The following is a 115,343-nucleotide window of genomic DNA, read 5'->3' on the forward strand; positions in this document are numbered from 1 at the left end:
CCTGTAAATTGAGTGTCTATTGTGCCTTTAGAAATTCTAGGATACACATAGATATTGTGGTTCTCTAAGATAACTTCATAGTTTTTCCATTTATGGAAACTCTTTAAATTATCTTCTCCCATAATTAAGGAAAATTGGTGCTCTGGATGTTTTTCTTGTAAGTAAGTAAGGGTATTTATGGTATAGTTTGGTTGTGGTAAATTAAATTCAATATTACTTTCCTTTAATTTATTGTAGTCTTTAGTTGCAAGATAGACCATTTCCAAACGTTGAAAATTATCTAATAAAGTGCTCTTTTTTTTAAAAGGATTATGTGGTGTCACTACAAACCAAATCTGGTCTAAATCGCTATTTTCTACTAATTGATTGGCAATAATTAAGTGTCCAATATGGATTGGATTAAAAGAACCAAAATAGAGACCAATATTCATTTTAGTAAAGTGTTATTTTTTGTTTTCCGATGCTAAAAAATGTACCGACGATGTTTTCAGCTTCTTGTAATGCTTTTTCTAAATTATCGTTTTCAATAATAACATCAAAAAACGTTTGCCCAACAGGAATTGATATAAGAAATGGAACACAATTAGAATGTATAAACTGTACTGCTTGTATCGATGTATGCGACGATATGATGGAAAAGGTAGATCTGCCAAAAGGTCTTATTCGTTATGCCAGTGAAGATGACATTGAAAAAGAGGAGAAATTTAAATTCACTCCACGTTTAAAAGGTTATTGTGCTGTATTAGGTATTTTAATTGCAGTATTAATAGGCATGCTATTTTTACGTAATGATGTAGAAGCAAATATCCTTCGTCTTCCTGGACAATTATACGAGCACAAGGCAGGTAATATGATTAGTAACGTTTACACCTTTAAACTGGTAAATAAAACTGTTGACGATATCGAGAATATTACTTTTAAATTACTATCACATAAAGGTACAATTAAACTGGTTTCTCATGGCACTTTTAAAGTTGAAGGACAAGGTCTTGCTGAAGGCACTTTATTTGTTGAAGTAAACGCTAGTGCACTTAAAGGCGATAAAGATAGGATAGAGATTGGTATTTATAGTGGCGATACATTAATAGAAACCACTACTACTGCCTTTTTAGGACCTCGAAGTTATAAGTAAAACAGACTGATTGAGGTTTGAAAAACAGTAAACTAGCCCGCGTGAAGGATAAAAGAGGAAATCCCACAGCGCGGAACGCGCGAGGAATTGAAACGTATAGCCTGACCCTTGTGGTCACGCCCAAAACAGATAAAAGATAAAACACAAGCATTATGAAATGGAATTGGGGAACAGGAATAGTAGTTGTCATAATAGCATTTATGAGTTTTATTTTATTTTTAGTGATTAAAATGACAACTAACACAGAATATGGTCACGATTTAGTTACGGATGAATACTACGCTAAAGAAATGCTATACCAGACAGAAATTGATGCTGAAACGAATACCTACAATTTAAAAGAAAGAATTATAAGTAAAAAAACTGATGAAGGCTGGCTTTTAATATTCCCAAAAGAACTTGAGCCTTCAAAAATTATAGGAAAAGTATTCCTTTACAGACCATCTAACGAAAAGTTAGACTTTGAACTTACGTTAAATCTAACCACATCTCATTTGCTCATACCAGAACATAAGATGTTAGATGGTCGCTGGAACATTACTATAGATTGGACTTACGAAGACACACCGTATTTATATAAAAAACAAATAACGTATTAAATGCTACTTTCGGCAATTATTTTTGGTCTATTAGGAAGTTTCCACTGCGTAGGGATGTGTGGACCTATTGCCTTTTTATTGCCTTTAGATCGAAAAAATAAAACCAAACGCATATTACAATTATTAAGCTACCATTCTGGTCGTATTTTAACATACAGTGTATTAGGGCTTATTTTTGGAGCTCTTGGTAAGAGCCTGAACTTATTTGGTTTTCAACAGCAGCTTTCTATTGCCATTGGGATATTAATGATTGTTGTCATTATTATTCCAACAAAAACATTTAACAAATATAATTTCTCCAAACCTATTTACAAACTTGTAGGAAGCGTTAAAAATAAAATGGGAACAGCCTTAAAAAAGAAAGATCCTAGTACCTTTTTTACTATTGGTTATCTTAACGGTTTACTGCCTTGCGGACTTGTTTATATGGCAATATTTGGTGCTTTAGCAACCGGAGGCGCTTGGAAAGGTAGTTTATACATGGCCTTATTTGGATTAGGAACTGTGCCACTAATGACAACTGCTATTTACCTTGGAAACTTTCTTACAAAAACAGTAAAACAACGTGTTTTAAAAATGATTCCTATTTTTGTGGTTATTGTTGGACTACTCTTTATAGTAAGAGGTTTAGGATTAGGAATCCCTTATTTATCGCCTTCAGAAATGGTAACGATTGAGAAAGCAGATGCGCAATATAACTGCCATTAATAGTGAATTAAAAAACTAGTGCTTTCAAACTAAAAAAAGGAAAGCATTATACTTTCCTTTCATATTCATTTAAAATACTATCGTTTATATTGTCATAGAAAACACTTGTGTTTCTGGCTTATTGCGTTGTAAACGTCTATCGAAAGGTAAACAAACGTTTCTAACAAATGGTCTTCCCTTTTCTGTTACACGTATTGTTTTAGCCTCTACTTCTATTAATCCATCTTTTTCTAATTCTTGTAATTTAATAAGTACATCTGGAAGTTCACTAAAACTTAAAGCTTCAGAATTCCATGAGGTTTCAAAGTTACACATGAGGTTTAAAATGTGCTTACGGATTATTAAATCTTCTTCATTTAAAATATGACCTCTAAAAACAGGTATTACTCCTTCGTTAACAAGTGCCTTATAACGTTCAATACTTTTATCATTTTGAGCAAAACCATACCAGCTATCGCTAATTGCAGAAGCTCCTAAACCTATCATAACTTTAGTATTAGTTACAGTATAACCCATAAAATTACGATGTAATTCTTGGCTTTCATGTGCTTTGTAAAGTGAATCTATTGGTAAAGAAAAATGATCCATACCAATTTCAAAATAACCAGCTTTAAGTAACATTTCTTTACCTTTTTCGTATTGCAAACGTTTTTGAGTTGCAGTTGGTAAATCTTTTTCATTATAACCACGTTGCCCATTTCCTTTTATCCAAGGCACATGTGCATAACTGTAAAACGCAATACGTTCTGGTTTTAATGTAATTGTTTTATTAATGGTATTAATAACATCTTCAGCCGTTTGAAATGGCAAACCAAAAATAATATCATGTCCTACGGATGTATAACCTAATGCTCGAGACGCCTCTGTAACACGTTTTACATTCTCGAAAGGTTGTATTCTATTTATTGCTTTCTGAACTTTTAAATTATAATCCTGAACACCATAACTTACGCGATTGAAATTAAAATCTGCAAACATTTTAAGATGCTCTTCTGTTGTATTATTAGGATGTCCTTCGAAACTTAATTCACAATCATCACTAAATTCACCAATAGTATTAAGCGCTTCCAATAACGACTTAATGTTTTCTGGTTTAAAAAAAGTAGGTGTTCCTCCACCAATATGCAACTCCTTTATGTTTGGAGTATTCCCAAGAAAAGTGGTGTAGAGTTTAAATTCTTCAATTAAAGATTCTATATACGGTATTTCTACTGCATGGTTTTTAGTTATCCGTTTATGGCAACCACAAAAGGTACACATACTTTCGCAAAATGGAAGATGAATATAGAGGCTTACACCATCTGTATCATTACTTTCTTCAAAACTTTTTTTAAGAGACGTTTTCCATAATTCTATAGAAAAGGAGGCTTCATCCCAGTAAGGAACCGTTGGATAACTAGTGTATCTTGGTCCTGCCACGTTGTATTTCGCTATTAAAGAAGTATTCATTTTTAAACAATTTATGAGGCAAATTTAGATTGAAATGAAAGGCTAAAAGGTGACAAATATCATCTCGCGATTAATTATTATGATAGTTTTAATTTGTTTAAAACTAAAAACAGTATCTGTTATATAAAGGATTAAAACATAAAACTCTAAACACTACAACTCTTAATTAATTTTTTACAAAACATTAATCCCTTATCTTTGCAATGCTAAAAAAAGGAAAAAAAATGTCTGACGCAAAAAAACCAGATAACGTTGTATTTAATACAGAAACCCAACAATATGATGCGGCTTTAAAACCGTATGCTACTAATGTTGGCGCTCCTGCAATACAGGTTACAGAAAATGTAACTTGGAAAAACAAAAACGTTAACAAAGCCAATAAACAACTAAAAGCAAAATATTTAGAACTTAAAGCTGAGTACGATAAAATGATAGAAGAACTGGAATACAATAATTTAGTGTATAACGCTAAATTTAGTTTTCAGCCTATTCTAGGTGAAGTTTATCATTTATACAAAGACAAAAAAGGACAACCCTTTTTATCTATTATTGCGCCAACCGAATGTAACTTCGATTTTGTTGGCAGTTTCTATTTAACTTCAGAACACATGTGGAAAAGAGTAGAACAATCAACAGGTAAACTTAAAGAATAACCACTAATTTTTGGTTTAAAAAAAACGAATTGCAATACACAATAATAGACGTTGAAACTTCTGGAAGGACGAATAGAATTACCGAAATTTCAGTATTTAAATACGATGGAGATGTTATTGTCGATGAATTTACTTCGCTTGTAAACCCAAACTGTTTTATACCAGAATACATTACTGCTTTAACAGGAATTAATAATGAAACCGTTGCAAATGCTCCAGAATTTAAAGACATAGCACAACACGTTTTAGATATTACCGAAGACACCATTTTTGTAGCACACAATGTTAATTTCGATTACAACGTTATTAGAAATGAATTTGAATCTATAAATATAGATTTTACAAGAAAAAAGCTCTGCACAATCCGTTTGAGTCGCAAATTACTTCCTGGACACAAAAGTTATAGTCTTGGAAAACTTTGCAAAGATTTAAACATTAATATAAACGGAAGACATAGAGCACGAGGAGATGCCGAGGCTACAGTGATTCTATTTAAAATTCTTCAAGCTCAAGACCAATCAACACAAATATTTAGCGATTTTTTAAACAAAAATAACAAAGAGGCTACCTTACCTCCTAACCTCCCTAGCGCTGTTTTTAATGAGTTACCGAATGCTACAGGTATTTACTATTTCAAAAATAAAAAAGGGGAAATTATTTATGTTGGTAAATCTAAAGATATAAAAAAGCGAGTGCTCAGTCATTTTTATAGCAAAACACAAAAAAGCTTAGATATGGTTCGCGAAACTGCCGATATTGATTTCGAATTATCTGGTAGCGAACTTATAGCGTTATTAATGGAAGACGCAGCAATTAAACAGCATTTTCCACAGTATAATAAAGTTGCAAAACGTGCTCCTAAAGGCTTTTCGCTTTTTAGTTATCAAGACAGAAACGATGTTATGCATATTGCTATTAATAATAGTAAAGCGACTCCAAATCCTATTATCACATTGTATAGTTTGCGTGAAGCACGTCTGTTTTTAGAGCGTGTTTGCGAGCTGTTTAGTTTATGTCCAAAATTTTGCCATTTACAAGAAGGTGTAACCGAATGTTCTCACTTTACCATTAAAAATTGTAAAGGTGTTTGCAAAGGAAATGAAGATGTTAAAATTTATAACGAACGTGTTACCAATGCTATTTGCCAAATTATTAATGATAGTCAAGATATTCTATTAAAAGAAAAAGGAAGAAACGAAGACGAAGAAGCCTTTGTAATTATTAAAAACGGAACCTATCTAGGCTATGGGTTTATAGACAAAAACGAGCAAATTAAACACCCAGATGAGCTTGAGCATTTTCTTGTTAAACAAAAAGACAACAGCGATATACAAAGCATTTTGCGAACCGCAATTCTAAATAAATAAAATGAATTTAGAAATCGCTCGTGCCATTATAGATTTTGGATTAGTTGTTTTAATTTGGATGGTACAACTCCTAGTATATCCTTCATTTAAATATTTTACAACCAAAAACCTTTATACTTGGCACAAACATTATACTGCACTAATGGCTATAATTGTTTTGCCACTCATGTCTTGCCAAGTAATAATCTCTGTGGTTACGTTAATAAAAAATGGAAGCTTAACTTCAATTATTCACTTAGTTTTAGTGTGTTTAACATGGATTTCTACTGTGCTCCTTTTTATACCATTACACAATAGAATCTCAAATAAAACAATAACAGATAATACACTACGTGATTTATTGATATTAAATTGGTTACGTGTTATAATCTGGTCTATTATATTTATTATTTCCGTTTTAAATCTTAAATAAAAGCTAAACACAATAATTTAGGCACAATTAGTGTTTACTATTTCTATATTTGAAATTTAAATATCTTTTATAAAACGCACATGTTAAAACTATTATCAATTAAAATAATGAGTAATAACAAACAACATGTGACTAGTAAAAACCAATAAACATAAACACATGAAACATTTATTTTTATGCTTAGCGCTTAGTTTTTCGTTTATAACATACGCTCAAAACAATGCCTTTCAAGCTGGAGAAAAGTTAACTTTTACTGCTGGTTATAACATGTCTGGATTAATGACGGATTTTGCACAAGTAACGATGGAAACTAGCAGTGTAAAAACTAAGAGTTCAACCTTATTGCGCTTAAAATGTAAAGCAACAACCTATAGCAAATGGGATAATTTTTTTAAAATTAGAGATCTTTACGAAAGTTATGTAAACCCTAAAACATTAACACCTTATTTATATAAGCGTGATATTGATGAAGGTGGATATTATAAATTTGTGAAATATAAATTCAACCATAAAACAAAATCTGTAAAAAGCTTAATTAGGAAGAAAAGTAAAAACTTTGAATCTGGTTTTTGGGATAGAAATGAAACCGTTAAAATTGGTGCAAACACTAAAGATATTATAACCACAATTTATCATATTAGAAGCTTAGATATAAAAAAATCGAACATTGGCGATAGCGATACTTTTACTGTATTGTTCGATAATAAAGAATCAAAATTTAGTTTCACATACGTTGCTAAAGAAACTATTAACACTGCATTAGGCAAAAAAGAATGTTATAAATTACGCATTAACCTTAAAAACAATGATGCTTTAAAAGGTAATAGTAATTTCTTATGGTTAACTGCAGATGAAAATAAAATTCCTGTTTATGGAAAATTTAATCTTGCATTTGGTAGTGGAGAATTAAAAATTAAAAGTGCAACAGGTTTAAAAAATTAAAACAATTATGAGATTAACATCTATTATTTTAGGATTAATAAGTGCAATAATAGCAGTTATTTTATCCGTTTTACCTTTATCTAATTTTGCGTTTTTCCCGGCAATTGTAGCATTAATTTTCGGAGTAATAGCTTTTTTAAAAGGGCGTCAAGAAAACAAAACAAAACACACTGTACAGCTTATATTTTTACTAACTATTATCGCGTTAGCACTAGCAACTTACAAATCTGTTACCGCAACTACAGAAGTTGGCGACACAGAACAACTAGAACAACGTGCAGATGACTCCTTAGAAGATTCTATTGAAGAGTTAGATGCTATTGATATTACAGAGTAGTAATAGGTTTTACTAATAATTTATATAAATAGAAATGAAATCCCTAATTATTGCCTCCGCTTTTGCTTTTGTGGGTTCTTGTGCCGAAACAAAAAGGAATACTATTGAAAACGTTGATTACACGATTGAAATAATAGACAGTAAACTAATAGCAGAATACTCAAAGTCTATTACTCCTGAAGATTTAAAAAGTAGGTTAACTCTTTTTGCTTCAGAAGAATTTCAAGGTCGAGGAACAGGAAAAGAAGGACAAAAAAAAGCAGCAGATTACCTGCGAAATTTCTACAAAACAAATGGAATTGCACCGGCAATTAACGATTCCACCTATTATCAAACCATTCCAGCCGACTTCTTACCTGAAGGTATTGGTGCATCAGAAAACGTTTTAGCGTATATTAAAGGAAGTGAAAAGCCAGAAGAAGTACTAATCATCTCTGGACATTTAGATCATTTAGGTATAAAAGACAATACCATATATTTTGGCGCAGATGATAATGGCTCAGGATCCATGGCTATTACAGAAATTGCTGAAGCTTTTAAGCTTGCAGAGCAACAAGGCCATTCGCCTAAAAGAAGTGTTATGTTTTTGCATCTTACAGCGGAAGAAATTGGGCTACAAGGCTCAAAGTTTTATATTGGAAACCCAATCTTCGAATTAAGTAAAACAATAGCCAACTTGAATATCGATATGGTAGGTCGCGTTGATAAAAAACACAAAAACAATCCAGATTATTTATATGTTATTGGAGCAGATAGAATGAGTCAAGAACTGCAAGACATTTCTGCTAAAACCAACGAGGACTTTACAAATCTAGAGCTAGACTACAAATACAACTCAGAAAAAGACAGAAATAGATACTATTATAGAAGTGACCATTACAATTTTGCAAAGCAAGATATTCCTGTTATTTTCTACTTTAATGGTGAACATTCAGATTATCATAAACCAACAGATACTGCAGACAAAATAAACTATCCTTTATTAGCAAAACGTACTAAACTAATTTTTGCAACGGCATGGCAATTAGCTAACAGGCAAGCATTTTTAAAACATAACTAAGGTCTTTCCTCTCGTTAAAAAAAATACAAGAAATAGAGTAAACCTCTTTTTTTCTTGTATTTTTACTTTTCTAATTAAACATTTAAACTAAAAATGAAAAAACTACTTCCCTTTTTTGCAATTGCAATACTAGTAGCAGCCTGTGGCACATCAAAAAGCACCAGTACAACGACTACAGTAAAAGCACCTGCAAATCCAACTAAATATGCAGAAACAATAACTGCCGAAGATTTAAAAACAGCACTTTACATTTACGCTGGAGACGCATTCGAAGGCCGTGAAACTGGTAAAGAAGGTGAGAAAATGGCAGTAGAATTTATTAAAAAACATTATATCGAAGATGGTATTCCGGCAGCAAAAAGTGATGGAAACTATTTTCAAGATGTCCCATTACAAATTATGGCAGTGCCAGATATAAAACTAACGGTTAATGGAAAATCATTTACAAACATAGACGATTATGTATCTGTTAGCTCTGTAAAAGATGGCGAACTAGATACAAAAGATATTATTTATGCTGGATTTGGTATTGAAGATGAAAATTTTTCAAGCTACGAAGGTATAGATGTTAAAGGAAAAGTTGTAGTTTTTCGTTCTGGAGAACCTAAAAAAGCAAATGGAATGTATGTAATCTCTGGAACTGAAGAAGGTTCTAAATGGTCTAATATGCGCCAGCAATTTGCATCTAAACAAGAATTAGCTAAAAGCAAAGGCGCAAAAGCTGTATTGTTTTACTATCCAGAAGTATATACTATGGCTGCAAACAGATTTGGTAAATCTAGTGGTCGTATGGCTTTAGCAAGTGGTGGCAATGACATGATGTATATGTTAATTAATACCGATTTAGCAAAAGCTTTGGTAAGCGATATTGATACTAACGAAAAATCAATGTCTGTAAACACCGATTTATCTATTACTTACAAGAATAATTCTGAAAAAATAAATTCTAGTAATGTCGCAGCTATTATTAGAGGTAGCGAAAAACCAAACGAGTATATTGTTATTTCTGCTCACTTAGATCATGAAGGTATTAAAGACGGTGAAGTTTATAATGGAGCCGACGATGATGGTTCTGGAACTGTTGCCGTTTTAGAAATTGCCGAAGCTTTTGCAAAAGCAAAAAAAGACGGTCATGGACCAAAACGTTCAATTGTTTTTTTAAATGTAACAGGAGAAGAAAAAGGTTTATTAGGCTCTAAACATTACACAGATAACGATCCTATATTTCCTTTAGTAGATACCGTTGCCGATTTAAATATTGATATGATTGGTCGTACAGATCCAAAACGTGAAAAGAAAAACAGAAATTACCTGTACCTAATTGGTAGTGATAAACTAAGTACAGAGTTACACAACATTTCTGAAGCCATGAATACTAAGTACATGAATATTGATTTGGATTACACATTTAACGATGAAAATGATCCTAACCGTTATTACTATAGAAGTGACCATTACAACTTTGCAAAAAACAATGTTCCTGTAATTTTCTATTTTAATGGTACGCACGACGATTACCACCAACCAGGAGATACACCAGATAAAATTCAATACGATTTGTTAGAAAACAGAACACGTTTAGTATTTTATACAGCTTGGGAATTAGCAAATAGAGACGCTAGAATTACAGTAGATAAAGCTACTGAGTAGTAATTTAATAATTTGGGCGTTACCTAAAGGTCGCGCTATCACTACTCGCTCTCTGCGAGGAGCTCAAACAGACCGTTCCATCGCTAACGCGAAGCAAACTTAAAAAAAGTCATTCATTTCAATTTGAAGTTTTGCATTTTTGATTCTAGGCTTTTTTTGTTTACAATATATAATTTATCTTTACGAGATATGAGGAACAAAACTTCCTCATATCCGGAAAATAACGAGGGATAATACGTGTATTTATCCACATATAACCAGTTGCCAGCAATTTAAAAAAAACGACATCAATGATAAAAAAAGTAATAATTGGAATTCTTACAATCGGAATATTTGGTTGTAATTCTAACAAAAAGACAAGCAATTCTATTGAAACCTATTCAGACATAAATGTTGTAGGTGCAATGAAAAATGTAATGTGGAAAGGGGAATTAGGAGCAAGTATACAATTAGATACCATTTCTAATAAAAAAGGACTTTATGGAATTGGACCTGAAAGTTATTTGACTGGAGAATTACTTATAAATGATGGAAAAAGTTATGTTTCAAAAGTAACATCTGATTCAACTATGACAGTTGAAAAAACATTTAATGTATCAGCACCATTCTTGGTTTATTCTAATGTAAACGAATGGAATGAAATCGAATTAGCTTCTGATATCAAGACCATTAAAGATATTGAAAATTTAGTTGATGCAAAAACGACTAAATCAAAAAGACCTTTTGCTTTTAAATTAACGGGAAGAATATCAAAAGCATTAATTCATATTCAAAATTTACCAAAAGGAACAAAAGTTTCATCACCAAAAGAGGCTCACAAAGGACAAACAAATTACGAACTTAAAGATGAAGAAGTTACAATCATTGGTTTCTTCTCAACTGAACATAAAGGAATTTTTACACATCACGACTCGAATATTCACTTACATTTAATAACAGAAGACAAAAGCAAAATGGGACATTTAGATGAAGTGGAAATTGAGAATATGAAGTTATATTTACCGAAAAAATAAAAAACTGCTGGCAACACCGTATATAATTTATTGCTGGCTTCTCGTCTACTTACGAAAGTCCTCGCGGACTTTCTTGGTCGGTAATTATTTACTAAATTAGTTGCTTAAAACACGCAACAAACCATATACAACAACGTTGTGCATAATTATGACCCGTCCTGAAATAAGGCTACATAATTTTAAACATTATGTATAGAAATGACAAAGTAATTAGACGTTACAGTGAACCTTTTAAATTAAAAATTTTAGCCGAACTTACAATCGGAAAACACACAAAGAGCGAACTTTGTAAGCTCTACTCTATTGCACCTACAACAGTTAATGTGTGGATTAAAAAGTACAATCGTAAAGACTTAATGAATACCAGAGTAAAAGTGGAAACTAAAGACGAAATATCTAGAATTAAAGGGCTACAAAAAGAGATTGAACAGCTTAAAAAGCTACTTCTTAAAAAGGATCTCGATGCTATGGTGCAGGATTCTTATCTTGAAGTAGCTGCTGAAGATCTTGGCTATAAATCAGTTAATGAACTAAAAAAAAGCTAAGTATAAAGCCTTAATTAAAGCTAAAGAGAAATCTAAGAGATTTGCTTCTCTTTCAACTATAGCTAGTTGTTTTGGACTTAAACGAGATGCGTATTACAAATACAAATCTAGAGCTGATAAGCATTTAGAACTGGAACAACAGATTATAAACATTGTTAGAAAAAGACGCAAATCTCTTCCTAGAGAAGGTGTGAGAAAACTTGTGAAATCATTAAACATAGATTTTACTAAAGCCAATATTAAAGTTGGTAGAGACACGCTATTTAATATTCTTAGAAAACACCAAATGCTAACACTTAGAAGGAAAACCAGCGCCAGAACAACGAACTCATATCATCGGTTTTATAAGTATAACAATAGTATAAAAGACCTAGAAATCACAAGACCAAATCAAGTTTGGGTTTCTGATATAACATACATTAGAACCGTAAAAGGATTTTGTTACTTAGCTTTAATAACTGATATGTATTCTAGGAAAATAGTGGGTTATGACCTGAGTGACAGCTTGGAACTAAAAGGATGCGTCAGAGCACTTAATAAGGCTATTTATCAAGCTAAAAACATTAAAGGACTCATACACCACTCTGATAGAGGAATACAGTATTGCAGTAATGTATACACACAAATACTCAAAAGAAAAAAGGTAGACATTAGTATGACCGAAGAAAATCATTGTTACGAAAACGCCATGGCAGAACGTGTAAATGGTATATTAAAAGATGAGTTTTATCTAGACCAAACCTTTGATAACCCAGCACACGCAAAGAGAGCTGCAAAAAATGCAATTAATTTATACAACGAAGTAAGATTACATTTATCTTTAGATTATAAAACACCAAATATGGTATATCAATTATCAGCTTAATTCAATTTTAACCTGTAGCCATATTTCAGGACAAGACATTAAAACCATGAATATGAATAAATTTTTTTCTTTAGTTTTTTTACTGTTTTTTTTGAGCTGTACAGATGAAAACCAAAAAAAAGATTTGCAAAAAAATGAAAAGGAAAAAATAGTATTGAGCGAAAATATAATAGACAAAGACTATATAAACAAATTTGAATTTAGGAATCAAACTTTTAAAAAAACATTAAACAAATCTGATTTCAAAGTTGCATACATTCATCAAACTGAAATCTGGAAGCACAATAATAAAATTGGAGTTTTTTATTCAGTTACCTACGAATACCTTGTTGAAGACATTAACAGAATGGAGAACTTCTTTAATGGGTTTATAATTGGACTAAAGACAAGCGATATTGCGTTCAGTGATTTAAAATACGTCGAAAATTATGAATTTGATTTTCCTTTCAAACATTACAAAACATTCAAGATTTTAAATTCTGATAATGTGAAACTTGGCTTTCTATTCAATATTCTAAAAGGGAAAAAAATAATAAGTATTCTGGTAAATATAAATGATGAGTTCAAAATTGATTCTGAAAAATTAATCGGAAAAATAAATGAAATATAACTATGCACAACAAAGTACTGTGGTAAAAAACAAGTAAAATTTCATTAATTTTTCACTAAAGTACTTCTATAAGATTCATCATATATTAATCCTGATTTTGCAATAGCAAAAGCTTGTTTTAGCAACTTATTACATATAGCTATTAAAGCTAGTTTTTTACTCTTTCCTTTGGCAACTAATCGCTCATAAAGTGCTTTACAAGCCTTGTTGCATTTACAAGCATTAAGACTGCACATAAATAATAAATTTCGAAGCTTTTGATTCCCTATTTTACTAATTCGAGGCCGTCCTTTTACACTGCTTCCACTCTGTCTTATCACTGGTGTTAATCCTGAGTAACTACATAATTCACTTGCAGTTTTAAAACGAGCAAAAACACCTGTTAAAACCACTAACATAATAGATGTTTTAAGCCCAATACTTGGTATGGTTTTTAATCAATAGAATTCCCCGACGCTTGCGTCGGGTGTAGCGTAAAGATATGCAGTTTTGTACATATGAGTGAGCATATCCATAAGAGTCATAATAAGAATCTATTGCTTTATCATTTGGTTTGTCCGATAAAGTATAGACGAAAAGTATTAAACGATGAAGTTTCAGAAACATTAAAGACTATTTGTTTGAAAATAAGTTATCGTTATGAGATTCATTTTTTAGAGATAGGATGTGATGAAGATCATGTTCATTTTTTGATTCAGAGTGTTCCTATGATGTCGCCAAAAAAAATAGTCAACACAATAAAGAGTTTGACAGCAAGAGAGATTTTCAGACTTCATCCAGAAGTGAAAAGATTTTTATGGGGAGGTAAGTTTTGGACAAGTGGATATTACGTCAACACAGTAGGTCAGTATGCGAATGAAGAGGTCATACAGAAATATGTTCAAGGACAGGGAAATCAAAAAGATTATAAGAAAATACATTCCACGCAACTAAAATTGTTTTGATACCTCGTACCCTTGGGTCGAGGTAGTTCATTCGAGTTAATAGATCTTGATGCGTTTTCTTTAGCAAAACTAACAACTTATCCTCTAAGAGTTTCATCTCTTTCTTAAGGTGTGTTAAACTCCGTTTTAAGGATCTTAAAACAGCTTTACTGGGAGATCCCAAAACAGATTCACCATGAAATTTATTTTTTACCATTGTACTTTGTTTTGTATATATTGCTAAGGCTCTGGTGATTTGAAAACATTCAATCTCATCTTTTGTATTTCCTTTCCAAAGCTTTAATTCTACTTGCTGTGCATACTCACAAATAAGTTTTGAGTCGCTCTTGTCGGTTTTGATTTTTGATAGCTTCATCTGAATAAAACGTTTAACAGATAAGGGATTCTCTACTGATACTTTTATCCCAAATTCAAGTAAATAATAAGCTAACTGATAATGATAATAACCTGTAGCTTCCATTACACAATGACTATGTGAAGTTAACAGTTTAACAAACTTTTTAAAGCCAGACAAATTGTTTTTAAACTGATAATAATTACCATCAGAATCTGTAACATCAAATACTAAATGACTAATGTCAAGTCCAAAATATTTTATATCTTTATTCATAATAAAATGTTTTTTGAAATCGAGGAACGAAGATTCACGATTTCCTATTTATTAAAATATTAAACAATGAGTAAAGGACGATCTACGCGAGTTTCAACGACTTAAAAGCGAGGTCCAAAAGGCCTCATAGAACTGTACGAAATCTGTGTAGAAAAGAGAGGTGATTTTCAATGTTGACCAGATCAAAGTCTCTGCGTATATAATAACCTTAATCCTCTCTTTTGTGCTTTCTGTTTATAGGTCTTAAATTTAGTGTTTTTATTAAAATGCTAACTTAAGCCGTGTATAATTAATTGCTTTGGCAAGTGCTTATCTGGAAAATTCCTTCGGAATTTCCTATGGTTCGTTTTCTTTTGCTAAATTAGTTGCTAGCCAACGCAACTAACCATAAACAACAACGTTGTGCGCCATACCTGAGATAAATGAACCTCCCTAATTTATGAATGAACTAAAGGATTATTTCAATGCTATTTCAAAACTCAATGAATCGACATGGGCTAAAGTAATTCCTTTATTTAAGGAGGATAAACTTCTAAAAAACGAATACTTCGCTAAAGAAAATAAAATCGCTCGACAAATAGCTTTTCTTAAAACAGGCGTTGTTAGAGCTTTTTTCATAAATCAGGAAGGGAAAGATTACAACAAACAATTTTTTGTCGGCCAAAGTATAATAGGTGCTTATACCTCTTTGTTAACGGGGAGTGCGAACCTAATCGCACAACAGGCTTTGACAGACTGTGAGATTTATACCTGTGATTACACATTATTGACAGCTCTTTTTGACGAATGTCCAGATTTGGAAAGATTTGCAAGAAAAATAGCAGAGCATTATTTTTTAGAAAAAGAAAAGAAAGAAATTGAAATTGTATTGCTTGATGCTTCTCAGCGGTATATCCTTTTTCAAAAAGAATTCCCAACTCTCCAACAACTCATTGCTCAATTTCATATCGCTTCCTATTTAGGCATATCTGCTACACAATTAAGTCGAATCAGAAAACAGTTCGCATCTAAATAATCTCCCAATTCATTTCTTTACATATGTAAATGGATTTCCATTTGCATGGTCGTTGCTTTGTATCATATTAATTTAAAACAAGAATATATGAAAACTCAAAACACAAGTAATTCAAACAGGTTAGCTAACAACTTAAATTATACAACAATGACACTAAACACTACTTTAAATTCCAGATTCTGGAAAATTACATTTCTCATTGCTGGAATTTATACTGCTGTCGGGGTGTTACCAGGCATATTTAATCCAGAGCAAGGGTTACTTGATTTCACAAGTCAAATAATCGAAGATTGGAATACCTTATATTTTTTTAGGAGTTTATGGATTACTGTTTTAGTTTTTGGTATTGGCTTTTTTATAGTGGCTCTAAACCCAACTAAACACATTGGTATCGTAATTATGGGTTTATTGGGAAAGCTATTCTTTGCTTCTAATGTACTATTTCAGTACTCAAATGAGAAAGTGAGTCAAATGGCAATGACTGCTGCAACTATAGATTTAATATTTGTTTTACTGTTTGGAATTTTCATTTTCAAGTATTACTCAAACAAAGAAAACAATTAAATACAATCGAATAAAACTAAAGCTATGATAAAGAAAGGAGATACTTTGGTAAATGTTAGAACAGGACAAAAAATGACATTTTTAGAAACATGGGCAGAAACCAACGGCACACAACTAAAGATTGAATGCGTTAGCCCAGTTACACCAGAAAGAGAAAAATCACATTATCACCCTTATCAAGAAAATCGGTTTACCCTTACACAGGGCCAACTTTTATTTACGATAGATGGCAAGGAACAATTGGCCTCAGCTGGAGATATAATTTCTATTCCTAAAAATGTGCCACATTTCTTTTATAATTCTGGGCAAATAGACGCGCATTACATTCAGCAGTTTTTTCCAGCACTAAAAATTGACAGTTTATTTGAAACATTCTTTGTGCTGGCAAAGGATTGTAAATTGAATAAAAGTGGAACTCCAAATATATTTAGGACTGCATTGATATTACTTAATTTTGAAAAGGAAATTAGATTAGCAGCTCCCAATTGGAAGTTTCTAAAAGTGTTTTTTAGGGTACTAGCACCAATCGCAAGACTTATGGGTTATAAATCATTTTATGAACAAGAACGAGCGCACAACGCCGTATATAATTAATGGCTAGTTTTAGCTTACTTACGAAAATCCTCGCTGATTTTCTATGCGGTTTTTATTTGCTAAATTAGGTGCTTAAACACGCCACTAATCATACAAATAACCGTTGTAGCCAATTAAAACACAGATGACGTAAAGATGTCATAAAGATGACGACATCAATGCCAATGCTTTTATTTAGCTTTGCTTTCAACAATTAAATATCTCTCGATTGAAAAATAAAGATTTAGCAAAAAGAGTAAAAGAACTAAGAAAGCGAAGCGGAATATCTCAAGAACTATTAGCAGAAAATTCTGGTTTAAGTTTACGAACGGTCCAAAGAATTGAAAATGGAGAAACTCAACCCACTGGAGATTCTATTAAAAGGTTATCTAGTGTTTTAAATGTTACACCTAACGAATTAATCGATTGGCAAATTGTAGAGGATAATAATGTTCTTTTGCTATTGAATCTCTCTCAGCTTGGATTTATAGCCTTTCCATTGCTTGGAATATTAATACCATTAATTATTTGGACTTCAAAAAAAGACAAAATAAAAGATACTGACCAAGTAGGGAAATCAATTTTAAATTTTCAAATATCTTGGACACTATTATTATTTTTTATGGCTATCGCTATTATCATTACTTCTAAACTTGAAATAGCAACAAATATTTCTTTTGCTGACATACTCATAACATTCAGTGCAATGTACTTAATGAATTTTATAATCGTGATATTTAATACTTTAAGATATCATAACGGAAAATCTATAAAATACAAACCTGCCTTTCCCTTTTTAAGTTAATATCCAGTGAACTACACTGTACTAATCAAATAAAAAAAATATGATTAAATCAAACCTAAAAGAAACATTTGAACTTGTATTGCGGCAGTGTGTTTTTATTATCCTTAATATTTATGCAATATCAAAATTGCTGGGAGGACAATTTTATATGAATGGAACATTGCCTGAACAAATTGCTAATACAACTTTAGGAGAGGCAAGTGGATTTTCATTAGCCTGGACATTTATGGGGCATTCTTATTTTTACATACTGTTTGTAGGAGTTACCCAACTCATTGGTGCTTGGTTTCTTTTATGGAATAAAACAAAGCTTATAGGAGTATTTATATTAATACCAATAATGGTAAACATAATAATATTCGATATTATTTTTCTTGATGTCTATCCTGCATTAGCAAATGCGATCATAGTCTTCCTAATGCTAATCTTAATTCTGTTTTTCAATAAAGAGAGAGTTATAGATGCAATAAAAAGGCTTACTAACTTTCAAGTAAAATCTAAAGTTCTTATAAAAAGAAGACTAATCACTTTTGGAATTACAATTCTAATTATCGTTTTAATTTTCACTTTTGATTCTTTTATTGAACATTTGCTTGGAGCAAGTAAAGAGAAAATATTAGAATAACTGGCTACAACAAAGTACTGTGGTAAAAAACAAGTAAATAATACTTAATTTTTCACTAAAACACTTCTATAGCTTTCTTCGTATATTAATCCAGATTTTGCAATTGCAAATGCTTGTTTTAATAGCTTATTACAAACGGCTATTAATGCTAGTTTTTACTCTTTCTTTTGGCTACTAATCGCTCATAAATCTCTACATCCTTTATTGTATTTACAAGCATTAAAACTGCACATAAATAATAAATTTCGAAGCTTCTGGTTTCCTATTTTACTAATTCGTGGTCGTGTATAATTCATTGCTAGTACTTGCCAATTACGAAAATTCTAGCGGATTTTCTAGTTGGTTTTGTATTTACCAGGGCAAACGCATTAAAAAAGTTAATTTTTGATATTAGAAAATAAGTTTTAAAATCTTAATAATCAACTAATTGTAGTTGTTTATTATGTTTAAAAAGCATATATTATACTGATAATCAATATTTTACATCTTTTGAAAGCAGCCACAAAACTAAAGACCATATTTGGTCAAATCCCTGACTTTAGACGTTCACACAAGCAACTTTACAATTTAGAAAGTATCTTTCTTATTGGAATTATTTCAGTTATTTGTGGAGCAAATTCATGGAATGAAATGGAAAACTATGCCAATTCAAAAGAAGAGTTTCTACGTACCTTTCTTGATTTACCTAATGGCATCCCTTCGCATGACACCTTTAATCGTGTTTTTTCTAATATTGATAGTAATGAATTTGAAAAATATTTTATCCAGTGGGTAAGTGATCTTGCTCAGCTTCAACCTAGAGAAATTATTGGTATAGATGGCAAAACAATTAAAGGAGCTAAATCTAACGGCAAAAAATCTCCAGTACATATGGTTAGTGCATGGGCAAATGACAACAACCTTGTTTTGGGGCAAGTAAAAGTTACCGAAAAATCTAATGAAATTACTGCCATTCCAAAATTACTAGAAGTTTTATCCATAAAAAATACGATAGTAACTATTGATGCTATGGGCTGTCAAACAGCTATTGCAAAAGCAATTATAAAAAAGGATGCGGACTACATATTGGATGTAAAAGATAATCAATCTCAATTACTTGAGCATATTGAAGATGAATTTAAATTTAGTAAAAACATAGAAACACATCTTAGTCAAGAACTTGATCATGGCAGAATAGAAACTAGAAAATGTAGTGTAATAAGCAATCTACTAAGAATAGAAAATCAACATATTGCAAACAAGATTCGCATTGGAATCCACAAGGAATCGATATTGCATCTGAGATTCTTAGCCAGAATATAAAAAAAGAACAGTGGTACAAAGGGTATTCAGATATAAAACAACAAGAAAAACCAATTAAAAAGACGATTCAAATAGTTGGAGATTTAAGTGTAGGAATTGGAAATGCAAACATTTCTAAAGAAAAAATAATTCTTAATACATTTAACGAATCATCAAAAATCGATAGAAATTCTCCAGTGCTAATAATTGGTGATAGGCATACCTTAATATTCCATGCTGGAGGCGATATGTTAGCGAAAAATGCGAGGCTTTCGGATAACTTAGCAGGGAAACTAGGATTAAATCTAGACTTAATTGGTGTAAAAGGATCAGGAACTTCTTCAGTAAGAATAGACTTATACAGAAAAGCAAAAGATGCTGAATGGCTTGCTAAAAAGAAAGTCGTTATTTGGTGTTTTGCAGCAAGAGATTTCTCTGAGTCTAAGAATGGCTGGAGTAAAATACCAGTAAAAAAATAAGTCCCTCATAAATGAGGGACTTAAAAAAGGGTGAAAGACGGGATTCGAACCCGCGACCCTCGGTACCACAAACCGATGCTCTAACCAACTGAGCTACAATCACCATTTATGCACATTTTTATAATGCGTCTGCAAATGTATATTAATTTGGTTTTACTACAAAGACTTTTACTAAAATTTTAAATAAATTTTAGTACTATTTTATTTCAAATCGAATAAGCTATCAACAGCTATGTAACGCTCTACAGTAAAACCTTCAGCGTAATCTACTCCAACTAAGCGACCTAGATCTCTGGCTCTGTAATTAATACTATCTAGAAACGTTTTACTTGTAATTGGTGTTTCAGGTTCATTACTATCACCATTAAAAAATTGTGTTTGGTATGCAATGACTGCTTTTTGTTTTATTTCTATAAAATCAGAAATATCAACTACAAAATCTGGCTCTAAATTTTTCCATTGTATGTAATGGTAAACATGTTTTGGTCTCCATTGTTCTTGATTAGTGCCATCCAATTCAGTTTCGATTTTAATTAATCCGCTTAAAAAACAAGCATCACTTACCAATTTACTGCCTTTTCCATGATCGATATGCCTATCGTCTATCGCATTACAAAGCACAATATCTGGTTTGTATTTTCTAAGCATTTTTATAACTTCTAATTGATGCTTTTTATCATTGATAAAAAAGCCATCTGCAAAACCTAAATTTTCTCTTGCTGACAAACCTAAAATTTTAGCAGCACTAGCAGCTTCAGTTTTTCTGGTTTCAGCTGTACCTCTAGTACCTAACTCGCCTTTTGTTAAATCTATTACGCCTACTTTTTTACCTTCGGCAATAGCTTTTGCAATGGTTCCTCCTGCTCCTAATTCTATATCATCTGGGTGTGCTCCAAATGCAAGTATATCTAATTTCATAAACTATGTTTAAACTTTAAAAAGTAAAGTTATAAAAAAGAAGCCAAACACCTCTAACTTATTATTACGCATTCGTTTTCGTATTCTGTATTGCGATTTTTTAAGGCTTCCTATTAAGAATTCCGTAAAAATAACAGCTGACTCTAAAAGATGATAAATATCATATCAAACACACTGAAAATCAGCTAATTTTACAGTAGTTATAAATAGAAAACTAATGATCCTTCCAATGCTTACCATACTTTTAATAACCATTATTCTCTTCGTTTGGGGAAAATTCCCTCCCGATGTTGTTGCATTAATTTCTATGCTTAGTTTGTTTCTTTTCGGTATTTTAAACCTTAGCGAAACGCTTAGCGGTTTTAGTAATCCAACAGTAATCATGATTGCTAGTTTGTTTATTATTGGTGAAGGGCTTTCAAAAACAGGGTGGACTGCTTTAGCTGGAAAAAAATTCATGGAACTTGCTGGAAAAAGCACTTCAAGATTGCTCGTTATTGTCACCTTAGGTTCTGGCGTTTTATCTGGGTTTGTTAGTAATACAGGAACCGTTGCAACCTTACTTCCAGTAACGATTTCTTCAGCTTGGAAAATGGGAACTTTACCATCTCAAGTCTTAATGCCTGTAGCTTTTGGCTCTAATACTGGTGGTTTATTAACCTTAACCGGAACACCTCCAAATATTATTGTTAGTAATGCTTTATCCGAATCTGGTTACGAAAGTTTTTCATTTTTTGAATTCGCTTTAATTGGATTGCCTTTGCTACTAATAACCATTTTATATTTTAGATATATTGGCTATAAACTACTCCCAAAAAATAAAACAAATAACAAGCCAGTAGATATAGAAAGCACTTTACATAAATGGATTGAAGCCTATAAAGTACATAATGACTATTACCGCTTGCGTGTACGCTCTATTTCTCCATTATTAAATACAACGCTGAGTGCATGGGAACTAGAACAAAAATATAACGTATCTATCATTAGAATAAAAAGACGTAATCCAAATACCCTTAAAGGTATCCCACAATTTATTGAATTCCCTACTCCTAATACCGAAATATTATACCATGACATTCTTACTGTAAGAGGAGAAACCGAAGCTATTAACATACTTATGGTCCACTTTCGTTTAGGTTTACTTCCATTAGAACCTGCTCCAGATGAGATGCGAAACAACCTGATTAATCAAGAGGTTGGAATGACAGAGGTATTAGTGACTCCAAAATCGTTTTTAGTAGGTAGAAATGTAAAAATAGGAAACTATTTTAAGCGTTTTGGTATTCAGTTAATGGCAGCTTCTAGAAATAACAAACCTCTTTTAGATCGCAATATTAGAGTTAAAGCTGGTGACGGATTTCTTATTCGTGGTTCATGGGAAAATATAGATTTACTAAAATCACAGCATGAAAATTTAGTGATCTGTGGAAGCCCAGAAGGTTTAGCAAAAGATGTCGATGACCTTACTACAAAATCATATATAGCTTTAGGAGCTTTGCTTTTGCTCATCGTATTATTGGTTTTTAAAATTGTTCCTGGAGCTATCGCGTCATTAATTTCAGCAGGAATTGTATTATTAAGTGGTTGTGTGCCTATAGCAAAAGCTTATAAAAGTATTAGCTGGACAAGTGTTATTATGATTGCTGCAATGATACCAATGGGATTGGCATTACAAAAAACAGGGCTTGCAGAAATTGTAGCCAACGGACTTGTAAATGGTTTAGGTAGCATCCATCCAATACTATTGTTAGCCGGTATTTTTTTACTTACCACAGCGTTTAGTCAAGTCATAAATAATTCGGCAACCGCAGTTTTAATGGCGCCTATAGTAATACTTGCCGCTAGCCAATTACAACTATCACCAAAACCTTTTATGATAATTGTTGCCGTTAGTGCATCTACAGCCTTTTTAACTCCTGTCGGCACAACTACAAATGCAATGGTCATGTCTGCTGGAGGCTATAAATTTAAAGATTACTTAAAAGTTGGGGCGCCTCTACTACTTATATTTTTAATAGTAAGCTTACTCTTAGTGCCGATAATATGGCCTTTCTAATAAATAAAAAACATAAAATTGAACATAATGAAAAACACACCCGTTACTCCAAAAAAATCAGATTTAAATGTTTACGGCATTAAAGATGCAAAAGTACATTGGAATCTCTCTCCAGAAACCCTTCAAGAAATTACTATTGAAAAAGGTATGGGAAAAGAAACCAATAATGGTACACTTGCTTTAAACACAGGTGAATTTACAGGAAGATCGCCTCAAGATCGTTTTATAGTCAAAGACGATTATACTAAAGACCTGGTTTGGTGGGGAAAAACAAACAAAGCTATTTCATCTGAAGATTTCGACTATTTACAATCTGAAATCACAAACTACTTAAGTGGAAAAGAAATTTATGCAAGAGATGCCTATGTGTGTGCAGATCCTGAATACAAAACAAATGTTAGAACCATTACAGAATATCCATGGTCTAATATGTTTGTTTACAATATGTTTTTAAGATCTGAAGACTCTGAATTAGAAAACTTTGAAGAAGAATGGTTAGTACTATGTGCTCCGGGTTACGTAGCACCAGAACCAAAAAAATATGGCCTACGTCAAGGAAATTTTTCGATTTTAAATTTCACTAAAAAAATTGCTTTAGTTGGTGGATCTGGATATACTGGTGAAATAAAGAAAGGTATTTTCTCTTCTTTAAATTTTATTCTTCCTGTTGAAAAAGATGTTTTACCAATGCACTGCTCTGCAAATGTTGGTGAAGCTGGTGATACTGCCATTTTCTTTGGATTATCGGGAACCGGTAAAACGACATTATCTGCCGATCCAAGTCGTAAATTAATTGGTGATGATGAGCATGGTTGGACGGCTAATAACAACGTATTTAATTTTGAAGGTGGCTGTTATGCTAAAGTTATCGATTTATCAGAAGAAAAAGAACCAGATATTTTTAGAGCTATTAAACCTGGTGCAATTCTTGAAAATGTTGTTTTCAAAGCTGATGGTGACATTGATTATATGGATAGTAGCATCACACAAAATACGCGTGTAAGTTACCCTATTTATAATATTGATAATATTCAGAAACCGTCTTATGCTGATAATCCAACAAATATTTTCTTCTTAACAGCAGATGCTTTTGGTGTATTACCTCCAGTTTCTAAGTTAACACCTGGTCAAGCAGCGTATCACTTTATTTCTGGATATACAGCAAAAGTAGCAGGAACAGAAGCAGGTATTACAGAGCCAGTACCATCATTCTCTGCGTGTTTTGGCCAACCATTTATGCCTTTACATCCAACTGTTTATGCTGAAATGCTTAGCAAAAAAATGCAAGATGCAGGCGTTAATGTTTGGCTAATAAACACGGGCTGGAGTGGCGGTCCTTATGGTGTAGGTTCTCGTATTAAATTAAATTATACTAGAGCAATGATTACCGCTATTCTTGAAGGCCATTTAGACAATGCTGAGTTTGAACAACATCCAATATTTGGATTGTATATGCCTAAAACGTGTCTAAATGTACCCACTGAAATTTTAGATCCAATGAATACTTGGGAAAACAAAAGCGAATACATTAGTAAATCCATTCATTTAGCACATTCATTTCATTTAAATTTTGAGAAATTTGCAAACCAAGCATCAGATCAAATCATCGAAGGTGGCCCATTAATTGATGAGCACCATCACTTAGATCACGTTTAATAATTTATTTACTATTAAAAAAAAGGAGCTCAATTTGAGCTCCTTTTTCACTTGGTATTAATTACCATATTCTGCAAGGCTCTTAAAAATTTAAACTAAAAGTTTTTAAGAAAGAGATTTTTAAGTGGTTGCATACATAACTGGCATTTTCAACTACCAATCCTTTTGTTCTTTTTCAGTTAAAAACGTCCAAGCTACTACTCTACTTTTTTTATTGCCTTGAGTCATTTCTATTACTTTAACTGTAGTTGCCCCTAATTTAGCTAAAGACTTCTTCATTGACTTAACATTGTCTTTATTCGAAACTAAACTTGTGTACCAATAGCATTGCGTTTTAAACAAAGAACTTTCGTAAAGATAAGTGTGCAAAAATGCTTTTTCTCCACCTTTAAAGCATAACTCGTGTGCTTGACCTGCAAAATTTCTTGTCACAGAGTCTGTAAGTTTACCTAAACCTTTCAACTTTCTTGTGGTCGCTTCAAAAGCTTCCGTTTCGTCTTTATAAAATGGAGGATTACAAAGGGATGCAGAAAATTTATCCGTTGGAGTTATAATACCATTAAAAACACTTTCTGGATTTGGCTGATGTTTTAGCTGAATCTCTCTCTTTAAGTTATTTTTAATAATTATTTTTTGTGCGTAAGCAATAGATTTTTTATTACTATCTGTAGCCATAAAATTCCAGTTATACTCGGCATGACCAAGCAATGGATAAATACAAGATGCTCCTGTTCCAATATCTAAAACAGTGTTATTCTTGTATAATTTTGAAGCACTTAATAAATCTGAAATATGATGTATATAATCTACACGACCAGGAATTGGAGGACACAAATTAGTGTCTGGAAACTGCCAGAAATCTATGTTGTAATGTGTTTTTATTAATGCTGTATTTAGAGCCTTTACAGCTTTCGCATCTGCAAAATCTATGGTTTGTTTTTCATATTTATTAACGAAAACAAATGGTGTTAATTCTGGAAAAACTTCAATTAGTTTTTCAATGTCGTAATCTATTATGTGTTTGTTTTTTTTATGCAAAATATTATATTGTATTTAAAGCTTGTTGAATATCCTTTTTTAAATCTTTAACCGATTCTATACCTACAGAAAACCGAATCAAACCATCACTTATGCCAATTGCATCTCGTTCTTCCTGACTTAACAATGCATGAGACGTTTGAGCAGGACTTAAAACTGTGCTTTCTACACCAGCTAAACTCATTGATGCTTTTATTAATTTTAATCCTTTTTGAAACTTTTCGGAATCTAAGCCATCCGCTAACTCAAAAGATAGCATCGCACCAAAACCATGCATTTGCGCTTTTGCCAATTCATATTCAGGATGACTTTTTAAACCCGGATAATAGACTTTTTTTATCGCTTCGTTTTTTTCTAACCACTTCGCCATTTTACCAGCGTTTTTAGTTTGCTTTTTAACACGAAGCCCCATAGTTTTCATGCTACGTTCTAACATCCATACAGTAAAATCGCTTAAACTACCTCCAAGGTTTTTAGAGACATTCCAAATTTTATCCATATGTTCTTTAGAGCCAGTAACTGCTCCTGCACAAATATCACTATGTCCTCCAAAATACTTGGTTGCAGAGTGCATAATTAAGTCTATTCCAAAATCTGATGGTGTTTGATTTACAGGACTGGCAAATGTATTATCTATACTTGTAACTATATTATTTGCTTTTCCTAAATCTGACACAGCTTTAATATCTGTGATAGTTAATAAAGGATTAGAAGGTGTTTCTAAATGAATTAGTTTAGTATTGGGTTGAATAGCTGCTTCAAAATTTTCAACACTGTAACCGTCTGTAAACGTAAACTCTATATTAAATTTAGGAAACTCCTCACGTATAAAATTATTTGTACCACCATATAGTGTGTTTTGCACTACAATATGATCTCCAGAATTTAAAAATGCCAAAAACATGTGACTAATTGCTGCCATTCCAGAACCAAATATCATTGCGACTTCCTTACGCTCTAATGCAGCGATTTTTTTTGATAAATATTCTTGATTAGGTGTATTAAAATAACGTGGATAACGCTTAACGTCTACATCTATAAACTCATAAGAACTTGCCAAATAAATTGGAGAAACTGCACCTTTAAACTGTTCGTCTTTAATTTCACCAACATGTGCACAAATAGTATTTAAACCTAACTTATTTTTACTCATACGTAAAGATAGTAATTGTTACATTTAAGTTTAACAACTTATCTATAAACAATTAAATTAATGTTTGAAAGAAATAAAATAGCAAAGGCTAAAATGCGCTTTACTATTTTTATGCTTTATTTTCAGATTGCGCCTTGAGGAGTTTATTCTGCTCAACCATTAACTCATTTAAATCTGTAAGTAGCTGGATGTCCTTTGGCGTTTTAACAGTTTTATCTTTAGCATCATGAGATTTATCTCGTAATCTATTCATTGCTTTAACAACCAGAAACACTGTAAATCCAATAATTAAAAAATCGACAAGCGCTTCGGCTAATGCTCCATATTGAATTGCAACTTCGTCTATAATTGTTTTTCCTACACCATCAAAAACACCTTCACGAAGTATTATTTTTTTATTCTGAAAACTAACAATACCACTCATTAAGGACAAAGGAGGCATTAAGACTTGCTTCACTAGAACATCAATAACTCTATTAAAGGAAGCTCCAATAATAATACCTATGGCCATGTCCATCATATTGCCTTTTACGGCAAACTCTTTAAATTCTTTAAAAAATTTCATTGAAAGAAAGTATATTACTGCTTGATTACTCTTTAAAACTTTTATTGTAGGTTCTAATCATTGCAATAGCCCAAATTACTATGCAAACTGACACAAAAATTGAAAAATATAGAATAAAGCTATTTGGATCCATTATCTATCAGTTTAAAAAATATCATTACACCAATAATTGTTGGAGCCCATAAGCCAAGAAAAATACCATGAAGTTCATTTCCTGTTAAAAACAAATACTCCGCAAATATTATTATACATAAACACAAAAGAAGTATTAGTGCATTGTGTAGGCCTATCTTTTTAATGTAATCCATCAATATATTGATTATTTGAATCCAAGGTAATAAATAATTCTCAGATTATAAAATTATTATTTTTTATAGTGTTTAGCGTACATTCTGTAAGAAAAAGCACCAAGTATAATAACTATTAATCCAGCAAAGGCAATATATTTATAACTTAAATCCTGTCCAGACTGGTAAGAATGTAAACCAGATAAATAGAAGTTTACACCAAAATAGGTGAAAATAATAAACGCAAATGCTATTATAGAAGATAAATTAAAGAACCATCTACCACGTAAACCAGGTATTAAACGCGCGTGTATTACAAAGGCATATATCATAATACTAATTAGGGCCCAAGTTTCTTTAGGGTCCCAACCCCAATAACGGCCCCAACTTTCGTTTGCCCACATACCACCAAGAAAATTACCAATAGTTAGCATGACTAGACCAACAGTTAAAGACATCTCGTTAATTATAGTAAGCTCTTTAATATTTAAGAGCATTTTTTCTTTATTCTCTTTAGTTGTTAAAATCATGAGTATTAATACCGTTGCACCTAAAATCATCGACAAAGCAAACGGACCATAACTTGCAACAATTACTGCAACATGAATCATTAACCAATAACTATCCAAAACTGGTGGAAGATTAGCAATCGCTGGATCCATCCAACTTAAATGTGCAACCATTAGGAGCATAGAAGTAACAAACGCACCTGCCGCTGTTGTTAAATTAGAACTGTGTTCTCCATTTAATAAACTTTTAAAAACAGTAAGCATACTTCTATTTGATGTACTAGAAAGCATTAACCCAAAAAGCATAGTGGCCCAAGCTACATAAATCATAGATTCGTAACCATCACTCCATGGCGCATGACCAGAAATATACCATCGTAAAACTAATCCTATTGTATGTGCAATAAATGACGTTAAAATTAACAACTTAAGAACTATTATTAATGTATTAAGAAACTTGCTTTTATCTTTAAATATTTGAATAATCAATAACACAAACAATACCGCTCCAAAAAGCATGTATGCATAATGTAGATTCTTAAAAATATCGTATTTATTGTACAGAATTTCTGTATTAATTTTATCATCACTAAGCATTACTTCGTTACCTAATTTCACTTGATTCCTTTTAAAGGCCTCAAGGATTTTATCAGCTTCAGTAAAATCGCCAGATTGCTTAGCACTATTTAAACGATAGAGGTACAGATTAAAACTTTGATTTACAAAGCTTTGATAGATAGTATCTTTTATTTTTTCTTTATAATGTCCTTTTTTGTATTCGTTAGCAGAAATCCATTTATTATTTTCTTCTTCAGGAATAGGAAATATTCTTAACGAGTTTCCTTGTACTGTATTATGCAGTAAATTAACACGTTGGTCGGCCTCTATAAACTCTTTTTGATAGCCATTTGGTGCTATTGCTTTATATGAATCTTCTAAATAAGATGCTAATTTGTAGTCTCCATTATTAGTGAAAAAGTGTCCTAACGTTGCATAGCCCACAGACTTCTCTACACCTATAATTTTTCTAATAGAATCGTCTTTTTTGGCCTTTAAATAAATAATGGGCACATTATACCAAAATTGCGGACTTTCTTGTACAGAAAGAAATACTTGATCTGCAGTAAACCCTTCGTAAGTATCACTTTTACTTAGTTTTCTTAAAAACTCTGATGCATAAGTATTAACAGGCATCATTCTACCTCCTATATCTTGAATTACTAGACGTCCAAATTTATCAGCTTCTGCTTTTGGCACTATATTAGCTCTTAAAATAGAATCTACTTGTGCTTTATTTTCATCATAAGTATAATCATCATGTTCTACAATAGAGTTATGCTGTACTTCTTGTTTTACAGGTTTTTGAGCATGATCATGACCATCATCAGCAGAGTGTTGTTCTTGTGCAAAACCAGTAAGTGTAAAACACAATACCAGAATTGAAATGAGTTTTGATTTTTTATCTTTTATTTTATCAAGACTACGTTTTAAATCGGCAAAACGTGTATTCTTATTAAACAAAATAGCCATCATACCAAAATAAAGTAACATGTAACCTAAGTAAGTAAACCAAGTTCCCCAATAATCATAGTTTACAGAAAGCTTGGTTAGTGTTTCGTTATTATCAAAACCAGCTTGAAAGAAGCGGTATCCTCTGTGATCGAGAACATTATTCATGAAAATTTTATAATCAAAATCGCCTTCTTGTTCATCATTTACTGTTATAGCACTTGAAAATGCAGAATAGCTGCTTTTGGTTCCAGGATATTTATCAGCAACAAAATCATTCAATTTAATACTAAACGGTAATTCTAAAAGTTTGGCACCAAATCTAAAGTCGATATCCAAACCGGCAATTTCTATACGCTCCCATTGGTTACTAGTACCCATACCTCCAAGTAGTTTCACTTGTTTTGTTTCACCATTTGCCGATACATTTAACACCAAACCATCTTCGTCACTTTTCAATAATTTTGATTTTTTTACAATATCAAAAAGGCCCTTAGTAACGGGCTTTGGAAACACCATTTGCATTTTTCCAATAATATATCTTGAGCGCAACATTAAAGGCTGAATGCTATCTTTTACCAGCTTACCTTCTGTCATAGTAGCCATTTGAAGATATTCGCCTTCAAAAGGAGACTCTATAGTTATTCCATTTTCATTATTTACAATATTAATAGCACCCTTTTTCGGATTATTTAATGTGAAAATAATATTATGAATTAATTGATCTTTTCCAGATTCTAAAAAATGATTATGTGGTGCTCCATTTCCTGCTTCTACTATTTTTAAATAGTCTTTTCCATTTTCATTTGGAACGATATCTTTTTCAGCATTAGCAATAAATTTTTCTAAAGAAATTTCTATAGGAATAGTATCGTAAGTAGTCTTAAAGGATAGTTTATTATTTACTCTTTGAGAAAAATCGACTTCTTTTTCAATACGCAAACGTTGTGGAACGCCATCAATTTTATAATCACCATTAACTAAACCTAAAACATATGTTTTTTGAGATAAAAAGGTGTTTTCCGTTTCGCCTTCTTGAATAGGCATCATACCTTCATAACCAATATAACGCGTAATAAAAGCACCTAAAAGAATAAAAATGAATGCTAGATGCAGTGTTAATGTTGCCCATTTTTCTTTTTTATACAAACGGAATCTAAAAATATTTCCTACAAAATTAATTACAAAAAACACCATAATAGCTTCAAACCACCATGCATTATATATTAAAGTTCGAGAATATGGAGTTGGCGAAGTTTCTTGTCCTGCATCCATAAAAGTACCTGTAATCATTGCTGCCGCAAAAAGAATGAATAAAACGGCTGTTAAACGTGTAGAAAAGAGGATTTTTGCGATTTTATTTTGCATGATAACTTGGGTCTATTTAGCTCGTGCAAAGATAATCTTTTTTGTTTGTTTTATTAAGGTGATAAATGAGGAAAAAGTGTTAAAATTAGGATTGATTTTCAGAACGTGCATGAAATATTTTTAAGTATAAAAATGTACCCATTTTTCGAGCACGACGTTTAGCATTTTCTGCTACTTCGCCTTGAAATAATTCATCTATAGTTTGTAACCAATAATTTAGCCAAATCCCAAAATGGAGCTCTGTTATACTATTATTATTGTCTTTATCTACTTTAACATGGGCATCTAGTGGATTCCCTTTGTATTTATGTTCCAATTTCCTAGAAAAAAACAAGCTAGATTCCCAAAAAGTGGTTAAATGGTTTAGGTGTTTATCCCAATCGCTTATCGCATTATTAAAAATTGGACCTAAAGTTTCGTCATTTCTAATTTTAATGTAAAAGGAATCTACCAATAACGCTACATCTGCACGCGTATTTATATCTTTTTTCTCCATTGTTTACAAAGATACTATTATCATCTTTTTTATAAGCATTTGGTTACTTATTTTAGCCAAATGATTTCAGTAGTATTATTAGGCGCAGGAAATGTAGCCACTCACCTGTTTAAAGCATTTTTTTCTTCGGAAGAAATTGAAATAAAACAATGGTATAATCGTAATTTAAAGACGATTGATAAGTATAAAAATAAAGTTAAAGTAACCGATGATTTAGCGTCGTTAGTTGAAGCGGATATTTATATCCTAGCAGTTAGCGATGATGCCATTGAAGCGTTATCGAAGCAACTACCTTTTGAAAACAGATTGGTTGTGCATACATCTGGCAGTACAAGTTTATACGCTGTGGATATGAAACAAAAACGAGGTGTTTTTTATCCGTTACAGACCTTTTCTAAGGCTGCAGACGTTGATTTCTCTGAAGTTCCTATTTGTATTGAAGCTTTACAGAAAGCAGATTTACCAATTTTAAAACAATTAGTAGAAGCGATAGGAAGCAAAAGCCATAAGGTGAATAGCGACCAGCGTCAAGGTTTGCATTTGGCCGCTGTGTTTGTAAATAATTTCACAAATCAGTTATACAGAATGGCACATGAAATTACAGAAATGAATGGTGCAGAATTCGATATTTTAAAACCATTGATAAAAGAAACAGCAAATAAGATTGAATCGCTTTCTCCTTATCTCGCGCAAACTGGTCCTGCTTTACGTAACGATAAGAAAACAATAAAAAGACATTTAAAACAACTGGAAAGCGAACAACACAAAGCGGTATACGAATTACTTACCAAATCCATAAAAAAAACACATGGCATACGATAAAAATTATAAAGAATATTTAGAAAACATCAACACTTTTATTTTTGATGTTGATGGTGTTTTAACAGATGGCTCTCTAACAATAACAGCTTCTGGAGATATGTTAAGAACCATGAACGTAAAAGATGGCTATGCGTTAAAACAAGCATTAAACAAAGGTTATAACGTTTGCATTATTTCTGGAGGCACAAACGAAGGTGTTAGAAAACGTTTAGAAAATTTAGGCCTTACAGATGTGTTTTTAGGAGCACAAGATAAACTTACACCTTTTAAAAAATACCTTTCTAATAAAAATATAAAGTCAGAAAACGTGTTATATATGGGAGACGATATTCCAGATATCCCTGTTATGCAGCTCATTGGTTTGGCTACTTGTCCGCAAGATGCTGTACAAGAAGTAAAAAAGGTTTCAAAATATATTTCGCATAAAAAAGGAGGAAAAGGCTGTGTTCGCGATGTTATTGAGCAAGTTTTAAAAGTGAAAAACGATTGGAATAGTTATTTTGATGCTTCAATATAGTGAAGTTGAGGCCTAACTATTATTGTTATTTGTAAGTAGGAAACCTAATAAGGTGTTTTTCTAAAGTAAAAGAGCAACTCAACAGTTCTAGTCTTAAAGATTATAAATTAGAATTTTCTATTCGAAAATTAACCGCCACTAAAAAAGAGAACATTAAAACCTATATTAGTACTAAAAGCAAAGAAAAAAAACAGACTCACATTTATACTTTCTATTCTAATAATGATTCCTATAATTTTCGGAATTGTAGTATTAATTGAAAGTATATTATTAAAATATAAATAAACATTGAATTTATTAAATCTCATCCGTTGGAAAAATTTATTAATGATTGCAATTGTGCAGCTATTAGTTAAATACGCCTTATTCCCTGCCTTTACAATCGATACTACTTTAAACCCATTACATTTCTTTTTATTGGTTTTTGCAACACTTTGTATTGCCGCTGGCGGTTACATTATTAACGATATTTACGATCTAGAAACCGACGCTGTAAATAAGCCCAATAAAGTAATTGTAGGCAAAAAAACATCAGAAAATAGTGCAAACAAATTATACATTCTCTTTACTTTTATTGGTGTTTGCTTAGGCTTTTATTTATCTCATAAAGTAGGTAGACCTCCGTTTTTTGGGCTTTTTGTAATTATTGCTGCATCGCTTTACGTGTACGCTTCTTATTTAAAACAAATTGCAGTTGCCGGTAATATTATAATCTCAATATTAGTAGCGCTAAGCCTACTTATTGTTGGCATTTTTGAGCTTATTCCGGCCATGACCATTCAAAACGAAAATGTACAATCTACAATGTTAGAAGTATTAACAGATTTTGCTATTTTTGCGTTTTTAATTAATTTTATACGCGAGATTGTTAAAGATATTCAAGATGTAGATGGAGACCATAAAGCTGGCATGCAAACTTTACCTATTCTGTTTGGTAAAGCTAGAACCTCTAAGGTAACTATGGTTTTAACCATAATTACAATACTGATAATTCTGTATTACATTAGTACGTTTCTATATATGCATTTAGAAGCTATCGCCTATTTTCTTATTGCCGTTGTTGGTCCTTTAATTTACATTGTTATTAAAATGTTTACAGCAGAAAATAATGCGCATTTTAAGCATATTAGTTTTATGCTTAAAATAGTTATGGTTACTGGAATGCTTTCGATGTTACTTTACAGATTAATCTTTTAATTATGCTAACCGAAAAACTTAAAAACCGACATATCATTCTTGCTTCTGGCTCGCCTAGACGTCAGGAATTTTTTAGAAATTTAGGTTTAGATTTCGAAATTCGTTTAAAAGATACTAAAGAAGACTATCCTTCAAAATTAGTACACTTCGAGATTAGTGATTACTTAGCACAGCTAAAATCTCTACCATTTGTTAAAGAATTAAAAGACGAAGACATCTTGGTCACAAGTGATACTATTGTTTGGCATAAAGGAAATGCTTTAGGAAAACCAAGAAATCAAGATGAAGCTTTTGCAATGCTAAAATCTTTAAGCGACGATACTCATGAGGTTATCACTTCTATTTGTGTGCGCACAACACTCTTTCAAAAAACAGTAAACGCAGTTACGAAAGTTACTTTTAAAACATTTACAGACGAAGAAATATGGCATTACATAAAAACCTGCTCACCTTTAGATAAAGCTGGTTCTTATGGTATTCAAGAATGGATTGGACAAATAGGTGTTATTAGTATAGAAGGCTCTTATTTTAATGTTATGGGTTTACCCACACACCTCTTATACAAAACGTTAAATACTATTGCCAACGATTATTAGTATTGTATTTTACAAATAAAAGTATCATGAAAACAAAAGACAACATCCATTTATGTTTAATTATTGGTTTCTTTTCAATTCTATCTTCTTGCACTAATAAAGAACCAAAAAGTATTGCCCTTTCAAAAGTTAAAACTGAAAACAAAAAACCTCCTACAACTAAGGCTTTTCGGTCGAACAAAAGCTTCAATGACTATTGGTATTCTGGAGAAGCAGAAATCACTTCTTATAATCTTGAACAATCACGCTATGGAGAAATAAGAAATGGAACTGCTGTTTTAATTTTTGTAACCGAGCCTTTTTTAGAAAAAAAACAAGTTAAAGCAGATTACAGTAATCCTACAAATATTAATGTTTTAAAGCTCAATAGAACGAAGAATTTTACCACAGGTATTTATCCCTATTCTATTATGCAGAGCACCTTTTATCCTATTACAAATAACCAACATGCAATAAAGGTAAGCTGTTCCATTCAAGAATGGTGCGGACATGTTTACACGCAATTAAACAACCGTGAACAGTTTGAAATAGATTCTCACTCCTACTTTGAGAACCAAGCAGACACTAATTTAAATCTAGAAAAAAACATTTTAGAAAATGAAATCTGGACACAATTACGTATCGCTCCTAAAAGTCTTCCTACAGGAAAAATTAATATTATCCCTTCTTTAGAATTTATACGCTTAAAACATGATCCTTTAAAAGCTTACGAGGCTTCCGCTTCATTAAAAACAGGAACTTACACACTTAATTATCCTAGTTTAAATCGGAAACTAACCATTAATTTTAATCCAGAGTTTCCTTTCGAAATATTAAATTGGGAGGAAAATAATGATGGAAATACTACGAAAGCCACCCGGTTGAAAACCATTAAATCTGCTTACTGGAATAAAAAGAGCAATAAAGACGAAGTGTTAAGACAAACACTTTTGTTAAAATAAAACATGGCCCTTTTCATTTCTAAAAAATAGATTAATTGCTTTTACAAAATTTTGAATATGAACTTATGAATACTGCAATTGTATTCGCTCTATTTATTTTTATTTGAACAATAGGAAAGCTAACTATTTATTGAAGCCTATAAATAGGTGAGAAACCAGAAGGTTTTTTGTTAGTATTTGTTATTTGGTCTTTATTAAGGCATGTCACCTCAGGCGCTATTATGTGCTTTTCGTTTACATAGAAAATAGGTAACAAAATAGAAATTCATGATAAATATTAGCCAACAGAAGCTGTTATAGGAGCTATTCGTGCTTTAGCTTTTACTGGAACTAAAACATCTTCAAAATTATTTATAGAATCGCTTTATTATAAGATTGAATCTTTTGTAGAAAAAGAATTAAAAACCGTTAAGGACGCCTTTCAATTTAAGTCTTCTAATTCTGTATCTTGGATTAATCTTAATAGATTAATCCAAATAGATGAAATTGAAAAACATGGAATACATTACAACTTGCATCCATTGGTTTTAGAAGATATAGTTAGTACTAATCAACGTTCAAAAATTGTTGAATACGACGATTGTATCTTTCTCGCTTTAAAGATGATGTTTTTGATTCAGTTCGAAATCGTACTCGCCAAAACGAAAGGCCGAATTAGAGGCTTAGGTTCAGACTACTTATTATATGCTTTAATAGATTCTGTTGTCACTCATTATTACGCGATTATTGAAACTATGGGTAATAAAATTGAAGATCTTGAAGATCATTTATTTGAAGGTTTAACTAAAGATGAAATTAGTTCTGAAATTCAAAGCCTTAAGCGAGAAGTGCTAAAAGTAAGACTTGCTATTTTTCCACTTCGCGAAATTATAAATCCTATAAATAAAAGCGAAAGCAGACTTATTAACGAAAAAAAATTACATTATTTTAGTGATGTTTACGACCATATAGTGCAAATGTCTGACACTACAGATATCTATCGTGAAATGATTTGGGGATTAATGGATATGTACATAACAACCATTAGTAATCGCATGAACGAAGTCATGAAAGTCCTTACCATTATAGCAACCATTTTTATACCAATAACATTTATTTCTGGTATTTACGGAGTGAATTTCGATAACATTCCAGAATTGCATTATAAATACAGCTACCAAATGCTTTTAACTGTAATGCTTATTATTTTCTTAAGCATGTTGTATTACTTTAAGCGCAAGAAGTGGTTGTAATACTTTCGCTCTTAGACAAAAAAAAAGCTTCAGTATAAACTGAAGCTTTTTTATATCAAATTTAAAATTTTAATTCCCTTCAATTCTAGTAATCTTAGCACCAATTTTTTGCAAACGTTCTACAATATGTTGGTAGCCTCTATCAATCTGCTCGATATTATGAATTACAGACGTTCCTTTTGCCGATAAGGCAGCAATTAATAATGAGATTCCAGCTCTAATATCTGGAGAAACCATAGTCGTTGCTTTTAGTTGCGATTTAAAATCATGGCCTATTACTGTTGCTCTGTGTGGATCGCAAAGAATAATTTTTGCTCCCATATCTATAAGTTTATCTGTAAAGAATAAACGGCTTTCAAACATTTTTTGGTGTACTAACACTTCGCCTTTGGCTTGTGTAGCAACCACGAGCACGATGCTTAATAAATCTGGTGTAAATCCAGGCCAAGGTGCATCTGCAATGGTAAGAATAGACCCATCAATATAATTTTGTATTTGGTAACCTTCTTTATGAGCAGGAATATAAATATCGTCTCCTTTTCGCTCTAAAGTGATTCCCAATTTAGCAAAAACGTTAGGTATTTGTCCTAAATCGTCCCAGCTTACGTTTTTAATAGTTAATTCACTTTTTGTCATAGCTGCTAAGCCAATCCAACTTCCAATCTCAATCATATCTGGAAGCATCGTGTGGTCTGTACCTCCTAAGTTTTCGACACCTTCTACAGTTAATAAATTAGAACCAACACCAGAGATTTTTGCTCCCATTCTGTTAAGCATCCTACATAACTGCTGCAAGTAAGGCTCGCAAGCGGCATTATATATTGTAGTTGTTCCTTCTGCTAAAACCGCAGCCATTACAATATTTGCTGTTCCTGTTACAGAAGCTTCATCTAAGAGCATATCTGTACCCACTAATTTATCAGCTTCAACACCGTAAAAATGATCTTCTCTATTGTATCTAAATTTAGCGCCTAGATTTATAAAACCTTCAAAATGTGTATCTAAACGACGACGACCAATTTTATCACCACCAGGTTTAGGTATGTAACCCTTACCAAAACGAGCCAATAATGGACCAACCATCATAATAGAACCACGCAATCCACTACCTTCCTTTTTAAAATCGGGTGTTTGCATATAATCCAAATCAATAGCATCAGCCTGAAAAGAATAAGAACCTTCTCCTAATTTTTCGACTTTTACACCTAAATTTTTAAGTAGTGTAATTAACTTATTAATATCAATAATATCTGGAATATTATTAATCGTTACTACTTCTGGAGTTAATAAAACTGCACATAATATTTGTAAAGCTTCGTTTTTTGCACCTTGAGGTTGGATGTCGCCTTTAAGTTGGTGACCGCCTTCTATTATAAATGTACCCATTTTTTATATTTAGTATCGCTTTTTACCTCGATTTAAGTGATTAGTCTTTTTTTGGAATCCCTTTTTATTAGACGTATTGGTATACTTCTTTTTTGCGCTAGATTTTAATAAACTAGCAGAATCTGTTAATACTTCTTTGGATTCTTTTAAGTCAATTTGCCCATTAGACAATTCGAATAAATGATTGTAAATCACATAATCCTCAACCGTATCTTTATTCCAATTTAAGAAACACTTTTTCATATGATTTGCAATGGTATAAAGCAAAGCTTCCTTTAAATCGCCATCTTCCCAAGAAACTGCAACATCAATCATGGTCTTAATATTATTTCCGTAGAAACGATATTTTGGAAAATTCTGAGGATATTCTAGAGATTCTGGACGCTCTTCAAGCACTTCTTTTAAAGGTTCCGGGTAAGGAGAATCGACATCTAATTCGAACTTAGACATGATAAATAATTGATCCCAAAGCTTATGCTGAAAATCTGGCACATCACGTAAATGAGGCTGTAAGTTTCCCATTACCGCAATAATAGCCTTAGCTACTTTATTACGTTCTTCTTTGGTTTCTCTGCTTTTAGCAAAATTCACCATTTTTTGAACGTGTCTTCCGTATTCTGGAATAATTAAATGTTCTCGTTCTGTGTTGTACTCTATGTCGTCTATTAAAGTCAAAATTGTGTAGAATTTAAGTGTTGCATTGAAGTTATACTATGCTTTCGCAAAATACAAAACTATTTAATGTATAACGCAATTATTACAGAGAAATTACACCTTCAACTTTTTCGGCAACTTCGAGGTATTTTGCAATAACCGCATCTGGGTTTTTCATATTAACATTAATAGAAACACTAGTATATTTACCATTACTAGATTCTTTAGTATTAATAACGGCTCCTAAATAATTAAAAATCGTTTCAATGGTTTCTACTTTTTTCACATCAGACTTCACAATAAATTTATATAAATATTCAGAAGGCCAAAGTGAAGTGTCTTGTAATTGCTCTTTCAATTTAGCATAAAATGCTTCCGGATTTTGTTCTTTGCTCATATATGTTCTTATAGTCTGCAAAGATAAGTTATCCTTGCATTTTTTTTATACCTTTTTTATTCCGAATTTTACATCTAAAAATATACCATAGTTGAATACAAAAACAATTGTCATAACAGGAGGACCAGGAAGTGGAAAGACCTCTATAATTAATGAATTAACGAAAAGAGGTTTTACGTGTTCCGAAGAAGTTTCTAGAGAAATTATATTAAAAGCTAGAGAAAGTGGCATCGAGCAATTATTCTTAACAAACCCTATACAATTTAGCGCGCTTCTTTTAGAAGGCAGAGTCGCACAATATAATGATGCTTTAGAAAGCGATAATGCTTTTGTTTTTCTAGACAGAGGCATACCAGATATTACTGCATACATGGATTTTAAAGGTGATACTTACCCAAGTGTTTTCACTGAAGCTTGTAAAACGCATGCCTACGATTCTATCTTTATTTTAGCACCATGGCAAGAAATATTTACTAGTGATAATGAACGTTACGAGAATTTTGATCAAGCTATAGAAATTCATGAAAAATTGATTGAAACCTATACAGCATTCGGTTACGATTTAAGAGATGTCCCTTTTGGTTCTATCGAAGCAAGAGCAGATTATATAATAAACGTTGTAAAAGCATTATAAAAAATAACACAAATTGAATCATCCTATTAACATATTAGAACGTTATTGGAAATTCACTTCATTTAGACCGCTTCAAGAAGATATTATTAATTCGGTTTTAGAAGGTGAAGATACCTTTGCTCTTTTGCCTACAGGTGGAGGGAAATCGGTTTGCTTCCAAATACCAGCTATAGTAAAAGACGGTATTTGCATTGTTATTTCGCCTTTGGTCGCACTTATGAAAGACCAAGTGCAAGCCTTACAAAGCAAAGGTGTTAAAGCCATGGCCTTAACTAGTGGCATCTCTTATAAAGAGTTAGATACACGTCTCGATAATTGTATATACGGTAATTATAAATTCCTTTACCTCTCGCCAGAGCGTTTACAACAAGATATTGTGCAAGATCGCATTAGGCAAATGAATGTAAACCTTATTGCTGTTGACGAAGCGCATTGTATTAGCCAATGGGGAAACGACTTTAGACCAAGCTACAAAAACATTATAAAATTAAGAGAATTACAACCTTCTGTAAATGTCATTGCATTAACGGCGAGTGCAACTCCAGAAGTGGTGGACGATATTATAAAAGAACTGGATTTTATTAGTCCAAAAGTCTTTAGACAATCATTCTCAAGGTCTAATTTGGCATATATGACGTTTACTGAAGAAGATAAACTCTTTAGACTTAAAGCCATTTTAACAAAAAACAAAGCGGCTTCCATTGTATATGTTCGCAATAGGAAAGCGACACAAGATATTTCTGGCTTTCTAGAAAGCAATGGTTTTACTGCTACTTTCTATCACGGTGGATTAACAAATACCCAAAAAGATAAAGCATTAGACTGCTGGATGAACAACAAGAAGCAAGTTATGGTTGCTACCAATGCTTTTGGAATGGGAATTGATAAACCCGATGTTAAAACGGTTATTCATTTAAATTTACCAGAAAGTCTAGAAAGTTATTTCCAAGAAGCTGGACGTGCCGGTAGAGATGGCAACAAAGCTTTTGCTGTTATTTTAAAGAACAAGAGTGATGATTTATTGGTTAGAAATCAGTTTTTAAAAGTGTTACCTAAAATCGATTTTATAAAGCTGGTATACAGAAAACTGAGTAGTTATTTTCAAATCCCTTATGGAGAAGGACAAGAAATTGCTTTTGATTTCAACTTTAATAAGTTTTGTAAGACCTACGGTTTTAATACGCTTTTGGCATACAACGCGATACTTATTTTAGACAGAACAAGCATCATAACATTGTCTAAACAGTTTAATAATAGTACAAAAGTATTGTTTAAGGTTAGTAACACTGCTTTGTTTAGTTATTTAGAAACGCACTCTGAGATTAGTATTATCGTAAAATCTATTTTACGCACTTATGGTGGTGCTTTTGAACAGGAAACAAAAATTAACACCTTGTTAATGGCAGACAAGGCTTCTACAAGTGAAGATAAAATAATTGAAGCTTTAATACTTTTAGAAAAAGCCGAAATTATCACCTTAAAACATTCAAAAACCGATGCCCAAATCACCTATTTAGTGCCTCGTGAAGATGACAAAACCATCAATAGAATTGCTAAAGTTATTAAACAACAAAACGCACTTAAAGAAAAGCAAGTTTTATCCGTTTTAGAATATTCTAATAATGATACTATTTGTAAAAGTGTACAACTCCTCTCCTATTTCGAAGAGACACAAGTTAAAGACTGTGGTATCTGCTCGGTTTGTATTACAAAAAAACCAACAAAAAAGGTAGCTTCATCAGATATAAAAAAAGAGATTATTAAAGCTTTAGAACATGGTGAACTATCATCTAGAGCGCTGAATACACGTCTTAATTTTTCCGAAGAAAAGATAAACTCACAATTAAAAGAACTGTTAGAATACAATATAATTAGCATTACAAACACAAATACTTACAAATTAGCACATATATAATGAGTAAAAAAAGAGATTTAAGAATCGTATTTATGGGAACACCAGAGTTTGCTGTTACCATTTTAGATACCTTATTAGAAAACGACTTTAATATTGTAGGTGTTATTACTGCGCCAGATAAACCTGCTGGTCGTGGCAGAAAAATAAACAAAAGTGCAGTAAAAGACTATGCCGAAACGAAAGGGATTACTATTTTACAGCCTACAAATTTAAAAAGTGAAGACTTTCTAGAAGATTTAAAAAGTTTAAATGCCAATTTACAGATTGTTGTTGCTTTTAGAATGCTACCAAAAGCAGTATGGCAAATGCCAGAATATGGCACGTTTAATTTACACGCCTCCTTATTACCAAACTATCGTGGCGCTGCACCTATTAATTGGGCTATTATTAATGGAGAGGCTAAAAGTGGTGTTTCTACCTTTTTTATAGATGAAAAAATAGATACTGGAGCAATGATTTTGCAAGAAGGTATAAATATTGATGCAAACGAGAACGCTGGAAGCCTTCACGATAAACTCATGCACTTAGGAAGCGACCTTGTTATTAAAACCGTAAAGCACATAGCAATTGGAGATGTTAACACAACGCCTCAGCCAGAAGATGCTATTTCTAGAACAGCTTACAAATTAAATAAAGATAATTGTAAGATCGATTGGAATGCGTCTATAGATACTATACATAATAAGATAAGAGGTCTAAGTCCGTACCCAGCGGCATGGTGCCAACTTAATAATGATGAAGAAACCTTAGATATTAAAATATATACTGTAGACAAAGAAATAATAGCCCATGACCATAAAATTGGAAGCGTTATTTCTAGTAAAAAAGAAGTAAAAATTGCAGTAAAAGAAGGTTATATAAAAATCCTAGATATTAAACTTCCAGGAAAGCGAACCATGGATATAAAATCGCTTTTAAATGGTTATTCTTTTAAAAGTGATGCTAAAATGCTCTAAAGCCTTGTGGATGCTATCAAAGTTAAAAATCCTACAAAAAGGAGCGTCTTTATTAACAAATGTTAAAAGTTATTAACAAAATAGTGCATTTCCCTTGCTATTACTTGCGTAGTAGCATAATCCGTATAAATTTGTATGGGGATAGCAAAAATATTGTTTACCAACTATTTATTAATATTTTAAAATTTAAATTATGAACAAAACAAATTTAATCGATGCAATGGCAGAACACGCAGGAATTACTAAAGCAGCTTCAAAGAAAGCTTTAGAATGTGCGTTAATTGAAATTGAAGGTGCTTTACAAAAAGGTGACAGAGTTTCATTAGTAGGATTTGGATCTTGGTCAGTATCAAAAAGAGCTGCAAGAGACGGAAGAAACCCTCAAACAGGAAAGACTATCAAAATCAAAGCTAAAAACGTTGTTAAGTTTAAAGCTGGATCTGATTTAGCTGGTGCAGTAAACTAGTTTTTACTACATTATAACTTACAAAAAGCCTTCCTAACAGAAGGCTTTTTTAGTTTAAAACTATTATAATGCCAATTCTCATTTAAAAATATTGCTTTTTTAATAAATATAGTTTACATTTATTTTATAAATTTCTTTTTTATATGATTTTAACCAAACCAACAAAAGGAGATTTGTTAGTCGCAGAACCCTCAATAATTGGCGATTTATCTTTTAATCGTTCAATTGTTTTATTAACAGATCACACTACAGAAGGATCTATAGGTTTTATACTAAATAAACCTTTAGAGTTTACTATTAGCGATTTAATTCCTGAAATAGAAGTCCCTTTTAAAGTTTATAATGGTGGTCCTGTAGAACAAGACAACCTCTATTTTATTCATAAGGTTCCAGATTTAATACCTAATAGTATTGAAATATCTTTAGGCATTTTTTGGGGAGGCGATTTTACTGAAGTTTCAAAACTAATTGTAGATGGTAAAATAAGCGAAAAAGATATTAAATTCTTTCTAGGCTATTCTGGCTGGGAACTTAACCAATTAGAAGAAGAATTAAAATCTAATGCTTGGGTGATTACAAAAAACATCTACAAAAAATCAATTATTGAAAAAGACTACGAGTTTTTCTGGAAAGAGAAAATGGTAGAACTTGGTGGAGAATACAGTATTTGGTCTAACGCACCAGAAAACCCTAGCTACAATTAACACTCACTCGAATCTGTAACGCCACAATAAATAGAATGATTTATACGGCGGTAAAAAATTAGATACGTTTAACCCAATCTCACTTTTACGTTTATTTTTTGAAGTAATAGCTTACTGACTTCGCTTACAAATGCCTTTTTTCTATATTTTGTAATAGGCTGAATGCCTTGTATTACATTAGTAGTAAATAACTCGTCTGCTTTTTGAAGCTCGAAAGGAGAAATAGAGGCTTCCAATAAAGTATAATCTGGTAATAACTCTAACAGATTAATAATTTGCTGTCTCATCACACCTTTTAAACACCCATCTGCTAATGGTGGTGTTTTAATGGTATTTCCTTTGACAAGAAAAAGGTTTCCGTTTAAGGCTTCCACTACACTTTTGTTCGTGTTTAATAGCAAACAATTATCTAAATCATTTTCTTTGGCATATATACTTCCTACTACGTTTATGGCTTTGTTATTGGACTTTAAAGTAGATAATAATCCGGGAGCAACATAGAAATCTTTAAATAAATCGACTTCATAGGCCTCATCATTTAATAAGTAGAAATCTGAATCTATCGCTTTCGCGGAAATAATAAACGTGACTTCTTTATTATCTGGTAAATACAAACCACCAGTATTTCTATGGACTTGAATCTTTACGCGTGCCGAAGCATTTAACAGCTTATTTTTTTCTATGGTTTTTAAAATTTCAGCTTCAAAAAATTCCATGGTAAAAGTCATTGGTATTTCCATACGCATAATACGCATAGAAGACATTAACCTAAAATAATGATCCTCAAGAAATAGTATTTTACCATAAGAAATTTTAATCGTTTCAAATAACGCATCTCCATAGCTATAGCCACGGTTTTCTGGTGTTAAAATTTGATTGTTCTCGCTAAAATTTCCGTTAATATTTATCATAAAAAAAGTGCCGAATTTCTTCGGCACAAATATAAGTTTAAAAATGTAATTTATTAAGCTGAGCCTAATACTTGTTTTAAATCTGAAATTTGATTTTCCCAAAGCATTTTACCTTCCTCTATTTCATCTTCTTCAGCAAAATCGGTAATAATGATAGACACATCTTTAGTTATTTCATCTACCTGTATTCTAATTTCAAAATAATACGATTCGTCTTCATCTTCCATCCAACGAAATTTAATACGCTCGCCATTTTTTTTAGTTAACAATTTAGCTTGCTCTTCTGAGCCATCCCAAATAAATTTAAAAATCTCACCACGAGAGTTCACATTATCGGCATACCATTCAGACAATCCTGAAGGTGTAGAGATATACTGGTAAAGCAATGTCGGTGAGGCCTGTATAGGTATTTCTATTTCGTATTTAACTTTTTCGCTCATGTAATAATTGTATAAAATATTATGTCTCCAATATATACATTAATTAGTGAGTTTTGAAAAAAAATAAAGAATTTTTTAAAATCGACTCTGGAGGCAAAGCCATAGATCTATTTCGTGATTATTATTTAAAATAAAGCTCAAAAAAATAAAATTCTGTATTTTAGATTCCGTTTTTACGGGAATGACAATTTTAACAAAAACCTCTACTCAAAACCCAGTGGCCTTTTTTTTTCAATTAAATAAATATTTTAATTCACTTTTATGTTTGTGCACTATAAATTTGTTTTTATATTTGCACACTTAAAATTATGGCGAGGTAGCTCAGCTGGTTAGAGCGTCGGATTCATAACTCGGAGGTCATGGGATCGTGCCCCATTCTCGCTACAAGATTAAAATCATTGCAATTAAACGGTTTAGCTTTACTAAACCGTTTTTTTTATGCTTAATTTTAAACAGAAACTTGCGCTAGCAAATTGTAATACCTAAAAAAAGACGAGCATTTTAGTGCCACACTTCTTTAAGTGTACCTACTCTAAAACAACGTTCTTCTCCAAGATAAAGTGGATTTCCATGTTTTTCGGACCAAAAACCATCTAAAAGATCTTTAGTAATACATTTATAAACTACAACACCTTTAAAAATGGTATCATCGTCTCCTTTGTAATTAAAATTGATAACTAAGATGTTATCTTTAAAAAAACCTGTACCGTTTTGCTCTTGATTATTGTTTATTAACCATTTGGCAATAATCCTGCTGTTTTCATCTAGTGCTAACTCAAGTGTGCCTTTGTAGGTTACTCCTTCTTGGCCTTGGTTACTTCCAACTATACTATAGTTGCCAACTAATTCCTTTATATTCATAGTATATTTTATTCAACCAACTCTCTAAAATGTTCATAAATCATAATCATGGCTAACGTATCTAATTCACAATATTTAAGTAAAGCAGATGTAATTTCATCCACTTCCTTTTTAGTCATGTCCGTATATTGTAGTTTCCCATAAGCTGTTAATGCAGCTCCTCCATTATCAATATCTTCAATCTCCGACAAGGTATTTTCAATTTGTTCTTCACTCCAGTTTTCAAATAATGCAGGTAGCATTTTATAAGGGCTTTTTACTATTCCATTTTCTAAAGTTAACCATGTATGATTGGCTTTAAAATTCTTACTCGTTACATTGATTTCATTTAATGGTTTTGCGTATTTCGCTTTTAAAAACGAACTTGAAGCCAACGAAGCTGGCAATACTGCTTTTATAGAATTAGAACCTTTTGTTAAAGGATTGTAATAGAAACTTTTTTCTACTTGCCATAAATCTATCATATCGCGATCTCCTTTCCAAGTCATAGCACTATCATTTTTTGAATGCGAAATCTGTTGAATAAAAGACATTAATAATTCTTTATCTTTTTCATTAGACTCTAATAATTGAAAATAGATTGCATTTAAAATAGTGTTTTCGTGATGAGAATACCTAAAAATAGATCCCTTATCATTTTCTAAAGCGGACTTTAAAGCACGAACAAATTCAAAATTAGGAAACACACCTGCTGTGTTATTTATATACTCATTAGCATGTTCTATACGTCCATCTTCATGATAGATGTGATGAGAAAATTGAAATGCAATCTGCTCATAAGGCCTTATGCCTTTATTAAATGGCAATGCAACAGTACTGGTTTCAAAATCTATAAAATGAAGCGGAAAAACCCACGTTTCCATTTCTGCTTTTAAGCCATCGTCATCTACATAGATTGTCTTATCCTTATTAACCGCTTTTTCAATTTGTAACCATTGTCTATGCGAGGTTGTCAGCTTTTCAGGATCACCCATTAAACCAATACTATCTTCTGTCAACTGGTTCTTAAAGAAAAGGCCTTCATCGAATAACTTACTTCCTTTTCTAAAATTATAAATATCAAAAATATTTGGTGTATTAAAATCGGGTGCTGTCCATTGGTGTTGCTTCGTAAAACACTCTTCAAATCCAGATTTTAGTCCTTGCTGTTTATCGCTTTCATTACATTTAAACTCACAAGACTTACACGCTTTATAACTTGTAGGCCAATTAGCATAAGCATCCTTTAAATAGGTGTCTTTTAAAAAATCGATAGACTCTAAAAAGTTTAAATTAGTATGGTATTTATGTTTATCGCTTTCAATATCTTTAATGATACCTGAGATTTTTTTTCTACCTAAAATAGGACTTCCAGTGCCTTCTAAAGTGCTCACTTTCTTCGTCACTCCTGTTCTATTACCTTCCTTTTTACTTATTCTAAATAACTGATTTAAACCATCGATACTCGCTTTTTTGGTTTTGTCTGCCATCATTAAATACGCGTTAATTTTCCACTCTGGAAAACAACTTTGTATTACGTATTTCTGAAATGCTACATCAAATAAATACGGTTTCCAACTTGGACGCATTGCACCTTTTTTACCAACTAATAAATACTCGTTACCAGGATCGAAAGATTTAGATTTTACTTCTATAAGCTCAATTTTATTACCTGTTTTAACTAAAACATCAACTCTAATAAATAAACCCTCTATTAAAAATGCAGCTTCAAAAATGGTAACATTCTCTTGCTTTAGCAAGTCTTGAGTTTGTTGCCATAACAATTCATAATCCCAATCATTCCCTTCTATTAAAATGCCTTCTGGATAATGCAGTCTTGCCAACTCTTCTACCTGAAAACCTCCTTGTGCCAACGCTTGTAAAAACGGATCTTCTAATTTAATATTAGCGTATTCTGTTTTACGTGTGTAGTACAATTTGTTTGGACACTCAAGCCCTAATTTGAATCGTGATTTGGTTAGTACTTTCATTGGATGGTTATGTTATTCTTTTTTAAATACTTCTGTCATTGCGAGCTTTACGAGGTAACGAAGTAAACCTGAAGCAATCTGTTTGTTGTTACGTCATTGCGAGGACGAAGGACAAAGCAATCTGCCTCTCACTAGTTTTTATGAGACTGCTTCGTACCTCGCAGTGACCTTCAAAAATAATATTTAATTCGCAATTCGCGAATTGCAAATCAAGATAAAACAATAATTTAATCCTCCTGTATCTATTTTCTTTTCAATTATTAGGCAACTCTTCTAATTCCGCAAAAGGATAATTTGGATGTGCAGAAGATTTTACGGTCTAAAATGAATGCTAATTAACAATCTCTTTTTTTGTGCCAATCCTAAAACAACGTTCTTCACCAAGATAAAGTGGATTTCCATGTTTTTCTGACCAAAAGCCATCTAAAAGATCTTTAGTAATACATTTATAAACAACGACTCCTTTAAAAATAGCATCATCGTCTCCTTTGTAATTAAAATTAATAACCAAGATGTTATCTTTAAAAAAACCAGTTCCTGTTTGCTCTTGATTATCGTTTATAAGCCATTTAGCAATAATTCGGTTATTTGAGTCTAATGCTAGTTCTAGTGTGCCATTATAAGGTGCTGCCACTTCGTCTTGATTGCTTCCTGTTATTTTGTATGTACCTGGTAGTTGTTGGATTGTCATTTATTCTAAGTATTTTTATTTCTACAAAGCTTCTTTTTTCACCACACAACTTAAACATCTACCACATTCTCTATCATTAGAAGGCTGATAGCAACTAATTGTTTTATTTAAATCGACATCTAACTTTTTAGCTAATTGAACAACTTCCTTCTTTGTTAAGTTAATTAGTGGTGCGTGTACTTCAGTTTTTGATTGTTCTGAAATCGTGTTTAATTGAGATAAAAAAGCACTAGTACAATCCCAAAAATTAACACAGTCATCATTATTAAAAGCCACGTAAATATCATTAATTCGGTAAGATTCTGCAAGGCTAAGCGCCATACTCAAAAATACTAAGTTTCTATAAGGGACATAGGCGTTTTCTTGCCCTTTAGGTTTTTCTCCATCTTTATAAGTAGATAATTGCTTATTGCTATTCACAAGAGCAGAACTTGAAAAGAGTTGGCTATCTAATTGAATTGTTTTATGCTCAATTACACTATATTTTTCAGCATTTTCTTTCGCAAATTCAAGTTCTATTGCGTGTTTTTGGTCATAGAAATAACTAATCGCTAAAACTTCTTTATTTTCCTCTTTTAGTTTAGCTAATAACGTTGTAGAATCAATACCTCCACTTAACAGTAATATTACTTTATTTTTTTCCATTATACTTTTTGTATTGTTTTTTCCATGTTGAAGATATTTTTGGTTTGCTAACGGCTGCTTTTTCATGTCGTGGAATAAAATTTCCTTGATTGATTCCATAATCAGTAAAGTTTCCACAATATTTGCAGAATTCATTTAATAATTTTGATATTGATTCATCAACATCTTCTAACTTTTTAACTCCTAAATTTTTCTCAAAAACACGGTCAATACCACCAGCTACACCACATGGATAATAACCCAGCTGATTTAAGCCAATACCACAATACGACGTTACCCAACAGCCTTTGCCATAGTCTTGCTTAAGTAAGTCCTTGTTGTCCATGGGAGCGTCATTAAATGGTGAGAAATACGGTACTACTCTCTCGTCTTTAAACGAAGCATAATCAATGATTAGGCTTTTGTGCTTAGGTAGTTGCTTCAGTCTGCCTTGAACAACATCTCCAAACCCATTACTTGTAACTTGCAATATTGTATCTGGTGAATGTGGAATTATATAATTGTATAAAATTGCATTCACAATTTCAATAAAATCAGTATGTATCGTAGGCTCTCCTCCTAATAAATTAATAAGCTCCCATTTTTTATTTAAATCTATTGAATCATGAATAAATTCTTGAATCTGTATTAGTGACATACCTTCCTTTATTGGTGCTTGCGTAGAAGACCTATTGCAGTTTATGCATTTTAAATTACACTCATAGGTAATGTCTATTTCAATCTTTTTTAAATTTGGTAAAAACGTTTTTCTACCTAAAAAAATATCTTTCGATGATTTAGCTTTCTTGGAAAGAATCTCTGCAATTATTTCATTTTTTCGCTTTTTTACTTCAGGCGTATTTATTGTCGTTCTATCGTGTAAGATATTAAAGTGATTAATCCACATTGGGTTTGAAGACATTTCTATTATTGGAACCATATAAGAATAATCTACACAATGTTCTGGAAAAACCATTTTATGACTAAACCTTTTTGAAAGTAAAATATCATCTACTTTCTGTTTTTGATTTTTAATTTTCAGGTCTTCAAAACCTAAAGAATCGTATAAATACTTTTTAAAACTTCTTATATGCTGCCAGACATTACCTCCATACAATCTTGGATTAGTAAAATTAGGTGTATAATTATAGTGCGCATGTAATTTATCAGTTCGATACATTTTACCAATAACAACATCAGCATCAAAAAAGCTGTATTTCTCAAAAACGTTTTTCAATACATTTTTACCAATTATAGCATCATCAGCATCAAGAATACAAATAACGCTTTCTTGATTTTCTATAAAGTAATGGATTGCCTTGTATGTGTTTTGTGCAACTCCAACTCTGAAACGGTTTTTAATAAATGTAACTCTATCTTGATATGGTTTTATAAGTTCTTTGATAAAATGACTAATCCCATTATTAGAAGCGTCATCAATTAAAATTAATCCCCAATCTTGGTTTGTCTGACTTAGTAATGAATACCAGTAACGTAAGAAACGTGGAAGTGAAATGTTTCTAAAACACGAAACAATTACTAAGTCTTCATTTCTTTTTGGACTTGTCCACTCGTGATATGAACCAGCTAAATCAAATTCATTGATTTGTTTTACAGGAATTTGAAGTTGTTCAACCCTGTCTAATGTAGTAAACCAAACGTCCTTATCTGCTTTTTTAAAATTTTGCGGATGAATATAAAACGAACGACTATCTCCTCCACGAATAGAACACGTGTTCGTTTCTTTTTGTCTGTTTTCTAATGTTCTGTACCAACTTAATTTAAATGAGTTATCTACCAATTCATTTTTCAAAGGCAATACCTGTTCTAAACGACTTTTTTTGAATAAACAAAAACGAACTTCAGGTACAAAACCTCCGTTTTCGAAACCGAAATATGGAGTAAACGAACTTTCATTTCCCTTATAAATATTAAACCCAACAGACAGAACACTTTTATTTTTATCAAACTCACAGATCATATCATTAAGAAACGAGTGCTCTTTTGATAATCTACCAATCATAGCATCACAATCTACTTGTAAAACGTATTCACTTATTGTACTTTCAAATGCATAAATCTGTGCAGAAACAGGAACTTTTTTAACGGTATGAGTTGCATCTGTTTCAATTCCAAACCATTTTTTATTAATACTTTTAACATCGCTTTCATTTGGAAAAATAAACTCATCAATGATTAAATCGTCAACTAGTTTTTGAGAGATATCAATTAATTGTTGCCAGATATTTTTTTCGTTATATTCTCTTAAAAAATCAGTTTGACGAATATCTAACGCTAATATCTTTTCATTAAAACTATTAGGAAACGACAGCTGTCGTACAATGTGTTTTACAGACTCATATAAAACTTCAGAATCCTGAATACATGCTTTTATTACTAATGATACTTTTTGCTTTGGTGCAACGATTCGTTGTGTTTTAAGAATGATGCTTTTTGGAGAGAAATAGTTTTCTTCATCAATACTAGGTGTATCAAAACCAACTTCATCAATATAAATATTCTTATTGACAAGTTGCCAAAATAAATGATCTGGATTGAAATTATCCTGATAAGTTAAATTATATATACCTTCATTTATAATTTCTGAAACTTCATTTATAGACGCACAATTATCTGGTAGTTTAGTTTGTATTACTGATTGACTTTCTTGAAAAATTATTTTGGTAAATAAATCATTCGTGAAACCCTGCAAACCTTTTAACTCAGGTAAATCAAAGTTGTTGATTGTACTTCTGCGTAATTTGTTTAAAAAGGATTCGTTCTCGCTCGAATATTTTACAAAAAGAAACGCTCTCGCCACCATATTCAAAAACAAATTATCTGTGAATTTGTCAGGCTCGTAATCAATCCATTTCAATTTACTGTTTACACGAATAAAATTGTCAGGCTTTATATCTTGAAAGATTAAGCGTTTTTGCCAACATTCTACTAAAAAATATTGAATTTCGTTTTGCTCAAAAGCGATACAAGATTCGCTCTTTTCAAAAGGATAAGTAAGAATAAAACAATCGTTGTTTATTTCTATTATCTCACTAATAGAGTAAAAAATATTTGAGTTATCAAACTTGTTTTTGTTTAATTGAATAGTATTAAATATGTGACGTTTATATTTAAGCGCTTCGTAGTTTTCTAATAGAAACACCTTGTAAACCATATGCTCATCGTGAAAAACAACTGAAGATTTTCCTTCACCCAAGAAATAAAATTTCTTTTGTAGAAAATTGTCTTCTAATATTTTTAAACCAATAGCTATTCTTTTATCCAACATTATTTTTCTTTATGATATTGATGATTTTGTTTCCTTCATAAAAAGATTCTATTTCTACAGACTTGAAAAAAATATTCAAATTTTGGATTATTTCTTTCGATTTATTTGAAATGTAAAAATGTCCGTTTTCAATAAAAAAATTCCATTGATGCAATCCGAAATAATTTGTATACTCTCCTTCCTTTATGTAATGTTCTAAAACCATAATCCCTTCAGAGGTTAATAAATCAATAGAATTAGAAATTGCTTTAATCGGATTGTAGGTGTGATCTAATGCGTTTTTAAAAAAAATCATTTCAAATGAATTACTTTCAAATTTTTCTTTTAAATTTTCAGCTTCACATTTAATTATTTTCTGGTTATAAGTATTAATGTTGTGTGCTTCAAGCAAGGCGTGATAATCATCAGCCATCGTGTCAACTAAAGTTCTATCGATGGTTAAATTTTTAAGGTGTATTCCTGATTTAGGAAATGGACCACAACCAATATCTAACAATCTTATTTTTTTATTATCAGTCTGCTTTAATAGCTTTTCAATTCTTTTATTTAAAGGATAGTCTTGTTTCCAAAAATTCTCAAGACGTTCTTTGTTTTTTATAATATTAGACTCATGGAAAGACATACCTCCTTTACTCATATAATCCCTCCATTTGTTATGAATAGCTGTTAATGGATTTTGTGTAAGACAATAATTATAGAGCTCCTCTCTGCTCTGAGTGTAATGCTCCTTATTCTTATTCTCATGAGTTAGAACTCCGTCCAATGAATAAAAACAATAAAGCAGTTCTTCATCAATGAGTATGTTTAATTTTTCTTTTTGTAAAAGAAGCAAAACCGTAAACCAATGGTCTTCTGCACTTTCATTTTTAGGATATTCTATTTTCACTGTGGGTTTAATAAATGTATTGCATGACGCCAGTTCTGCTTTTGAATTACCTTGTGTCATTTCAAAAAGCTGATTTAATAAAAAATCATCTTTCAATAATTCTTTACTTGGTTTATTTTCCCACTCCAACACATCTCCATTAAGCACTTGCTTGTTACCACATAGTAATACGTCAAAATTATGCTTATCGAATAATGCTTCGATATAACTAATGGTATATTCACAATAAAGAACATCGTCAGCATCAAGTCTACCAATTAAAGCACAATTTGGATAATTTTTTCTAGCATAATCGTTTAAAAAATTTCTATTTAAATAAGCTTGATCAAAATCCACATTTAATAGAACTACATTTGGATTATTAGAAGCAATATCCTTTAAAATTATTTCAGAATTATCTGCTGAATTATCAATTCCAACTAACAAAATAACTTCTCTTTTCGTGTTCACTTGTTGCAAAACAGAATTAAGAGACTTTTCTAAAGTTTTTTCTGCGTTCTTTAAAGCCATACATATTACAATTTGTTCTTTCATCTTTCTTCCATTGGAGTGTAACTGAAATAATTTTTCGCTCTTGATAGCGACTTTAAATAGTCTTCTCTAGAAAAGTGCGTCATATACTTCTGGTAAAACAAATCCAACCCTTGTTGTTTAAGTAAAATAGTATTATTTACTTTGGGTTGCTTGTGGTTGTAATGTATTACACCTACATTTTCGATAACTTTAACTTGGCTTATTTCATATTTCCACAAAAATCGAATCATTAAATCTCTATCTGTAGTATTTGGTAGTGTTTCGTCAAAACCATCAATAGCTATTAAAGCTTCTGTTTTAAAAAACATATTACTTCCTTGTATTCCAGGATTACCTTTAAAGAATTGTTTTGGAGTTAGTTTTTCTAATCTTAAAGGAAAATTAATAATTGAATTGTCTTGGTTTAACCACTCTAAACTCTGAAAAACTGCCAATGTATTCTCTTTAATTTCTGAAATACAATCTGATAAATGATTTGGTAAATATTTATCATCATCGTCTAGAATTGAGATAAAACCATTTTCATAATACGCATAAGTACTTTTAATTCCTGTATTCCATGCTCCAGTTCCAGAATTAAACTTAACACCTGTGTTTCTTGTAATATTAGTAGAAAAATGGTTGGAAGAAAGGTTAAGTGTTTTTCTTAACTCACAAACTGTTTGTTTAATATTAAAAAACTCTTCTTCTTCTTTATTATCATCCACAATTAATACATTAATTAACTCAGGGTTTACATTTTGTTGTTTATAAACAGATAATAAACTTATATTTATAAGCCAATCTGTTCGCCTCATTGAGGTTGCTATTAGTATGGTTGTTTGAGGCATTGTGATTCTTCTGTAATTTTACAAATTATTTTATTTATGGTCAATTTTGGAGTTATTGAGCTACTCTCTTAACACATATGTCATTCAATTATTTTTAAACAAAGAATGATAATGTATCCTAATATTCATCAAAATCATTAGTAAAAGAAATATTAAGCGTGTAGAAATATTCTTTATAAACTTTCCATTTATTTGCACGATCCATGGGTTCTTCCAAGATTAATTTAACGCGCTGGCTTTTATATTTTCCACTAGCTTGAGCTGTTAGTTGAAATCTGTTTTTAACTTCGCGTTGACGTTGGTTTTCTTCTTTAATATCGAAGGTATATGTAAACTGGTCACTCAATAAAGTGCCATCTTCAGCAACAATAGAGGCTCTTATTTTTCTTTCAAGCATCTTATCATTCACTTCATCCGTTTGAATAAATGAAACAGCTAGTAAGTTAGTAGTAATCTTATCTGTAGATTTTATAATATCTATGTCTACTTGAGCTGTGGTATCCTGACGTTTTTTATTCACTTTAACTACTGGTATTACAATTTCTTGTAATGATGCACCACCATGGATAAATTTAGATCCAGCACCTTTAACTCTTAGCCTATTTACAGATTTAGGGATAAGCACATCGCCTTCGCTTTCTAAGCCCAATTGCTTGTGCGTAAAAGATTTTACAGCATCGTTAGCAGTTATATTAGTTCCTAATACAAAACGTCTATTGTGTTTATCTAAATCGCCTTTAATATCCGCAGATGTAAAATCGCTTTCTTCTAATGTTTCATGTTGATATATAAAACCATGATCTGAAGTAATAATCATATTATTACCATTCATATTAGAAATTTTCTTTAGTAAATCCATAAAGAAATCTAACTCATTTTCAACTGCATCAAATACTTTATCCTGAGATGTGGTGTCATCTCCTGTATCATCTATATCGTTATGATAGATGTAAATCACATCGTATTGCTTTACAAAATCTCTACCTGTTGTATTGGCGCTAAATTTCATAAAATCTTCTGCTAAAATAGCGGTTGCTCGTGTTCCTGAATTCTTAGCCAAAATTTTTGAACGTGACCCAATTCCCATTGAGGTCATTCCATCTACAAGAATTTGATCTGTTCCTTTTTTTACAGATAATTCATTATGAGGTAATAAAGACGCCATTCCAAGTTGTGTGTATGATGGTAATGATGTTATTGCACCATTTATTTCGCTGTCATATCTATTTTCTTGTGTCAATCGTTTATTTAATTCCATGCCACACTCAAAACGTAGCGCATCAGATATAATAACAAATACACGTTGTTTTTTATCTACAAATGGTTGAATATTATTCTTAAAAAACTGTCTTTGACTAAAGGACTCTTTTACTGGCCAAGTCTCTAGATTATCAACTACTGTTTGCCATTTATCATTGTAATGTAACAACCAATCGTTGGTATATAGTTTTTCTACCTTTTCAGCCAATTCACTTAATATGGTGTCTTGATTGGTTCTTCGATAATTAAGAATAAACTTTCTGTATAAGAAGTCTATTTTATAAAGAGTCGATGTGTATTGTTCTAAACCATCTTCAATAGATTTATAATCTATTTTTAGTTTTTGAATTTGATATTGTAATTGTGATGCATAGGATACACTTTCATAAAAAGCTTCAAAATGTGGTCTATACCAAAACGTATGTTCTCTTTGTTTCACAAAACTCTGTAGCGTATCATTCGAAATCTCATTTGTAATTAAACGTTGTACGAGATCGTAAATTATCTTTTTATCCGTTAGTTTAAAAAGTTCATCATTAACCGCTTTTTCAAGAGGTATCGTGTTTAAAACGTCTTCGATTTGCAAATCATTAGCTATTTGTTTCGAAATTTTATCGAAGCCTTCTCTATATGTAATGGTATCTTTCCAAAGAGACAATAAAAGCCTGGTTTCCTTCGATAATTTTGGCGTTGCAGTTAAATTAAAATTGTCAGAAAATGCCTCTACGAGAAAATCGTAAATAGATGGCACTTCACTTTCATACTTATATTTGTTAGAAATTTGAGTCCAGTAGAAATCTGATAATTCATAACGTTCTAAATCTCTTTGTAACTTTTCATTTCCATTAGCAAATGCAGTTCCGTGCGCGTGTATAAACGTATTTAAATTAACGTAATCGGTGTTTAAAGCTACCGCAACCATTTTGTATCTAATATCTCTAAGCGTATCTCCTTTCCCTAGTAACTCTTTTAGTTTATCAATACGTTCTTTCGATTTAAAAAATAGAATATGTTCTGCTACTAATTCTCTAAAACTAAACTCTAAACCTAAATCTTGAAGAATAATAGCTTCTTGATCTGTATGGAATATATGATAAGCCAACTCTAAATCTAATAACCAGTTTTCATTAGATATAGGTTTTGGTTGATTGGAATACACCAAAAACTTAATTTTAGTAGTATTGGATGTTATCTTATATTTAATCTCAAACTCATTGCTTTGTATGTGACATTTTTCTACACCATTGATAGATAGAGCATCAAAACTTTCTTTTAATTCATCTCGCTCGTCATACCAAAATATCACATCGTGATTTATGAATTTTTTTTCTAACGCTTCTTGTATATTTGTGTTCATCTAGTCTTTACAATTCTGTTTTAAATACTCTAATTACTTTAGACCAGTTGCCTAACCACGTGCCACTTTTATTACTTTCGGATAATAATAAAACACCTTCTTCTAAACCTGTAAACTCTTCGACAAAAGATTCGATTCGTTGAGTTCTCGTCACATTGATATATGGACTAACCACTATAAAATAATTTTCTCCACTAAAATTATCTTTCAGTAAAGAGTTAAGGTGACTTAATTTAAAAAATTCCATATCAATTACGTTAGAAAATAGATGTACTGTTACACTATCCTCTTGATCTATTCCTAAAAGGTCTTCATTTGAAAGTGAATCAAAATCCTTATTAATAGTATTCACAGTATTGACATCTTGTTGGAGATGTAAAGAAGCTCTTTCTAAAGCTAATTTTGAAGGCTCTATTAAAGTTACTGAGCTCACTTTATCGCTACCTAAAGTTTCTAAAAACACTTTAGAAGCTGGAGCTTGTCCACATCCCCAATCTATTAAATTTATATTTTCTAAATCTTTATCTATTCCAGTAATAGCATCTTTAAGTTTTGCAATATGCATTTTTCCATAAGCGTACATATATGCAAACAATTGCTCTTCTTTTTCTAAAATGTTTATTCCTCTACCTAATGAATTGTAAATAGCATTGCTCTTCACTTTATCATATAAACGTTTGTTTAATCCCAATAATTCAAGAATAGTATGATATTTAGAATTTACCACCTTTGAATAATTAGTATCTACTTCTAATAAAAGACCACTCTGGAATACAGTTAGGTTTTGACCTCTCTCTAAATATTGATCAACTAATTCTTTTATTCTATTATATGGGTTATTTTGAAATGTTATATCAACTTCTAAAATTTCACCTAAAAATGAATCATCTGCAAAAGGATACTCCTTCTCTTCGAAAGTCTTATTTAAAAGGTTTCTAATATCCTTAACTCCTTGAAGGTGAAATTCGTTAAAATGATTTATGAAAGAAGAGTAAAAATTAACTAAAACCGCTAAAGGCTCTTTATTATCATCAGCTTCAGTGATGTAAGCTTCTTGTAATCTCTCTAAAATAAAATTATATCCATCAAAGAAGTCACCAGCTGCTCTAGAAGTCATAAAAACATGAGAAGCTTCAATAACTTTCGACAGCTCTAACCCTTCATTAACTAAAATTCTAAAAAACTGTTCGAATACAAATGCATCGTCTAATCTTATAGCTGTTCTAAGTATTAAATTAAGAAAAGCTTCATTTTTAGGCTTATCATAATTTAATCCACTAATTACTTCCGCTCTTAAGGCTAAAGCCTTAAAGTCATCACGGTTTTTAGCTAATTCAGAATAATTTGATAAACTATAGTAATCATAAATTTCGTCAAAATCACTTTCAATAAAGGCATGAAGATTTTCTGATGTATTAAGCGCTTCATTATAAGAGTTAAGAAAAGGCATATATTAGTCTTGTTTAGAAAGTATAAATTTAATTATATCATCTTTCTTTTTTATATTAGATGGCAACACTAATCCTAGGTTTAATATTTCAATCTTCAATACTGCAACAGTCTTATTGTTAAGCTGTTTATAAGAAAATAAGGTGCTTTCTTCCTGTTTTGATTTTTTTTCTTGAAACATGTCTAAAGTAGCATCTGATTCCTGAGGTTTTATAGAGGTAGTTTTCCTTACTTCAGGCTTGTTCATTATTGTTTTTGCTACGCTTTTAATACTAGGTGTTTTTGGCTCATCTATAATTACTTTAGGCTTTTCTTTTGATGAAACAATCGAACGCTCTTTATTGTCATCACTAACAGTTTTAATTAACTCATCTAACTTTGGATTTAAGAGAGTCTCTATTTTTTCATTGAGCAAACTTTCATTTATGTCATAAATACTATTACCAAACAGCTTACTAATTCCTTTTCTCAGGTATTCAACAATAGATTTTTTATTAGATGTGTAATCAATCTTCTCGTAAGCATAAAGACCGCCAAGTAATTTAGCATATTTGTAACCTTGATTAGTTGATTTATGTGAAAGAGCATTTAAGCTTAAATAATCAAAATCGTTACTGATTACCTTGTTCCTAAAGGCGTATTGAAATAAAGATTCAATAATATAAAAGTCCATTTTTGATTCTAAGCTGAATTTAATTTCAACTTTTTGATTATCAATTTTAAAACTATTATAAAGCCCTGTGTAACCAGAATAGAGACCATAAATTAATGCAATTTCTTCACGCTTTATTTCTTCTAAATTTTTTAATAGACCGGAAATTAAATCATCTACTTTCTTAGATTTTTGAGGTCCATAGGTTCCTAAAATGGCTAGTCTAAAACTCAAGGAGTCCTTATTCAATCGATTTAAATTTATAGTCCCAAATTTATTCTCTATGACTTGATTTTCTCTCAATGCCACTTCAGAAATAATATCTTGATTGATATCTTTAGCTAGATAACTAAAGATCTCCGATTTACCAGTAAATATATTGTGTAGAGATTTATTGATAGCAAGGCTATTTTTCTTTAAATCATTAGAAATTCTTGTATTGAAATAAGAAAATGTACTTAAATAATTTTTAGTGTAATCAAGAGTGAAATCATTAACCTTCGCTGCTTTCATAAAAGCAAAACCACCTAATAGTTTATCAAATCGTTTTAGCTTTACATTTAAGTCTTTTGAATTATCAATTCTTGATACGTGCGTATAAGGATATTCCTCTGCAATATCAAGACTTTCCTTTTTATTTTCATAGGCTATAGACCAACTTGGTACAAATCCAGCACCACTGTTAATATTCCATATAATTGTTTCAGCACGTTCTTTATCTGTAAAATAAATTTTATGAATTCTAGAGATTGGGAAAGCGCTATGACTTAGTACAAAATCCTTAGACACCTGTTCTAAATCTTTGTATTCATTATCAGGGACTTCTATTTCTATAGAACAATCCGATTGATTATTCCATTTTTTATGTGAAAGAATTACTTTTTGAGGACAGTTATTTTGAAAATCTTTCTCTCGATTTTTTATATCTCCAACTGGACGTATTATTCCACTAACATAATAATGTGATAACGTTGTTGCATTGATGTGAACGTAAAATGTATGTGTCATCTTTCTATATCTTAAAAGGGAAGATCGTCGTTATCTTCATTTATATTTACTTTATTGCTTCATTCAATTCCAACAAAGGATAGATCGACCTCTACAATATTATTGTTAATTTGATTCTGTAAAAAGGGGACACAACAATTGCCATTAACCGTTTTTTGGTGGTCAATAAGTATAAGATTACTTCTTGATCGTGTTAAAACAACATAGAAGTCATTTTTTTCAACTACATCAAGAATTTCTACAAAAGCTTCAAATTTATTAAAATTTGGTATAATTACCGTATCAAACTCTAACCCTTTACAAGATTTATAAGTAGTAACGTGAATGTTTTGAATAACACTCATCTCTTCTTCTGTATTAACATATTTACTTGCGGTGTAACCACTCTCAACTAATTCTTGGTGCCAATAATGAACATGGCTCTCTAAAGGCACTAAAACAGCAATATTATGAGTATCTCCTTCAAAAATATCTATTACATCTTTTATTATCTGAGTTTGATTATCATTAACACCATCACTACAAATTACTTGAGGTTTTGGGCCTGATTGTTGTCCTGCTGAAATAACTGATTCAGGATACAATGACCTTATAAAACGAACTAACTCAATAGAATTTCTGTAATTAGCGCGTAAAGTAAAATTAGCATTATTAAATAAGTTTCGCAATTGCTCTTCTGTAGTAGCTCTATCTGGATATAATATTTGATTATCATCAGCTGTATAAGATACCATATCTGTTAAACCATTTATCTGTTGGTATTTATGTTGATTGACATCTTGTGCTTCATCTATTATAATTTCGTCAAAATGATCAGGAGGGTTGTCGGAAGTCCACCTATATGTTCTATCAACATTAGCACCAGCTCCAGTATTTTCAGATTGTGCAGAAGATCTTAAATAGCTCTCAAGGGACACTGTATATGTTAGCAGTAAACTATTTCTTCTTCCCATTGAATGGTTTTGAATATGTCTCCATAAAGATACCACACTTTTACCAGTACCTGGACCACCAGAAACTGCTATAGCTCTTGGCTCATTGAGCACTGCTTGTTGCTCTATCGTTAAGTCCGTAATAACTGGAAGTCTAAAAAAATATGCCATATCTATTTTATCACTCTAAAGGTTAAATTAACACGTTCTCCTAATGGTTTTTTAGTCTTTGGTATTTGATGTTTCCAATAATGTTGCAGTTCGCCTTGCATAATAAGAAGACTTCCATGTTGCAATACAATATCTATACGTTCACCAGTATCTTTATGCTTTAATTGAAACTTACGTTCTTCCCCAAAGTTTACAGAAGCTATAACAGGATTTTTTCCTAATTCTTTTTCTGCGTCCGTATGCCACGAGATAGAATCACTACCATCTCGATAACGGTTAAGCAACACACTATTAAAAACAACATTTGCTTTAGGCTCTATATCGTTTTTAATTTTTGACAATCCTGGACTCCAAAGATGTGGCTGTAAGGTAATCCCAGAAAAACTATACGGTTTATCATTATCGCCATACCAAGATGTTAATCTCGGAAATGGTATTTGTTTCCCATACATATTCATAGATTCTTGTTTCCAATGTATATCTTCAATTAAGCGTTTTAAATATTTATCGGCAGTTGACTTGTCGTAAAAATTTGGAATATAAATATATTCCCCATTTTCTATTTTAATAGGCTTACCGTGTTCTAGTGGTGTTGAAAACATATCTAGTGTATCCATATCTCTACTGTATTTCCGTTACATCAATCCAATCAAACTTTCTAACTTTATCCTTGGCTTTTTCATCATTTAAACCTGAAACAGATTTAATAACAGTACCAAACTTATTATAGTTAACCAACACACCATCATCTAGATCTATAGCAATACGCTCTGTAGCTATTTTAAATAACTCACGGTCGTATTCTTGTAGTTCTAAGAGTACTTTGTTTAAACGTGCTTGTTCTTTTTCTGCACTTACTTTCTCTCTATCTGTACCTACATTTTTAACGTGATCTAATTGTTGGTTTTGCGCTTTTAACTTTTCTTGGTATTGTTTAAGATAACCATTAAGCACTGTGTTAAGCGTATCTGGTGTGTAGCGATGCATATAAATTAATGCATTAAACGCACCAGAAGGCGAAGAAAACAGCCAGTAAATAGGACGTTTTTTATAACGTTTTACATGATCTGTGTAAAAGGTCTTTAAAAAGTATTTACGTATATCCCCTACAGCATCTTCTAAGAACGCCAAGTTTTTATCAAAGTTAGGCTTACCAAATGTTGCTTTTAAGAAGGCGTAAAAACGACCAACAATATCATCCTCAAACCACTCGTTGTCTAGCACTGGAATCACGTTATCATCATCTGGTACAAACGTGAGATCTTCTAATGTTTTAAATTTAGAATTAGACGCTTGTAAGTTCTCAAGATAAGTTTCTAAAGTTTCGCCTTGATTAGCAAGTATTAAACCTAGTTTATCTATACTATAGCGCCCAAACATACAACCTACTGCGTAGCTTATAAACTGCGCCATAATTTCGCTTTCGCGGAATACTAAATTACCATCCTCAATTTTAGTTTCTTCTTTAAGAATGGTAATGTCTTTTAGCGGCACTTCTGGTGTTAACTCGTCTTGTAAACCATAGATATCTATAAACTGACGATTGAGCTCTTCTTCATTTTTATGTAACTTAATGAATTTATTTTGCCAGTTTTGGCAAAAGTTGTTGTAGACCGCTTCTAAATCATGACCAGAAATACGAATAAGTTCATTCTGTTTAAAGTTCCAAGAATTTTCTCTCGAATTCCATTCAGTTTTACTTATATCTACATTCTCCGAACTGAAGTTAAAAACGTTTTCGTTGTAAAAATCTTCTAAATAAGGTAATTTATTAAAATATCCTACGTGGAAGTGCATTGTTGGATTCAATAGTTGAGCAAGCTCTGTAGTTATCTTTAAGTTCGCAAATGCCATCATACAATACTTCCATTTCATATCCATACCAAATGCAGAATGTGCGCAAGCATCATTTATAAAACCTTCTTCATAAAATCTGAACGCATTTTTTGAAGAAGTAATGTCGCTCCAACTTATCGACTCGTTAAAATGATACTTTGGATTCCTAATTACAGATAGTTGCTTACCGCTTTCATTAGTGAAATCTCTTATTTCTTTACCGTTATTTTCCCAATTGAGATAGTAAATTTGATTTCCATACCATTTTCGGTATGCACCACCTTTATTGTATTTATACCAAACACTATTAAACCTTTCCTGTCCAACTTCAGACCAGATTCTTAAAAATCTTTGATTATAAGCAGTAGCAAGTCCTTGTTTAGCCTCAGCAAAATCTCCAAGGCTTGGGTTTTCGTCAATCAAGTTATATATGACCTCGTTTAACCAATAACCAATTGGATTACCTGGTATTTTTTTAAAATCTTGTTGATTTGTAGTATAGAACCATCCACAATTTGGATTCACTATGGCTTCTAAAGTTTTTGGCTTTTGGCTTTCTACTCCCTTAAAATCAGAAAGTCTAATATAATTACCAAAGTAGCTCTTGTTAAATGAATTTCTGAGTACAAAAGAACAAATTGGGACTACAGCAGGCCCAAATGCATTGTATTCCAATTGTACTAAATTGGTAATTGTTTTTTTATTAATTACAAAATCTCGTAACGAAACATATGATGTCAGGAACATCCATACGTATGGACAAATAAAACCAACGAGTCCTTCATCTTTTGTGAAATTTGTAACTTGAACTAAAAAACAAGCAAATAAATCAGATTTTGTTTCTTTATATTCTTTTTCAACAAATTGCTTTAAAGTACCTTCCATATAGGAAGAATTTAAATATGGTGGATTGGTAACTACTATATCATACTTACCTGATAAAAGGTCAGCCTGTCTTTTTAGTTGAATTTGTTCTTGTACAAAAAGCGATGTTTCGTCAACTATTATTTTATCAGCCTCTTCCTTTGTGATTTTTATTAAAGAACCTAAAACTTTAGCATTATCAAACTTAGGGTTAGACGAAATATTTTGGAATGATGTAATATTAGGCACTATTGCTTTTTTAAACAAACGTCTATAAGCTTTCCTACCTTTCATCATTAAAGCAAACCCAGCTATTTGTGCAGCACGATCATCTATATCAATTCCGTAAAGATTTTTTGTAATTATTAATTCAGGTATTTCAATTGGGTTATAACCCTCTTCTTCGTATATTTTATAAAAAATATCAAAAGCATAACAAAGTACGTGAGCTGAACCAACACAAGGATCAAAAAAGGTTATATCTTCGATTGAATTAACGTTTCGTGAAAGGATTAATTCTGGATTATTGGGTTTTATATAAAATTCTAAGTCATTTATAATTGCCGTAGATGGTCTCGCTTCTTTCCATAATTGCCCTAAAGTATTGTCAACCATATATTGCACAATCCACTTAGGCGTGAACAACTGTGTTACTGGTGCAATTTCTTCAGCCTTATATCTCTTTTTAGCATTAATTAATTCATCTTTCCTTTCAGAAATATAAAACTGATATAGCCATCCTAAAATTTCAACTTCTATGCAATCTTCAGGTTGCATCCCAATTCTAATATCTTCTATAATAGAAAAACTAGAAATAAGATCGTCTGGCAATAACAGTTCTGTATAATCATCAATCTTTTCAAATAGAAAAGGAAATACTTCATTAAGATGATTACAAGCACCCACTAATAAGGCTGCGTAGGCTTCATTTTGAGCATCTGTACTTGGTATCTTACCATCTAGCAAATCGTAAATATGCTGTTGTTGCACAGGTAATTCTTCAGGAATAGTACCTTGTTTTGCTTCTTGTAAAATAACAGGTAAGGTACCGCCTTCCATTGGGCTTACCACAGAAACACCAATAGGCTCATAACCATTAACATCCATAAAGCGTAAGGCCACAAAGCGGTTAAACCAGGTATAAGCAACCGTATCAATCACATCACTTTTAGATGTTTTATTAATAGCTTCTTGTAGCTTTTTTAAATGGCCTGCTTTTTCACGTAGTTCCGCACTATCTGTAGTCAATACTTTTTCAAGTTTTGCACCTATTTGGTCTATCAGTTTTATGCGTGCGTCTTGCGCAAAGCGTTTAAGTTGGTTGGTATTCATTAATTTTTTTCTATTAGCCATGTCCCTAGTTTATCTGAGCCTTGGCGTTTTATAATGTTTAGTTCTTTTAATTTAGCTATATAGGTTTCTACGGTGCGAGAAGACACCTCTAAAACAGCACTAGCCTTTTCTGCCGAGATACTGCCATCGCTTATTATTAACATTAATAATTGAATTATATTTTTACTGCTTCCTCTCCGAAGCTTCTCCGAAGTTTCTCCAAAGTTACTCCGAAGCTTCTCCGAAGCTTTTGAAAAATTAGTTTCTAAATATTGTAAAAACTCGTCAAAACTTATATTTAAAATACTTACAATCAACTCTTTATTTACTTCTTGATTTAAAAGTGCTCTCCGAAGTTTTTCTGTTGTTACTCCGAAGTTATTTTTAGTTTCGTCCGACGTTTTAGTTGTTTCTTCTTCTGTGTGCGTGTATAATTTAAGAATAGTCGCATCAAAACTAACATCATATTCTGGTACAGTATTGTTGTACGTTTTCCAATTCGCTTCTATACGATCAAAACCATAACCTGCATTTTCTGCAAGACGCACCATTCTAAATAATTTTGTAATGAGTGGATTACGCGGTAAGGATAAATCCTTAGCTTTTAACTCTTCTAATGGTTTAGGCAATCCTCCAGGGTTATAAAACTCGATATGATTAGTAAAAACACGAATGCGTGAGCAGGAAGGCGCAAAATAATCGGCATGCATTAACATATTTACCAAGGCTTCACGTATGGCTTTTAAACCTGGTGAAAGCTCTTGACCGAAACCTTGGTCTGTTAATTGAAAAGCGACATCTACCTCTGGTTTTAAGCGTTTAAAACATTCAAAATAATAATCCCAAAGATTTTCAAACTCCCCCAATCTAAAGCTATAATTTGAAGTCGTCTCTGCTATAGAATTACCCGCTATTTCTAACAAGTCAATTCTAAAATCAGGAAAATGCTTTTCAATAGCATCTCGTTTTCCTAAAAATAATAAGCCTGCGTAGGTTAATTGGTTATTGTCTAGAATACGTAATTTGGTTAAAAACGTAGCTTCATCAAAACGGTTATAACTCACATCTGGATTAAAACGTGCCATATAGTCTCGGTACTGTTTTAATGAGGTGGCATCTATATCTTCTCTAGACGTGTTTGGCGCTAGTTCTGATGTTTTTGTACCAAAAGTCTGGTCTCTATAAAAAGCATCTATTTCATTTTTACGTGCTTTTTGATCGCTACTAGACCTGCGTATAAAAGTATTTGACTGTGTGTTATAGTACACTGGTTTTTGAGCAGATACTGGAATATAAAACGCCAGTACTGTTTTACCATCTATACTATAGCGTTGTTGTCTTGTGGCTACAAAGACATTAAATTTTTCGCCTCTTAAGGTGTTTAAAAAATCTTGTTCTACCTTTTCGGCATTAGTAACGCCCTGTATTTCATAACTCTTGCCCGTTTCTTTAATACCAAACACAAGCCAACCTCCAGAAGTGTTAGAAAAAGCACTCACAGTTTCCCAGCAAGATTTGGGCACCGCAGCTTTGGCTTCTTTCACCTCAAAATCTTCCCACTCCAGGTCGTTTAATTTTGCTATGAGTTCTTTTTTTGTCATTTACTTTAAGTTGATCTTAATGTTTTCGTTTATGCGCTTTAAAAAAGCTTGGCGTAACGCCTCTACATAATCGTTTACGTCTTCTTCAGTTACTAGTTCGTTCTTGTTATAATCGACGTGTATTTGAGAACGCCTCATGTATTTTGCAACAGGCTCTGCTGCTTTACCATCTTTTACTTTTGGCGCAGACAAATTTGCCATAAGGTTTAAGGCATCTGTATGAATCTGTGATAATTGCTGTTTAGACTGGCGAATGTTTGCTATAAAACGTTCGTTTGTAATGGCACTCTTTTTCAGACTTAAAACACCTATAACATTAAGCTGTTGTTCTGTATCTAGAGCTTTAAACGCTTTACGTTTTGTAATGTCTTCAATATATTCTTCTACTGCTGCAGTAAATGTCTTTTTTTCATCTTCAATAAGTTCAATTACTTTTTTAGACAGTTCATCTTTTGCAGCTTTAGCTAATTGCACACCACTTCCTTTATAAGGTGTACTACTAGATACTAGCGTATTAAGCGTATCTAACTCATCACTTTGTATAAAATCGAAGTTTGCGGTATTGCCTTCTAATAATGTTTTAACGTCGTCGTAGATATTACGTTGCTCTCCATTCATAAAACGCTGAATAGGCGACAAGAGATCTTCTTTTGTATCTAATAAATCGTCTTCAAAATCAGATAGACTTGTAATAAAGTAACTGTAGTCTTTTTTGGATAAGCGGTCTAATTTTTCTGAGAACGGTTCTAAACTTTTTAGAAAAGGATACGACTGTTTGCGCGCCAATAGTTGATCTACATCAATACGCATTTGTGTAAGCTTATCCTTAAAAGCAACCGCCACATCTTTTGCTTCACGCAACGAACAACTTTCATCGAAAGCATCTTTAAACGCGTCTTTTAATTTTTTAATAGCGCTTGCATCAAAGGTTGCTTGCGGATCTAGGATTGTATTACCATGATAGGAACTATTGAGCAATGCGTTTAAAAAAGAGGCGTCTTCTAACAGATTAGAATCTTGCTTTGCTTCAATTTTACCACGCTTATAAAGCTTTGCAGTTACTGTCCAGATTGCATTAGGATACCAACCGTAAGGCTTTTTAATAAATGTGTTTTTAAGATCGTTAAGGGTGGTACGATCGCTGCGCTTTTTTCGTTTTAAAATCTCACTCAAAATTTCGCCTTCTGCTTCAGACATTGTAGTGTCGTCGTCAGTAAATAAAGTCTCTGGCGCAGTATGAACTGTGTTTTTAATAGTGTCTTCAGTAAAAGAAACAGACTTTAACATACGTAGGTTAGGATATACTACAGCTACCAATTTTTGAAACGCATTGATAACTCGTGTTTTTCCGTCGCTAGAATTTGATAGTTCTAATTTACCGCCATTAAGGTACACTTTAGATTCCGCTAAACCTTTATTAGCCATTACTATTAAATTCTTCTTACGCGTTACATTTTGCATCGACTTTTCTTGAAGAATACGTGCGACTTGAGGTCTAATTCCAGAACCTCTATTTTGCATTTCGAATTTAGCAGTTTTAATATACATTCTAACATCACGCATAAAAGTTGCGTTAGATGCCAACACAAGTTTCATACCTGTACTTCCCATAGTTTGGGATTGTATGAAGGTTTCTTTATCGTAATCTTGGTAATTATCTGTAATAATTTCTATTTCTAGTTCTTTTTCTCGACCAAAGAAACTGCCATCTATTTTATTAGTAAAATCATAATCTTGTTTGTTCTCTAAGTACTTGATTTTACTGTCTCCTATAATTTCATCAAAGAAGATATCTTTAAGCAACTGCGTGACTGCTTGTTCGTCAATATCTGTATTCTTAATTTCTTCTTCTACATCTTTTTCATCATCTGTTAAAAACTCGTAGATGTCTCCATTACGCTGTACATAACTTTGATTTTCTAAAATCGTTAATGCGGCATCAATTTTTGTTTCGTGCGCCTTAAGATCTACATTAATATCGTCTATTAATAATACCGAAATATTACGTTTTGTTGTTTTAAAATTAGCGAAGTACTTTACTAAAAACAAGGCTTTAAGTACTTTGATAGCAAAACGATCCTCTAATTGCTTTTCTGCAAGAATGATGGATTGTTGTATTTCACCACGTAACTCGTTACGAATACCTTCGAACATTAAATCGAAGCTTACCAAGGCGTTATTATCGCGTTCTTCTATAGCGCGAATAACCTGTTGAAATACACCAAGCATAGAACGCTCGCCTACAGAAGCGTGTTTTCCTTGAAAAGCATTATGGTTTGATAATGCGATTCTACATTGTTGAAACAAATCGAATTGATACGGAACAAAAGGAAATTTATTTGCATAATCTGCATTATCCTTATAGCCCTTAAATTGAACACCAGCTTCAGAAAAAGATAATAGCGATTCTAAATGCGGTCCATTTTTTTTGTGCGCTTTAGCTAAGTCGTCTTGTGATTTATCATTTTTGCTAAGCAAACGTTTTTCAATCACTTCATCTACGTTTGCAGACGTCAATGGGATTTTTATTTTGAAACGTGCTTGAATACGAGAAAAGTCATTTTGCTGACTTTTATTCATATCACCAACAACGGTTTCCATATCTTCTTGCGAGGTTACTAAAATCCAAGAATTACCTTTTGTTTTAGTCGCTAAAGTTTCTGCTATGGTTTGCAGATTCAACATCAGTTTGGTGTTATCGCTAATGTATTGCCCAACTTCATCTACAAAGAAATTTAGTCTAAAACCTTTTGGTTTAGAGTCCACATATTTTTTAACACGATTGCAGAAGTCCTCAATGGACTGTTTGTTTTTATCTTCTAGTTCGTCAAGGATATTTGCGTACTTCTCAGGACTTTCATTAAAAATAGTTGCTAAAATATCTTTAACTTCGACAACAAAATACTCTAAACGATCAACTTCCCAAGTTGTATCATTTACCTTTTCATATTCAGTTTTAAAGGCCTCATATTTTCCTTTGCCATCTAACCACATTTCAAACTCTGCAACGTGAGGTTGAAAACCGTAATATCCTAAATGGTCATAGAACACTTTATAGAACACAGATAGAATAGCATTTGCATCTTCTTTACTTGTAATCTGAGCTTGTTGATCGATGTTAAACAATACAGACTCTGAAGGTATGCGCGTCGCCTTTAAAATATCAGCTTTTAATGCGTCGTCGTTATCTACTTTTTCTGCAAATAACTCTCCAGATTTCCAACCATCGTGCTCTTTGTTTTCAAGAACATACGATATGATTTTTAACAAGTGAGATTTACCACTTCCAAAAAAACCAGAAATCCAAACACCATTGGCACCAGAATAATCATTATAAGCCTGAAAAAAGTCTTTTATCTTTTTTCCTATTTCATTAGTAATGACATACTCGGTAACTTCAGTTGAAATGTTATCACGGTCATCTGCTTTAATAACTGTTTCAATTTCACGATCTATTGGTTTTTCAAAATATTGTTTAATCATAGCTTAGCTTCTATTTTATCCATGTTAAATGCGCGGTAGTAATTGTCATCTTTTAATAAACCGAAAAGATTTAAAGTGTGTCCGTTATAATCTCCAGGGAAGAAAGCAACTGTTGGTGCTTCTTTTGCTATGTTTTGAAGATTGTTAAGTACGTTATGAGAACGTATAAATGGAAATACTAAACCTATTCCTGTTAAGAAATACACCTTTGCATTGTTAGATTCTATTTTTTGTTTTATTAATGGCATCAACACTTGATGCATATTTAGAGAAGACTGTAATGCGCTTAAAAATTTATCCTTAGATTTTATTTTTTCAACCTTGAACATGCGCTCCATACCACCTTTAGATTCTAAAATCTCGCATACGAGTTCGTAAAGATTTAGTTCTAAAATGGGTACGCCTTTGTTTTCTAGTTTCTTTTTCAGCAAACCTATTTCTTCTCTGCACGCTAATTCTTCTTCAGCTTTATAAGATGAAATGAAAAATGGTATCTCGCCTCCTAATGATTCTTTATTCTGAAAATTAGATGTAGAAATCACATTAAATAAATGCTCGAATTTTTGTGTAAGATTACCCATGTTTATGATTTCAAAGTTTGAATATCAAAATCACTTAATAAGAAAATTTTGAACAATTCTGAATTATCATTGAGAATCGCTTTCCTAGTTTCAGGCTCTATCATTTGAGGTTGTATCATTTTTGATTTTATGTTATTTATCAATCCTGCTTGTTCTAATATTTTAAAGGTGACTTGTTTTACCTTTTTTTGAGTGACTTCAGTTAGTTGCTCCATTTCTGGATGCTGTTCTGCCTTTCGACGGAAAAAAGAAAGGTAATCACCTTCTGTGATCTCATAATCATATACTAAATACTTTTCACGGATTACTTCGATAATAAAATCACGTATAAAAGCGAAATTTTTACATGCTGCAATGAATGTCATTTCATTCTGAACTTTATAACTACCTTCTAGTAGCATCATTTTTTGATTTTCTGTTAGCGTATTAAGCCATTTACACATCTCTTTATAATACCGATTTCCTGTTGCTCTTTTACCGTTACCCAAAACACCTTCAATGTCTTCAATTGGATGCTCTAAGACATGCTTAGCCACGAGCACTAATTCTCTCGTGCGAAGAGAAGCAGCAGTAAATGAAAACTTATATTTCTTTATTGCAACCATTAACTCGTTAATTCTGTTAATGGAATATTTAAAATCTCACTTATTTTCTGACAGTTTTTTAAGGTTGGTTCACTTTTACCTTTCACCCAATTACTAACAGAAACTTCGCTAACACCTATTTTATTTGCAAGCCATTTTTGTTTAACTCCTTTCGATTTCAAAAATTCTTTAAGCATATCTAGTTTAATAAAAATTAAAGTTTGTCTTCATATCAAAGTTAAGAAAAATGTTTAATAGAAAACATGATTTTTATTAGTTATTGCTTTTTTTTAAAACAAACCGATAATCTACTCAAGACTTGCCCATTAAGGTGTTATTCAATTTTATGCCAGTAAAATATTTAATAACTATTTACTTCCTGTACATTACATCATATAATATAAGTGCCATTCCAACACATAACATTGGAAATCCAATCCATAATAACATTCTACTGCCATTAATTGCGGAATGCATAAAGCCTATTCCAAAGCACTGTACCACAAATCCAATTATAGATAAAGTATGTTTTTTTACGTTTGAAATTTTAATCTTCATCAAAAAAGAATTCATGGATTTCGATAATATTGCCTCTTTTAATTTGCACAAGATCTTTAGTATCTTTTATAAAAATCCCTAGAGATCTTTCGTTGTAAAGTAATTTCATTTTAGATGAATAATCTGTAACCACGTACATATCGCCAGAAAGCTTAAAAAACGGAATCACTAATTTACTTTTCACTTTCACACCTTTGTTAACCACCTTACCTTCTCTTAATGTTGCTTCTAAGGTTTCTTTATTTTTTTCTTCTGAAGACACTTGAACATAAGCAACCATCATGTTCATCCATTCTGTATCCTCTATTAAATACCAATTCACTTTCTCGAAATCTATACCGTATTCACTAATCCAACCACGACTGGTAAACCCAAAGAGTATTTGTTTTTTACCATCTAATTCTGGCTTATTGCTTGGTGTAAATTCTTGAATTTTAAAGGTTATTACGGAAGCTGAAGACATATCTTTTAGTTTTTTTCCATTAAAATCGAGTGTTTTTAAGGAAAAACTAGCAAGACTTGGTTCGTTTGTTAACACCCATTGTGTAGCGGTTAGCTCTGCGCGTTCTTTCATTTGCTCCACTGCTGCAATACCTATTCCAATGGCTAAAATCCCGCCTACTACAGCTGCAGCAGCTTTGTTTTGGGTGTATGATTGTTTTGGAATTAAGACCATTGCCAATAGACTTAAAATTAGAATTAGTTTTTTCATTTATACGTTTTTTGAGCTTGTTTTTAAATATGATGCTAACCTAAATCTTTTAAAGAAAAAACCCTTACGGGAAACCGTAAGGGTGAAGAATATTTAATAAAAACAACTAAAAAAATTAAATGAGCCCAATATCTTTAGCAATTGAAACCAAATGAATAGTATTATTAGCAGCAAACTGTATTTTTAGTTTATTGATTTTCTTTTCTATAGAACTTAAACCAAAAGGTGCCATATTATTACTTTTAAGAAATTGAGAGATTTCATCTTGAGATAAACCTAATGATAGCCGACGAAGTAGCTCTACATCGAAATCATCAATCTCTAAATCCGTTTTTGGGTTTAATGCCGATGTCACTTGATGAGATAAATACCTATCATTCTTATACACAGCATTAATTGCAGCATTTAGTTCTGTTAAACCTCTTCTGCCTTTGCAAACGTATGCATTTGCCTTATGTTGATTAATTAGTGTTCTTACTTTTTGCAATCGATCTTCAACAGAATACACTATTATTTTTAAATCTGGATATTCTTTTTTCAACACAGCAACCAAGGCTTCTCCTGAAGTTATTTTTTGATTGCGGTGGTCTTTTTTATACGATAGATCGGTAATAAGTAACTCTATTGGTTCTCCATCTAAAGCTGCTTTTTAATTTTTAAGTACGCATCATCGCAATACTGGACGTCTTGTACATCTTTAATGTCAAGTGTATCTAAAACGGATAAGACACCTTGATTAACACTCAACAAATCGTCTGAAACTAAAACTTTTTTAAACATACCTATACTTTAATTATAGCTTTAAAACCTTTATTGGTTTCAGTTTCAAAAGTAACAGTTCCTTTTATTGTAGAAATACGGTTTTCCACATTCTCCAATCCATTTGCCTTTTTTAAAGTGCTACCTACACCATTATCACTATAACTTATAATTAGTTTATCTGTTGATTTTTCAAAATTTATAATAACGAATGACGCTTCGCTATGCTTCCTCATATTCACCATTAATTCTTGTAAAACCCTGTAAATGGTCATTTTTTTTAACTTTGAATACGATTGCCAGTCTATTTTAGTCAAGTTTTTAGTTATCACATTTGTAGTACCGCTTTTATAATTAAGCAATAAATCTGTTAATACCTCTTCAAAATTTTCGGTGACAACAATTGCGTTATTTTCTCTTGAAATATCTCTAGTCTTTGTATAAATTGACTCTAGATCATCTAAAACAGACTCATTAGTGGTGGAATCAATTTGAAGTTTGGTCATAACATGATAGACATCGTTAGCAACCTCATCATGTATTTTTTCAGAGATACGCGCTTCAGTTTTGTAAACTTCTTCTAATTTTTGCTTTTTGTGTCTAGATTTTAGTATTAGAATAAAAGAGATCCCAGAAATAAATATAAGTACTGCTATAAGTTTATATAATTGACTTTTCGCTTTTTCCTCTTGAGATTTAAACTCACTAGTTGTTAAATCATATTTTAATAAGGCAAACTTATTTTGGTTTTGCTTTCTAGCCAATGCTAAACTATCACTAAACTTTCTGTATTCTTTAATTACCGAATAGTCTTCCAAGTCTAAACGCAATTTTAAAGCATCTTCTCTATACGAAGGTCTGTTAACAAAATCTGCAATATTATAAGCCTTTAAAGCATAAGTAATCGCTTGTAAAGAATCTTCTTTGCTCGTGTAATATTGAGATAGATTTGTATAACTAGAATACAAATCGGAACTGTCTTTTAGCTGTTTTCTTAATTCTAAAGCTTGCAATAGGTAGGATAAAGATCCTTCTTTATTCAAATTTAATTTAATGAGCCCTAAATTATTTAAAACTCTCGCTTTTTCGGAAGTATTAGTAACTCTGTCGAAGATATCAACAGCATCGAGCAATACTATTTCTGCTGCTTTAAATTTATTTTGATCTTTTAAAATATTGGATATATTATTATAAATAACTAAAGTATCTTTAGACTTCTTGGTTAAACCTAGTGCTTCATTATACTTATTAATAGCTTCTGAATATATTTTTTGTTCATGGTATAGTTTCCCTAAGTGGTTCCATAGAATCTTTCTTAACCAGGTATTATAATCACTATTTTCTAGTTTATCTAATATTGCTATTGCTCTTACCGCAAAAGTTTCACTTTCACCATAAAAACCAGTCTTAAAATCTATTATTGAAATAAAATACAAATCATAAGCCGCTCCAATTTTATAATTTATTTTCTCATTATTAGCTAAATGCCTTTTAAAAAATTGGTATGCTTTGGAAAGATCATGTCCAGATTGCCCTAAATTAATTCTTTTTGAATGGTAATCTAAACTGTCTACAGGGTGTTGGGCAAACCCAACATTAAAGCATAATAATGTAAAGACTGGCAAAAAAAAGAGGAATGAATTTCTTAATGATTTCATTCCTCTAAAATAGAAACAAAATTTTAGTTATTTACTACCTTGACTCGTTTTTCATCATATGTTGATTATCGTATTGAATCTATAAAAACACGACTGTAGAACTTATATAAAATATTTATTAATTACATGAAAATTTTACTAAATTGCAGTTCAATTTATTTTTTTAACCCAAGGTTAAACTGCATACGATTGCATACGATTTAGAAAAACACAAAGCTTGGTAATCCCTATAAACAGGCGTTTTTGAATTTATTTTAATAATTCATAACTCGGAGGTCATGGGATAAATTGTCGCTCTCTATATAGGCTGAATTCATTGCAATACTATTTTATATCTAAAGCTTATCACACGCAAATATTAAGTATAAATAAACTGTCTACACAAAAAAACTACAGCTCTAAAAAACTTTTGTAATACCTAATAAAATAAACTTGCCATTAGAAATAATATCGTAAAGTTAAAAGCGCTTTCAACTATAAAGAGACTTACAATAAATAACATGCTAATAATACATTAGTAAGCTATTCATTTTATAATGTTGATATCATAAGTGTTGATTAGCTATATACTTTTAAGATTATTGATATTAACACCATTGGGTTAATGCTATTTTTATATGACATAATAAACAATTTGAAACCTAGTAAAGCTTAAAAGGAAATGGAGTTAACAGTGTAAATTCAATTATAACCGGTAGTTGTATTTCAGGATAAAACATTAAAAAAAATAATTTGTAACATTTTGACATTCTTTGTCTCTAAATAAAAAGTAAAAGAAACAAAATGAAAAAAACAATCACATTACTAGTATTTATCTTAGCCTCTTTAACATTAAGTTCTCAAACAATTTATTCAAAAGCATTTGGAGACCCAAACAATAAACCAATAATTTACCTTCACGGTGGACCTGGATACAACGCTATAGGTTTTGAATTAACAACAGCAAAAAAACTTGCCGATAATGGTTTTTATGTCATTGTCTATGATAGACGTGGCGAAGGCAGATCTCCAGATCAAAATGCGAAATTCACTTTTCAAGAAACCTATGATGACTTAGACGCCATTTATAAAAAATTCAATTTAAAAAGTGCTAACATAATAGGACATAGTTTTGGAGGTATAATTGGAACGCTATATGCAGAACACTATCCAGAAAAAATAAAATCGCTAATAGTGGTAGCGGCACCATTATCTATGCAAGACACCTTTTCTACTATTATAAAAACGTCGAAAAGCATGTACGAAAAGAATAAAGACAGTACTAATTTAAAGTACATTGGCATGCTTGAGAACATGGATAAAAAGTCCTTAGAATATAGCTCATACAGTTTTGGACATGCCATGCAAAATGGTTTTTATACTCCAAAAGCGCCCTCTGAAGAAGCCTTAGCAATTTACACAACATTGAAAACAAATTCTACATTTATAACTGATGGCGCTACAATGACCTATGAAGCACCAAAAGGGTTTTGGAAAAATGAAAATTATACTTCAATAGACCTCACGCAAAACTTAAAGAGTGTCCTAGAAAAGAAAATTCAAATTTTTGGGCTATATGGAACTGAAGATGGTTTATATTCAGAAGCACAAATAATGAAACTTAAAAAAATAATACCTTTAAATAATTTTATGTATTTGAAGAACTGTTCTCACAACGTTTTTATTGATCAACAAGATCAATTTATAACAGCTTTAAAAACTTGGATCAAGTCATGACATTTGAAGACATTCATAAAACGTATTGGCCAAAGGTATATCGCCAGTGCATAGGATATATTAACGATCCTGATGCCGCGAAAGACCTTACTCAAGAAACGTTTATAAAAGTTTGGCAACAGTTGCCCAAATTCCGCAATGAATCTTCGATAGGAACTTGGATTTTTAGAATTGCTGTAAATACCTGCTTAGGACAAATTAGGAAAGATAAAAAGATGCCAAAATCTGAATTACCAATGGGATTGGTCGCCGAAGTATTAGAAGACAAAGAGCCAGAAATGCAGTTTTTATACCAATGTATTTCGGAACTTCCTGAAATTGAACGTATCATAATAGCACTAGAATTGGAAGATTTAAAACAGAAAGAAATAGCAAAAATTGTTGGTCTTTCTGAAATTAATGTTAGAGTAAGAATACATCGAATAAAAGAAAAATTAACCAAAAAATTCCAGAAAAATGAAAGATAATATAGACTTTAAACAGTACTGGAATAAACAAAAAATTGAAACTCCAGCACCAAAAGAACTCATAAAAAAAGCCAATGAGTTTAAAAGAAAAACGCGCTTTAAACTAATTGCTGCCAACCTTGTATTACTAGCTACTTGTATGGGCATTAGTTTTATTTGGTTTTATTATCAACCTGAGTTCTTGACTACCAAAATTGGAATTGTATTATGTATAATAGCCATGTTAATATACCTAGCATTCCATAATACATTAGCTCCGCTCCTTTTAAATCACAGCCTTGAGTTAGACACTAAAACGCAACTAAAACAGTTGATAACACTTAAAGAAAAGCAACGTTTTCAGCAAACAACGCTATTAAACGGCTATTTTATTTTACTCTCTTTAGGATTAGGACTTTATATGTATGAGTATGTGGTTAGAATGCGTTTGCCTTGGGCTATTTTTTCTTATGGCAGCGTCCTTTTCTGGATTGCTATAAATGCATTCTATTTTAGACCAAAAATCATAAAAAAACAACAAACTCAATTGGATAAACTGATAACTCAATTAAAAGATTTCAAAGCACAACTAACTGATTAAAAAATAAATTATGAACACAAAAATAGTAATGACCTCAAGTGCCATATTCTTGGCGATTATTGGTATCCTTCTATCTTTTTTACCGCATGAAATAGCAACTCATTTAACGATTGAACCAAATGCTATTACACTACTCTTTTTTAATATCATGAGCGCGTTATACTTAGGTTTTGGAATTGTAAATTGGATGGCAAAAGGAACGCTAATAGGCGGTATCTATAATAGACCAATTGCCATTGGAAATCTAATGCATTTTGGAGTCGGTACAATTGCATTAATTAAAGTTGTATCTCATATCCAAACACATTCAGAAATTATTATTTCGCTCACAATAATGTATTTGATTTTCGCTCTACTTTTTGCTTATATTTTTAGAACAAACCCTACGCAGTCCTAGATATAAAATTATAACGAATAGCCTTGAGGAATTTAGAGACGTTGTAGTAATACCAAATATGAGTTACCAAATATCATTATAAACATAAAAAAAGTGTAAAATCCAGCTCCTTTAAATTTATCAATAATAATTCATGTATCTGCTTTACATTGTATTATGAGATTAAAAATAGAAAAGCTTCAAGTATTTATTATTGCAAATAAGTTTAAGCAGTAATTAGCTAAAATTTACGTTACAGTTTTGGTTTGAAAACCTATTTCTATTGTTTAATTCTTTCGTTTTAAGATACGTTGTGCTTTTTGCTTTTTGCTTAACAAGTTCTACTCTGTAACGCCTACTTCTGCTAAATGTGTAAAAAACACATCTTCTCCTGAATGATCATCATAAACACTTGTAATTATAATTTTAAAATATTTGATAGTTAGTGGAGTTGGCCATTGTATTACTTGTTTTTTACTACCATCTCCCAATTTAAAATTACCAAGGCTTTGAAAAATTGAACCATCTGCACTTGTTTCAATAGTAATGTCTTTTGGTCTGCCGTTATATTTAGCTTTTCTATTCAAAAAAGTAAACCCTTTAATGACTTGCTCTTTATTTAAATTAACCTCCAAATAATGCGGATAGCTTGGCTGAGAATCATTCCAAGCTGAGTGCCAATAAGTGTCACTATTAAAATCGATGGCGTGTTTTGCATGCCCGTTGTTCGGGCCTTCTCCAGAAGCTTCTTCAGAAGAAGATTCCGTAATTGTCCAGTTATTGGTTTTGTGTTCTTTTATTTCAATATTATCAATAATAAGATCCGATTCCTTTTTATTATTCTTAACAAAACCAATCCATGTATTACCAGATTTAGAACCCATAAAAGTAACCGAGTAAGTTTGCGTTTCTAACTGAGCCGCAATAACATTTTCTGATATTATTTCAGTATTATCCCCTATCGCAAATGAATAATCATTGGATTCTGTTTGATATTTAAAAGTAACGGTATATTTTTTCCCTGCTTCGAAACCCACATTTTGAGGAATAGTTTGAACTACAAGTCCGTTTACATTTTCGTGCAATTTCAACGACCATTTTCCCTCGATTACATCGTCCACTTTTTTTCCACTCCAACCTTTTTGGGTGTAAGGCGCATGCAATTCTGCTAAATGAATTCTTGGGTCATTTGCTCCTCCAGCAGGGCCTTTAACAAATGGAAAAATTCCTGATGGCACATGTTCAAAATTTTCTACAAAATAGAGGCTGTCTGCTTTTTTTGTTTGGGCAATAGCTTTTACTCTAATATTATCAAACAACACTTTACCACTACCTTTATCTGCCTTTAAAACTAATTCAACATCTTCATGATGCGCTTCTACATCAAAGTGCACATACATTCTTTGCATGTTTGCACCATGTTTACTATCGGCTGCAATATAGTTTTCCCATAAAGAATTGAGTGCATATTTTGATGTTGATTTATTTTTTGTTTTCACCTCTAGAGTTGCTTTTCTATTTTGTGTATTTACATAAACAGAAGCATAATAATGTCCTTTAGGTAACCTTTTAAGTGTTTGACTTACACTAACTTTTTCTCCTTTATCTATTGACAATTCGTATTGTCCATTTTCATTTCTTTTAACTGCGGTATTTGCTCCATTTAGCTTCCATCTGTCTAAATCACCACTATTAAAGCCCATGTTTTTAACCAACGAACCTTCTCCCCAAACCATGGTTTCTTTTTGCTGTTTCTTTTTATAAATAACATAAGGGATTTTAGGTTTCGCTGAAAGTTCAACTTGATTGTTAACCACAGAAATTTCTTCCTCATTCATCTTTCCTAAATCTGTTAATTGATATACATAAACAGTAGATACGCTTTTCCAGGAAGTAGGTAATTGCCAAGAAGAACTTCCACCATTATCATTCCAATGGTATAATTTTTCTTCCGTTCTAGGATTCCACGGCAACAAATACATATTTCCTTTTAATAACACATTATTATTCTTTGTTATGATTCTTTCTCCTGAATCTATAGATACTTTAATTCCATCAGTAAAAATGATGCTTTTTTCTTCCCATTTTTTAATAGGAAAATGCTGTAAATATTTGGTAGGCAAATTAATATCAAATGTTACATTTATGCAATCATCATAATTAATTCTTCCTTGCCAACCTTCAAAATCCACCATTTCTGTACCGCCTAATAAAGGATGTTTTGCTATCCAAGTGTCTTTTTGGTGATTTCTAATAAAACGAACAATTTTACTATTGTATCCTTTAATCGTTTTTCCGCCGTATTTATAATCTACTGCCCAATGATTCCAAATTGCATCGTATTCATGATCTTGAGGAAACTCTGTTGTATAATACAATCCTAAAGAGTGAATTTCTCTTCCTAATTGTCTACTATCCCAACTTCCTTTTGCATACCACACATCTACATACAAAAAGTCTAAAGCTGGTACTTGATCTTTCAATGCCTTTATTCTTCGAAGTCTATTACCAGAAACACCATCATATCTTTTATCCATATAATAAGATTGATCTAACCAGTTCCAACCTTTTCTTTTCTTATCTATTAATGTTTCATTAAACGCTTGTGCTTCTGGATACGATTCTGTGCCGTTAATATGGACTCCTATAGATGTGTTATATTTTTTAGCTGCATTAGCCAAAACATTGAGCTCTTCTGCTCCACCTTGTCTATGTCCAATATCTGCATAGTCTGGATGTTTAGAATCATGCCCTTCCGATCCATATCCTTTCAAAATTACATATTGTCCAAGTCCGTCTGTATTTAGGAATATACGTTTGGTTTCCTCTAAAGATTTTGAAAACGGATTGGTTGCTTGACTCGCAAAATTCATTGGTATTCTTTGTACAACCATGTTTGGAATTTTCTCAGAGCCAACAAGCGTATTTAGAATGTCTCTATAAGCGATTGCTCCATCTTGCCAATCTACTTGATTATCTTTATTTACATCATTGGTAATCACAATTTTTAGTTCTGGTAAAGGACTCGGTTTTATCATTCCTTTTGCTCTATAAATCCAAGATCCGCTCCACACTTTAGTTGTTTTAAGGCCGCTTTGTTTTATTGTTTGCTTTTGTAAACGCATACTATCAGTCTTCTCTTGTACTGCATTAGACCAGATTGCTCCCGCGAGGTTTCTTGTGTTTACAATAGCATATAAATACCCTTTTGCAATACTATCGACTGGTGTTTTTTTAGTTATTTTTTGAAAAATATCTCCAGTTCCTTTAACTGCAGTAAACATTTTTGAACCTGAGAACTGCCCATTTTTATCAGTACTTTTTACACTTAATAAACTATGGTTTGGGAATTCGATAGTATGAACTTTAAAAACACCATTTTCTATTATTGTATCAAATTTTAACGACACGATATTTTTTAGAACAGAAATATGAAGTTTAATTTCTAAATCTAATTCGGTAATTGAAAGCGTATAAAGTATTTTATTATTTTCTGTTTTAGCCCTAACTATTGGCGAATAACTATCACCATTGATAAGCATGGAACTTAATTGATTTTTATTAGCAGACATAACTGCTCCTGAAGCCTTCCATTGATAGTTAATAATTCTAGGAAATGTTTTATCTACAGTAACACTTAATGCATTTGACTGCAATTGAGTTACTTTTTGCGCTAATGTTGTTAAAGAAATACAACAACATAAAATTGACGTATATAATGCTCTCATCTGCTTACTTATTTAGTTTATTATTTTTTATTAAATCAATTATACAAATTTAATAGTTTGCTAAACTAATTAAATAAATCACACAAAACATACTAGTACCTACCAGTTTAATGTTTAAATTTTTATTATATATTTGACCTATGGGAATTGTAACAATTAGAGATAAATCTGGCGTACCTAAATACAAACAAATTGTAGCATCAATTGAAAAGGCTATAGTTAGTGGTGCGTTAAAAAAAGGCGATAAATTACCATCTTTAAATAGTATAAAAAACCAACATTCTCTATCTAGAGATACTGTTCTTACTGCATTTAACGAATTAAAAACTCGCGGAATTGTTCAATCAATAGTTGGCAAAGGCTATTATGTAAATAGCGTAGATGTTGATGTAAACCAGAAAGTATTTTTACTGTTTGACGAGCTCAACTCATTTAAAGAAGATTTGTACAATTCGTTCTTAATTGGTATGGGCGAAAACGTACAGGTAGATATTTATTTTCATCATTTTAATTATGATGTCTTTAATAGGCTAATTAGTGATAATGCTGGAAATTATAGCTATTACGTTATTATGCCTGCAAACCTAAAAGAAACGGAAAATATAATAGCGCGACTTCCTAAAGATAAAGTTTACATCTTGGACCAGACAAATAATCAATTATCAAAATACCCTTCAATTCATCAAAATTTCAAGAAGGATATGTATTTAGGTCTTCAAGCTGGACTGGATAAAATAAAGAAGTATGAAAAGGTGATTCTTTTATACCCTGAATTAAGACAACCAAAAGGACTTTTAGATGGTTTTCAGTTGTTTTGCACTCATAATAATATAAAAAGTGAAATTATAGACACTTTAAACGGTAGAACACTATTTAACAAAGAGTTATACATTGTTTTAGATGATAAAAATTTAATTAGAATAATAAAAAAAATTAAAGAAAAACAGCTCATTATAGCTAAAGACATTGGCATAATATCTTACAATGATACACTTCTAAAAGAAATAGTTGAAGGTGGGATAACGACAATTTCAACCAATTTTAATCTCATGGGACAACGCTTAGCAGAAATGATTATTAATAATGAATTCGCACAAGTAGAAAACCCGAATAGTTTAATTCTAAGAAAATCCTTATAAAAATTTGTATACAGTTACCCAAATAAAAATTAACAAACGAAGTTTTATAGCCCTTTCAAACGCAACTAAAACTTCAAAAGCTAAAATTTGCCTTAGTCAAGGTGGGCGATTAAGCAACCTTGTATTTGAAAATATTCAAATTCTTGCAAATTTAGAGACCTCAACCTATAAAAACAATTATGCGTCTGCTATTCTATTTCCTTTTGCCAATAGAATTAAAGATGGTGAATACACTTTTAAGAATTCAAAATATAAGCTAGACTGTAACGAAAAAGACAAAAATAATGCAATACACGGCTTAGTTTACGATAAGACATTTACTTGTACTAATAAAGCAACAACATCTGATTATGGCTCTGTAACCTTGCAATATAAGAACAAAAGTAAACTTGAAGGGTTTCCGTTTAAATTTAATATAGAACTGACTTACACATTAAGTAAATGTGGCATTACTTTATCTATTAAGGTTGTAAACAAAAGTAAAAAACCCTTCCCTTTTACATTAGGGTGGCATCCGTATTTTAATAGTTTGAATTTGAACAATAGTTCAATAAATTTTAAGGGTAGTAAAAAGTATTTATGTGATAGTCAGCAAATTATTTCAGGTAAAACCGATTTAGATTTTGAAACACCTTTTAAACTAAATAATGTAAAATTAGACGATGGCTATCCTCTTGAAACCAATGAAATAGATTTTTCAACACCAGAATATTGTTTTAATTTAAGGTCTTCATCAAAAGAAAATTTCTTGCAACTGTACACACCAAATCAACCCAATATTATAGCAATTGAGCCCATGACAGGTGCTGCAGATAATTTTAATAATAAAATAGGTTTACAAACGCTAGAGCCTAATCAAACTTACACTATGAAATGGAATATGGCAATTCTAACACTTGACACTAAACTAACTAACTAACTAATCAAATACATTATGCAATTCTTAACATTCATTGGATTTACAGTTTTGGTAGCCGTAATATCTTATTTAAAAACAAGAAATACAGAAGAATCATCTTCAGATGGTTACTTTCTTGGTGGTCGAAGCCTAACAGCTGGTGTAATTGCTGGATCTCTATTACTTACTAACTTATCTACCGAACAAATTGTTGGACTAAACGGTTCATCGTACCAAAGTGGATTATCTGTTATGGTATGGGAAACATTAGCCGCAATTGCTATGGTTGTAACAGCGCTATTTCTATTACCTCGATATTTAAAGGGCGGCTTAACAACTGTTCCTGGGTTTTTAGCGGAACGTTTTGATATTACTACAAAAACACTAACCTCAGTATTATTTCTTTCTGGCTATGTTGTGGTTTTACTTCCTGTAATATTGTATTCTGGATCTCTAGCCATTAGTGGCATGTTCGATGTTCCAGAACTATTAGGCGTTACACATACACAGTCTATATGGATTTGTGTTTGGGGTATTGGCATTATAGGCTCTATTTACGCTGTTTTCGGTGGTTTAAAAGCAGTAGCAGTTTCAGACTCTATTAACGCTATTGGTTTATTAGTTGGTGGTATTTTAATTCCAATATTTGGACTAATGATGATTGGTGATGGCAACCTATTTGATGGACTACATATCCTTACAACAGAAAATCCAGATAAGTTTCAATCTATGGGTGGACCAACAGATCCTGTGCCATTTTATACCATTTTCACAGGGATGATGCTAGTACAGTTGTTTTATTGGGGAACCAACCAACAAATTATTCAAAGAGCTCTTGGTGCTAAAGATTTAAAAGAAGGACAAAAAGGATTATTATTAGCATCCTTTATAAAAATACTAGGACCAATAATTGTTGTATTACCAGGTATAATTGCTTATCATATCTTTCAAGGAAACTTAGAAAGCGCCGATAGTGCTTATCCAATGTTAGTAAAAAAGGTTTTACCAAGCGCTTGGGTAGGTTTCTTTGCTGCTGTGCTATTTGGAGCTATTTTAAGCTCTTTTAATAGCGTGTTAAATAGTTCTGTAACTTTGTTTGGTATTGATGTTTACAAACAACATATCAATAAAGATGCAGATGAAAAAACAGTTGTAAAATACGGAAAAACCTTTGGTATCATTTTAGCCATTGCCGCTATGTTTATTGCCCCACTTATTGCAAATGCAGGAAGTTTATTTGACTATTTACAAGAGATCAACGGTATTTATAGTATTCCAATTTTTTCTATTATCATTGTCGGCTATTTAACCAAACGCGTACCTGCAATTGCTGCAAAAATCGGATTAGTATCTGGATGTTTATTGTACATAATCAGTCAGTTTTTTCTTCAACCCTACTTTATAAATAAAGCATTAGAATCAGCTAGAGCATCAGGTATAACAGATAAAGCAGCTTTAGTTTTGGCAGAAGCAGAGGCCTACCCACACTTTTTAGATGTTATGGCAATTCTATTTGCACTAAACGTAGCCATTATGTTAATCATTGGAAAAATTAAACCTAGAAAAGAACCTTTTGTACAAGAATATACAAAACAAGTAGATATTACACCCTGGAAATATACCAAACAAGTTGGCATTACTATTTGCGTAATTGTAATCGGTGTTTATATTTATTTTGCATAATTATTATGAATAAAAAATTAATAAAAGAAGTTAAAAGTAGTTTTAAAAAGCACTTTAAAACTAAGCCGCTTATCGTTTTTTCTCCAGGGAGAATAAACCTTATAGGTGAGCATACAGACTATAATGATGGTTTTGCTTTTCCTGCAGCCATAAATAAAGGTATTGCACTTGCGATAAGTAAAAGTGATTCTAGCAATAGTAAAGTGTATGCGTTAAACAAAGAAGCGTTATACGAGTTCGAAACTAAAAACATAAAACCCATTGAAAATGGAGGCTGGAGAAATTACGTTATTGGTGTTGTTGCAGAATTGCAAGTGCTAGGTAAACGCGTTGGTAATTTTAATAGTGTATTTGCAGGTAATATTCCTGGAGGCGCAGGCATGTCTTCTTCTGCAGCTCTAGAAAATAGTTTTGTTTTTGGATTGAATACATTATTTAATTTAGGCTTATCAAAACATGAAATGATTGTTATATCTCAAAAAGCAGAACATAATTACGTTGGTGTTAAATGTGGCATCATGGACCAATATGCAAGTATGTTTGGTGTTAAAAAGAGTGCCCTTTTGTTAGACTGCAGAGCCATCGCATCTGAAACTTTTAAAATAGATTTCACTTCATATAAATTGATACTTATTAACACTAATGTGAAGCATGATTTATCTGAAAGCGCTTATAATGATAGACGTGACGTTTGTGAAAAAGTATCAAAATTATTAAATATCGATGCATTAAGAGATGCTTCTAAAGCAGATTTAGATTGCATAAAAAGCGATATTTCTAATGAAGATTACCAGAAAGCGCTATTTGTTATAAATGAAAACAATCGTGTTAAATTATTTTCAGAAGCGATAAAAAAAAAGGATTTAAAACTGTTAGGAAATCTATTGTATCAATCACACGAAGGATTAAGTACTAATTATAAAGTAAGTTGTGATGAATTAGATTTTTTAGTAGACAGAGCAAAAGAAAATCCGCATATTCTAGGCGCACGAATGATGGGTGGAGGTTTTGGTGGTTGTACCATTAACTTAATACTTAAAAAAGAATTTAAAAACTTCAAAAAGGAGGTCTCTAAAAATTTTAGAGCAACATTCGAAAAGGAGTGTTCAATTTATAGCGTAAAATTATCACAAGGAACACAAATTGTTAGTTAACAAACAATAGTATTATAAAATGAATTCAAATCTTCAAGACTACTCACACAAGAGGCTAAATATATTAACTGGAGAATGGGTTTTAGTATCTCCTCATAGAGCAAAACGACCATGGCAAGGGCAGCATGAAGAAATTTATAATGAGCAACGTCCAACGCACGACCCTAGCTGTTACTTATGTGCTGGAAACACTAGAATTAATGGCGAAAAAAATCCTGAATACAATGCTGTTTTTGTATTTACTAACGATTTTGCTGCACTGCAGACTACTTCTCCTAAATTTAATATATCTGAAGGTTTATTAAAAGCAGAAAGCGAACAAGGTATCTGTAAAGTCATTTGTTTTAGTCCAGACCACTCTAAAAGTTTAGCAGATATGGCTGTTGAAGATATTGATAAAGTTGTAAAAACCTGGCAAAAAGAATATACAGAGTTGGGCGCTAACTATAATATAAACTATGTGCAAATTTTCGAAAATAAAGGCGCTGTTATGGGCTGTAGTAATCCACATCCACACGGACAAATATGGAGTCAATCTACACTTCCAAATGAGGTAGATAAAAAAGACAAACATCAAAATGCATATTATATCAAAAATAAGAGCAGTCTCCTTGGAGATTACTTAAAGCAAGAAATAGAAGCTCAAGAACGTATTATATACCAAAACGAACATTTTGTAATATTAACACCTTTTTGGGCTATCTGGCCTTTTGAAACGATGATTGTTTCAAAAACACAAAAACGAAATATTACGGAACTTAATAATGAAGAAAATCTTGCTTTTGCTGATGCTATCTCAAAAATTACAGTAGCCTACGATAAATTATTTGAGACTTCATTTCCATATTCTAGCGGCATTCATCAAGCTCCAACAAATGGAGAAACCAATGATCACTGGCATTTGCACATGAGTTTCTACCCGCCACTTTTAAGAAGTGCAACGGTTAAGAAGTTTATGGTAGGTTATGAAATGTTTGGTTCGCCTCAAAGAGATATTACTGCAGAACAAGCTGCAGATAAATTAAAAGCACTGCTTGAATAAAGCCGTAATTTCTTTTATTTCACCTTCGCTATAACCTCATCCAACGACACCTTAGACTGCTCACCAGATTTCATATTCTTTAATGTGTAAAGGTTATTATTCATTTCCTCATCACCTACTAATACAACAAATGGAATATTACGCTTATTAGCATAATTCATTTGCTTTTTCATGTGCTTCCCGTTGGTAATTTTATCTGGATACAATTCTGCATTAATTCCAGATTCGCGTAACGTTTTTATTGCTTGCAAACTAAACAATGCTTCTTTATCACCAAAGTTAATAAACATAACCTCTGTGCTTTTCGCAATCGTTTCTGGGAATAAACCTAATTCTTCAAGCACCAAATAGATGCGGTCTAAACCAAAACTTATACCAACACCACTTACATTCTTCAATCCAAAAACACCTGTTAAATCGGCATATCTTCCACCTCCTCCAATCGAGCCCATTTTGACACCTTCTGGAGCGGAAACTTCAAAAATGGCTCCAGTATAGTAGTTTAGTCCACGTGCTAAAGTAACATCTAACTGTAATGTAGCTGTTTGTAAACCCAATGTGCTAATTGCGTTATTTATAAAATCTAATTCTTCAATCCCTTTATTTCCATCATCGGAAGTACTAAGAATTCCTTTTAAACTTTCTATTTGAGCTTCAAAAGTTCCTGATAAAGAAAATAAAGGTTGTAATTTATCAATTCCGTTTTGTGGAATCCCTCTGCCCAACATTTCTTCTTTAACCTTCTCCTCTCCTATTTTATCTAATTTATCTAAAGCCACAGTAAAATCGATAAGCTTATCACTTGCTCCAATGACTTCTGCAATACCAGATAATATCTTACGGTTGTTAATTTTTATGGTTGTGCCTTTTAAACCTAAAGCAGAAAACACATTATCATACAGTTGTATAAACTCTACTTCTTGCCAAAGCGAATCGCTACCAACAACATCTGCATCGCACTGGTAAAATTCTCTAAAACGGCCTTTTTGTGGTCTGTCTGCTCTCCAAACCGGTTGCATTTGGTAACGCTTGAAAGGGAAGTCTATTTCGTTTTGGTGTTGCACAACGTAGCGTGCGAATGGGACTGTGAGATCGTAGCGTAAGGCTTTTTCTGAGATTTTAGAAGTAGTTTTATTAGAAACGTTTTTAAGATACCTCTCTACAGCTTCTTTAACAAAAAGAGATTTAATTCCTTCCTGTAAACTACCATTCTCTCCTAAGTTTGACTCAAAATATACTTTAGTCAATTTATAAAGAACATAGTCCTTTCTGAATCCAAGCAAAAGAAAGTCTTCATTATGAAACCAATCAAAAGTCATGAGCTCTTTAGACATGTAATCTTCATTATCACAAGACTTTGCTATTTCAGGATTACGCTTAAAAAATTCAACTAATGCGTCATATCCATTGTTAATTCTAACTTTTACAAGAAATATATTACGATAAAAACTATCATCAAGTCCCTTCAAATAATCACCACTATTCAAAATCTTAAAAATCAAGCGATCACCTTCTTCACCATACTTTCCCATTAGCGTATCGCTATTTTCGAAGCTTGGTGTTTCTATAGGTTGAAAACCAAAGGTTTGAAACTGAGATTTTATAGTACTAAAAATATAGTTACGTTTTGCAACTTGTTCTGGATTAAAATCTCTTGTTCCTTTTGGTATGCTTGGTTTTTGTGCCATATCTATTCCCTTTGAAAAAGGTTTTTTTTTATGTCTTGTCTATACAATTTGTTTATGCTTCACAAATTACTCGAAGTGACGTTACTTTTAAATGGATTCCCCATCGCACTTCAATAAGCGCAGCGCAGAAATACTAAAAGACAAAAATAGTAGTTTTAATTTTAAATTGTTTCCGTCATTATGTTCTTTTTTTATTAGAAAAAAGTATAATCTAAAAGCGTCTGCTAGATTACGAAGCGTAAAGAGAACCGATAATGACTTCTCGATACAATTCCTTATACTTCGGAATCACTCGAAGTGACAAATAATGTAGTTTAGTTTAGTTTAGTTTATAAGCTTAGACAAATACGCATACAATTCTCCTTTTGTAATATTTGAGCCTTGTTCAATCAATGTGAATTTATCCAAATTTTTATCTTTAGTATACTCTTTTTTAGCTTGTACAAACTCTACATTATCATGCATTAAATTATTACGCAACCAATTAAAACCTTCTGCTGTAGTTAAATCTGCTTCGTCTTTTACTTTTACACCAATTAAATGCATGTGGTCTTCGTTTAAAGCAAATAAATGAATATCCTTTGGCGAGATATGTTCTAAATACTTCGCTTGTTTTAAAACACCTTCCCAAATTAAATCGCTAAAGATATCTAATTCCATTTCTGCCAATTCTGGTTTATTCGCTTTTAAATTGGTCCACTCATCTCCTGTAATAGATTGCGTCGCCAAAAAGTTTATAAACTCTTGTTGTAATTCTTCAAATTGTTCTTTTGTAAGTCTTGAATATTTCATTTTGTATCTTTTATTTTACTAGAAGGTAAAATGGTTTCCGTAAACGGGTTCATCTAATAATTTCTTGTCATTTCCATACTTGGACTGTGCTCAGTGTAAACTACGGAAATCTTATTATTCTTATTTTTTTACACCTAAAGCCTTTGCTGTGGCAAAAGGTCTATCTGTTGCAAAAACATCTATTCCTTTTTCTTGCCATACTTTATAGGGTACATCGCCTTTAGTTTCTGCTTGCTTATCTAGGTTACCTAAAGTACCTAATATCGTTTTTATACCATGAGATTGCACTTGCTTATAAAAATCGTTTTGCGATAAACGTGTCCCAGTAAAGGCTAACATGTTTTCTGTTGGTATGTTCGATTGTAATAACCAGTTTAATTCCTTTTCATTTCTAGCAGAAACAGATAGCAATAGCTCTGGAGCGTATTTATAAGCTTTCTGAGCTTGTTCCATATTATACGTTATAATGATGCAAACATCTTCTGCCCTTTCTGCTCTAATAGCATCTATAACAGTTTCTACTGCAACGCTGCGTTTAATATCTACAGTTAATACTACAGCATTCGCTTTAGCCCATTTTAAAACGTCTGTAAATAATGGGATTTTAAAAGTGGTTTCATTTCCAAAATCGTCTTCTAAATTAAAAGCATGTAGTGCTTGATAAGTAAAGTCTGTTAATTTCCCAGTTCCTGTAGTTGTACGTTCTAAACTATTATCATGTAAAAGTACTAACTGATTGTCTTTTGTTTTAGCAACATCTATTTCGTAGATAGCAGGAATACTATCATTTACATATTGTAATGTTTCTAGACAGTTTTCTGGATGATTTTTAATACTTTTTCCTCCACGATGCACACTTATTATTGGAGTTGCGCTTGGTTTGTGTTTAAAAGACTCTAATAATACCGACTTTTTAATAGTTTGTATTCCAGCTTCAGTTGAAGTAGAATGATTAGAAACTCCTTTCTTGCAAGACACAACAAAGGTCAATAATAGTATAAAATATAAATGCTTTTTCATTGGTAATTCCGCGAAAGCGTAAAAATTAAAATTAAAAAAACCGTTTAGAGAAGCTCCAAACGGTTTAGTATTATGTGATTTAAAATCTTAAGCTTGCGCTACAACCTCAAACTGAATGTCTGCAGATACTGCTCTATGTAAACGTATAGCAGCATTATACTTACCTAAACGTTTAACATTTCCACCTACTACTGAGATGAATTTTTTATCTATCGTGTGACCTTCTTTTGCTAATGCTTCTGCAACGTTAATGTTGTTTACAGAACCAAATAACTTGTCTCCTTGACCAGTTTTTGAAGCAATTTTAATCTCTAAACCTTTGATAGCGTCAGCAATTGCTGTTGCATCTCCAATTTCTTTCTTTTCTTTATATGCACGTTGCTTTAAGTTTTCAGCTAATACTTTCTTTGCAGAAGATGTAGCTAACACAGCGTGACCTGTAGGAATTAAAAAGTTTCTACCATAACCGTTCTTAACCGTTACAACATCGTCTTTAAATCCTAAATTTTCAACGTCTTGTTTTAATATAAGTTCCATTGTTATGATTATTTTATTTTAATAAATCTGTTACATAAGGTAATAACGCTAAGTGACGCGCTCTTTTTACTGCTACAGATACTTTTCTTTGGTACTTTAAAGAAGTTCCTGTTAAACGTCTTGGTAAAATTTTACCTTGCTCGTTAATAAAACCAATTAACCAGTCTGGATTTTTGTAATCTACATACTTGATTCCAGATTTCTTGAAACGACAATACTTTTTCTGCTTGTTCGTGTCAATGTTTAAAGGTGTTAAATATCTAATTTCACCTTCTTTTTTCCTTTTGCTTGTTGCTCTATAGATGCCATAATTACGCTTTTACTTTTAATTTAACTCTTCTTCTCTCTGCCCACGAAATCGCGTGCTTGTCTAAAGCTACAGTTAAGTAACGCATAAAACGCTCATCACGTCTAAACTCTACTTCTAAAGGATTAATGTGTTCACCATCTACGGTGTACTCGAATAAGTGGTAAAAACCACTTTTTTTGTTTTGAATTGGGTAAGCTAACTTTTTAAGTCCCCAATCTTCTTTGGATACCATCTTTGCTCCTCTAGACGTAAGAAATTCTTCGTACTTCTTTACTGTCTCCTTTATCTGTGTATCAGATAAAACGGGATTTAAGATGAAAACAGTTTCGTAATGATTCATAAAAATCTATTTATTTGTGTTAAAATGAGTGCAAAAATAACTCTTTTTATAGTAACACACAATTCTTTTTCAATTAAAATGAAACACTAATAATTAGTTCCCTTTATAATTAAAAAAACATGTTAATATTTACATTTTAACGATGTTTTTAGGTTTTAATCCGCATTTTTTGTATGTTTGTCGATAATAACCCATAATATAATAACGCTATGACTCTAAATTGTGTAGTGGTTGATGATTCTGCAATTCAAAGGCTTTCAATAGTTAAATTGATAGAGAACAACAATTCACTGAACCTCATTGCAGAATACAGCAGTGCTTTAGAAACAAAAAATGGTTTGAATACACAAAAGGTAGATCTTATCTTTTTAGATATTGAAATGCCTGTACTTAATGGTTTCGAACTTTTAGATGTATTAAATAACAAGCCTCAAATTATTTTTGTTACCGGAAAAACTGAATATGCATTTAAAGCTTTTAACTACGATGCAACAGATTACCTACAAAAACCTATTACACGTGAACGCTTTAACCAAGCAGTTAGTAAGGCTTTAGAACAAAACAAACTTAAACTAGACTTTAACGAAACCGAAGGAGAACACATTTTTGTAAAAAGTAACCTTAAAAAACGTAAAGTGTATATTAATGATATTAAGTGGATTGAAGCTCTTGGCGATTATGTAAAATTAGTAACAGAAGACACTTCTCTTGTAATATTATCTACAATGAAAGCTTTTGAAGGCGAATTACCAGAAGGTAAGTTTTTAAGAATTCACAAATCTTATATTGTGAATCTTGATAAAATAGATCGATTTAACAGTAAAAATGTTGAAGTTGGTTCTTACGAAATTCCTTTAAGTAGAAATAAAAAGACTACACTTGCTGATGCTTTAAGTAATCATTAAACTAAAATAGTTTTAATATAATATAAAAATCCTACTTGAAAGCGTGGGATTTTTTGTGCGCGCGATATTTAATAATTATCCACATTCAAAATAACCCGAACACCTTTAAAAGGACCAATGGCCTCGAAACTAGTGTTGATTTTTTTGATCGCTTCTTTTGTTTTACCTAAAGATTGTTGTTGTGGAATTTTAATAAGTATATTTTTTAAATATTGATTTCTCACGCGTGATACTCCAGGAAATTCAGGACCTAAAACATTGGCTTTAAAAACTTGTCTCAACGATTTCGCAAACCAATCGCTTGCTGTTTCTACCTTATTATAATCTCTATGTTTAAGTGTTATTTTTATAAGCCTGTAAAATGGAGGATATTTAAAATCGCGACGTTCTTGCAACTGTTCTTTAAACATCCCAAGATAATCGTTAATGGAGACTTGCTGTAAAATTTTGTGATAAGGATTATATGTTTGTATCAAAACTTTTCCTTGCTTTTTTGTTCTTCCTGCACGACCAGAAACCTGAAGCATCAATTGAAAACTACGCTCGTGTGCTCTAAAATCTGGAAAATTAAGTAAATTATCAGCATTCATAACACCTACGAGCTTCACATTTCTAAAATCTAATCCTTTGGTTAGCATTTGTGTACCAACCAAAATATCTATTTCCTGTTGCTCTAAAGCAGTAATTATTTTCTCGTACCCATATTTCCCACGTGTGGTATCTAAATCCATTCGTGCCACTTTAGCCTTTGGAAATAGTGTTTTTGCTTCACTTTCTATTTGCTCTGTACCAAAACCTTTTGTATCTAAATTAGAAGTCCCACAGGCCATGCATTTTAGCAACATGGCATTGGTATGTCCGCAATAATGACAACGCAGCTGTTTTCTAAATTGATGATACGTTAAACTCACATCGCAATTAGGACATTCTGGCGAATGCCCACAGATATTACATTCTACAATTGGCGAATAACCGCGTCTGTTTTGAAACAAAATTACTTGGTAGCCTTCGTCTAAAGCTTCGGTAATTTCTTCGATCATTCTATCGCTAAAATGACCTTTCATGCGTTTCTTTTTATATTTCTCTGCAATATCCACCAACTCTATATCAGGCAGTTGAACATTATTATAACGTCGATTAATTTCTACTAACCCATATTTATTTTCCACGGCATTATTATAGCTTTCTAAACTTGGCGTTGCGCTACCTAATACTGTTTTCGCTTGATGCAAATGCGCTAATACAATGGCTGCATCTCTTGCGTGATAACGTGGAGCAGGATCAAATTGCTTGAAAGATTGTTCGTGTTCTTCGTCTACTATAATCAACCCTAAATCGTGAAATGGTAAAAATATAGACGAACGTGCCCCTAAAATTATTTTCGCTTTCGCGGAATTGCCCAACACATGATTATAAACCTCAACGCGCTCATGCGCTGAGTATTTACTATGAAACACTGCAACTTGATCTCCAAAATAGTTTTGAAGTCGTGTTACCAATTGCGTTGTTAAAGCTATTTCTGGCAACAAATACAAGACTTGTCGCCCTTCTGCTAAAACAGATTCTATAAGCTTTACATAAACCTCAGTTTTTCCAGAAGATGTTATGCCATGTAAAAGCGTAACATTTTGTGTCTCGAAACTGGTTTTTATTTGCTTAAGCGCTTCTATTTGGTATGCGTTTAAAGCTTTCGTAGCTTCATTATCTTCTCCTTCATATTGCACACGGTCGGTTTGAATATGATAGTCCTCAAAAAAACCTTTATTTATTAAAGTCTTTACAATTGCCGGCGAACTCCCACTCTCCTCTACCAAGTCTTTTACTTTTACCGGCTTCTTCGTTTTTGCAGCAATAGAAAACAAGGTCATGACTACTTGTTTTTGTTTTTCGGCTCTACTTAAATCGTTTAATAATTGATGCAAACCAACTTCGCTAGTATATTCTGCTTTCAATTTCACATACCTAACATATTTAGGTTTGTATTTATCGTAGATTTCTTCTTGCAGTAAAATAACTTCCTTTTCTATTAATCTTTTAATTACTGGAAGTACATTCTTTTTATCGAGAATGCTAGAAACCTCTTGAATTTTCAAGCTCGATTGATGGTGTAAAGCTTCAAAAACTAGATATTCATCATCCTTTAAATCGGTATCTTTTATTTCCTTTTTTAAGTTTCTACTTATCAGCGTTTCACTCTCCAAAATAAACGCATTTGGTAATGCTGCTCGCATCACTTCACCAACAGTACACATATAATATTTTGCAATCCATTGCCAAAATTCTAATTGCTTTGAAGTTACAATGGGCTTTTCATCTAAAATTTGATGGATTTCTTTAGCATCATATATTAGTGGCGGATTGGTATGTATTGCACCAACTAAACCAGTATGGATTTTGGTTTTACCAAAAGGCACAGACACGCGCATACCAACTTTTAAAAATTGAGATTCGGCTTTTGTAATGCTATAAGTAAACATGTTTTCTAGCGGAATGGCTAATATGACGTCTATGTAGTGGTTCAAATTTTTTAGTGTTCAGTGTTTAGTGTTCAGTGTTTAGTGTTTAGTGTTCAGTGTTCAAAGTTGTCATATTTCACATTAACTGCTAACTGATGACTGAATACTGATTACTCCTTTACGCGTTCCCAATATTGTGTTTGGTAGAAAAAACCAATATAACCTCGCACTTGAAGGAGATCGTTATCATCCTCATCTAAAGCTAATCTTAGTTTGTATGTTTTTCCATTTTCGGGATCTATTACAGTTCCTTTTCTGTAATATTCACCGTCCTCTTCCATGTTTTTTATTATTTCCAAACCTAAAATAGGCTTGTTATAATCTTCTCCTTCACAATGAATACAAGATAAATCTCTTTTTGAAATATCAAATATCTCTATAATTTTACCAAAAATTTCACCCTCTCTTTTAAAGATTTCAACAATAGATTTTTTCTCTTTTGTTTCGTCATCTACTGTAGTCCATTGCCCAAAAACATCTTGAGCATTTCCTGATAAGGAAAACAGAAACACTAAAACGAATAGCTGTTTATTCATTTAATTGTTGCTTTTTTAGTTTTAACAGTGACATATTTAATTCGAACCCTAGTAACAAAATATTAGCATTCAACCATAAATAAAACAGCAATATTAATAAGGCTCCAATAGAACCGTACAACTTATTATAATTTGAAAAATTCTCAATATAAACACCAAACAAATAAGAAGTTACTATAATTAAAAATGTAGTAAACAATGCGCCAACGGAGAAAAAACTAGCTTTTCTACCTTCTCGTGTTCCCAAGTAATAGAGCGTTGCTGTTGCTAAAAATGTAATAATAACGAAGAAACCATATTGGGCAACATTAGCCCAAAAATCTGCTTTCCGTCTGGATTCGTAACCATATTCCTTAAAAAAATCTAAAGTATTATCTACCACATAAATTTGAAAATATCCCAAAACTGCAACCGTTAAAATTAAGAGGAAAGATAAAATTAATGCTACTCCCATGGCGTAAAAATACTGCCTGAAGACATTACGTGTCAATTGTTGGTGATAAGAGTGTTCAAAACCAGAGAATAAGGCATTTACACCATTGGTCATTAAAAAAATGGCTACGACTAAAACTGTAGATAATAAACCCGTATTATTATTTTTTCCTTGTAGAGTTTTAAAAATATTATCTGAAAAAAAATCGGTTGTAGTTGGTGGTAATACCGATTCTAGAAAGATTAAAAACTCAGATTCAAACTCGGGTATTGGAATACTTGGTATAATAATTATAATAAAAAGTAAAAATGGAAATAAGGCCGTGAAAAAGCTATAGGCAATAGCACTTGCTCGTGTTGTTAATGCACCTTTAGCAATACCAATAACATATAACTCCAACAAATCGTAAAGCGATAAGCCTTTTAATCCTGGTAACTTTATCTTACTCAATAATTTTATTACAATATTAAGCACAGGAATTTTAAGCAATTTATCTCTTAATTGCTGTTCTTTAAGTTGCTCTTCAACACCTTTTTCTTCTATTAACTCCTTATCTACTGCTTCTGGCATTAATTTGCTATTTAATCTAAAGCTTTTAAACTTAAATCTAAATTATAAACCGAATGTGTTAAGGCACCAGACGAAATATAATCTACGCCACAAAGGGCATAATCTCTAATGGTTTTTTCGTTTATTCCTCCAGAACTTTCCGTTAAACATTGGTTTCCAATACGTTTCACTGCTTTTCTGGTGTCTTCATAATTAAAGTTATCTATTAAAATTCTATAAACGCCTTCGGTTTTAAGAATTTCTTCAATTTCATTTAAATCTCTAGCTTCGACTATAATTTTTAAATCGCGTTTTGTTTCTTTTAAATAGTGTTGTGTTTTTTCTATGGCTTTAGTAATTCCGCCTGCGAAATCAATATGATTGTCCTTAAGCATAATCATATCGTACAAAGCAAACCTATGGTTCTCTCCTCCTCCAATTTTAACCGCCCATTTTTCTAATGCACGAATGCCTGGAGTGGTTTTTCGAGTGTCTAGAATTTTGGTTCCTGTACCATCTAACAAATCTACAAATAGCTTCGTTTTAGTCGCAATTGCACTCATACGTTGCATAGCATTTAATACTAAACGTTCTGCTTTTAAAATAGATTGCGAAGCACCTTCTACATAAAAAACAAGGTCTCCATAGTTTACATTACTGCCATCTTCTATTAAAGTTTCCACTTTCATTTTAGGATCTACATAAGCAAATACTTGTTTTGCAAATTCAACGCCTGCAATTATACCATTGTCTTTAACCAATAGCTTTGCTTTACCTTGAGCAGTTGCAGGAATACAGGATAACGAACTATGGTCTCCGTCGCCAACATCTTCACGAATAGCGTTGGCTATTATTAATTCTATTTCTTTATTAAACTGTTCTTGAGAAATCATTGTTAAAAATTGTTTAGGCTAAAATAAGAAATTGATTTACGATTATTAAAATTTAATTGTAGTTTAGCTTTCAAACGCTAATATTACCAATGAAATTTAGTTTACTCCTCTTATTTATTCCTTTTTTTTGTTTCAGTCAAGAAATTGAAAAAACTAAAATCTATTTTGATGAAAACTTGAAAGAAATAAGCGCAAACGAATTTAAGAAAAGAAGTCCTGGATTTATTTATCAAGACAGTCTTGAAGAAAATGATAGTCTGCTTATTTATAAACTTCACCCATATTATAAGTTTGGTAAACTAAATGAAATAGAATTAAACCAAGTTAATATGCTCTTTAAAAGAGATTTTGATTTTGATAATACTGAAGAAAAAAACATAATTATTACTTACAAAGACTCTTTACTAGGCTTTGAAGAAATCAACAAATCAGTTGAAGCATTAAGAATGATGGATCGAGGGCAAAAGTTTACTAAGGAAACTTTTACTAAAAAAGTAAACCAGTATGATAGAAACCAAAAAAGATGCTTAAAAAGAGTTAAGTCAAAGAAGACCAAAGTATTTTACACTTATAGAACCAAATTAAATTACAGTATTCAACCTAAAAATTTTAAGTATGAAAAAATATCAACAACATTAAAATCAATATTATTTAAGAACAGTAAATATGGTGTCGTTATAATAAAACCAAACGGTAATTATTTTTTTTACAAATGGATGACAGAAGATTATGTAATAAAATTTTTAAAAAAAGATTGGACTCAATATATTTTGGATTATGAAATTGCTAAAGCTCAGTCATCAATTAACAAAAACGGCTTTTTTAAAAAAATGATAGACGATAGAAGAAATAATACAAAAACATTTTACATAGAAAATGATGTAAGAAATTTTGGTTCTAATAATGTTAGAAAAAAAAGAACAGATGGCGTTATAACTGTAAGAAGTAAAAGGGAGGCTCAGGCTCACAAAGACAAAAAACTAAATTGCTATTCTTTTATCAGTTATTAATTCAATACTATGACCATTAAACTCATTGCCATTGGCAAAACAGACAATACCCAACTTCAAGGGTTGATAGACGAATACCAAAAACGTTTAGGTTTTTATATTAAGTTTAATTTAGAAATTATACCTGATATTAAAAATTCTAAAAACCTAAGCGAGGCACAACAGAAACAAAAAGAAGGCGACCTTATATTAAATAAACTAAGCGCAACTGATGTTCTCATTTTGTTAGACGAAAATGGCAAACAACACGATAGTGTTGGCTTTTCTAACTACCTACAAAAACACATGAATTCCGGCATCAAACAACTTGTATTTGTAATTGGTGGACCTTACGGCTTTAGTGAAGACGTTTACAGTAAAGCTAGAGGAAAAATATCACTCTCGAAAATGACCTTTTCTCACCAAATGGTGCGTTTATTTATAATTGAGCAACTGTATCGCGGTTTTACAATTTTAAGGAACGAACCTTATCATCACAGGTAAGTTAGTTATTGTTAAGTATTTTCTCTAATTGTTTCTGTGCTATAATTCTATCGGCTATTTGTTTTGAACAGGACTTCACAGGAAGAATAATTTGCTTTTTATATTTAGTAACAGATAAAAGTCTAAAGTCTCCTTCACCGATTGCTCCTTTTTTAGTCAAGAAATAATTCCTTCTAAAGATTCCTTTAGGTAAATCTTTAGATACTTTCCATTTGTCATATGTATTAGTTGAATAAAAGAAAGGCAAAATATGCTCTGTATTTGGCTGAATAATAAAGTGATGTCCAAGATGTTTACTTCTCCAGCTTCTCTTTTTCTTTTTATTGTATGCATTATATGTGTAATACTTTAATGTATCGTTTTTAATAATGGTGTCTTTTTCAATCTTAAAACTATGCCATTTAAAAGTTTTTTTATGATAAGCCATTTTAGTTTGAAAACCACATCCTAGTCTAATAGACTCAGCAGCAAAAAACAGCTTATTATCCATTTTAGTACTAATTCTAGCAGCGTTATGATGCAAAAACCTTAAATAGCCGTGATCTCTATAATCTGTATATGTTAGAACGAAAGAATTATCTTTTGAATTAACAAAAACGTAAGATTTAATAGAACCTGTAGAATCTATATTATTATTATTCTCATACTCCAAAACATAGTCAAAATTATATGTTTTTTCTTGAGAATAACTAAAACATGATATTATTATAATTATAAGAAAGTTGGTGGGTCTCATAAAAGCATTCTCTTAATTATTTTATGATTTAAAATTCGTTACTTTTTAACTAACGTCATAACCTCCTTATTTCCAGAACGACTCATTGTAAACGCTAAAGTATCTGTAGTAAGTTTATTAATTTCTACAGCAATCTCCATTTTACCCATTGGTGTGCAGTATAATAAGCCGTTTGTTATTTTATAGTGGCCTTCTGCATTATCAGACTGGATTTTAGAAGTATAAGTTTCATCTGCATTAAAATTGAAAGTCACATTATTATTGCAGTTGTCTTTTCCTGTTGCCACATTTATCCAACTTGAACATTCCCAATCTCCAATAATATTTTTTGAATGCTCGGCATCGTTACAAGACATAAATAAGACGATACATAATAGGCTAATATATTTTTTCATGGTGGTTGGTTTTGGTTTAATTACAATCTAGATTTACTTTAAGCACTTTTTTGAATTTTGAATAATTCACTAATTTAACTTCCCAATCCTTAAGTTTGTATTTATTACTTTTCATTTTATGTATTTTGTAAACAACTACACCTTCTATTTTAATATTACTATTATTCCATTGTTCCAAATGAAAATAATTATTAAAATTAGGTTTCTTAAAATCCTTATTTTTCTCAATCACTAAAAACTCTTCAACGTCTATTTTTCCTCTTTTTAATTTCCTTTCACTAATAACAGCATACTTAACAGCTGCTTTATCGTTTACTACAGTGTCCTTTAATTTATGATAATTTAGTTTAAATTTATACTGATTTTTCCTCAATGTAGTATGTAAATTATCACGAATATGGGTTTTATAACCACATTTAAAATCTAAAGTATCTGGTTTTACAAAATCGCTTTTTAGAATTTTTCCATTTGCATAAATATTCTCAAAATCATTAAAGAAAACAGATAAAGAATCCTCAGTAAGATCACTTATCGCTATGCTATAACTGTTATCTTTAGAGTTAATTACTTTATAATGTTTGCGAGTTCCTTCTCCACCTTCTCCTCCAGTACTAGAATACTCTAAAAAATAATCGAATTCATAAATTCTCTCTTTTTTTTCTTCTTGAGAAAAACACAGAATTGAAAAAAGAAGAACCAAAAGGCTTACTATGTGTCTCATTAAAACTATTTTTGTTACATAAGCTAAATTACATTAATTATACCAAACCATGCACCTAGTTTTCGCCACAAATAACCTAAATAAATTAAAAGAAGTTCAGTCTTTAATACCGTCTTCAATACAACTTATAAGCTTAAAAGATATTGGCTGTATTGAAGATGTGCCAGAAACTCAAAACACTATTAAAGGTAACGCCATCCAAAAAGCAGAATACATAAAAAACCATTATGGTTACGATTGCTTTGCAGACGACACAGGTTTAGAAGTAGAAACTTTAAATAATGAACCCGGTGTATTTAGTGCACGTTACGCGGGACCACAACGCGATGCTAACGATAACATGAATTTATTACTTAATAATTTAAAAGATAAACCAAATCGGAATGCGCAATTTAAAACGGTTGTGGCTTTGCATTTAAATGGCAAATTAGAAACGTTTACAGGCATTTGTAAAGGTGAAATTACCCAAGATAAAAAAGGTGAAAAAGGTTTTGGCTACGATCCTATTTTTATGCCAAATGGTTATTCTCAAACGTTTGCCGAGATAGAATTAAAATTGAAGAATGACATTGGGCATCGTGGAAAAGCGATTTCGTTATTGGTTGATTTATTGAATATTACGACTTGATTTTGTTCAAAAAAAATATTTATTAGTATTTAAACCAACTCCTAATATGAACACTTAAGGTGAGCTTGTTTCAGTCTTTAAACGATTTAATATCAGTTAATAATTGTGACACATATCAAACTGTGTCATTAAATTCACAACAGAAAGACATTTGAACAGCAATATTATAGTTCATTTAAGAAACAAATAATACAGGAAAAATTAAACTGAAGAAATGAAATTAGATTTAAACTGTAGTGCTGAGTATTTTGATTCATTTTTGACAATATCTGAATCTATGGAATTGTATAATGATTTATTGACTTTCAGTAAACTTACTAGCAAGTTTACTATGGATTTAAGCAATGGAGAACAATATCAGGAAAATTATGGCAAGATGATGTTCATTGATAGAAATTTATTTGAAGAAAACAGATTTCCAAAATCAATATGGGGAGCAAGCAAAATATGGTCAGATAAAATGATATTAGTAAAAAATCGTATTGAAAGTTGTACCGGGCATAAATTTGAAACATGTGTTTGCATCTACTATCCGGATGGAAATACCGGAGTTGATTATCATTCTGATGCAGTTGCATTTGGTGACACTACTCATATTGCATCGGTAAGCATTGGAGAGGAAAGAATATTCCATTTGAGAGAAAATAAAACTAGGAAAGTACATGAAACCCGTTTAAAAAATGGGAGTTTATTAATTATGGGAGAAGGATGCCAAGATAGATATGAACATGCATTGCCGCTAGATTCAAATTGTAAAAAACCAAGAATTAATTTAACTTTTAGGAAATATGGATTCGACAATTGATCCTTAAACTATTTTGAATGAGAAAATTTTTAAAGGAAGTATAAATTTGGCTAAGTGCTAAAAGTAATTGTATTTTAAATTCCTTACTTCTCTCTTTTTGTTCTTTCTGTTTGTAGACTTAATTTTTAACTTTAATTAGAAATGCCAACTTAAGTTATACAAATCGTTAGTTTAAATTCGAAATCCTTTTTCCAAACCACTATCTTTTCTCAGTAAAAAGCTATTTTACAATTGGTTTAATTTTTGAATATTAGAACTTGACTTTCATGAAAAAATAGGATAGATTAGCATGTACTCAACTTGTTTTAGTATGTAAACGATTACATATACTCAACTTTTTTAAGCACGTAAACGATTACATATCAGTCTTTAACTGGCTGAAATCAAAAAAAAACGTGTGATAAAAATGAACTTAATAATTTTTAAAAATGTCAAATTATTAATTCCATAAGTTCAGAATTATAAAAATTATTTTTATAAAATGAGAAAATCACCAAATATAACAATATGAAAAAAACAATAATTAGAGTTCTTATAGTTCTTGTATTAATCGCTATTGCAAACAAAGGGCTGAGGTTTTGGATAAAATCTAATTTCAATGCAAGAATTAATTCAAATCTTGAAAGAGCTTATAACATTACTTATTCCGAATTAGATTTAGATGTTTTATTTAATGGCATTACTTTAAACAAGGTTAATATTGAACCGATAAATCATAAAAAGGGAACTATAATTAGAGGACATGTTGATTATGCTAGCCTTAATGGACTGGTTTTAAAAGATTTGTTGTTTAATAAAAGATTAAATATTGATGAGATCACCTTTAAACAACCAAAATTTGAAGTAACATTAAGTGCAGACACTATTCAAAAAACAAGCGGAAAGGGTTTGCAATCCATGTTTGGTGATATATTATCACGTGCTAATATTAACAATTTTCGTATTGAAAATGGTTCAATTGTTTTAATAGACCCTATTTCAAAAGCGGTTAAAGGTCAGATAAAAAAACTCAACATAGTTGCGAGTGAAATAGAAACCGATTCTTTGAAATTTAAATACCTAATACCTTTTGAAATGCGTGATTTAGAGGTAACGCTTGATAGTATCTCCTTTGAACTGAACGCATATACACATTTTGGATTAGGTCGTTTTCAATATAAATTAAGAGATAAAGAGATTTTACTGAATGATATTTCATTAGGCTATTCAACAGATTGGGTTGATGTAAGTAGACGATTAGGTGTACAAAAGGATATAATTGAGCTAAATGTAAAAGAGATTGGTATTCATCAGTTTGAACCTTCAAATAATTTTTATACACAATTAGATATTGTGGCTCAGAAAATTTCTGTTGACGAACTTAACATTAAACTACAAAGAAATAAAAATATTCCAAAGCCTCCAGATACCACTAAGTCATCATTTGATGGTATTATTAACTCAATCCCAACAAAAATTCTAATAGACTCCCTACAAATTTCCAATTCTTCTTTAATGTATAGAGAACTTGGTGTTAAAAAACGTGAATCTGGATCGATAAATCTTCAGAATATTAATGGGACTATTACAGGTATTACTAACATGTCTGAACAACAAAATAATATTGGTGAAATAGATGCTAATATTAAAGCGAGTCTTTTAGGTAAGGCAGGAATTAATATTGCACTAAATATTCCATATGATCGTCCTGAAGTGTTTTCATTAGATTTAGATGTTGGCGAAATGGAAATGAAAAACCTTAACACTACACTTAAACCGTTAATTGGCATGGAAATAGTTTCTGGTCAAATGAAACAAATTCAATATCATATGAATGCCGGACGCAATCAATCCTCAAACAGACTGGTATTTGATTATGACAACTTACATTTAAAACTAATTAATGAAAATAATAAAGGCAAAAAAAACACCTACTATCGGCCCTTGTTAACAGTGCCATTCGAAGAGATAATTTACCTGATCAAAAAAAATACATTATTGCCGAATATCAATTTGAAAGAAACAAATATCGCTCACCTATAAATTATATTATTAAAGGGCTGTTTCAAGGTTTTACAAAAATTGTTCCTGGAAAGCTTACACAAAAAATAATAGCTAAGAAGAAGAAGAAGAAGAAGAAGAAATCTAGACAATAATTTTTGTAAACTATAAAAACCGGTAGCCAACAAAGACAATAATTCATTGTCGCTGATTTTTTTACTAAAATACCTAAATTTCAATAATCGCTTGGTTCTCGCTGAATGGTTCTCGTGGACAATTCTACAACGAAACTATAGTCCAACCGTTAGATTAAATTCGATTTTTTTGTCCTAACCACTTTCTTTTCTAATTAAAAAACTGCTTTACAATTAATTGATTTCTTAAATAAGAAGTCTTGACTTTCTTAAAAAAATAGCCTAACTTCGAATTTATACTAATCTCTGATATAAAACACTTGTGCTGAACTTGTTTCAGTATTTAAACGATTTCATAGCAGTGCATAATTAGCCACCAGTAAAAAAAACAAGAATTCAATACACTAAAGAATAAACAATGAAAAAATATAAGTTAATAATTTGCATCTTAATATTTGGATACTGTAATAATATCATTGCTCAATTTATCCCTTTAGTACCGATAGATTTTGTTGTTCCTGAATCAAAAGAAAATGAACATTTTAGATTAAGAACGCTAACAGTTAATGATGTTGTTAAAGATTATGATGCTGTTATATCAAGTTCAAAAGAATTACAGGAAATGTTCCCAACTTGGGCTGGCTGGCCAAAAGATTTGACTTTAGAACAGGATTTAATTGATTTAGGTTGGCATCAGTCAGAATTTCAAATGAGAAGTTCTTTTACTTATACAGTAGTCAGTTTAGATGAAAGCGAAGTAATTGGTTGCGTATATATATTACCATTTTATATGAGTGATTTTGATATTGGCACACCAAAGAAGAACAACGGGAATTTTGATGCAGTAATATATATGTGGGTAAGAACACGTTTATTAAAAAAAGGAATGGATAAAATTTTATTTGATAATGTAAAAAACTGGGTTGATAAAGAATGGCCATTTAAAAACGTAGCCTATCCAGGAAGAGAGATATCTTGGGACAAATGGACTACACTTAAAAAAATCGATTAATCATACATACAGATATAAAACAATGCGTGTTAATTCATTATTATACCTGCTTATTATTTTATTTAGTAGTTGTAAAAATTCATCAAATCCAGAACCTAACGTCAATTTAGAGCAGCAACTTACTATTGCTAATAATTTTATCGATGCTTTTTATTCTTTTAATTCTAATGCATTATTGCCTATGTTAAAATATGCGGAAAATTCTAAATCCGAAATTTTATACTATCAAGGATGGGCAGAAGGTGGTAACTACGAAATTATTAAAAAATATCCTTGTGAAGTAAAAAATGACACTTTAATTATTTGTTCTATAACCGTCAAAGATGATTTGATTAAGGCACTAGAACTAAATTTAAACGTAACCGATACTTTTCATATTGTTATAAAAAAAGATAAAATAACTGCTATTACTACTTCATCTAATGACCCACCAATTTTTTATGAGGCAGAAGAATGGATAAAGAAAAATCATCCCGAATTAATTAATGAACCTTGTAAGGGAATTTGGGAAGACGGAACTACACCAAATGAATGCGTTCGCGCTATGGTAGAGGGATATTTAAAATTTATAGCCGAGAAAAAAATTAATTCAAATATTGGAAATTAAAAAATACAAGTAGTTAACGTAGTACTGTGATAAATAACACTTAATTTTTTACTAAAATACCTAAATTTAAATAATCGCTTTGTTCTCGCAGAATGGTCCCAGTTGACGATTGTACAACGAAACTATAGTCCAATCGTTAGATTAAATTCGAAATTCTTTGTCCTAACTACTTTCTTTTCTAAGTAAAAAACTGCTTTACTATTAGTTGATTTCTTAAATATTACGACTTGACTTTCTTAAAAAAATAGTCTAACTTCGAATTTAAACTAACATCTGATATAAAACATTTAAACGATTTCATATCAGTGAGAAGTTAGTTTAAATTCGAAACCCTTTTTCCTAACTACTATTTTTTATAAGTAAAAAAGCAATTAATATTTGTTTTTAGAGCCAGAAATACCACAAAACAAGAACCAACTCAATCTCAGTCAAAAAAAAATCTAATTATAATCGCGCTAACGATAGCAACGGCATCCTTTTTTTGCTGCCACATATGGCAAAAAAAGATATAGTGGATAGCGTGTTAAAGCGCCCAAATAAAAATAAAAGTTAGGTTTCTAAATAAAAGCGTACCTTTGCACCTTGAAAACGCGAATGCGTTAAATATTGACTCCTCAGAGTGAGGATGTGTTACTAGAAGTTTTAGGTTAAGTATGTTCAATGCACTTCTATTCGTAATACCAAAATAGATTGACATTGAAATACATAACAAAAGAATGAGCACATTCCAAGATTTAGGTCTTAACGAAGATTTATTAAAAGCGATTACCGATTTAGGTTTCGAAACACCATCTGAAGTACAAGAGAAAGCAATCCCAATTTTATTAGAACAAGAAACAGATTTAGTTGCCTTAGCGCAAACTGGAACTGGAAAAACTGCCGCATTTGGTTTTCCAATGTTGCAAAAAATTGATATTGATAGTCGTACAACACAAGGATTAATACTCTCTCCTACTCGTGAGCTTTGTTTGCAAATTGCAAACGAAATGAAAGCTTACGGTAAATACTGTAAAGGTTTAAATGTGGTTGCCATTTATGGTGGATCAAGCATTACAGACCAAGCAAGAGAAGTAAAGCGTGGCGCACAAGTTATTGTAGCTACTCCTGGTCGTATGAAAGATATGATTAAGCGTAGATTAGTTGATATCACTAAAATCCAATATTCGGTTTTAGATGAAGCTGATGAAATGCTAAACATGGGTTTCAAAGAAGATATCACAGATATTCTTTCTGGAACACCAGACGATAAAAACACATGGTTATTTTCTGCAACGATGCCTAAAGAGGTCTCTACTATTGCAAGAAAATTTATGAATGATCCACAGGAAATTACTGTCGGACATAAAAACCAAAGTACAAACACGGTATCGCACGAATACTATTTAGTAAATGCTCGCGATCGTTACCAAGCTTTAAAACGTTTAGCAGATGCTAATCCAGATATATTTTCTGTTATTTTCTGTAGAACAAAACGTGATACTCAAAAAGTTGCAGAGCAATTAATCGAAGATGGTTATAGTGCTGGAGCATTACATGGTGATTTAAGTCAGAATCAACGTGATATCGTAATGAAGCAATTTAGAAGTCGTCAAATACAAATGCTTGTTGCAACAGATGTTGCTGCACGTGGTATTGATGTAGACGATATTACACACGTAATTAATTACCAATTAAGTGATGAAATAGAAACGTATACGCACCGTTCTGGTAGAACTGGTCGTGCTGGTAAAACAGGTATTTCTATGGTTATTGTTTCTAAAAGCGAAATCCGTAGATTAAAAAGTATCGAACGTATTATTAATAAGAAATTTGAATTAAAAGAAATTCCTAACGGAATGGCTATTTGCGAAGTACAGTTACTGTCTTTAGCAAATAAGATTCATAATACAGAAATTAACCACGAGATTGATAAATATTTAGAAGATATTAATGCCTTATTTGAAGAGACTTCAAAAGAAGAGCTTATTAAAAAATTCTTCTCTGTAGAATTCACGCGTTTCTTTAATTACTACCAAAAATCTAAAAACCTAAATGTTGCTGCTGGAGATTCTGGACGTGATAGTGGTCGTGAATCTAGCGGAAGCGGAGCACGATATTTCATTAATGTTGGTGAGAAAGATGGTTTCGATTGGATGAAATTAAAAGATTTCTTAAAAGAAGTATTAGATTTAGGTCGTGACGATGTCTTTAAAGTAGATTGTAAAGACACATTCTCGTTCTTTAATACTGAAAAAGAACACCAAGAAAAAGTATTAGCATTCTTTACAGATTATAAACATGAAGGTCGTTTTGTAAACGTAGAAATCACTGAAGATAAACCAAGTCGTGGTGGTCGCGGTCGTGGAAACTCTGGTGGTGGAGGCGGAAGACGTCGTGATGGCGGAAGCGGTGGAGATAGAAGACGAAGTGGCGGAGGAGAAAGACGCTCTAGCGAAGGTCGTGGAAGACGTAGCGAAGGTTCTGGATCTGTAGATAGAAGACGTGGTAGCGATGACGCACCTGCACGTTCTAGAAGAAGTGATGGTGGAGGAGACAGAGATAAAGGCGAATTTAAAACAACGCACTCAAGATCTGGACGTTCTAGACGTTAATACGCTTATATAAAATAAAAAAATCCTAAACAGTTTGTGTTTAGGATTATTTTTTTGGCGCTTATGGTTAGATGAAGAACGAAAACATAGAAAAAAAATAAGCACCCACATTTATTCAAATTGTTCAGCACAATTATTAATGAGAAGGCAAATCAGATAATTAAATTCTTTAATTATCTTTTCTGTAGAAAGAACCGCGTATTATATTTGTTAATTTTTCGTCAAACATTTACTAAATAACACAGTTTTAGCTTTTTGTTTATTACTTTTATGGTCTATAAAAAACCAATGAAGCACTTTTTAACCTTACTTTCTCTAATTTTTAGCATCACTATAGCCGTTGCTCAAGAAGAAAATGCTGAAACTACAACTCAAAAAGAAAAAGTTGAAGGTATTATTATCGACTCTCAAACCAATGCACCTATTGAAAGTGTAAACATTGTTAACCTTAATCAAGTTATTGGTACTACTACAAATATTGATGGAGCATTTAATCTAAAAGCGAAAGTTAATGATACGCTCCACTTAACATATATTGGATATAAGTCTATTAAAGTTCGTGTGACTAACGACTGGTTAAAATTCGGAAGTTCTAAAATTACATTAACAGAACTCGCACTTGCATTAGAAGAAGTTGTTGTCAACGATTTGCAACTTACTGGATACTTAGAATTAGACATTAAACAAGTACAACTAAATACTAACTATCGTTACAGTATTTCTGGTTTAAATTCTGGATACGAAGCAGGCAACAGGTCTACAAGTAAAATTAGTAAAGTATTAGGGTCTATATTTAATCCATTAGATTTTCTCTACAATACGTTTAGCAGAAAAGGATCAGAATTGAAGAAGCTAAAACAGATGAAAAAAGATGATGAGATTAGAAATCTTCTCGCCTCAAGATTCGATAGAGAAACACTTATGGTTTTACTACAAATTAGTAAAGTAGATTTAGACGAAATCGTGTCGCAATGCAACTATTCTAAAGATTTTATTAATAGAGCCAACGATCTTCAAATGTTGGATGCTATTAGCCAATGCTATGAAGAATACAAGGTATTGAGTCGAAATAAGAACAAACGTGGTTAAAATCGTTTGCAGTAAGCATTAAATAATTAAATTCCTTTTCTGATTCTTTTCCGAAGAAAAAGGCAACTACCATGTTCTTACTCTAAATATTCTATAGAATATTATCGATTGAAATTAAGACTGAGACAGAGACTTCAAACTATTTTTTATCATAATAACGCTCAATGATTTCTGCGTAGCTTTTAATGGTTTTTTTACACCAATCTACACGTTTGTCGAGCTTTTCAATTTCGGTTAATTGCCAATCAATATCTGTTTTCTTCAACTTAGTGGTGACATGTTGTAATGTTATTGCCGCAGATACCGAGATATTTAAGCTCTCTGTAAAACCAACCATAGGGATTTTCATAAAAACATCAGCTTCATTTAAAACCTCCTGAGAAAGCCCTTCGGTTTCCCTACCAAAGAAAAAACAAGACTTTTTAGTAACATCAAAATCATGCAACTCGCAATCGTCTGTGTGTGGCGTAGTTGCAACTATTTGGTAGCCTTTCTGTTTTAAATCTTTAATACACTCTTTTACAGATTGGTATCTATTTAAATCGACCCACTTTTGTGCTCCCATTGCAATTTCTCTATCAATGCGTTTGGTATTGGTCTCCTCTACAATATTAACTTCTTGTATACCAAAAACATCGCAACTACGTATAACAGCACTAGTGTTGTGTAATTGATAAACATCTTCGGTAGCTACTGTAAAATGTTTTGTACGGCCATTTAATACGTTATGAAAACGTTGTAATCTGTTTTCAGTAAGATAGGTTTCAAGGTGTTCTAATAGTTTAATATCAATCATAATTGTAAAAATAAAAAATCCAATTACAATACTATATCATTTATTAATATTTAGGATGTATTTTTAGCTATAATTATTAATTGCGCTCTTAAAAGAAACAATACTAACTTTAGCTCTTAAATTTTTTATTAAAAATGAAACACATTGTTGTACTTACAGGAGCTGGAATGAGTGCCGAAAGTGGCTTAAAAACTTTTCGCGATGCCAATGGACTCTGGGAAGGACATAATGTTATGGATGTTGCCTCTCCTGAAGGTTTTGAGGCCAATCCAGAATTAGTTTTTGATTTCTATAACCAACGTAGAAAACAACTATTAACAGTAAAACCGAATGCTGCTCATTTTGATTTAGCCACTTTAGAGAACGATTACAAAACAACTATTATCACTCAAAATGTAGACGATTTACACGAACGCGGTGGCAGTAGTAACATAATACATTTACATGGCGAATTACTAAAAGTACGTTCTATAGTAAATGAAGCTCATGTGAAATCTTGGACAACCGACTTAAATCTTGGTGATTTAGACGAAAACGGGCACCAATTACGCCCACATATTGTATGGTTTGGCGAAGCTGTGCCAATGATAGATAAGGCTGTAGAAATTTGTAATACTGCAGATATTTTGTTGATTATTGGCACATCTATGCAAGTGTATCCAGCGGCTAGTTTAATGCATTATGTGCCAGAAAACACGCCTACTTATTTTATAGATCCTAATCCAGCGGTTAGTAATTCTAAAAATTTAACGGTTATCGAAGACAATGCAACCACAGGCGTTCGGAAATTTATTAACCTATTAAAATGAAATGAAATATAGCGTGCTCCTGTTTTTAATGTGTTTAACGGTTTCTAGCTATAGCCAAGAAACCAAACAAAACGACTCTACTTACATTACGTCTTTTAAGCATAAAATTATGCTTAAAGCGAATATTAATACACAAACCCAATCGTATTCTATTCAAAAAAATGACACTGAGAACTTTAGCTTATCTGCAAATAATAATTTTAAATTTATACTATCTGCTAATTATGAATTTCTAGGATTGAGTATTGCATTTTCGCCAAAAGCTAGAAATCTACCTTATAAAACAGCGTTTCAAGACATTCAAGTACGCTTGTTTTTAAAGCAATGGATTCAGAATTTTCAATACAGACGTGTTCGTGGTTTTTATAGAGATGGAGAACTATTAGAAGGCGTTCAAAATGAGTTTCCTAACTTTAAAACCATAAGCTGGAATGGCGCAACGTCTTATGTTATAAACCCTAATTTCTCTCTAAAACACGTGTTATTTAATACAGAGTGGCAACGCAAAAGCGCTGGAAGTTTAATACCAACATTACGTTATGGATACCAGCGTATTTCAGATTATGTAGATAACGAAAAAGAGGTGCAAAATTTTTATAATATTTCTATAGCTTCAGATTATTACCATACTTGGGTTTTAGAAAAAAATTGGTTTGTAACACCTTCTATTTCACCAGCCATTGGTTTGCGGTTTACCAACTCTGTTTTAGGTGAGAATAATACCCAAGATACTTTGTTTACCACGTCTCTAAACTTAGGCTTGTATTTTGGTTATACATCTTCAAACATAGTCGCTGGCGCAAATTTTAATTTTGATTCTAAAGCATCGAACGCTAAAACTAAAACCAATATTATTAGTGATAGAAGTTATGCTAAACTCTATTTTGGTTATCGTTTTAATGCACCAAATTCTCTAAAAAAGAAAGCTAATTGGATTAAAAACAAAGTAAAAGGCTAATAGATTACAGATTCATTTCTTTAATACTCTTAATACGGTTTCTTTCTAAAAAGGCATCAATAGATTCAAAATGTTCGATAACGCGTTGGTCTTTAAATTCGAATACTTTTTGAGATAAGCCTTGTAAAAAATCACGATCATGAGACACTAAAATTAATGTACCATCGAAACCAAGGAGTGCTTCTTTTAAAACATCTTTAGATTTTAAATCTAAGTGGTTTGTTGGCTCATCTAGAATAAGCAAGTTTACGGGTTCTAGTAATAGTTTCACCATTGCTAATCTGGTTTTTTCTCCGCCAGAAAGCACGCTTACTTTTTTATCTATATCGTCCCCTTTAAACATAAAACGTCCAAGAATATTTTTAATCTGCGTTCTAACATCACCTTTTGCTACAGCATCTACAGTTTGAAAAACAGTTAATTCCGTATCCAATAAAGCGGCTTGATTTTGAGCAAAATACCCAACGTGGACATTGTGACCTAACCTACACTTCCCTTCTACTTCAATTTCGCCAAGAATGGATTTAATCATAGTTGATTTCCCTTCTCCATTTCTACCTACAAAACTCACCTTTTCTCCTCTAGCTATAGAGAAATTGGCGTTTTTAAATACAGTAAGTTCGCCATAGTTTTTGGTTAAATCTTCTACCATTACAGGATAATCTCCAGAACGTTGCGAGGATGGAAACTTTAGTTTCAACGCAGCATTATCCACCTCATCGATTTCTATAATTTGTAATTTCTCTAACATGCGTTCACGAGAAGTTACTTGATTTGTTTTAGAATATGTGCCTTTAAAACGCTCAATAAAGGTCATATTATCTGCAATAAATTTTTGCTGCTCTTGGTATGCTTTTACTTGATGCACTCTGCGCTCTTCTCTTAATTGTAAGTAATGTGAATAGTTAGCCTTGTAATCGTAAATGCGTCCCATTGTCACTTCTATGGTACGATTGGTAATATTATCTATAAAAGCGCGATCGTGAGAAATAACCATGACTGCATTGGCTTTATTTACTAAGAAATCTTCTAACCAAATTACAGACTCTATATCGATATGGTTTGTAGGTTCATCTAATAAAATTAAATCGGGTTTTTGAAGCAGTATTTTAGCGAGTTCAATTCGCATACGCCAACCACCGGAAAATTCGTTGGTTAATCTTGTAAAATCTTCTTGTTTAAAACCTAAACCTTTTAATGCCTTTTCAACCTCAGCATCATAATTTACATCTTCTAAAGCA

At 31.7% G+C, this 115,343-nt stretch carries 105 protein-coding genes, 2 tRNA genes and 5 pseudogenes (1 of these 112 running past the window's edge); 57 read left to right on the forward strand and 55 right to left on the reverse strand.

Annotated elements, in window-relative coordinates; all coding sequences use genetic code 11:
• Positions 1 to 431 (reverse strand): nicotinate (nicotinamide) nucleotide adenylyltransferase (gene nadD / locus RH82_RS06765; protein ID WP_034059224.1); only part of this gene is annotated, 431 nt, incomplete at its 3' end.
• Positions 432 to 541: 110 nt separating this feature from the next.
• Here nadD and RH82_RS06770 point away from each other — a divergent pair.
• The 3 genes and pseudogenes from RH82_RS06770 to RH82_RS06780 form a co-directional block, all read left to right on the forward strand.
• A pseudogene (locus tag RH82_RS06770) lies at positions 542 to 1,132 on the forward strand (FixG Ig-like domain-containing protein); the annotation flags it as partial.
• Between the two features lie 152 nt (positions 1,133 to 1,284).
• Positions 1,285 to 1,731, forward strand: coding sequence for a FixH family protein (locus RH82_RS06775; protein ID WP_034059225.1), 447 nt, complete (start codon positions 1,285 to 1,287; stop codon positions 1,729 to 1,731).
• Positions 1,732 to 2,439, forward strand: a complete 708-nt coding sequence (locus RH82_RS06780) for a sulfite exporter TauE/SafE family protein (RefSeq protein ID WP_034059227.1) — start codon at positions 1,732 to 1,734, stop codon at positions 2,437 to 2,439.
• Between the two features lie 84 nt (positions 2,440 to 2,523).
• On the opposite strand, the gene hemN is transcribed toward RH82_RS06780, so the two are convergent.
• Positions 2,524 to 3,888 (reverse strand): oxygen-independent coproporphyrinogen III oxidase, encoded by a 1,365-nt coding sequence (gene hemN, locus RH82_RS06785; RefSeq protein WP_034059229.1) that lies wholly within the window; start codon positions 3,886 to 3,888, stop codon positions 2,524 to 2,526.
• 224 nt (positions 3,889 to 4,112) lie between these two features.
• Here hemN and RH82_RS06790 point away from each other — a divergent pair, with 224 nt between their 5' ends.
• The 11 genes from RH82_RS06790 to RH82_RS06840 all read left to right on the forward strand — a co-directional run bounded on the left by RH82_RS06790 (position 4,113) and on the right by RH82_RS06840 (position 13,342).
• Entirely contained in the window at positions 4,113 to 4,541 is a 429-nt protein-coding gene (locus RH82_RS06790; RefSeq protein WP_034059733.1) for a DUF2452 domain-containing protein, read from the forward strand.
• Positions 4,542 to 4,570: 29 nt separating this feature from the next.
• Positions 4,571 to 5,908 (forward strand): exonuclease domain-containing protein, encoded by a 1,338-nt coding sequence (locus RH82_RS06795; RefSeq protein ID WP_034059231.1) that lies wholly within the window; start codon positions 4,571 to 4,573, stop codon positions 5,906 to 5,908.
• A gap of 1 nt (position 5,909) precedes the next feature.
• Positions 5,910 to 6,320, forward strand: a complete 411-nt coding sequence (locus tag RH82_RS06800; RefSeq protein WP_034059232.1) for a hypothetical protein — start codon at positions 5,910 to 5,912, stop codon at positions 6,318 to 6,320.
• A gap of 159 nt (positions 6,321 to 6,479) precedes the next feature.
• Complete coding sequence (locus RH82_RS06805) at positions 6,480 to 7,262, forward strand: DUF3108 domain-containing protein (protein ID WP_034059233.1); 783 nt, start codon at positions 6,480 to 6,482, stop codon at positions 7,260 to 7,262.
• Between the two features lie 7 nt (positions 7,263 to 7,269).
• The gene (locus RH82_RS06810; protein WP_034059235.1) at positions 7,270 to 7,599 is read left to right on the forward strand and encodes a hypothetical protein; all 330 of its coding nucleotides are present in this window, start codon (positions 7,270 to 7,272) and stop codon (positions 7,597 to 7,599) included.
• A 34-nt stretch (positions 7,600 to 7,633) separates the two neighbouring features.
• A complete protein-coding gene (locus RH82_RS06815; RefSeq protein WP_034059237.1) occupies positions 7,634 to 8,659 on the forward strand; it encodes a M28 family peptidase in 1,026 nt (341 codons plus the stop codon).
• 93 nt (positions 8,660 to 8,752) lie between these two features.
• On the forward strand, positions 8,753 to 10,309 hold the full coding sequence (locus RH82_RS06820) for a M28 family peptidase (RefSeq protein WP_034059238.1): 1,557 nt from the start codon (positions 8,753 to 8,755) through the stop codon (positions 10,307 to 10,309).
• 290 nt (positions 10,310 to 10,599) lie between these two features.
• Positions 10,600 to 11,322, forward strand: a complete 723-nt coding sequence (locus tag RH82_RS06825) for an acetolactate decarboxylase (protein ID WP_241148017.1) — start codon at positions 10,600 to 10,602, stop codon at positions 11,320 to 11,322.
• 188 nt (positions 11,323 to 11,510) lie between these two features.
• On the forward strand, positions 11,511 to 11,867 hold the full coding sequence (locus tag RH82_RS06830) for a transposase (protein WP_081979203.1): 357 nt from the start codon (positions 11,511 to 11,513) through the stop codon (positions 11,865 to 11,867).
• A 58-nt stretch (positions 11,868 to 11,925) separates the two neighbouring features.
• On the forward strand, positions 11,926 to 12,732 hold the full coding sequence (locus RH82_RS06835; protein WP_241148024.1) for an IS3 family transposase: 807 nt from the start codon (positions 11,926 to 11,928) through the stop codon (positions 12,730 to 12,732).
• 52 nt (positions 12,733 to 12,784) lie between these two features.
• A complete protein-coding gene (locus RH82_RS06840) occupies positions 12,785 to 13,342 on the forward strand; it encodes a hypothetical protein (RefSeq protein ID WP_156112434.1) in 558 nt (185 codons plus the stop codon).
• A 44-nt stretch (positions 13,343 to 13,386) separates the two neighbouring features.
• Here RH82_RS06840 and RH82_RS06845 read toward each other — a convergent pair.
• Positions 13,387 to 13,779, reverse strand: a pseudogene (locus tag RH82_RS06845) (transposase); the annotation flags it as partial.
• A gap of 60 nt (positions 13,780 to 13,839) precedes the next feature.
• On the opposite strand from RH82_RS06845, the gene tnpA reads away from it, so the two are divergent.
• The gene (gene tnpA, locus RH82_RS06850; protein WP_034059242.1) at positions 13,840 to 14,286 is read left to right on the forward strand and encodes an IS200/IS605 family transposase; all 447 of its coding nucleotides are present in this window, start codon (positions 13,840 to 13,842) and stop codon (positions 14,284 to 14,286) included.
• A 28-nt stretch (positions 14,287 to 14,314) separates the two neighbouring features.
• Here the strand turns inward: tnpA and RH82_RS06855 are convergent.
• Positions 14,315 to 14,896: pseudogene (locus RH82_RS06855) on the reverse strand (IS110 family transposase); the annotation flags it as partial.
• Positions 14,897 to 15,335: 439 nt separating this feature from the next.
• Here RH82_RS06855 and RH82_RS06860 point away from each other — a divergent pair.
• The 5 genes from RH82_RS06860 (at position 15,336) to RH82_RS06880 (ending at position 18,478) form a co-directional block, all read left to right on the forward strand.
• Positions 15,336 to 15,911 carry a Crp/Fnr family transcriptional regulator gene (locus RH82_RS06860; RefSeq protein WP_034059243.1) on the forward strand — a complete coding sequence of 192 codons (576 nt, stop codon included), beginning with the start codon at positions 15,336 to 15,338 and terminating at the stop codon, positions 15,909 to 15,911.
• Positions 15,912 to 15,998: 87 nt separating this feature from the next.
• A complete protein-coding gene (locus tag RH82_RS06865) occupies positions 15,999 to 16,475 on the forward strand; it encodes a hypothetical protein (RefSeq protein ID WP_156112435.1) in 477 nt (158 codons plus the stop codon).
• 24 nt (positions 16,476 to 16,499) lie between these two features.
• The gene (locus RH82_RS06870) at positions 16,500 to 17,069 is read left to right on the forward strand and encodes a cupin domain-containing protein (protein WP_034059245.1); all 570 of its coding nucleotides are present in this window, start codon (positions 16,500 to 16,502) and stop codon (positions 17,067 to 17,069) included.
• 208 nt (positions 17,070 to 17,277) lie between these two features.
• Complete coding sequence (locus RH82_RS06875; protein WP_034059247.1) at positions 17,278 to 17,853, forward strand: helix-turn-helix domain-containing protein; 576 nt, start codon at positions 17,278 to 17,280, stop codon at positions 17,851 to 17,853.
• 40 nt (positions 17,854 to 17,893) lie between these two features.
• On the forward strand, positions 17,894 to 18,478 hold the full coding sequence (locus tag RH82_RS06880; RefSeq protein ID WP_034059248.1) for a hypothetical protein: 585 nt from the start codon (positions 17,894 to 17,896) through the stop codon (positions 18,476 to 18,478).
• A gap of 44 nt (positions 18,479 to 18,522) precedes the next feature.
• Here the strand turns inward: RH82_RS06880 and RH82_RS18790 are convergent.
• Positions 18,523 to 18,762, reverse strand: a pseudogene (locus RH82_RS18790) (IS110 family transposase); the annotation flags it as partial.
• A gap of 205 nt (positions 18,763 to 18,967) precedes the next feature.
• Here RH82_RS18790 and RH82_RS06885 point away from each other — a divergent pair.
• Positions 18,968 to 19,780, forward strand: coding sequence for an ISAs1 family transposase (locus RH82_RS06885; protein WP_394330727.1), 813 nt, complete (start codon positions 18,968 to 18,970; stop codon positions 19,778 to 19,780).
• 176 nt (positions 19,781 to 19,956) lie between these two features.
• Positions 19,957 to 20,238, forward strand: a complete 282-nt coding sequence (locus tag RH82_RS06890; protein WP_034059250.1) for a hypothetical protein — start codon at positions 19,957 to 19,959, stop codon at positions 20,236 to 20,238.
• A 28-nt stretch (positions 20,239 to 20,266) separates the two neighbouring features.
• On the opposite strand, the gene RH82_RS06895 is transcribed toward RH82_RS06890, so the two are convergent.
• A tRNA-His gene (locus RH82_RS06895) sits at positions 20,267 to 20,342 on the reverse strand.
• A 97-nt stretch (positions 20,343 to 20,439) separates the two neighbouring features.
• Complete coding sequence (gene bshB1 / locus RH82_RS06900) at positions 20,440 to 21,156, reverse strand: bacillithiol biosynthesis deacetylase BshB1 (RefSeq protein ID WP_034059251.1); 717 nt, start codon at positions 21,154 to 21,156, stop codon at positions 20,440 to 20,442.
• Between the two features lie 229 nt (positions 21,157 to 21,385).
• Between bshB1 and RH82_RS06905 the strand changes: the two genes are divergently transcribed.
• A complete protein-coding gene (locus tag RH82_RS06905; protein ID WP_034059742.1) occupies positions 21,386 to 23,215 on the forward strand; it encodes an SLC13 family permease in 1,830 nt (609 codons plus the stop codon).
• A 27-nt stretch (positions 23,216 to 23,242) separates the two neighbouring features.
• Positions 23,243 to 24,871 (forward strand): phosphoenolpyruvate carboxykinase (ATP), encoded by a 1,629-nt coding sequence (gene pckA / locus RH82_RS06910; protein ID WP_034059252.1) that lies wholly within the window; start codon positions 23,243 to 23,245, stop codon positions 24,869 to 24,871.
• 153 nt (positions 24,872 to 25,024) lie between these two features.
• Here pckA and rlmF read toward each other — a convergent pair whose 3' ends face one another.
• The 5 genes from rlmF to RH82_RS06940 all read right to left on the reverse strand — a co-directional run bounded on the left by rlmF (position 25,025) and on the right by RH82_RS06940 (position 31,796).
• A complete protein-coding gene (gene rlmF / locus RH82_RS06915) occupies positions 25,025 to 25,909 on the reverse strand; it encodes a 23S rRNA (adenine(1618)-N(6))-methyltransferase RlmF (protein ID WP_206420416.1) in 885 nt (294 codons plus the stop codon).
• A 4-nt stretch (positions 25,910 to 25,913) separates the two neighbouring features.
• A complete protein-coding gene (locus tag RH82_RS06920; protein WP_034059255.1) occupies positions 25,914 to 27,062 on the reverse strand; it encodes a trans-sulfuration enzyme family protein in 1,149 nt (382 codons plus the stop codon).
• 109 nt (positions 27,063 to 27,171) lie between these two features.
• Entirely contained in the window at positions 27,172 to 27,627 is a 456-nt protein-coding gene (gene mscL / locus RH82_RS06925) for a large conductance mechanosensitive channel protein MscL (RefSeq protein WP_034059257.1), read from the reverse strand.
• A 364-nt stretch (positions 27,628 to 27,991) separates the two neighbouring features.
• Positions 27,992 to 31,300, reverse strand: a complete 3,309-nt coding sequence (gene ccsA / locus RH82_RS06935) for a cytochrome c biogenesis protein CcsA (RefSeq protein WP_034059260.1) — start codon at positions 31,298 to 31,300, stop codon at positions 27,992 to 27,994.
• An 85-nt stretch (positions 31,301 to 31,385) separates the two neighbouring features.
• A complete protein-coding gene (locus tag RH82_RS06940; RefSeq protein WP_034059261.1) occupies positions 31,386 to 31,796 on the reverse strand; it encodes a group III truncated hemoglobin in 411 nt (136 codons plus the stop codon).
• 60 nt (positions 31,797 to 31,856) lie between these two features.
• Between RH82_RS06940 and RH82_RS06945 the strand changes: the two genes are divergently transcribed.
• The 6 genes from RH82_RS06945 to corA all read left to right on the forward strand — a co-directional run bounded on the left by RH82_RS06945 (position 31,857) and on the right by corA (position 37,101).
• On the forward strand, positions 31,857 to 32,618 hold the full coding sequence (locus tag RH82_RS06945; RefSeq protein ID WP_034059263.1) for a Rossmann-like and DUF2520 domain-containing protein: 762 nt from the start codon (positions 31,857 to 31,859) through the stop codon (positions 32,616 to 32,618).
• Positions 32,605 to 33,135, forward strand: a complete 531-nt coding sequence (locus tag RH82_RS06950) for a KdsC family phosphatase (RefSeq protein WP_034059267.1) — start codon at positions 32,605 to 32,607, stop codon at positions 33,133 to 33,135. Before RH82_RS06945 ends, RH82_RS06950 begins: the two co-directional genes overlap by 14 nt.
• 288 nt (positions 33,136 to 33,423) lie before the next feature.
• Entirely contained in the window at positions 33,424 to 34,332 is a 909-nt protein-coding gene (locus RH82_RS06955; protein WP_081979205.1) for a geranylgeranylglycerol-phosphate geranylgeranyltransferase, read from the forward strand.
• Positions 34,333 to 34,334: 2 nt separating this feature from the next.
• A complete protein-coding gene (locus tag RH82_RS06960; RefSeq protein ID WP_034059271.1) occupies positions 34,335 to 34,928 on the forward strand; it encodes a Maf family nucleotide pyrophosphatase in 594 nt (197 codons plus the stop codon).
• A 26-nt stretch (positions 34,929 to 34,954) separates the two neighbouring features.
• Positions 34,955 to 35,869, forward strand: a complete 915-nt coding sequence (locus tag RH82_RS06965; protein ID WP_034059273.1) for a hypothetical protein — start codon at positions 34,955 to 34,957, stop codon at positions 35,867 to 35,869.
• 521 nt (positions 35,870 to 36,390) lie between these two features.
• Positions 36,391 to 37,101, forward strand: a complete 711-nt coding sequence (corA, locus tag RH82_RS06970) for a magnesium/cobalt transporter CorA (protein ID WP_241148019.1) — start codon at positions 36,391 to 36,393, stop codon at positions 37,099 to 37,101.
• Between the two features lie 69 nt (positions 37,102 to 37,170).
• Here corA and murA read toward each other — a convergent pair whose 3' ends face one another.
• From murA to RH82_RS06985, 3 genes are all read right to left on the reverse strand, one after another.
• Entirely contained in the window at positions 37,171 to 38,487 is a 1,317-nt protein-coding gene (gene murA, locus RH82_RS06975) for a UDP-N-acetylglucosamine 1-carboxyvinyltransferase (protein ID WP_034059275.1), read from the reverse strand.
• A 9-nt stretch (positions 38,488 to 38,496) separates the two neighbouring features.
• The gene (locus tag RH82_RS06980; protein WP_034059277.1) at positions 38,497 to 39,162 is read right to left on the reverse strand and encodes a DUF4290 domain-containing protein; all 666 of its coding nucleotides are present in this window, start codon (positions 39,160 to 39,162) and stop codon (positions 38,497 to 38,499) included.
• Positions 39,163 to 39,244: 82 nt separating this feature from the next.
• Positions 39,245 to 39,538, reverse strand: coding sequence for a DUF493 family protein (locus tag RH82_RS06985; RefSeq protein WP_034059279.1), 294 nt, complete (start codon positions 39,536 to 39,538; stop codon positions 39,245 to 39,247).
• A gap of 91 nt (positions 39,539 to 39,629) precedes the next feature.
• On the opposite strand from RH82_RS06985, the gene RH82_RS06990 reads away from it, so the two are divergent.
• The 5 genes from RH82_RS06990 to RH82_RS07010 all read left to right on the forward strand — a co-directional run bounded on the left by RH82_RS06990 (position 39,630) and on the right by RH82_RS07010 (position 44,213).
• Complete coding sequence (locus RH82_RS06990; RefSeq protein WP_034059281.1) at positions 39,630 to 40,172, forward strand: AAA family ATPase; 543 nt, start codon at positions 39,630 to 39,632, stop codon at positions 40,170 to 40,172.
• 13 nt (positions 40,173 to 40,185) lie between these two features.
• Positions 40,186 to 42,087, forward strand: a complete 1,902-nt coding sequence (locus RH82_RS06995) for a RecQ family ATP-dependent DNA helicase (RefSeq protein ID WP_034059283.1) — start codon at positions 40,186 to 40,188, stop codon at positions 42,085 to 42,087.
• A complete protein-coding gene (fmt, locus tag RH82_RS07000; protein ID WP_034059286.1) occupies positions 42,087 to 43,043 on the forward strand; it encodes a methionyl-tRNA formyltransferase in 957 nt (318 codons plus the stop codon). The genes RH82_RS06995 and fmt overlap by 1 nt, the downstream gene beginning before the upstream one ends.
• 193 nt (positions 43,044 to 43,236) lie before the next feature.
• Positions 43,237 to 43,509 (forward strand): HU family DNA-binding protein, encoded by a 273-nt coding sequence (locus RH82_RS07005; RefSeq protein WP_034059289.1) that lies wholly within the window; start codon positions 43,237 to 43,239, stop codon positions 43,507 to 43,509.
• A 143-nt stretch (positions 43,510 to 43,652) separates the two neighbouring features.
• Positions 43,653 to 44,213, forward strand: coding sequence for a YqgE/AlgH family protein (locus RH82_RS07010; RefSeq protein WP_034059291.1), 561 nt, complete (start codon positions 43,653 to 43,655; stop codon positions 44,211 to 44,213).
• 68 nt (positions 44,214 to 44,281) lie between these two features.
• Here RH82_RS07010 and RH82_RS07015 read toward each other — a convergent pair whose 3' ends face one another.
• Together RH82_RS07015 and RH82_RS07020 are read right to left on the reverse strand one after the other, a co-directional pair.
• A complete protein-coding gene (locus RH82_RS07015) occupies positions 44,282 to 45,124 on the reverse strand; it encodes an aminotransferase class IV (RefSeq protein ID WP_034059293.1) in 843 nt (280 codons plus the stop codon).
• Positions 45,125 to 45,177: 53 nt separating this feature from the next.
• Positions 45,178 to 45,564 (reverse strand): START-like domain-containing protein, encoded by a 387-nt coding sequence (locus RH82_RS07020; protein ID WP_034059295.1) that lies wholly within the window; start codon positions 45,562 to 45,564, stop codon positions 45,178 to 45,180.
• A 310-nt stretch (positions 45,565 to 45,874) separates the two neighbouring features.
• Between RH82_RS07020 and RH82_RS07025 the strand changes: the two genes are divergently transcribed.
• Positions 45,875 to 45,948, forward strand: a tRNA-Met gene (locus RH82_RS07025).
• 117 nt (positions 45,949 to 46,065) lie between these two features.
• Here the strand turns inward: RH82_RS07025 and RH82_RS07030 are convergent.
• The 22 genes from RH82_RS07030 to RH82_RS07130 form a co-directional block, all read right to left on the reverse strand.
• A complete protein-coding gene (locus RH82_RS07030; RefSeq protein ID WP_034059298.1) occupies positions 46,066 to 46,425 on the reverse strand; it encodes a hypothetical protein in 360 nt (119 codons plus the stop codon).
• Positions 46,426 to 46,433: 8 nt separating this feature from the next.
• Positions 46,434 to 48,395 carry a DUF2779 domain-containing protein gene (locus tag RH82_RS07035; RefSeq protein WP_034059301.1) on the reverse strand — a complete coding sequence of 654 codons (1,962 nt, stop codon included), beginning with the start codon at positions 48,393 to 48,395 and terminating at the stop codon, positions 46,434 to 46,436.
• A gap of 331 nt (positions 48,396 to 48,726) precedes the next feature.
• Positions 48,727 to 49,086: a hypothetical protein gene (locus tag RH82_RS07040; RefSeq protein WP_034059304.1), complete on the reverse strand. Its 360-nt coding sequence runs from the start codon at positions 49,084 to 49,086 to the stop codon at positions 48,727 to 48,729.
• 21 nt (positions 49,087 to 49,107) lie between these two features.
• A complete protein-coding gene (gene queC / locus RH82_RS07045; RefSeq protein WP_162182450.1) occupies positions 49,108 to 49,731 on the reverse strand; it encodes a 7-cyano-7-deazaguanine synthase QueC in 624 nt (207 codons plus the stop codon).
• Positions 49,718 to 52,999: a glycosyltransferase gene (locus RH82_RS17745; RefSeq protein ID WP_052158247.1), complete on the reverse strand. Its 3,282-nt coding sequence runs from the start codon at positions 52,997 to 52,999 to the stop codon at positions 49,718 to 49,720. Before RH82_RS17745 ends, queC begins: the two co-directional genes overlap by 14 nt.
• A complete protein-coding gene (locus RH82_RS07055; protein WP_034059309.1) occupies positions 52,989 to 54,419 on the reverse strand; it encodes a glycosyltransferase in 1,431 nt (476 codons plus the stop codon). Before RH82_RS07055 ends, RH82_RS17745 begins: the two co-directional genes overlap by 11 nt.
• On the reverse strand, positions 54,416 to 55,249 hold the full coding sequence (locus RH82_RS07060; protein ID WP_034059311.1) for a glycosyltransferase family A protein: 834 nt from the start codon (positions 55,247 to 55,249) through the stop codon (positions 54,416 to 54,418). The genes RH82_RS07055 and RH82_RS07060 overlap by 4 nt, the downstream gene beginning before the upstream one ends.
• 118 nt (positions 55,250 to 55,367) lie before the next feature.
• On the reverse strand, positions 55,368 to 57,866 hold the full coding sequence (pglZ, locus tag RH82_RS07065; protein ID WP_034059312.1) for a BREX-1 system phosphatase PglZ type A: 2,499 nt from the start codon (positions 57,864 to 57,866) through the stop codon (positions 55,368 to 55,370).
• Positions 57,867 to 57,873: 7 nt separating this feature from the next.
• The gene (locus RH82_RS07070; RefSeq protein WP_034059313.1) at positions 57,874 to 59,316 is read right to left on the reverse strand and encodes a hypothetical protein; all 1,443 of its coding nucleotides are present in this window, start codon (positions 59,314 to 59,316) and stop codon (positions 57,874 to 57,876) included.
• A gap of 3 nt (positions 59,317 to 59,319) precedes the next feature.
• Positions 59,320 to 60,975, reverse strand: coding sequence for a hypothetical protein (locus tag RH82_RS07075; protein ID WP_034059315.1), 1,656 nt, complete (start codon positions 60,973 to 60,975; stop codon positions 59,320 to 59,322).
• A gap of 59 nt (positions 60,976 to 61,034) precedes the next feature.
• Positions 61,035 to 62,078, reverse strand: a complete 1,044-nt coding sequence (locus tag RH82_RS07080) for a 3'-5' exonuclease (RefSeq protein WP_034059316.1) — start codon at positions 62,076 to 62,078, stop codon at positions 61,035 to 61,037.
• Between the two features lie 2 nt (positions 62,079 to 62,080).
• Positions 62,081 to 62,695 (reverse strand): alpha-ketoglutarate-dependent dioxygenase AlkB family protein, encoded by a 615-nt coding sequence (locus RH82_RS07085; protein ID WP_034059318.1) that lies wholly within the window; start codon positions 62,693 to 62,695, stop codon positions 62,081 to 62,083.
• A gap of 4 nt (positions 62,696 to 62,699) precedes the next feature.
• Complete coding sequence (gene pglX, locus RH82_RS07090; RefSeq protein WP_052158248.1) at positions 62,700 to 66,131, reverse strand: BREX-1 system adenine-specific DNA-methyltransferase PglX; 3,432 nt, start codon at positions 66,129 to 66,131, stop codon at positions 62,700 to 62,702.
• Complete coding sequence (locus RH82_RS07095; protein WP_034059319.1) at positions 66,110 to 67,711, reverse strand: RNA-binding domain-containing protein; 1,602 nt, start codon at positions 67,709 to 67,711, stop codon at positions 66,110 to 66,112. Before RH82_RS07095 ends, pglX begins: the two co-directional genes overlap by 22 nt.
• Complete coding sequence (brxC, locus tag RH82_RS07100) at positions 67,712 to 71,194, reverse strand: BREX system P-loop protein BrxC (protein ID WP_034059321.1); 3,483 nt, start codon at positions 71,192 to 71,194, stop codon at positions 67,712 to 67,714.
• Entirely contained in the window at positions 71,191 to 71,775 is a 585-nt protein-coding gene (locus tag RH82_RS07105) for a DUF1788 domain-containing protein (protein ID WP_034059323.1), read from the reverse strand. Before RH82_RS07105 ends, brxC begins: the two co-directional genes overlap by 4 nt.
• Before the next feature lie 2 nt (positions 71,776 to 71,777).
• Positions 71,778 to 72,380: a DUF1819 family protein gene (locus tag RH82_RS07110; protein WP_034059325.1), complete on the reverse strand. Its 603-nt coding sequence runs from the start codon at positions 72,378 to 72,380 to the stop codon at positions 71,778 to 71,780.
• Positions 72,380 to 72,556 carry a helix-turn-helix transcriptional regulator gene (locus RH82_RS18140; protein ID WP_081979207.1) on the reverse strand — a complete coding sequence of 59 codons (177 nt, stop codon included), beginning with the start codon at positions 72,554 to 72,556 and terminating at the stop codon, positions 72,380 to 72,382. The genes RH82_RS07110 and RH82_RS18140 overlap by 1 nt, the downstream gene beginning before the upstream one ends.
• Positions 72,557 to 72,906: 350 nt before the next feature.
• On the reverse strand, positions 72,907 to 73,629 hold the full coding sequence (locus RH82_RS07120) for a hypothetical protein (protein WP_034059328.1): 723 nt from the start codon (positions 73,627 to 73,629) through the stop codon (positions 72,907 to 72,909).
• Between the two features lie 115 nt (positions 73,630 to 73,744).
• Positions 73,745 to 74,173 (reverse strand): DUF5932 domain-containing protein, encoded by a 429-nt coding sequence (locus RH82_RS19085; RefSeq protein ID WP_316930907.1) that lies wholly within the window; start codon positions 74,171 to 74,173, stop codon positions 73,745 to 73,747.
• A 92-nt stretch (positions 74,174 to 74,265) separates the two neighbouring features.
• A complete protein-coding gene (locus tag RH82_RS19090; RefSeq protein WP_316930908.1) occupies positions 74,266 to 74,409 on the reverse strand; it encodes a hypothetical protein in 144 nt (47 codons plus the stop codon).
• Positions 74,410 to 74,411: 2 nt separating this feature from the next.
• The gene (locus tag RH82_RS07130) at positions 74,412 to 76,046 is read right to left on the reverse strand and encodes a tetratricopeptide repeat-containing sensor histidine kinase (protein WP_034059329.1); all 1,635 of its coding nucleotides are present in this window, start codon (positions 76,044 to 76,046) and stop codon (positions 74,412 to 74,414) included.
• A gap of 783 nt (positions 76,047 to 76,829) precedes the next feature.
• On the opposite strand from RH82_RS07130, the gene RH82_RS07135 reads away from it, so the two are divergent.
• The 4 genes from RH82_RS07135 to RH82_RS07150 are packed head-to-tail and all read left to right on the forward strand — an operon-like array spanning position 76,830 to position 79,206.
• Positions 76,830 to 77,762, forward strand: coding sequence for an alpha/beta hydrolase (locus tag RH82_RS07135; RefSeq protein WP_034059330.1), 933 nt, complete (start codon positions 76,830 to 76,832; stop codon positions 77,760 to 77,762).
• Positions 77,759 to 78,229 carry an RNA polymerase sigma factor gene (locus RH82_RS07140; RefSeq protein WP_034059333.1) on the forward strand — a complete coding sequence of 157 codons (471 nt, stop codon included), beginning with the start codon at positions 77,759 to 77,761 and terminating at the stop codon, positions 78,227 to 78,229. The genes RH82_RS07135 and RH82_RS07140 overlap by 4 nt, the downstream gene beginning before the upstream one ends.
• Positions 78,219 to 78,809 carry a hypothetical protein gene (locus tag RH82_RS07145; RefSeq protein WP_034059334.1) on the forward strand — a complete coding sequence of 197 codons (591 nt, stop codon included), beginning with the start codon at positions 78,219 to 78,221 and terminating at the stop codon, positions 78,807 to 78,809. Before RH82_RS07140 ends, RH82_RS07145 begins: the two co-directional genes overlap by 11 nt.
• 10 nt (positions 78,810 to 78,819) lie before the next feature.
• Positions 78,820 to 79,206 carry a hypothetical protein gene (locus RH82_RS07150; RefSeq protein ID WP_034059335.1) on the forward strand — a complete coding sequence of 129 codons (387 nt, stop codon included), beginning with the start codon at positions 78,820 to 78,822 and terminating at the stop codon, positions 79,204 to 79,206.
• Positions 79,207 to 79,526: 320 nt separating this feature from the next.
• On the opposite strand, the gene RH82_RS07155 is transcribed toward RH82_RS07150, so the two are convergent.
• Positions 79,527 to 82,913 carry an endo-alpha-N-acetylgalactosaminidase family protein gene (locus tag RH82_RS07155; RefSeq protein WP_052158249.1) on the reverse strand — a complete coding sequence of 1,129 codons (3,387 nt, stop codon included), beginning with the start codon at positions 82,911 to 82,913 and terminating at the stop codon, positions 79,527 to 79,529.
• Positions 82,914 to 83,053: 140 nt separating this feature from the next.
• Here RH82_RS07155 and RH82_RS07160 point away from each other — a divergent pair, with 140 nt between their 5' ends.
• Genes RH82_RS07160 through RH82_RS07180 form a run of 5 tightly spaced genes read left to right on the forward strand, consistent with a single transcriptional unit; the run spans position 83,054 to position 88,829 of the window.
• Positions 83,054 to 84,052: a GntR family transcriptional regulator gene (locus tag RH82_RS07160; protein WP_034059337.1), complete on the forward strand. Its 999-nt coding sequence runs from the start codon at positions 83,054 to 83,056 to the stop codon at positions 84,050 to 84,052.
• Between the two features lie 4 nt (positions 84,053 to 84,056).
• Complete coding sequence (locus RH82_RS07165) at positions 84,057 to 84,971, forward strand: aldose 1-epimerase (protein ID WP_052158250.1); 915 nt, start codon at positions 84,057 to 84,059, stop codon at positions 84,969 to 84,971.
• A gap of 15 nt (positions 84,972 to 84,986) precedes the next feature.
• On the forward strand, positions 84,987 to 86,633 hold the full coding sequence (locus RH82_RS07170) for a solute:sodium symporter family transporter (RefSeq protein ID WP_081979208.1): 1,647 nt from the start codon (positions 84,987 to 84,989) through the stop codon (positions 86,631 to 86,633).
• Between the two features lie 5 nt (positions 86,634 to 86,638).
• The gene (gene galK, locus RH82_RS07175) at positions 86,639 to 87,787 is read left to right on the forward strand and encodes a galactokinase (RefSeq protein ID WP_034059342.1); all 1,149 of its coding nucleotides are present in this window, start codon (positions 86,639 to 86,641) and stop codon (positions 87,785 to 87,787) included.
• Positions 87,788 to 87,806: 19 nt separating this feature from the next.
• On the forward strand, positions 87,807 to 88,829 hold the full coding sequence (locus RH82_RS07180) for a UDP-glucose--hexose-1-phosphate uridylyltransferase (RefSeq protein WP_034059346.1): 1,023 nt from the start codon (positions 87,807 to 87,809) through the stop codon (positions 88,827 to 88,829).
• A 14-nt stretch (positions 88,830 to 88,843) separates the two neighbouring features.
• On the opposite strand, the gene hisS is transcribed toward RH82_RS07180, so the two are convergent.
• From hisS to rpsF, 6 genes and pseudogenes are all read right to left on the reverse strand, one after another.
• Positions 88,844 to 90,517, reverse strand: a complete 1,674-nt coding sequence (gene hisS, locus RH82_RS07185; protein WP_034059348.1) for a histidine--tRNA ligase — start codon at positions 90,515 to 90,517, stop codon at positions 88,844 to 88,846.
• A gap of 324 nt (positions 90,518 to 90,841) precedes the next feature.
• The gene (locus RH82_RS07190; RefSeq protein WP_034059351.1) at positions 90,842 to 91,309 is read right to left on the reverse strand and encodes a DUF6495 family protein; all 468 of its coding nucleotides are present in this window, start codon (positions 91,307 to 91,309) and stop codon (positions 90,842 to 90,844) included.
• Positions 91,310 to 91,429: 120 nt separating this feature from the next.
• A complete protein-coding gene (locus tag RH82_RS07195; RefSeq protein ID WP_034059353.1) occupies positions 91,430 to 92,329 on the reverse strand; it encodes a glycerophosphodiester phosphodiesterase family protein in 900 nt (299 codons plus the stop codon).
• Between the two features lie 87 nt (positions 92,330 to 92,416).
• Positions 92,417 to 92,866 carry a 50S ribosomal protein L9 gene (gene rplI / locus RH82_RS07200; RefSeq protein WP_034059354.1) on the reverse strand — a complete coding sequence of 150 codons (450 nt, stop codon included), beginning with the start codon at positions 92,864 to 92,866 and terminating at the stop codon, positions 92,417 to 92,419.
• A 13-nt stretch (positions 92,867 to 92,879) separates the two neighbouring features.
• Positions 92,880 to 93,175, reverse strand: a pseudogene (gene rpsR, locus RH82_RS18145) (30S ribosomal protein S18).
• Between the two features lie 2 nt (positions 93,176 to 93,177).
• Positions 93,178 to 93,516 carry a 30S ribosomal protein S6 gene (gene rpsF / locus RH82_RS07205; RefSeq protein ID WP_034059356.1) on the reverse strand — a complete coding sequence of 113 codons (339 nt, stop codon included), beginning with the start codon at positions 93,514 to 93,516 and terminating at the stop codon, positions 93,178 to 93,180.
• A 209-nt stretch (positions 93,517 to 93,725) separates the two neighbouring features.
• Here rpsF and RH82_RS07210 point away from each other — a divergent pair, with 209 nt between their 5' ends.
• The gene (locus RH82_RS07210; protein WP_034059358.1) at positions 93,726 to 94,421 is read left to right on the forward strand and encodes a LytR/AlgR family response regulator transcription factor; all 696 of its coding nucleotides are present in this window, start codon (positions 93,726 to 93,728) and stop codon (positions 94,419 to 94,421) included.
• Positions 94,422 to 94,489: 68 nt separating this feature from the next.
• Here RH82_RS07210 and priA read toward each other — a convergent pair whose 3' ends face one another.
• From priA to nadC, 4 genes are all read right to left on the reverse strand, one after another.
• Positions 94,490 to 96,943 carry a replication restart helicase PriA gene (priA, locus tag RH82_RS07215; RefSeq protein ID WP_034059360.1) on the reverse strand — a complete coding sequence of 818 codons (2,454 nt, stop codon included), beginning with the start codon at positions 96,941 to 96,943 and terminating at the stop codon, positions 94,490 to 94,492.
• Between the two features lie 104 nt (positions 96,944 to 97,047).
• Positions 97,048 to 97,473: a DUF2147 domain-containing protein gene (locus RH82_RS07220; protein ID WP_034059362.1), complete on the reverse strand. Its 426-nt coding sequence runs from the start codon at positions 97,471 to 97,473 to the stop codon at positions 97,048 to 97,050.
• Positions 97,466 to 98,476, reverse strand: a complete 1,011-nt coding sequence (locus RH82_RS07225; RefSeq protein WP_081979209.1) for a YihY/virulence factor BrkB family protein — start codon at positions 98,474 to 98,476, stop codon at positions 97,466 to 97,468. Before RH82_RS07225 ends, RH82_RS07220 begins: the two co-directional genes overlap by 8 nt.
• An 11-nt stretch (positions 98,477 to 98,487) precedes the next feature.
• A complete protein-coding gene (nadC, locus tag RH82_RS07230; protein ID WP_034059364.1) occupies positions 98,488 to 99,348 on the reverse strand; it encodes a carboxylating nicotinate-nucleotide diphosphorylase in 861 nt (286 codons plus the stop codon).
• 89 nt (positions 99,349 to 99,437) lie between these two features.
• Between nadC and RH82_RS07235 the strand changes: the two genes are divergently transcribed.
• The gene (locus RH82_RS07235) at positions 99,438 to 100,358 is read left to right on the forward strand and encodes a hypothetical protein (RefSeq protein ID WP_034059365.1); all 921 of its coding nucleotides are present in this window, start codon (positions 99,438 to 99,440) and stop codon (positions 100,356 to 100,358) included.
• A 9-nt stretch (positions 100,359 to 100,367) separates the two neighbouring features.
• Complete coding sequence (rlmH, locus tag RH82_RS07240) at positions 100,368 to 100,841, forward strand: 23S rRNA (pseudouridine(1915)-N(3))-methyltransferase RlmH (RefSeq protein WP_034059368.1); 474 nt, start codon at positions 100,368 to 100,370, stop codon at positions 100,839 to 100,841.
• Position 100,842: 1 nt separating this feature from the next.
• Here rlmH and RH82_RS07245 read toward each other — a convergent pair whose 3' ends face one another.
• From RH82_RS07245 to RH82_RS07255, 3 genes are read right to left on the reverse strand one after another with little or no spacing between them, the layout of a single operon-like run.
• Positions 100,843 to 101,577, reverse strand: a complete 735-nt coding sequence (locus RH82_RS07245) for a hypothetical protein (RefSeq protein WP_034059370.1) — start codon at positions 101,575 to 101,577, stop codon at positions 100,843 to 100,845.
• Positions 101,578 to 101,615: 38 nt separating this feature from the next.
• Positions 101,616 to 101,972 (reverse strand): lipocalin-like domain-containing protein, encoded by a 357-nt coding sequence (locus RH82_RS07250; RefSeq protein WP_081979210.1) that lies wholly within the window; start codon positions 101,970 to 101,972, stop codon positions 101,616 to 101,618.
• A 16-nt stretch (positions 101,973 to 101,988) separates the two neighbouring features.
• The gene (locus RH82_RS07255) at positions 101,989 to 102,693 is read right to left on the reverse strand and encodes a hypothetical protein (protein ID WP_034059374.1); all 705 of its coding nucleotides are present in this window, start codon (positions 102,691 to 102,693) and stop codon (positions 101,989 to 101,991) included.
• Positions 102,694 to 102,742: 49 nt separating this feature from the next.
• Here RH82_RS07255 and RH82_RS07260 point away from each other — a divergent pair, with 49 nt between their 5' ends.
• The 7 genes from RH82_RS07260 to RH82_RS07290 all read left to right on the forward strand — a co-directional run bounded on the left by RH82_RS07260 (position 102,743) and on the right by RH82_RS07290 (position 111,539).
• A complete protein-coding gene (locus RH82_RS07260) occupies positions 102,743 to 103,321 on the forward strand; it encodes a non-canonical purine NTP diphosphatase (RefSeq protein ID WP_034059377.1) in 579 nt (192 codons plus the stop codon).
• Between the two features lie 214 nt (positions 103,322 to 103,535).
• A complete protein-coding gene (locus RH82_RS07265; RefSeq protein WP_034059379.1) occupies positions 103,536 to 104,126 on the forward strand; it encodes an alpha-ketoglutarate-dependent dioxygenase AlkB in 591 nt (196 codons plus the stop codon).
• Between the two features lie 507 nt (positions 104,127 to 104,633).
• Entirely contained in the window at positions 104,634 to 106,148 is a 1,515-nt protein-coding gene (locus RH82_RS07270) for an AsmA family protein (RefSeq protein ID WP_034059381.1), read from the forward strand.
• 510 nt (positions 106,149 to 106,658) lie between these two features.
• Complete coding sequence (locus tag RH82_RS07275) at positions 106,659 to 107,252, forward strand: GNAT family N-acetyltransferase (protein WP_241148020.1); 594 nt, start codon at positions 106,659 to 106,661, stop codon at positions 107,250 to 107,252.
• 22 nt (positions 107,253 to 107,274) lie between these two features.
• Positions 107,275 to 107,859 carry a hypothetical protein gene (locus RH82_RS07280; protein ID WP_034059383.1) on the forward strand — a complete coding sequence of 195 codons (585 nt, stop codon included), beginning with the start codon at positions 107,275 to 107,277 and terminating at the stop codon, positions 107,857 to 107,859.
• Positions 107,860 to 108,575: 716 nt separating this feature from the next.
• Positions 108,576 to 110,450 (forward strand): DEAD/DEAH box helicase, encoded by a 1,875-nt coding sequence (locus tag RH82_RS07285; RefSeq protein WP_034059386.1) that lies wholly within the window; start codon positions 108,576 to 108,578, stop codon positions 110,448 to 110,450.
• A gap of 288 nt (positions 110,451 to 110,738) precedes the next feature.
• Complete coding sequence (locus tag RH82_RS07290) at positions 110,739 to 111,539, forward strand: carboxypeptidase-like regulatory domain-containing protein (protein WP_034059756.1); 801 nt, start codon at positions 110,739 to 110,741, stop codon at positions 111,537 to 111,539.
• Positions 111,540 to 111,678: 139 nt separating this feature from the next.
• On the opposite strand, the gene RH82_RS07295 is transcribed toward RH82_RS07290, so the two are convergent.
• A complete protein-coding gene (locus RH82_RS07295) occupies positions 111,679 to 112,335 on the reverse strand; it encodes a TrmH family RNA methyltransferase (protein ID WP_034059388.1) in 657 nt (218 codons plus the stop codon).
• 134 nt (positions 112,336 to 112,469) lie between these two features.
• On the opposite strand from RH82_RS07295, the gene RH82_RS07300 reads away from it, so the two are divergent.
• Both RH82_RS07300 and RH82_RS07305 read left to right on the forward strand, forming a co-directional pair.
• The gene (locus tag RH82_RS07300) at positions 112,470 to 113,144 is read left to right on the forward strand and encodes an SIR2 family NAD-dependent protein deacylase (RefSeq protein ID WP_034059390.1); all 675 of its coding nucleotides are present in this window, start codon (positions 112,470 to 112,472) and stop codon (positions 113,142 to 113,144) included.
• Position 113,145: 1 nt separating this feature from the next.
• The gene (locus RH82_RS07305) at positions 113,146 to 114,102 is read left to right on the forward strand and encodes a DUF4421 family protein (protein WP_081979211.1); all 957 of its coding nucleotides are present in this window, start codon (positions 113,146 to 113,148) and stop codon (positions 114,100 to 114,102) included.
• 4 nt (positions 114,103 to 114,106) lie between these two features.
• Here the strand turns inward: RH82_RS07305 and RH82_RS07310 are convergent, their stop codons facing one another.
• On the reverse strand, positions 114,107 to 115,343 hold the 3' portion of the coding sequence (locus tag RH82_RS07310; RefSeq protein WP_034059393.1) for an ABC-F family ATP-binding cassette domain-containing protein. 395 nt of this gene lie beyond the right edge of the window; the window shows 1,237 of its 1,632 coding nt (coding positions 396–1,632); the start codon falls outside the window, past its right edge; the stop codon is at positions 114,107 to 114,109.

Source organism: Lacinutrix jangbogonensis, from assembly GCF_000797445.1.
Taxonomy (GTDB): Bacteria; Bacteroidota; Bacteroidia; order Flavobacteriales; family Flavobacteriaceae; genus Lacinutrix; species Lacinutrix jangbogonensis.

Coding starts and splice junctions, on each gene's coding strand:
- RH82_RS06775 (WP_034059225.1), top strand. CDS start 1,285: ATGAAATGGAATTGGGGAACAGGAATAGTAGTTGTCATAATAGCATTT.
- RH82_RS06780 (WP_034059227.1), top strand. CDS start 1,732: ATGCTACTTTCGGCAATTATTTTTGGTCTATTAGGAAGTTTCCACTGC.
- hemN (WP_034059229.1), bottom strand. CDS start 3,888: ATGAATACTTCTTTAATAGCGAAATACAACGTGGCAGGACCAAGATAC.
- RH82_RS06790 (WP_034059733.1), top strand. CDS start 4,113: ATGTCTGACGCAAAAAAACCAGATAACGTTGTATTTAATACAGAAACC.
- RH82_RS06800 (WP_034059232.1), top strand. CDS start 5,910: ATGAATTTAGAAATCGCTCGTGCCATTATAGATTTTGGATTAGTTGTT.
- RH82_RS06805 (WP_034059233.1), top strand. CDS start 6,480: ATGAAACATTTATTTTTATGCTTAGCGCTTAGTTTTTCGTTTATAACA.
- RH82_RS06810 (WP_034059235.1), top strand. CDS start 7,270: ATGAGATTAACATCTATTATTTTAGGATTAATAAGTGCAATAATAGCA.
- RH82_RS06815 (WP_034059237.1), top strand. CDS start 7,634: ATGAAATCCCTAATTATTGCCTCCGCTTTTGCTTTTGTGGGTTCTTGT.
- RH82_RS06820 (WP_034059238.1), top strand. CDS start 8,753: ATGAAAAAACTACTTCCCTTTTTTGCAATTGCAATACTAGTAGCAGCC.
- RH82_RS06825 (WP_241148017.1), top strand. CDS start 10,600: ATGATAAAAAAAGTAATAATTGGAATTCTTACAATCGGAATATTTGGT.
- RH82_RS06830 (WP_081979203.1), top strand. CDS start 11,511: ATGTATAGAAATGACAAAGTAATTAGACGTTACAGTGAACCTTTTAAA.
- RH82_RS06840 (WP_156112434.1), top strand. CDS start 12,785: ATGAATAAATTTTTTTCTTTAGTTTTTTTACTGTTTTTTTTGAGCTGT.
- tnpA (WP_034059242.1), top strand. CDS start 13,840: ATGAGTGAGCATATCCATAAGAGTCATAATAAGAATCTATTGCTTTAT.
- RH82_RS06860 (WP_034059243.1), top strand. CDS start 15,336: ATGAATGAACTAAAGGATTATTTCAATGCTATTTCAAAACTCAATGAA.
- RH82_RS06865 (WP_156112435.1), top strand. CDS start 15,999: ATGAAAACTCAAAACACAAGTAATTCAAACAGGTTAGCTAACAACTTA.
- RH82_RS06870 (WP_034059245.1), top strand. CDS start 16,500: ATGATAAAGAAAGGAGATACTTTGGTAAATGTTAGAACAGGACAAAAA.
- RH82_RS06880 (WP_034059248.1), top strand. CDS start 17,894: ATGATTAAATCAAACCTAAAAGAAACATTTGAACTTGTATTGCGGCAG.
- bshB1 (WP_034059251.1), bottom strand. CDS start 21,156: ATGAAATTAGATATACTTGCATTTGGAGCACACCCAGATGATATAGAA.
- RH82_RS06905 (WP_034059742.1), top strand. CDS start 21,386: ATGCTTACCATACTTTTAATAACCATTATTCTCTTCGTTTGGGGAAAA.
- pckA (WP_034059252.1), top strand. CDS start 23,243: ATGAAAAACACACCCGTTACTCCAAAAAAATCAGATTTAAATGTTTAC.
- RH82_RS06920 (WP_034059255.1), bottom strand. CDS start 27,062: ATGAGTAAAAATAAGTTAGGTTTAAATACTATTTGTGCACATGTTGGT.
- mscL (WP_034059257.1), bottom strand. CDS start 27,627: ATGAAATTTTTTAAAGAATTTAAAGAGTTTGCCGTAAAAGGCAATATG.
- ccsA (WP_034059260.1), bottom strand. CDS start 31,300: ATGCAAAATAAAATCGCAAAAATCCTCTTTTCTACACGTTTAACAGCC.
- RH82_RS06940 (WP_034059261.1), bottom strand. CDS start 31,796: ATGGAGAAAAAAGATATAAATACGCGTGCAGATGTAGCGTTATTGGTA.
- RH82_RS06945 (WP_034059263.1), top strand. CDS start 31,857: ATGATTTCAGTAGTATTATTAGGCGCAGGAAATGTAGCCACTCACCTG.
- RH82_RS06950 (WP_034059267.1), top strand. CDS start 32,605: ATGGCATACGATAAAAATTATAAAGAATATTTAGAAAACATCAACACT.
- RH82_RS06960 (WP_034059271.1), top strand. CDS start 34,335: ATGCTAACCGAAAAACTTAAAAACCGACATATCATTCTTGCTTCTGGC.
- RH82_RS06965 (WP_034059273.1), top strand. CDS start 34,955: ATGAAAACAAAAGACAACATCCATTTATGTTTAATTATTGGTTTCTTT.
- murA (WP_034059275.1), bottom strand. CDS start 38,487: ATGGGTACATTTATAATAGAAGGCGGTCACCAACTTAAAGGCGACATC.
- RH82_RS06985 (WP_034059279.1), bottom strand. CDS start 39,538: ATGAGCAAAGAACAAAATCCGGAAGCATTTTATGCTAAATTGAAAGAG.
- fmt (WP_034059286.1), top strand. CDS start 42,087: ATGAGTAAAAAAAGAGATTTAAGAATCGTATTTATGGGAACACCAGAG.
- RH82_RS07005 (WP_034059289.1), top strand. CDS start 43,237: ATGAACAAAACAAATTTAATCGATGCAATGGCAGAACACGCAGGAATT.
- RH82_RS07010 (WP_034059291.1), top strand. CDS start 43,653: ATGATTTTAACCAAACCAACAAAAGGAGATTTGTTAGTCGCAGAACCC.
- RH82_RS07015 (WP_034059293.1), bottom strand. CDS start 45,124: ATGATAAATATTAACGGAAATTTTAGCGAGAACAATCAAATTTTAACA.
- RH82_RS07020 (WP_034059295.1), bottom strand. CDS start 45,564: ATGAGCGAAAAAGTTAAATACGAAATAGAAATACCTATACAGGCCTCA.
- RH82_RS07030 (WP_034059298.1), bottom strand. CDS start 46,425: ATGAATATAAAGGAATTAGTTGGCAACTATAGTATAGTTGGAAGTAAC.
- RH82_RS07035 (WP_034059301.1), bottom strand. CDS start 48,395: ATGAAAGTACTAACCAAATCACGATTCAAATTAGGGCTTGAGTGTCCA.
- RH82_RS07040 (WP_034059304.1), bottom strand. CDS start 49,086: ATGACAATCCAACAACTACCAGGTACATACAAAATAACAGGAAGCAAT.
- queC (WP_162182450.1), bottom strand. CDS start 49,731: ATGGAAAAAAATAAAGTAATATTACTGTTAAGTGGAGGTATTGATTCT.
- RH82_RS17745 (WP_052158247.1), bottom strand. CDS start 52,999: ATGTTGGATAAAAGAATAGCTATTGGTTTAAAAATATTAGAAGACAAT.
- RH82_RS07055 (WP_034059309.1), bottom strand. CDS start 54,419: ATGAAAGAACAAATTGTAATATGTATGGCTTTAAAGAACGCAGAAAAA.
- RH82_RS07060 (WP_034059311.1), bottom strand. CDS start 55,249: ATGCCTCAAACAACCATACTAATAGCAACCTCAATGAGGCGAACAGAT.
- pglZ (WP_034059312.1), bottom strand. CDS start 57,866: ATGAACACAAATATACAAGAAGCGTTAGAAAAAAAATTCATAAATCAC.
- RH82_RS07070 (WP_034059313.1), bottom strand. CDS start 59,316: ATGCCTTTTCTTAACTCTTATAATGAAGCGCTTAATACATCAGAAAAT.
- RH82_RS07075 (WP_034059315.1), bottom strand. CDS start 60,975: ATGACACATACATTTTACGTTCACATCAATGCAACAACGTTATCACAT.
- RH82_RS07080 (WP_034059316.1), bottom strand. CDS start 62,078: ATGGCATATTTTTTTAGACTTCCAGTTATTACGGACTTAACGATAGAG.
- RH82_RS07085 (WP_034059318.1), bottom strand. CDS start 62,695: ATGGATACACTAGATATGTTTTCAACACCACTAGAACACGGTAAGCCT.
- pglX (WP_052158248.1), bottom strand. CDS start 66,131: ATGGCTAATAGAAAAAAATTAATGAATACCAACCAACTTAAACGCTTT.
- RH82_RS07095 (WP_034059319.1), bottom strand. CDS start 67,711: ATGACAAAAAAAGAACTCATAGCAAAATTAAACGACCTGGAGTGGGAA.
- brxC (WP_034059321.1), bottom strand. CDS start 71,194: ATGATTAAACAATATTTTGAAAAACCAATAGATCGTGAAATTGAAACA.
- RH82_RS07105 (WP_034059323.1), bottom strand. CDS start 71,775: ATGGGTAATCTTACACAAAAATTCGAGCATTTATTTAATGTGATTTCT.
- RH82_RS07110 (WP_034059325.1), bottom strand. CDS start 72,380: ATGGTTGCAATAAAGAAATATAAGTTTTCATTTACTGCTGCTTCTCTT.
- RH82_RS18140 (WP_081979207.1), bottom strand. CDS start 72,556: ATGCTTAAAGAATTTTTGAAATCGAAAGGAGTTAAACAAAAATGGCTT.
- RH82_RS07120 (WP_034059328.1), bottom strand. CDS start 73,629: ATGAAAAAACTAATTCTAATTTTAAGTCTATTGGCAATGGTCTTAATT.
- RH82_RS19090 (WP_316930908.1), bottom strand. CDS start 74,409: ATGTTTAAAAAAGTTTTAGTTTCAGACGATTTGTTGAGTGTTAATCAA.
- RH82_RS07130 (WP_034059329.1), bottom strand. CDS start 76,046: ATGAAATCATTAAGAAATTCATTCCTCTTTTTTTTGCCAGTCTTTACA.
- RH82_RS07135 (WP_034059330.1), top strand. CDS start 76,830: ATGAAAAAAACAATCACATTACTAGTATTTATCTTAGCCTCTTTAACA.
- RH82_RS07140 (WP_034059333.1), top strand. CDS start 77,759: ATGACATTTGAAGACATTCATAAAACGTATTGGCCAAAGGTATATCGC.
- RH82_RS07145 (WP_034059334.1), top strand. CDS start 78,219: ATGAAAGATAATATAGACTTTAAACAGTACTGGAATAAACAAAAAATT.
- RH82_RS07150 (WP_034059335.1), top strand. CDS start 78,820: ATGAACACAAAAATAGTAATGACCTCAAGTGCCATATTCTTGGCGATT.
- RH82_RS07155 (WP_052158249.1), bottom strand. CDS start 82,913: ATGAGAGCATTATATACGTCAATTTTATGTTGTTGTATTTCTTTAACA.
- RH82_RS07160 (WP_034059337.1), top strand. CDS start 83,054: ATGGGAATTGTAACAATTAGAGATAAATCTGGCGTACCTAAATACAAA.
- RH82_RS07170 (WP_081979208.1), top strand. CDS start 84,987: ATGCAATTCTTAACATTCATTGGATTTACAGTTTTGGTAGCCGTAATA.
- galK (WP_034059342.1), top strand. CDS start 86,639: ATGAATAAAAAATTAATAAAAGAAGTTAAAAGTAGTTTTAAAAAGCAC.
- RH82_RS07180 (WP_034059346.1), top strand. CDS start 87,807: ATGAATTCAAATCTTCAAGACTACTCACACAAGAGGCTAAATATATTA.
- hisS (WP_034059348.1), bottom strand. CDS start 90,517: ATGGCACAAAAACCAAGCATACCAAAAGGAACAAGAGATTTTAATCCA.
- RH82_RS07190 (WP_034059351.1), bottom strand. CDS start 91,309: ATGAAATATTCAAGACTTACAAAAGAACAATTTGAAGAATTACAACAA.
- RH82_RS07195 (WP_034059353.1), bottom strand. CDS start 92,329: ATGAAAAAGCATTTATATTTTATACTATTATTGACCTTTGTTGTGTCT.
- rplI (WP_034059354.1), bottom strand. CDS start 92,866: ATGGAACTTATATTAAAACAAGACGTTGAAAATTTAGGATTTAAAGAC.
- rpsF (WP_034059356.1), bottom strand. CDS start 93,516: ATGAATCATTACGAAACTGTTTTCATCTTAAATCCCGTTTTATCTGAT.
- RH82_RS07210 (WP_034059358.1), top strand. CDS start 93,726: ATGACTCTAAATTGTGTAGTGGTTGATGATTCTGCAATTCAAAGGCTT.
- RH82_RS07220 (WP_034059362.1), bottom strand. CDS start 97,473: ATGAATAAACAGCTATTCGTTTTAGTGTTTCTGTTTTCCTTATCAGGA.
- RH82_RS07225 (WP_081979209.1), bottom strand. CDS start 98,476: ATGCCAGAAGCAGTAGATAAGGAGTTAATAGAAGAAAAAGGTGTTGAA.
- nadC (WP_034059364.1), bottom strand. CDS start 99,348: ATGATTTCTCAAGAACAGTTTAATAAAGAAATAGAATTAATAATAGCC.
- RH82_RS07235 (WP_034059365.1), top strand. CDS start 99,438: ATGAAATTTAGTTTACTCCTCTTATTTATTCCTTTTTTTTGTTTCAGT.
- rlmH (WP_034059368.1), top strand. CDS start 100,368: ATGACCATTAAACTCATTGCCATTGGCAAAACAGACAATACCCAACTT.
- RH82_RS07245 (WP_034059370.1), bottom strand. CDS start 101,577: ATGAGACCCACCAACTTTCTTATAATTATAATAATATCATGTTTTAGT.
- RH82_RS07250 (WP_081979210.1), bottom strand. CDS start 101,972: ATGAAAAAATATATTAGCCTATTATGTATCGTCTTATTTATGTCTTGT.
- RH82_RS07255 (WP_034059374.1), bottom strand. CDS start 102,693: ATGAGACACATAGTAAGCCTTTTGGTTCTTCTTTTTTCAATTCTGTGT.
- RH82_RS07260 (WP_034059377.1), top strand. CDS start 102,743: ATGCACCTAGTTTTCGCCACAAATAACCTAAATAAATTAAAAGAAGTT.
- RH82_RS07265 (WP_034059379.1), top strand. CDS start 103,536: ATGAAATTAGATTTAAACTGTAGTGCTGAGTATTTTGATTCATTTTTG.
- RH82_RS07270 (WP_034059381.1), top strand. CDS start 104,634: ATGAAAAAAACAATAATTAGAGTTCTTATAGTTCTTGTATTAATCGCT.
- RH82_RS07275 (WP_241148020.1), top strand. CDS start 106,659: ATGAAAAAATATAAGTTAATAATTTGCATCTTAATATTTGGATACTGT.
- RH82_RS07280 (WP_034059383.1), top strand. CDS start 107,275: ATGCGTGTTAATTCATTATTATACCTGCTTATTATTTTATTTAGTAGT.
- RH82_RS07285 (WP_034059386.1), top strand. CDS start 108,576: ATGAGCACATTCCAAGATTTAGGTCTTAACGAAGATTTATTAAAAGCG.
- RH82_RS07290 (WP_034059756.1), top strand. CDS start 110,739: ATGAAGCACTTTTTAACCTTACTTTCTCTAATTTTTAGCATCACTATA.
- RH82_RS07295 (WP_034059388.1), bottom strand. CDS start 112,335: ATGATTGATATTAAACTATTAGAACACCTTGAAACCTATCTTACTGAA.
- RH82_RS07300 (WP_034059390.1), top strand. CDS start 112,470: ATGAAACACATTGTTGTACTTACAGGAGCTGGAATGAGTGCCGAAAGT.
- RH82_RS07305 (WP_081979211.1), top strand. CDS start 113,146: ATGAAATATAGCGTGCTCCTGTTTTTAATGTGTTTAACGGTTTCTAGC.